General features: G+C 41.3%; 105 protein-coding genes, 1 tRNA gene and 3 rRNA genes (1 of these 109 only partly in view). 60 read left to right on the top strand and 49 right to left on the bottom strand.

The features are described from left to right. From miaB to ptsH, 4 genes are all read right to left on the bottom strand, one after another. A protein-coding gene (gene miaB, locus EL121_RS03655; protein WP_039197800.1) for a tRNA (N6-isopentenyl adenosine(37)-C2)-methylthiotransferase MiaB crosses the window boundary here: on the bottom strand, positions 1-729 show its 5' portion. The gene continues 699 nt to the left of window position 1, outside the view; only the first 729 of its 1,428 coding nucleotides appear in the window; the start codon lies at positions 727-729; the stop codon falls past the left edge of the window. A 188-nt stretch (positions 730-917) separates the two neighbouring features. Continuing rightward, positions 918-1,418: a PTS glucose transporter subunit IIA gene (gene crr, locus EL121_RS03650; RefSeq protein ID WP_005622167.1), complete on the bottom strand. Its 501-nt coding sequence runs from the start codon at positions 1,416-1,418 to the stop codon at positions 918-920. A gap of 84 nt (positions 1,419-1,502) precedes the next feature. Continuing rightward, positions 1,503-3,224, bottom strand: coding sequence for a phosphoenolpyruvate-protein phosphotransferase PtsI (gene ptsI, locus EL121_RS03645; protein ID WP_039197799.1), 1,722 nt, complete (start codon positions 3,222-3,224; stop codon positions 1,503-1,505). Between the two features lie 123 nt (positions 3,225-3,347). Then, positions 3,348-3,605: a phosphocarrier protein Hpr gene (gene ptsH, locus EL121_RS03640; protein WP_005598406.1), complete on the bottom strand. Its 258-nt coding sequence runs from the start codon at positions 3,603-3,605 to the stop codon at positions 3,348-3,350. Between the two features lie 253 nt (positions 3,606-3,858). On the opposite strand from ptsH, the gene thiP reads away from it, so the two are divergent. The 3 genes from thiP (at position 3,859) to EL121_RS03625 (ending at position 7,707) form a co-directional block, all read left to right on the top strand. Beyond that, the gene (thiP, locus tag EL121_RS03635; protein WP_414843478.1) at positions 3,859-5,466 is read left to right on the top strand and encodes a thiamine/thiamine pyrophosphate ABC transporter permease ThiP; all 1,608 of its coding nucleotides are present in this window, start codon (positions 3,859-3,861) and stop codon (positions 5,464-5,466) included. Beyond that, positions 5,463-6,113, top strand: a complete 651-nt coding sequence (gene thiQ, locus EL121_RS03630; protein ID WP_039197797.1) for a thiamine ABC transporter ATP-binding protein — start codon at positions 5,463-5,465, stop codon at positions 6,111-6,113. The genes thiP and thiQ overlap by 4 nt, the downstream gene beginning before the upstream one ends. Before the next feature lie 172 nt (positions 6,114-6,285). Continuing rightward, positions 6,286-7,707 (top strand): sucrose-specific PTS transporter subunit IIBC, encoded by a 1,422-nt coding sequence (locus EL121_RS03625; RefSeq protein ID WP_039197796.1) that lies wholly within the window; start codon positions 6,286-6,288, stop codon positions 7,705-7,707. A 250-nt stretch (positions 7,708-7,957) separates the two neighbouring features. On the opposite strand, the gene arcC is transcribed toward EL121_RS03625, so the two are convergent. From arcC to aphA, 4 genes are all read right to left on the bottom strand, one after another. Next, positions 7,958-8,905 (bottom strand): carbamate kinase, encoded by a 948-nt coding sequence (gene arcC / locus EL121_RS03620; RefSeq protein ID WP_039197795.1) that lies wholly within the window; start codon positions 8,903-8,905, stop codon positions 7,958-7,960. 14 nt (positions 8,906-8,919) lie between these two features. Next, entirely contained in the window at positions 8,920-9,924 is a 1,005-nt protein-coding gene (locus EL121_RS03615) for an ornithine carbamoyltransferase (RefSeq protein ID WP_039197794.1), read from the bottom strand. A gap of 492 nt (positions 9,925-10,416) precedes the next feature. Next, complete coding sequence (locus EL121_RS11560) at positions 10,417-10,590, bottom strand: hypothetical protein (RefSeq protein ID WP_164997534.1); 174 nt, start codon at positions 10,588-10,590, stop codon at positions 10,417-10,419. A 61-nt stretch (positions 10,591-10,651) separates the two neighbouring features. Next, positions 10,652-11,365, bottom strand: a complete 714-nt coding sequence (gene aphA, locus EL121_RS03610) for an acid phosphatase AphA (protein ID WP_039197793.1) — start codon at positions 11,363-11,365, stop codon at positions 10,652-10,654. A 357-nt stretch (positions 11,366-11,722) separates the two neighbouring features. Between aphA and EL121_RS03605 the strand changes: the two genes are divergently transcribed. From EL121_RS03605 to recN, 18 genes are all read left to right on the top strand, one after another. Beyond that, on the top strand, positions 11,723-13,057 hold the full coding sequence (locus EL121_RS03605) for an anaerobic C4-dicarboxylate transporter (RefSeq protein ID WP_039197792.1): 1,335 nt from the start codon (positions 11,723-11,725) through the stop codon (positions 13,055-13,057). 228 nt (positions 13,058-13,285) lie between these two features. Then, positions 13,286-13,744: a division/cell wall cluster transcriptional repressor MraZ gene (gene mraZ / locus EL121_RS03600; RefSeq protein WP_039197791.1), complete on the top strand. Its 459-nt coding sequence runs from the start codon at positions 13,286-13,288 to the stop codon at positions 13,742-13,744. Between the two features lie 25 nt (positions 13,745-13,769). Beyond that, the gene (gene rsmH / locus EL121_RS03595) at positions 13,770-14,711 is read left to right on the top strand and encodes a 16S rRNA (cytosine(1402)-N(4))-methyltransferase RsmH (RefSeq protein ID WP_039197789.1); all 942 of its coding nucleotides are present in this window, start codon (positions 13,770-13,772) and stop codon (positions 14,709-14,711) included. 12 nt (positions 14,712-14,723) lie between these two features. Next, the gene (ftsL, locus tag EL121_RS03590; RefSeq protein ID WP_014992125.1) at positions 14,724-15,038 is read left to right on the top strand and encodes a cell division protein FtsL; all 315 of its coding nucleotides are present in this window, start codon (positions 14,724-14,726) and stop codon (positions 15,036-15,038) included. A 3-nt stretch (positions 15,039-15,041) separates the two neighbouring features. Beyond that, entirely contained in the window at positions 15,042-17,102 is a 2,061-nt protein-coding gene (locus tag EL121_RS03585) for a penicillin-binding transpeptidase domain-containing protein (RefSeq protein ID WP_039197788.1), read from the top strand. 23 nt (positions 17,103-17,125) lie between these two features. After that, positions 17,126-18,631 carry a UDP-N-acetylmuramoyl-L-alanyl-D-glutamate--2,6-diaminopimelate ligase gene (murE, locus tag EL121_RS03580; protein ID WP_039197786.1) on the top strand — a complete coding sequence of 502 codons (1,506 nt, stop codon included), beginning with the start codon at positions 17,126-17,128 and terminating at the stop codon, positions 18,629-18,631. A gap of 124 nt (positions 18,632-18,755) precedes the next feature. Then, positions 18,756-20,150 carry a UDP-N-acetylmuramoyl-tripeptide--D-alanyl-D-alanine ligase gene (gene murF, locus EL121_RS03575; protein WP_039197785.1) on the top strand — a complete coding sequence of 465 codons (1,395 nt, stop codon included), beginning with the start codon at positions 18,756-18,758 and terminating at the stop codon, positions 20,148-20,150. A gap of 112 nt (positions 20,151-20,262) precedes the next feature. Continuing rightward, complete coding sequence (gene mraY, locus EL121_RS03570; protein ID WP_039197783.1) at positions 20,263-21,345, top strand: phospho-N-acetylmuramoyl-pentapeptide-transferase; 1,083 nt, start codon at positions 20,263-20,265, stop codon at positions 21,343-21,345. Positions 21,346-21,428: 83 nt separating this feature from the next. After that, positions 21,429-22,739, top strand: a complete 1,311-nt coding sequence (gene murD / locus EL121_RS03565; RefSeq protein WP_039197781.1) for a UDP-N-acetylmuramoyl-L-alanine--D-glutamate ligase — start codon at positions 21,429-21,431, stop codon at positions 22,737-22,739. A 1-nt stretch (position 22,740) separates the two neighbouring features. Beyond that, entirely contained in the window at positions 22,741-23,919 is a 1,179-nt protein-coding gene (ftsW, locus tag EL121_RS03560) for a putative lipid II flippase FtsW (protein WP_039197779.1), read from the top strand. Between the two features lie 150 nt (positions 23,920-24,069). Next, on the top strand, positions 24,070-25,125 hold the full coding sequence (gene murG, locus EL121_RS03555) for an undecaprenyldiphospho-muramoylpentapeptide beta-N-acetylglucosaminyltransferase (RefSeq protein WP_039197777.1): 1,056 nt from the start codon (positions 24,070-24,072) through the stop codon (positions 25,123-25,125). 51 nt (positions 25,126-25,176) lie between these two features. Then, positions 25,177-26,604, top strand: a complete 1,428-nt coding sequence (gene murC, locus EL121_RS03550; RefSeq protein ID WP_039197774.1) for a UDP-N-acetylmuramate--L-alanine ligase — start codon at positions 25,177-25,179, stop codon at positions 26,602-26,604. A 106-nt stretch (positions 26,605-26,710) separates the two neighbouring features. Then, the gene (locus EL121_RS03545) at positions 26,711-27,622 is read left to right on the top strand and encodes a D-alanine--D-alanine ligase (RefSeq protein WP_039197772.1); all 912 of its coding nucleotides are present in this window, start codon (positions 26,711-26,713) and stop codon (positions 27,620-27,622) included. After that, positions 27,622-28,416 carry a cell division protein FtsQ/DivIB gene (locus tag EL121_RS03540; protein ID WP_039197770.1) on the top strand — a complete coding sequence of 265 codons (795 nt, stop codon included), beginning with the start codon at positions 27,622-27,624 and terminating at the stop codon, positions 28,414-28,416. The genes EL121_RS03545 and EL121_RS03540 overlap by 1 nt, the downstream gene beginning before the upstream one ends. A 25-nt stretch (positions 28,417-28,441) precedes the next feature. Beyond that, positions 28,442-29,719 (top strand): cell division protein FtsA, encoded by a 1,278-nt coding sequence (gene ftsA / locus EL121_RS03535; protein ID WP_014992115.1) that lies wholly within the window; start codon positions 28,442-28,444, stop codon positions 29,717-29,719. A 39-nt stretch (positions 29,720-29,758) separates the two neighbouring features. Continuing rightward, entirely contained in the window at positions 29,759-30,973 is a 1,215-nt protein-coding gene (gene ftsZ / locus EL121_RS03530) for a cell division protein FtsZ (protein ID WP_039197769.1), read from the top strand. Between the two features lie 33 nt (positions 30,974-31,006). Beyond that, the gene (gene lpxC, locus EL121_RS03525; protein WP_014992113.1) at positions 31,007-31,927 is read left to right on the top strand and encodes a UDP-3-O-acyl-N-acetylglucosamine deacetylase; all 921 of its coding nucleotides are present in this window, start codon (positions 31,007-31,009) and stop codon (positions 31,925-31,927) included. A 164-nt stretch (positions 31,928-32,091) separates the two neighbouring features. Continuing rightward, complete coding sequence (gene recN / locus EL121_RS03520; protein ID WP_039197768.1) at positions 32,092-33,765, top strand: DNA repair protein RecN; 1,674 nt, start codon at positions 32,092-32,094, stop codon at positions 33,763-33,765. Between the two features lie 129 nt (positions 33,766-33,894). Here the strand turns inward: recN and EL121_RS03515 are convergent, their stop codons facing one another. From EL121_RS03515 to EL121_RS03500, 4 genes are all read right to left on the bottom strand, one after another. After that, positions 33,895-35,298 carry an ABC transporter ATP-binding protein gene (locus EL121_RS03515; protein ID WP_039197766.1) on the bottom strand — a complete coding sequence of 468 codons (1,404 nt, stop codon included), beginning with the start codon at positions 35,296-35,298 and terminating at the stop codon, positions 33,895-33,897. Next, positions 35,298-36,083, bottom strand: coding sequence for an ABC transporter permease (locus EL121_RS03510; protein ID WP_039197765.1), 786 nt, complete (start codon positions 36,081-36,083; stop codon positions 35,298-35,300). Before EL121_RS03510 ends, EL121_RS03515 begins: the two co-directional genes overlap by 1 nt. A 2-nt stretch (positions 36,084-36,085) precedes the next feature. Then, on the bottom strand, positions 36,086-37,033 hold the full coding sequence (locus EL121_RS03505) for an ABC transporter permease (RefSeq protein WP_039197763.1): 948 nt from the start codon (positions 37,031-37,033) through the stop codon (positions 36,086-36,088). An 87-nt stretch (positions 37,034-37,120) separates the two neighbouring features. Continuing rightward, the gene (locus EL121_RS03500; protein WP_039197760.1) at positions 37,121-38,695 is read right to left on the bottom strand and encodes an ABC transporter substrate-binding protein; all 1,575 of its coding nucleotides are present in this window, start codon (positions 38,693-38,695) and stop codon (positions 37,121-37,123) included. Positions 38,696-39,070: 375 nt separating this feature from the next. Here EL121_RS03500 and EL121_RS03495 point away from each other — a divergent pair, with 375 nt between their 5' ends. Further along, positions 39,071-41,812: a YadA family autotransporter adhesin gene (locus EL121_RS03495; protein ID WP_232013014.1), complete on the top strand. Its 2,742-nt coding sequence runs from the start codon at positions 39,071-39,073 to the stop codon at positions 41,810-41,812. Positions 41,813-41,923: 111 nt separating this feature from the next. Here the strand turns inward: EL121_RS03495 and prfC are convergent, their stop codons facing one another. Beyond that, positions 41,924-43,504 carry a peptide chain release factor 3 gene (gene prfC / locus EL121_RS03490; RefSeq protein WP_039197755.1) on the bottom strand — a complete coding sequence of 527 codons (1,581 nt, stop codon included), beginning with the start codon at positions 43,502-43,504 and terminating at the stop codon, positions 41,924-41,926. A gap of 197 nt (positions 43,505-43,701) precedes the next feature. Here prfC and EL121_RS03485 point away from each other — a divergent pair, with 197 nt between their 5' ends. The 5 genes from EL121_RS03485 to EL121_RS03465 all read left to right on the top strand — a co-directional run bounded on the left by EL121_RS03485 (position 43,702) and on the right by EL121_RS03465 (position 47,161). Then, positions 43,702-44,190, top strand: coding sequence for a DUF805 domain-containing protein (locus EL121_RS03485; protein ID WP_039197754.1), 489 nt, complete (start codon positions 43,702-43,704; stop codon positions 44,188-44,190). 22 nt (positions 44,191-44,212) lie between these two features. After that, positions 44,213-44,728, top strand: a complete 516-nt coding sequence (locus tag EL121_RS03480) for a DUF805 domain-containing protein (RefSeq protein WP_039197752.1) — start codon at positions 44,213-44,215, stop codon at positions 44,726-44,728. Positions 44,729-44,832: 104 nt separating this feature from the next. Continuing rightward, positions 44,833-45,417: an aminoacyl-tRNA hydrolase gene (pth, locus tag EL121_RS03475; RefSeq protein WP_039197750.1), complete on the top strand. Its 585-nt coding sequence runs from the start codon at positions 44,833-44,835 to the stop codon at positions 45,415-45,417. A gap of 140 nt (positions 45,418-45,557) precedes the next feature. Further along, positions 45,558-46,649, top strand: coding sequence for a redox-regulated ATPase YchF (gene ychF / locus EL121_RS03470; protein WP_039197748.1), 1,092 nt, complete (start codon positions 45,558-45,560; stop codon positions 46,647-46,649). A 74-nt stretch (positions 46,650-46,723) separates the two neighbouring features. Next, on the top strand, positions 46,724-47,161 hold the full coding sequence (locus tag EL121_RS03465; protein WP_039197747.1) for a methyltransferase family protein: 438 nt from the start codon (positions 46,724-46,726) through the stop codon (positions 47,159-47,161). A 66-nt stretch (positions 47,162-47,227) separates the two neighbouring features. Here EL121_RS03465 and EL121_RS03460 read toward each other — a convergent pair whose 3' ends face one another. Genes EL121_RS03460 through EL121_RS03450 form a run of 3 tightly spaced genes read right to left on the bottom strand, consistent with a single transcriptional unit; the run spans position 47,228 to position 48,619 of the window. Continuing rightward, complete coding sequence (locus EL121_RS03460) at positions 47,228-47,503, bottom strand: deoxyribose-phosphate aldolase (RefSeq protein ID WP_039197745.1); 276 nt, start codon at positions 47,501-47,503, stop codon at positions 47,228-47,230. A 31-nt stretch (positions 47,504-47,534) separates the two neighbouring features. After that, entirely contained in the window at positions 47,535-47,999 is a 465-nt protein-coding gene (locus EL121_RS03455) for an outer membrane lipoprotein (protein ID WP_039197743.1), read from the bottom strand. Between the two features lie 23 nt (positions 48,000-48,022). After that, the gene (locus EL121_RS03450; protein ID WP_039197741.1) at positions 48,023-48,619 is read right to left on the bottom strand and encodes a VOC family protein; all 597 of its coding nucleotides are present in this window, start codon (positions 48,617-48,619) and stop codon (positions 48,023-48,025) included. Between the two features lie 96 nt (positions 48,620-48,715). On the opposite strand from EL121_RS03450, the gene argS reads away from it, so the two are divergent. The 3 genes from argS to EL121_RS03435 all read left to right on the top strand — a co-directional run bounded on the left by argS (position 48,716) and on the right by EL121_RS03435 (position 52,513). After that, on the top strand, positions 48,716-50,443 hold the full coding sequence (argS, locus tag EL121_RS03445; RefSeq protein WP_039197737.1) for an arginine--tRNA ligase: 1,728 nt from the start codon (positions 48,716-48,718) through the stop codon (positions 50,441-50,443). Positions 50,444-50,651: 208 nt separating this feature from the next. Continuing rightward, a complete protein-coding gene (gene cgtA / locus EL121_RS03440; RefSeq protein WP_039197736.1) occupies positions 50,652-51,827 on the top strand; it encodes an Obg family GTPase CgtA in 1,176 nt (391 codons plus the stop codon). A 74-nt stretch (positions 51,828-51,901) separates the two neighbouring features. After that, positions 51,902-52,513, top strand: coding sequence for an HI_0552 family protein (locus EL121_RS03435; RefSeq protein ID WP_039197735.1), 612 nt, complete (start codon positions 51,902-51,904; stop codon positions 52,511-52,513). Positions 52,514-52,617: 104 nt separating this feature from the next. On the opposite strand, the gene rlmB is transcribed toward EL121_RS03435, so the two are convergent. The 4 genes from rlmB to ribF all read right to left on the bottom strand — a co-directional run bounded on the left by rlmB (position 52,618) and on the right by ribF (position 58,787). After that, on the bottom strand, positions 52,618-53,361 hold the full coding sequence (rlmB, locus tag EL121_RS03430; protein ID WP_039197732.1) for a 23S rRNA (guanosine(2251)-2'-O)-methyltransferase RlmB: 744 nt from the start codon (positions 53,359-53,361) through the stop codon (positions 52,618-52,620). Positions 53,362-53,437: 76 nt separating this feature from the next. Then, positions 53,438-54,802 carry a CDP-diacylglycerol--serine O-phosphatidyltransferase gene (gene pssA / locus EL121_RS03425; RefSeq protein ID WP_039197730.1) on the bottom strand — a complete coding sequence of 455 codons (1,365 nt, stop codon included), beginning with the start codon at positions 54,800-54,802 and terminating at the stop codon, positions 53,438-53,440. A gap of 146 nt (positions 54,803-54,948) precedes the next feature. After that, positions 54,949-57,765, bottom strand: a complete 2,817-nt coding sequence (gene ileS / locus EL121_RS03420) for an isoleucine--tRNA ligase (RefSeq protein ID WP_039197728.1) — start codon at positions 57,763-57,765, stop codon at positions 54,949-54,951. 59 nt (positions 57,766-57,824) lie between these two features. Beyond that, positions 57,825-58,787 (bottom strand): bifunctional riboflavin kinase/FAD synthetase, encoded by a 963-nt coding sequence (gene ribF, locus EL121_RS03415; RefSeq protein ID WP_039197726.1) that lies wholly within the window; start codon positions 58,785-58,787, stop codon positions 57,825-57,827. A 294-nt stretch (positions 58,788-59,081) separates the two neighbouring features. On the opposite strand from ribF, the gene nadR reads away from it, so the two are divergent. From nadR to EL121_RS03395, 4 genes are all read left to right on the top strand, one after another. Further along, positions 59,082-60,362, top strand: coding sequence for a multifunctional transcriptional regulator/nicotinamide-nucleotide adenylyltransferase/ribosylnicotinamide kinase NadR (gene nadR, locus EL121_RS03410; RefSeq protein ID WP_039197724.1), 1,281 nt, complete (start codon positions 59,082-59,084; stop codon positions 60,360-60,362). Continuing rightward, a complete protein-coding gene (locus EL121_RS03405; RefSeq protein WP_039197722.1) occupies positions 60,362-61,060 on the top strand; it encodes a metallophosphoesterase family protein in 699 nt (232 codons plus the stop codon). Before nadR ends, EL121_RS03405 begins: the two co-directional genes overlap by 1 nt. Before the next feature lie 199 nt (positions 61,061-61,259). Continuing rightward, entirely contained in the window at positions 61,260-61,976 is a 717-nt protein-coding gene (gene arcA, locus EL121_RS03400) for a two-component system response regulator ArcA (RefSeq protein WP_039197720.1), read from the top strand. A 77-nt stretch (positions 61,977-62,053) separates the two neighbouring features. Next, positions 62,054-62,572 (top strand): porin family protein, encoded by a 519-nt coding sequence (locus tag EL121_RS03395; protein ID WP_039197713.1) that lies wholly within the window; start codon positions 62,054-62,056, stop codon positions 62,570-62,572. 83 nt (positions 62,573-62,655) lie between these two features. Here EL121_RS03395 and EL121_RS03390 read toward each other — a convergent pair whose 3' ends face one another. Beyond that, the gene (locus EL121_RS03390; protein ID WP_039197710.1) at positions 62,656-63,192 is read right to left on the bottom strand and encodes a KdsC family phosphatase; all 537 of its coding nucleotides are present in this window, start codon (positions 63,190-63,192) and stop codon (positions 62,656-62,658) included. 54 nt (positions 63,193-63,246) lie between these two features. Here EL121_RS03390 and EL121_RS03385 point away from each other — a divergent pair, with 54 nt between their 5' ends. The 4 genes from EL121_RS03385 (at position 63,247) to EL121_RS03370 (ending at position 68,258) form a co-directional block, all read left to right on the top strand. Then, positions 63,247-63,942: a YggS family pyridoxal phosphate-dependent enzyme gene (locus EL121_RS03385; protein WP_039197708.1), complete on the top strand. Its 696-nt coding sequence runs from the start codon at positions 63,247-63,249 to the stop codon at positions 63,940-63,942. Between the two features lie 191 nt (positions 63,943-64,133). Further along, a complete protein-coding gene (gene typA / locus EL121_RS03380; protein ID WP_014992084.1) occupies positions 64,134-65,981 on the top strand; it encodes a translational GTPase TypA in 1,848 nt (615 codons plus the stop codon). Positions 65,982-66,154: 173 nt separating this feature from the next. Next, on the top strand, positions 66,155-67,840 hold the full coding sequence (locus tag EL121_RS03375) for a calcium-binding protein (RefSeq protein WP_039197707.1): 1,686 nt from the start codon (positions 66,155-66,157) through the stop codon (positions 67,838-67,840). Positions 67,841-67,994: 154 nt separating this feature from the next. Continuing rightward, positions 67,995-68,258, top strand: coding sequence for a GrxA family glutaredoxin (locus EL121_RS03370; RefSeq protein WP_039197705.1), 264 nt, complete (start codon positions 67,995-67,997; stop codon positions 68,256-68,258). Between the two features lie 58 nt (positions 68,259-68,316). Here EL121_RS03370 and rph read toward each other — a convergent pair whose 3' ends face one another. Continuing rightward, positions 68,317-69,033, bottom strand: a complete 717-nt coding sequence (gene rph, locus EL121_RS03365) for a ribonuclease PH (protein WP_014992081.1) — start codon at positions 69,031-69,033, stop codon at positions 68,317-68,319. A 203-nt stretch (positions 69,034-69,236) separates the two neighbouring features. On the opposite strand from rph, the gene EL121_RS03360 reads away from it, so the two are divergent. After that, complete coding sequence (locus EL121_RS03360) at positions 69,237-70,100, top strand: YicC/YloC family endoribonuclease (RefSeq protein WP_039197702.1); 864 nt, start codon at positions 69,237-69,239, stop codon at positions 70,098-70,100. 8 nt (positions 70,101-70,108) lie between these two features. Then, the gene (gene ygfZ, locus EL121_RS03355) at positions 70,109-70,996 is read left to right on the top strand and encodes a CAF17-like 4Fe-4S cluster assembly/insertion protein YgfZ (protein WP_039197700.1); all 888 of its coding nucleotides are present in this window, start codon (positions 70,109-70,111) and stop codon (positions 70,994-70,996) included. 49 nt (positions 70,997-71,045) lie between these two features. On the opposite strand, the gene EL121_RS03350 is transcribed toward ygfZ, so the two are convergent. Further along, entirely contained in the window at positions 71,046-71,306 is a 261-nt protein-coding gene (locus EL121_RS03350) for a YfhL family 4Fe-4S dicluster ferredoxin (RefSeq protein ID WP_005614274.1), read from the bottom strand. Between the two features lie 230 nt (positions 71,307-71,536). Here EL121_RS03350 and treB point away from each other — a divergent pair, with 230 nt between their 5' ends. Together treB and treC are read left to right on the top strand one after the other, a co-directional pair. Then, positions 71,537-72,961, top strand: coding sequence for a PTS trehalose transporter subunit IIBC (treB, locus tag EL121_RS03345; protein ID WP_039197697.1), 1,425 nt, complete (start codon positions 71,537-71,539; stop codon positions 72,959-72,961). Positions 72,962-73,037: 76 nt separating this feature from the next. Next, positions 73,038-74,660, top strand: a complete 1,623-nt coding sequence (gene treC / locus EL121_RS03340; RefSeq protein WP_039197695.1) for an alpha,alpha-phosphotrehalase — start codon at positions 73,038-73,040, stop codon at positions 74,658-74,660. 42 nt (positions 74,661-74,702) lie between these two features. Here the strand turns inward: treC and narL are convergent, their stop codons facing one another. Beyond that, a complete protein-coding gene (gene narL, locus EL121_RS03335) occupies positions 74,703-75,332 on the bottom strand; it encodes a two-component system response regulator NarL (protein WP_039197693.1) in 630 nt (209 codons plus the stop codon). A gap of 204 nt (positions 75,333-75,536) precedes the next feature. Between narL and rlmKL the strand changes: the two genes are divergently transcribed. Continuing rightward, complete coding sequence (gene rlmKL / locus EL121_RS03330; protein WP_039197692.1) at positions 75,537-77,675, top strand: bifunctional 23S rRNA (guanine(2069)-N(7))-methyltransferase RlmK/23S rRNA (guanine(2445)-N(2))-methyltransferase RlmL; 2,139 nt, start codon at positions 75,537-75,539, stop codon at positions 77,673-77,675. Positions 77,676-77,732: 57 nt separating this feature from the next. Then, positions 77,733-78,212, top strand: a complete 480-nt coding sequence (gene trmL / locus EL121_RS03325) for a tRNA (uridine(34)/cytosine(34)/5-carboxymethylaminomethyluridine(34)-2'-O)-methyltransferase TrmL (protein ID WP_005600016.1) — start codon at positions 77,733-77,735, stop codon at positions 78,210-78,212. Between the two features lie 140 nt (positions 78,213-78,352). Here trmL and tal read toward each other — a convergent pair whose 3' ends face one another. Next, entirely contained in the window at positions 78,353-79,300 is a 948-nt protein-coding gene (tal, locus tag EL121_RS03320) for a transaldolase (RefSeq protein ID WP_014992075.1), read from the bottom strand. Positions 79,301-79,783: 483 nt separating this feature from the next. Here tal and EL121_RS03315 point away from each other — a divergent pair. The 10 genes from EL121_RS03315 to EL121_RS03270 all read left to right on the top strand — a co-directional run bounded on the left by EL121_RS03315 (position 79,784) and on the right by EL121_RS03270 (position 92,766). Further along, a 16S ribosomal RNA gene (locus EL121_RS03315) occupies positions 79,784-81,323 on the top strand. Positions 81,324-81,474: 151 nt separating this feature from the next. Continuing rightward, positions 81,475-81,550, top strand: a tRNA-Glu gene (locus tag EL121_RS03310). A 221-nt stretch (positions 81,551-81,771) separates the two neighbouring features. Next, positions 81,772-84,671 (top strand): 23S ribosomal RNA (locus tag EL121_RS03305). Between the two features lie 168 nt (positions 84,672-84,839). Further along, positions 84,840-84,955: ribosomal RNA gene (gene rrf, locus EL121_RS03300) — 5S ribosomal RNA — on the top strand. Together the 16S, 23S and 5S rRNA genes with 1 tRNA gene alongside form the textbook arrangement of a ribosomal RNA operon. A 354-nt stretch (positions 84,956-85,309) precedes the next feature. Then, the gene (locus tag EL121_RS03295; RefSeq protein WP_039197690.1) at positions 85,310-86,905 is read left to right on the top strand and encodes an ABC transporter substrate-binding protein; all 1,596 of its coding nucleotides are present in this window, start codon (positions 85,310-85,312) and stop codon (positions 86,903-86,905) included. Between the two features lie 164 nt (positions 86,906-87,069). Next, on the top strand, positions 87,070-88,671 hold the full coding sequence (locus EL121_RS03290) for an ABC transporter substrate-binding protein (RefSeq protein WP_039197688.1): 1,602 nt from the start codon (positions 87,070-87,072) through the stop codon (positions 88,669-88,671). 123 nt (positions 88,672-88,794) lie between these two features. Further along, the gene (locus EL121_RS03285) at positions 88,795-89,799 is read left to right on the top strand and encodes an ABC transporter permease subunit (protein ID WP_039197686.1); all 1,005 of its coding nucleotides are present in this window, start codon (positions 88,795-88,797) and stop codon (positions 89,797-89,799) included. Positions 89,800-89,876: 77 nt separating this feature from the next. Then, positions 89,877-90,767, top strand: a complete 891-nt coding sequence (locus EL121_RS03280; protein WP_039197684.1) for an ABC transporter permease subunit — start codon at positions 89,877-89,879, stop codon at positions 90,765-90,767. A 10-nt stretch (positions 90,768-90,777) separates the two neighbouring features. Next, on the top strand, positions 90,778-91,764 hold the full coding sequence (dppD, locus tag EL121_RS03275) for a dipeptide ABC transporter ATP-binding protein (protein ID WP_039197682.1): 987 nt from the start codon (positions 90,778-90,780) through the stop codon (positions 91,762-91,764). Positions 91,765-91,776: 12 nt separating this feature from the next. Further along, entirely contained in the window at positions 91,777-92,766 is a 990-nt protein-coding gene (locus tag EL121_RS03270; RefSeq protein WP_039197680.1) for a peptide ABC transporter ATP-binding protein, read from the top strand. A gap of 111 nt (positions 92,767-92,877) precedes the next feature. Here the strand turns inward: EL121_RS03270 and EL121_RS03265 are convergent, their stop codons facing one another. The 9 genes from EL121_RS03265 to exbB form a co-directional block, all read right to left on the bottom strand. Continuing rightward, positions 92,878-93,516: a hypothetical protein gene (locus tag EL121_RS03265; RefSeq protein ID WP_039197678.1), complete on the bottom strand. Its 639-nt coding sequence runs from the start codon at positions 93,514-93,516 to the stop codon at positions 92,878-92,880. A gap of 55 nt (positions 93,517-93,571) precedes the next feature. After that, a complete protein-coding gene (locus EL121_RS03260; protein ID WP_014992067.1) occupies positions 93,572-93,916 on the bottom strand; it encodes a RidA family protein in 345 nt (114 codons plus the stop codon). Positions 93,917-94,003: 87 nt separating this feature from the next. Further along, on the bottom strand, positions 94,004-95,041 hold the full coding sequence (locus tag EL121_RS03255; RefSeq protein ID WP_039197676.1) for a branched-chain amino acid aminotransferase: 1,038 nt from the start codon (positions 95,039-95,041) through the stop codon (positions 94,004-94,006). A 143-nt stretch (positions 95,042-95,184) separates the two neighbouring features. Further along, positions 95,185-95,508, bottom strand: coding sequence for a Grx4 family monothiol glutaredoxin (gene grxD, locus EL121_RS03250; protein WP_039195759.1), 324 nt, complete (start codon positions 95,506-95,508; stop codon positions 95,185-95,187). A gap of 80 nt (positions 95,509-95,588) precedes the next feature. Continuing rightward, complete coding sequence (recR, locus tag EL121_RS03245; protein ID WP_039197674.1) at positions 95,589-96,194, bottom strand: recombination mediator RecR; 606 nt, start codon at positions 96,192-96,194, stop codon at positions 95,589-95,591. Between the two features lie 70 nt (positions 96,195-96,264). Continuing rightward, entirely contained in the window at positions 96,265-96,594 is a 330-nt protein-coding gene (locus EL121_RS03240) for a YbaB/EbfC family nucleoid-associated protein (RefSeq protein ID WP_005600053.1), read from the bottom strand. 168 nt (positions 96,595-96,762) lie between these two features. Beyond that, positions 96,763-97,608 (bottom strand): energy transducer TonB family protein, encoded by an 846-nt coding sequence (locus EL121_RS03235; RefSeq protein WP_039197672.1) that lies wholly within the window; start codon positions 97,606-97,608, stop codon positions 96,763-96,765. A 9-nt stretch (positions 97,609-97,617) separates the two neighbouring features. Beyond that, positions 97,618-98,007 (bottom strand): TonB system transport protein ExbD, encoded by a 390-nt coding sequence (gene exbD, locus EL121_RS03230; RefSeq protein WP_014992062.1) that lies wholly within the window; start codon positions 98,005-98,007, stop codon positions 97,618-97,620. Positions 98,008-98,051: 44 nt separating this feature from the next. Continuing rightward, positions 98,052-98,504, bottom strand: coding sequence for a TonB-system energizer ExbB (gene exbB / locus EL121_RS03225; protein WP_039197670.1), 453 nt, complete (start codon positions 98,502-98,504; stop codon positions 98,052-98,054). Between the two features lie 191 nt (positions 98,505-98,695). On the opposite strand from exbB, the gene glpE reads away from it, so the two are divergent. Next, a complete protein-coding gene (gene glpE, locus EL121_RS03220; protein WP_039197668.1) occupies positions 98,696-99,022 on the top strand; it encodes a thiosulfate sulfurtransferase GlpE in 327 nt (108 codons plus the stop codon). A 45-nt stretch (positions 99,023-99,067) separates the two neighbouring features. Then, positions 99,068-99,913 carry a co-chaperone YbbN gene (locus EL121_RS03215; RefSeq protein WP_039197666.1) on the top strand — a complete coding sequence of 282 codons (846 nt, stop codon included), beginning with the start codon at positions 99,068-99,070 and terminating at the stop codon, positions 99,911-99,913. Between the two features lie 73 nt (positions 99,914-99,986). Here the strand turns inward: EL121_RS03215 and dhaM are convergent, their stop codons facing one another. The 3 genes from dhaM to dhaK are packed head-to-tail and all read right to left on the bottom strand — an operon-like array spanning position 99,987 to position 102,101. Then, positions 99,987-100,394, bottom strand: a complete 408-nt coding sequence (gene dhaM, locus EL121_RS03210) for a dihydroxyacetone kinase phosphoryl donor subunit DhaM (protein WP_039197664.1) — start codon at positions 100,392-100,394, stop codon at positions 99,987-99,989. A gap of 8 nt (positions 100,395-100,402) precedes the next feature. Further along, positions 100,403-101,029 (bottom strand): dihydroxyacetone kinase subunit DhaL, encoded by a 627-nt coding sequence (gene dhaL, locus EL121_RS03205; protein ID WP_039197663.1) that lies wholly within the window; start codon positions 101,027-101,029, stop codon positions 100,403-100,405. Position 101,030: 1 nt separating this feature from the next. After that, positions 101,031-102,101: a dihydroxyacetone kinase subunit DhaK gene (gene dhaK, locus EL121_RS03200; RefSeq protein ID WP_039197661.1), complete on the bottom strand. Its 1,071-nt coding sequence runs from the start codon at positions 102,099-102,101 to the stop codon at positions 101,031-101,033. Between the two features lie 170 nt (positions 102,102-102,271). Between dhaK and trxB the strand changes: the two genes are divergently transcribed. The 3 genes from trxB to EL121_RS03185 all read left to right on the top strand — a co-directional run bounded on the left by trxB (position 102,272) and on the right by EL121_RS03185 (position 104,633). Then, positions 102,272-103,225 (top strand): thioredoxin-disulfide reductase, encoded by a 954-nt coding sequence (trxB, locus tag EL121_RS03195; RefSeq protein WP_039197660.1) that lies wholly within the window; start codon positions 102,272-102,274, stop codon positions 103,223-103,225. A 106-nt stretch (positions 103,226-103,331) separates the two neighbouring features. Then, the gene (kdsB, locus tag EL121_RS03190; protein ID WP_039197658.1) at positions 103,332-104,084 is read left to right on the top strand and encodes a 3-deoxy-manno-octulosonate cytidylyltransferase; all 753 of its coding nucleotides are present in this window, start codon (positions 103,332-103,334) and stop codon (positions 104,082-104,084) included. 123 nt (positions 104,085-104,207) lie between these two features. Then, the gene (locus EL121_RS03185) at positions 104,208-104,633 is read left to right on the top strand and encodes a YidB family protein (protein ID WP_005595728.1); all 426 of its coding nucleotides are present in this window, start codon (positions 104,208-104,210) and stop codon (positions 104,631-104,633) included. Positions 104,634-104,706: 73 nt separating this feature from the next. Here EL121_RS03185 and nudC read toward each other — a convergent pair whose 3' ends face one another. Genes nudC through pepQ form a run of 5 tightly spaced genes read right to left on the bottom strand, consistent with a single transcriptional unit; the run spans position 104,707 to position 108,860 of the window. Then, positions 104,707-105,495 carry an NAD(+) diphosphatase gene (gene nudC / locus EL121_RS03180; RefSeq protein ID WP_039197655.1) on the bottom strand — a complete coding sequence of 263 codons (789 nt, stop codon included), beginning with the start codon at positions 105,493-105,495 and terminating at the stop codon, positions 104,707-104,709. Further along, positions 105,495-106,193: a pseudouridine synthase gene (locus EL121_RS03175; RefSeq protein WP_039197653.1), complete on the bottom strand. Its 699-nt coding sequence runs from the start codon at positions 106,191-106,193 to the stop codon at positions 105,495-105,497. The genes nudC and EL121_RS03175 overlap by 1 nt, the downstream gene beginning before the upstream one ends. Continuing rightward, on the bottom strand, positions 106,194-107,042 hold the full coding sequence (locus EL121_RS03170; protein WP_039197651.1) for a DMT family transporter: 849 nt from the start codon (positions 107,040-107,042) through the stop codon (positions 106,194-106,196). After that, positions 107,042-107,506 carry an FxsA family protein gene (locus tag EL121_RS03165; protein WP_039197649.1) on the bottom strand — a complete coding sequence of 155 codons (465 nt, stop codon included), beginning with the start codon at positions 107,504-107,506 and terminating at the stop codon, positions 107,042-107,044. The genes EL121_RS03170 and EL121_RS03165 overlap by 1 nt, the downstream gene beginning before the upstream one ends. Before the next feature lie 22 nt (positions 107,507-107,528). Then, a complete protein-coding gene (gene pepQ, locus EL121_RS03160) occupies positions 107,529-108,860 on the bottom strand; it encodes a Xaa-Pro dipeptidase (RefSeq protein ID WP_039197647.1) in 1,332 nt (443 codons plus the stop codon). 23 nt (positions 108,861-108,883) lie between these two features. Here pepQ and tusA point away from each other — a divergent pair, with 23 nt between their 5' ends. Continuing rightward, positions 108,884-109,123, top strand: coding sequence for a sulfurtransferase TusA (gene tusA / locus EL121_RS03155; RefSeq protein WP_005603270.1), 240 nt, complete (start codon positions 108,884-108,886; stop codon positions 109,121-109,123). Between the two features lie 49 nt (positions 109,124-109,172). Here the strand turns inward: tusA and rraB are convergent, their stop codons facing one another. From rraB to EL121_RS03120, 7 genes are all read right to left on the bottom strand, one after another. Further along, positions 109,173-109,613 (bottom strand): ribonuclease E inhibitor RraB, encoded by a 441-nt coding sequence (gene rraB, locus EL121_RS03150; RefSeq protein ID WP_039197645.1) that lies wholly within the window; start codon positions 109,611-109,613, stop codon positions 109,173-109,175. 35 nt (positions 109,614-109,648) lie between these two features. Next, the gene (locus EL121_RS03145) at positions 109,649-110,347 is read right to left on the bottom strand and encodes a glycosyltransferase family 25 protein (RefSeq protein ID WP_039197642.1); all 699 of its coding nucleotides are present in this window, start codon (positions 110,345-110,347) and stop codon (positions 109,649-109,651) included. Positions 110,348-110,396: 49 nt separating this feature from the next. Then, positions 110,397-111,017: a ribosome biogenesis GTP-binding protein YihA/YsxC gene (gene yihA, locus EL121_RS03140; RefSeq protein WP_014992045.1), complete on the bottom strand. Its 621-nt coding sequence runs from the start codon at positions 111,015-111,017 to the stop codon at positions 110,397-110,399. Between the two features lie 265 nt (positions 111,018-111,282). Then, complete coding sequence (locus EL121_RS03135; protein ID WP_014992044.1) at positions 111,283-111,705, bottom strand: DUF805 domain-containing protein; 423 nt, start codon at positions 111,703-111,705, stop codon at positions 111,283-111,285. A 39-nt stretch (positions 111,706-111,744) separates the two neighbouring features. After that, positions 111,745-112,575, bottom strand: a complete 831-nt coding sequence (locus tag EL121_RS03130; protein ID WP_039197640.1) for a ZIP family metal transporter — start codon at positions 112,573-112,575, stop codon at positions 111,745-111,747. A gap of 127 nt (positions 112,576-112,702) precedes the next feature. Then, entirely contained in the window at positions 112,703-114,538 is a 1,836-nt protein-coding gene (ilvD, locus tag EL121_RS03125) for a dihydroxy-acid dehydratase (protein ID WP_039197639.1), read from the bottom strand. Between the two features lie 169 nt (positions 114,539-114,707). After that, positions 114,708-115,241 (bottom strand): inorganic diphosphatase, encoded by a 534-nt coding sequence (locus EL121_RS03120; RefSeq protein ID WP_005624233.1) that lies wholly within the window; start codon positions 115,239-115,241, stop codon positions 114,708-114,710. Positions 115,242-115,343: the final 102 nt, after the last annotated feature.

The raw sequence follows: 115,343 nt of genomic DNA, 5'->3' as shown, positions 1-115,343 counted from the left end.
AAATTCAATCGGGTGGCTAGTGGTATAGCGTACACGGTCGATACCGTCAATCGCAGCGACTAAACGAAGCAATTCGGCAAATGTGCAGATGCCGCCGTCAAAGGTTTCACCACGGTAAGCATTTACGTTTTGACCAAGTAAGTTCACTTCGCGTACGCCTTGTTCCGCTAATTGTGCGATTTCAAATAATACGTCATCCACCGGACGAGAAACTTCTTCACCACGTGTGTAAGGTACTACGCAGAATGAGCAGTATTTATTACAACCTTCCATAATTGAAACGAAAGCGGTTGGGCCTTCAGCACGAGGTTCCGGTAAGCGGTCAAATTTTTCAATTTCCGGGAAAGAAATATCAACGATCGCTCGGTCTCCTCCACGGATTTTGTTGATCATTTCCGGTAAACGGTGCAAAGTTTGTGGACCGAATACGATATCAACAAATGGCGCACGTTCACGAATGTGTTCGCCTTCCTGTGAAGCCACGCAACCACCAACACCAATAATCAGATTCGGTTTATCTTTTTTCCAGTTTTTCCAGCGACCAAGTTGCGAGAATACTTTTTCTTGTGCTTTTTCACGAATTGAGCAGGTATTAAGTAATAAAACGTCCGCTTCTTCCGGTTTATCGGTCAGTTCTAATCCGTGAGTAGAATTTAGAAGATCCGCCATTTTTGATGAGTCGTACTCATTCATTTGGCAGCCCCAAGTTGTAATATGTAATTTCGCCATAATTTCTCAAAAAATAATAAGTTATTAATAAGTAGAAAATAAAAGCGTAAAGAGAAATTCCCTTTACGCAAAAACTTATGTCCATTTTACCCGTTTGATTATTTTTTCGCTATAACTAAATAAAATTAGACCAATAAAAATGCCACGATATTTTACTATCGTGGCAGTGATTTATTCAACTAAATCAATTATTTAGTTAATGTTAATACAACGCTTTCACCAGCAACAACTTGACCGACTTTTTTGTCTAGGTTACTAATTTCATCCATATTAGAAATAACAACCGGTGTTAATACTGATTTTGCTTTGCTTTCAAGTAATTCTAAATCGAATTTAATAATCGGGTCACCAGCTTTTACTGATTGGCCTTCTTGAGCTACACGGGTAAAACCTTCACCTTTTAATTCAACCGTATCAATACCGAAGTGAACGAATAATTCAACACCTTCATCAGATTCAATTGAGAATGCGTGGTTTGTTTCGAAAATTTTACCGATAGTACCGTTTACTGGCGCAACGATTGTGTCACCGTTTGGACGAATTGCAACACCGTCACCAACGATTTTTTCAGAGAAAACAACATCTGGTACATCTTCGATGTTTACGATTTCACCTGAAAGAGGCGCATAAACTTTAACCTCTTTTGCCGCTGCTTGTTTTGAGCCAAATAATTTGTCGAAAAAGCCCATAGAAATCTCCGTTATTTAAATAATAAACAAAATTCCCGTACATTCTATACGAGAATTCTGTCTTTGTATGCTATTTATTGAAAATTAGTTCAGTTTAGCGTAAAAATCGTTAACTAATTTTTCAATGTCAGCTGCTGTCGGTTGTGCTAATGCCTCATCCGCAAGCGCTTTTGCATCAGCATAGTTGATTGAGCGAGCAAGTTTTTTCACGTGAGGTACAGAAATTGCACTCATACTAAACTCGTCTAAGCCCATACCAAGTAATAATGCCGTTGCACGAACATCACCGGCTAGCTCACCGCACATACCAGTCCATTTACCTTCAGCGTGTGACGCATCAATCACTTGTTTGATTAAGTTCAATACTGATGGACTTAATGGGTTGTAAAGGTGTGCAATGATTTCATTACCACGGTCAACCGCTAAAGTATATTGAGTTAAGTCGTTAGTACCGATACTGAAGAAGTCCGCTTCTTTCGCAAGATGACGAGCATTTACCGCCGCTGACGGAGTTTCAACCATGATACCTAATTGAAGGTTTTCATCGAATGCTTTGCCTTCCGCACGGAGCTGTTCTTTTAATTCCGCAACGATTGCTTTTAATTCACGAATTTCTTCAACAGAGATAATCATCGGGAACATTACCGCTAATTTACCGAATGCCGATGCACGTAATACCGCACGTAATTGCGTATCTAAGATTTCACGACGTGTTAAACCGATACGCACCGCACGCCAACCTAAGAACGGGTTCATTTCTTTCGGTAAGTTTAGGTACGGTAATTCTTTGTCGCCACCGATATCCATGGTACGTAATACCACTTGTTTACCGCCCATCGCTTCAACAATTTCTTTATATGCTTGGAATTGTTCTTCTTCGCCCGGTAATTCGCTACGATCCATAAATAAGAATTCAGTACGATATAAACCGACAGACTCACCACCATTACGTAATACACCGTCAACATCACGGATTGTACCGATGTTACCTGCAACTTCGATACGGTGACCGTCTAAGGTTTCCGCCGGTAATTCTTTTAATTTCGCAAGTTCCGCTTTCTCTGCCGCTACACGTTCTTGAACCGCTTTGAATTCTGCGATTTCTGCGTCTGAAGGATTAATGTGAATTTGGTTATTTACCGCATCTAAAATTAATGTATCGCCGGTTTTAACACGTGCGGTAATATCATTTGTACCAACGATAGCAGGAAGCTCTAATGAACGAGCCATAATTGAAGTGTGAGATGTACGGCCGCCAATATCGGTAATAAAGCCTAATACTTTATCTAAGTTTAATTGTGCCGTTTCAGAAGGTGTTAAGTCATAAGCAACTAAAATAACTTCTTCTTGAATATCACCTAAATCGATGATGTGCATACCAAGAATGTTACGTAATAGACGGTTACCGATATCGCGGATATCGCCAGCACGTTCTTTTAAGTATTCATCATCAATTTCTGCAAGCATAGAAGCTTGCATATCAATCACTTTACTTGTAGCAACATCTGCAGTTACAAGGTTATCAGCAATATAGCCTAAAATTTCTTCTTCAAGCTCTTCATCTTCTAAGATCATTAAGTGACCTTCAAAGATAGCTTCTTTTTCTTCACCAAGGGTGCGTCTAGCTTTCTCTTTAATCGCTGTTAATTGCGCCGCTGCTTTTTCACGACCAGCAAAAAACTTCGCTTTTTCAGCTTCGATTTGATCTGCTGTGATTTTCTGAGTATTGAGTACGATTGGCTCTTCTTTTAATACGAGTGCTTTGCCAAACACAACGCCTGGAGAAGCTGCGATACCTGTAATCATAGTCTGTCCTTGTTTTAAAAGTGATTCAGTAATGCTTAGATAGCATAATACAACCCTATTACTCCGCTTCTTTATTTAGCAGAGTAGGATAGGGTTGTCTTGTAAATGGGAGCTAAAAAATACTTATTCTAAAGTAGGGATTAAATCTACTAAGAAGTCTACCGCTTTTTGCTCGTCTTCACCTTCCGCAGAAATAGTGATTGTTGTACCTTGAGTTAAACCTAAAGTTTGAAGTTTGAATAAACTTTTTGCGCTTGAACTTTTACCGCCAGAAGTTACGGTAATGTCTGAAGCGAAACCTTTAGCTGCTTTTACAAACTCAGCTGCAGGGCGAGTGTGTAAACCGTTAGGTGCAGTAATAACAACGTCTTTTGAGTACATAAGAAAATTCCTCTTGAATTTTAAAAGTGAAAAAAATCTGTTTTGGTAATCAAACCTATTACTATTTGTGCTAACTTTACTACAAAAAAGATCTAAAAACACGCTTAAAACCAGAAAAACTTTTGATAAAAGTCGAATATTAGCGTATTTATTAACCAAAATGAGTTAACTTTGCCTCATATCAATTTTTAGATGACAAAATATAACCAAACGTTTGCGTAAAAATAGTTTAAAAAAATGTTAAAATAAATCGATTAATTTTATTATTGAGGAAATAATGTTTCATTCTGTATCAAAATTCCCCGCATGGTTAATATATATTACCATTGTCGCTATTTATATTTTTAGTTTGTTTGCATTGGTCGGACATCAACAGGGGGAAACGGTTTGGCAATTTTCAGAAATGTTGCCGATCTTAAAATATAGTGTGTTGCAAGCCGGTTTATCCGCATTATTTTCTACTTTATTCGGTGTTTTATTAGCACGTGCCTTTTTTTATTTAGATTTCCTCGGGAAATCCGTTCTTTATAAAATCATTTCTTTTGTTTGGGCGTTGCCTTCGCTGGTTGTTATTTTTGCTATTATCGGGTTCTGGGGCAATTCGGGAGCATTTGCTCATTTTCTTCAATTTTTAGAGATAAAGTGGGAACTAAAGCTTTACGGTTTGCATGGTATTTTACTTGCCCATTTATTTTTTAATATTCCTTTTGTGATGAAATATTGTTTGGAAGGAATAAATCTGATTCCAAGTGGACAGCATCGTTTAGCGGCACAATTGAATTTGCAAGGGTGGAGTTATTTTCGTGTCGTTGAATTTCCTACTTTAAAAAGTATTTTGCCTTATGTCTTTGCTAATGTATTTCTGATCTGTTTTACCAGTTTCCCTATCGTGCTTATTTTAGGCGGAAGCCCTAAATACAGCACCTTAGAAGTTGCGATTTATCAAGCGGTCACTTTTGAATTTGATTTTGCAAAAGCCACTATGCTGATTATGCTGCAATTAGCGATTGGTCTTTTGTTGCAATTATTAATAGATATGACGGCAAAGGTTGCGTTTAAACAGACTCAAAAAGTACCGTTATCAGTGGAATTATGGAAGCCTAAGCCTTTAGGCTGGCGAAAGTTCGGTTTACAAGCGGTAATATTCTTGCAAAGTTTTGCAATTATTCTACCGCTTGTCACTATCTTATGGGCGGGAATATCCGTTTCTGATTTTGGTGAGCGTTTACTCAATCCAAGCTTATGGCAAGCGGCTTGGTTTTCTTTCTTATTAAGCCTAATCGCTTCGAGCGTAGTGTTAATGTTAGCGTATTTATTAGCTTTAGAAACACGAAAATTAGCTTTTGCAAATAAAAAATGGCAATACGGATTATTAAACAGTGTGGCAACTTATCCGTTGATTTTTCCAGTATTTTTATTAGCGGTAGGATTATTTGTATTATTAATTGATGTGGAATTAAGCAGCACGCAATTATTATGGTTAGTCGGGGTGTGTAACGGTGTAATTCTATTACCTTATATTTATCGGCTGATATTTGCCGCCATGTGGCATTCGTTTACCGCACAAGATAAATTAGCCCGCAGCCTTGGTTTAACCGGATTTCGCCGTTGGTGGATAGTGGAAAAAGATTACTTAATTCGACCGCTTATCAGTGCCTTTGCTTTTGCAATGTCTTCCAGTCTAGGCAGCTTTGCGGTGATTGCATTTTTTGGCAGTCCGGATTTTAGTTCTCTGCCTTATTTATTATACCAACAGCTAGGCAGCTATCGAACCGAAGATGCGGCGGTCACCGCTTTAGTATTGATGTTATTTACCTTATTGCCGTTTTTATTTATTGAACATAAAGAGCATATTAAATGATTCGCTTAGATGTAGATTTTGATTATGAACAAATGCCAATGCGCTTTGCGTTGGACGTGCCTAAGGGGCAACGAGTGGCGATTGTCGGTGAAAGTGGGGCAGGTAAAAGTAGCTTATTGAATCTGATTGCCGGCTTTGAGCAGCCGACAAGCGGTCAAATTTGGCTAAATTCTTGCAATCATACGGCGACACAAGTGGCGGAACGCCCAGTATCTATGCTGTTTCAAGATAATAATGTGTTTCCGCACTTAACTGTTGAACAAAATATCGGATTGGCGTTAGTTGCTAGTTTGAAGCTGAATGATGCACAGCAACAACAAGTTCAGCAGATTGCCCAACAAATGGGGATTGCCGATTTACTTAAACGAAGAGCCGATCAGCTTTCCGGCGGGCAAAAACAACGGGTGGCGCTTGCCAGAACGTTGTTGCGTAAACAACCGATTCTTTTATTAGATGAGCCATTTTCAGCGCTTGATCCGAAACGTCGTGAAGAATTGCAGCTACTGGTTGCGGAGATTTGTCAGCAAGCGGAGCTGACTTTATTAATGGTGACGCACCAATTAGAAGAGAGTCGAGCACTTTTTGATCGAGTTATTACGATTGAAAATGGTCGGATTATTTCTGATCACTTGATGAATGTAGTTTAATGAGAAATTGACTTTGTTTGTACAAAATTCATTCGTTAATTGTTGCTAAACTTGCTAAAATTGTGATCTAATCGACAAAACTAAAACGTTTTAGCAAAATTTGCTTTGTTAGCTAAACCGTTTTAGTTAAAATGCAATCGTTTAATTTTTATATAAAAATAGGTGGCAAACTATGAACTTCCCGAAAATTGCGGAGCAAACGATCGAGAAACTCGGTGGCAAAAGCAACATCACAACGCTTGCACACTGTGCAACACGTTTACGTTTAACGCTGGCAGACGAGTCAAAAGTAGATAAAGAAGCGATTGAGAATATCGAAGGCGTTAAAGGTCAATTCTCAACCAGCGGTCAATACCAAATTATTTTTGGTTCAGGCACAGTAAATAAAGTACATGCTGAAATGCAAAAACAAATGGGTATCGGCGATATGAGTACGTCTGAAGTGGCGGCGGCAGGTGCGGCAAACCAACCGTTATTACAACGCTTAGTAAAAGGTTTAGCGGATATTTTCGTACCGATTATTCCTGCAATCGTGGCAGGCGGTTTGCTAATGGGTATCCACTCAATGCTGACTTCGGTTGGTTTCTTCTGGGAAGGCGATTCGGTTGCGACTAAGTATCCTGAATTTGCAGATTTAATTGATTTCATTAATACGATTGCAAATGCACCGTTTGTCTTCTTACCGGTATTACTTGGTTTCTCTGCAACGCGTAAATTCGGTGGTAACCCGTTCTTAGGTGCGGCACTCGGTATGTTATTAGTTCACCCTGCATTAGCAGACGGTTGGAACTATGCGAAAACCTTAATGGAAGGTAACATCAAATACTGGAACGTACTTGGTTTTGAAATTGAAAAAGTGGGTTATCAAGGTACGGTAATCCCAACTATCGTTTCTGCTTGGGTGTTAGCAACGCTTGAAAAAGGTTTCCGCAAATTTGTGCCTTCTTATTTAGATAACCTTGTAACACCGATGATGTCTTTATTCATCGCTGGTGTGTTAGCTTTCACCGTAATCGGTCCATTTGGCCGTGAAGCGGGGTCTGCGATTTCAGCAGGTTTAACGTGGTTATACGACAGCTTAGGCTTTATCGGCGGTGCAATCTTCGGTACATTCTATGCACCAATCGTAATCACCGGTATGCACCAAACCTTTATTGCGGTAGAAACGCAATTATTAGCGGAAGTGGCGAATACCGGCGGTACATTTATCTTCCCAATCGCTGCAATGTCTAACATCGCACAAGGTGCGGCGTGTTTAGGTGTGGCGTTCGCAATGAAAGATGCGAAAGTACGCGGTTTAGCCGTGCCGTCTGGTATCTCAGCATTATTAGGTATCACAGAACCGGCAATGTTTGGTGTGAACTTACGTTACCGTCAAGCATTCATTGCTGCGATGATCGGTTCAGGTTTAGCGTCTGCGTTTATCGCATTCTTTAACGTGAAAGCGATTGCATTAGGTGCGGCAGGTTTCTTAGGTGTGCCTTCAATCAAACCGGACAGCCTTGCAATGTACTCTGTAGGTATGGCAATTTCATTTATCGTTGCGTTCTCAATCTCAGCGGTATGGGTGAAAAAAGCACAAGCTAAAAAATAATTTAGCGATAAAATAAATAGAGAAAGCCCCTAAATCTTATGGTTTAGGGGCTTTTCGTTTATGCAACAAGCGGTTAAATTTGTTCGATTTTTTGCAAGTGACCGTTTAACCACGGAATACACGGAACTTCACAGAAAACGATGGTATGAATATTCCCATTTATAACCAATCAATTTGTATTAAAAGGGGCGTACTCGGTACGCCCCTACATATTGCAGATTTTTAGTAAAATCTAACCGCTTGTTTTTGATTACTTATAAAACTCAATACCGGAAATGCTATTGGTGACACGGGTTCCCGCTTTACCGGCTACAATATCTTGAATATCGGAAAGTGAGCCGATTGCAGCGTCTTTACCGGTTGCTTTAACAAAGTTAATCACAGCTTGTACTTTTGGTCCCATTGACCCCGGTGCAAATTCGTCCGCCAGTTTTTCCAATTCCGCCGGATTTGCTTTCGCAATTTGTAATTGAGACGGTTTGTTGAAGTTTACGCATGCGGCTTTGACATCAGTTGCGATAATAAATAAATCCGCATCAAGTTGTTGTGAAATCACCGCAGTAGCAAGATCTTTATCCACAACCGCTTCCACACCTTGTAATTTACCTTGCTCGTTACGAATACTCGGCACGCCACCGCCACCGCCGCAAATTACGATTTGATCTTGCGCCAATAGCGCTTTTACCGCTTCAATACCGGTGACGGATTGCGGTTTAGGGCTTGCTACCGCACGGCGGTAATATTGACCGTCTGCCATCACTGTCCAACCTTTTTCAGCGGCTAAATTTTCCGCTTCTTCTTTTGAGTAAACCTGTCCGATTGGTTTGCTAGGTTTGGCAAAAGCCGGATCGTTAGCGTCAACAATCACTTGAGTTACTAAGGTTTGAGTCGGGTGTTCCGGCACGAGATTGGTGAGTTCTTGTTGCAACATATAACCAATCATTCCCACGGTTTGAGAAACTAATACATCAAGCGGGTAAGGCTCAATTTTGTTATCAATCGCATGGTAAGCCGCGTGTTGTAATGCGCTTAATCCGACTTGAGGGCCATTACCGTGTGAAATCACTAATTCATTATTCGGTTTAATTTTTGCTAATTGTTCTGCGGCGATTTTGATATTTGCCGACTGGTTTTGGGCGGTCATTGGCTCGCCGCGTTTTAATAAAGCGTTACCGCCTAAAGCTACTACGATTTTCATATTCGTTCCTTTTATTACGCTAAGCTCGCGACCATTACCGCTTTAATGGTGTGCATACGGTTTTCCGCTTGTTCGAAAGCCACGTTTGCCGGGGATTCGAATACGTCTTCGGTCACTTCGATACCGTTTGCTAGAGCCGGATATTTTTCGGCGATTTGTTTGCCCACTTTGGTTTCACTGTTATGGAATGCCGGTAAGCAGTGCATAAATTTTACTTTCGGATTGCCGGTGCGTTGCATTAATTCCGGTGTCACTTGGTACGGCATTAACATTTCGATACGTTCACCCCAAGTTTCAAGTGGCTCACCCATAGATACCCAAACGTCAGTATGTACGAAATCTACGCCTTTTACTGCGGTATCAATATCTTCGGTTACGGTAATTCTTGCACCGCTTTCCGCTGCGAATTTTTTGCACATTTCAACTAAGCTGTCTTCCGGTAACAATGCTTTAGGTGCACAGATACGCACATCCATCCCTAATTTTGCACCGATTAATAATAAGGAGTTCCCCATATTATTACGTGCGTCACCGATATAAACATAACTGATTTGGCTTAACGGTTTTTCACAGTTTTCAATCATAGTGAGTACATCGGCTAACATTTGGGTTGGGTGAAATTCATCGGTTAAACCGTTGAATACCGGCACGCCAGCGTAGTCGGCTAATTCTTGTACCACAGATTGTTTAAAACCACGGTATTGAATCGCATCGTACATTCTGCCCAACACGCGAGCAGTATCTTTCATTGACTCTTTATGACCGATTTGTGATGAAGTCGGGTCGATATAGGTCACGTGTGCGCCTTGGTCATAAGCCGCTACTTCAAATGCGCAGCGGGTACGGGTTGAGGTTTTTTCAAAGATTAATGCAATATTTTTGCCTTTTAATAGTTGTTGTTCTGTTCCTGCATATTTCGCACGTTTGAGATCACGAGCTAAGTCTAATAAAAATTTGATTTCACGTTCGGTATGATTTACAAGGCTGAGTAAGTGTCTATTTTTAAGATTAAATGCCATGATATTGCTCCTGTGTCTGCTATAAGTAAAAAGTTTTAAAAATTTGACCGCTTGTATAAGTGAAAGAACTTATTCGGGATCGTGGATAAAGGAAATGTGGAATTGCAAGGCGAGAATGCTTTGAAAAGAATTGCGTTGCGATAGCAAAGGTGATTGCTATCTTATGTGTTATACCTAATGAAGGTATAAAAAAGGTAGGATTTAACATTTTTACTCCTAAAAATTTATGGGGTTGGTACTTGAGAGTCGCCATTAACCTTTCTTGTAGAAGTAGGCACGCAATTCTAGCAAAGCAAACGTTTGCTATCAAGTTGTTAATTAAATGACAAAAAGTTAATTTGCTTAATTATGCTTTTATTTTGCATTTCTATGCATTTTAATGCAAGGCGTTTTTATAAAGAAAATGAAAATTTATGAAGATTAAGGAGAGAACAAGCGGTCTGTTTTCAAGATTCTTTTGCAAAAAAGAGAGGAAATTTAACCGCTTATACTTTAATGAGAACGTTTGAATAAACGTTTTAAGGCGAGTAAAGGTAAGGAAATCGGCCAGCTAATTGCCAGCAACAAACTATGCAATACCGCTTTAAGAAAGCCTTTACGTGCAAAGGAAGAAATGAGGCTAATCAAAAAGCAAAACGGAATAACAAGCAGATAGACTTCAATCATAAATAACTCCTAAAAAATAAAAGCTGTTGGTTTTACCAACAGCTTTTATTGTAACGCAGAACTAGTAGCTTGAGTTAATTAAAACTTCTTCACCGTAGCCGCCGGCTTGCGGGTGAGGAACATAAGTTGAGTTTGCCGCACGTAATACACGGATGCCTCGAATGCCGGCTTCTTTTGCCGCTAAAATATCGTCATCACTGTCGCCATAGTGAAGTTGTACTTTATGTTTAATGATCGCAGCCGTTTTGCCTTGTTTATATTCGGATTTTTGACCGCCGGTGAAATTTACCGGTTGCATATTTTTAATGCCAAGTGCTTTCGCCAAGATTGGAGTCACTTGATCGTCTTTGCCGGCAGTACGACCGGTAATCAAGAATATCTGGTCACCACGGGCTTGGTGCATTTCAATTAATGCTTTAGCAGACAGCTTTGGAATGGAATATTTATCACAGCCGGCATTAATTTCATCCCAGAAGTCTTGGTTTTTTAGGTAGCTGTGATCATTCGGCGAGTACTTTTGTTGACCGTAGTAAAAACAGCCACTGGTTGCAGCAACGGTATCATCAATGTCAAAGCTTACATTCATTGGCGGCGTGTCTTTCAAACTCGCTTTGATTTGTTCAATCGAAACCCAGTGAATCGGCGCTTGTTGTTCAGCTTGGCGAACGGTAAAACCGGCTTGGGTATAAGGGACTTTTTCACCTGATGCGTGGCTAGAAAGAGCGATAAGGCTTGCAATTGCCGTAACGGCGATAGATTTAATGCTAGATTTCATATGTCATCCTTTTAAATTGTTATAAAAATAATATTAAATGAGTATGAGACTCTTTTTTATTTTAGTGCTAAAAATCCCTAAAGAAAATAGGTGATAATTTATTTTAGTCAATAAATAAATTATCAATTTAACACTATATTTTTTGGTGTTTTTATTCCACTCAATATCGGTTATCGTAGCACTCGGGACATCGGGAAAATTTTGAGCTGGTGTACTAAATGAGTTTATTTATATTTGTTCAAAATTTAGTGAAAATACCACGAAAGTGTTACGCTGTTTTGATCAAATGCAAAGAATCAGGGTATCAGCTCAAGTAAACTTGTATCCAGTGATTATTTATTATTTTTTGGAGTTTATATGCTTTATGCAGAATTTTTGCTTTTATTAGCATTCCTCTACGCAGGTAGCCGTTACGGTGGTATCGGCTTGGGGGTTGTTTCAGGTATCGGTTTATTTGTGGAAGTATTTTTCCTCGGTATGCCGCTTTCAAAAGCACCGATTGATGTAATGTTGGTAATTTTAGCCGTTGTAACTTGTGCGTCTGTACTTGAAGCAGCGGGCGGTTTGAAATTTATGCTTCAAATTGCAGAACGTATTTTACGTAGCAACCCGAAACGAATTACTCTTCTTGGGCCATTAGTTACTTATGTGATGACCTTAATGTTAGGTACCGGTCACTCAGTTTATTCAATTATGCCAATTATCGGCGATATTGCGTTAAAAAATAAAATTCGTCCTGAGCGTCCAATGGCGGCTGCGTCAGTTGCATCGCAATTAGGTATTACCGGTAGTCCGCTTTCAGCTGCGGTGGCATATTACTTAACTGAGATTACTAAATTACCGGGTTTTGAAGGTGTTACACTTTTAAATATCGTGGCAGTAACCATGTCTGCAACATTTGTTGGTGTACTTGCAATGTCTTTATATAGCTTACGCCGTGGTAAAGAGCTTGAAGATGATCCGGAATATCAACGTCGTATGCAAGATCCTGTATTACGTAAACAAATTGAAGAAACTAGCTCAACTTCATTAGATGAGCAATTACCGACAAGTGCGAAAAACTCGGTATATCTATTCTTAGCGGCGATCGCAACGATTGTAATTATTGCAATGGTTCCTTCAATTAAACCGGTAATGGCAGATACGGGCAAAACAGCCGGTATGGATAAAATTATCCAGATCGTGATGTTAACCTTCGGTGGTTTAATCTTAGTGTTAACCAAAACCGATGTGAAAAAAGTGCCGAATGGCGTAGTGTTTAAATCCGGTATGGTGGCGACTATTGCAATCTTTGGTATTGCGTGGATGAGTGATACTTATTTCAGTTATGCGATGCCTTCATTTAAAGCGGGTGTAACCGAAATGATTAAAGCGCAACCTTGGACATTCGCATTCGCATTATTTGCGGTGTCTGTGGTGGTAAACAGCCAAGCGGTAACTGCGAAAATGTTATTACCGGTAGGTATTGCGATCGGTTTACCGGCACCGTTATTAGTTGGTTTAATGCCGGCAACTTATGCATACTTCTTTATCCCTAACTATCCGTCAGATATCGCAACCGTAAACTTTGACGTAACGGGTACAACGAAAATCGGTAAATACTACTTTAACCACAGCTTTATGGCTCCGGGTTTAGTCGGTGTAATTACAGCATGTTGTGTCGGTATCGCTTTAGCGAATGTGATTATCTAATTCTCTAATCTATTAAATTGATCAAGCGGTCGATTTTTGTAAAAAATTTGCAAAAGTCGACCGCTTGCTTTTTTCTACTTATCTTTACCAAACAAAACATTAAAACAGCTTGCCCGATGAACAACTAACCGATAAAATTCTGATCTTTTAGTGGGAGAAAGTGGGAGATTGTGGATTTTTTGAATCCGGATCTCACTCAATACAGTAATTTTAGTAGCAGGGCAGAAAATGTTTCGTGGCGCAGCTTCAATCAGCATTGATAGTAAAGGGCGGATAGCTATTCCTACTCGCTATCGTGCGGAATTGCGTGAAAAACACGAGGGTATTTTTGTTTGTACCGTAGATATTCGCCAGCCGTGTTTATTGCTTTATCCGTTACATGAATGGGAAGTGGTGGAACAAAAATTACTTGCACTCTCCAATTTTGATCCGATGCAGCGCCGTATTCAGCGAGTTATGCAGGGCTTTGCAACCGAATGTGAAATGGATGCCTCGGGTAGAATTTTACTTAGCCCGGCACTAAGACAGCATGCACAGCTTGAGCAACAAATTATGTTGGTCGGGCAATTAAATAAATTTGAAATTTGGCAAGAAAAACAATGGCAATCACAGATTGCGGAAGATCTTGCATTGGGCAGTTCGGCTGAAATGCTGAATTGCGAAGCCTTAAAAAACCTTTCTTTATAAGATAAATAAGTGAGTTGGAAAAATAATGAATGACACAGTCCATAAGCATATTACCGTATTGCTACATGAAGCCGTTGATGGTTTGGCGATTAAGCCGAACGGTATTTACATTGACGGTACTTTCGGACGAGGCGGTCATTCTCGACTCATTCTCTCAAAACTTTCCGAACACGGGCGCTTAATTGCGACAGACCGTGATCCTCGTGCAATTGCTGAAGCGAATACGATTAATGATCCTCGCTTTCAAATTGTGCATACCGCTTTCTCTGCGATTCCTGAAGTGTGCGAACAATTAGGTTTAACCGGCAAAATTGACGGTATCCTGCTTGATCTCGGCGTCTCTTCTCCGCAGCTTGATGATGCGGAACGTGGTTTTAGCTTTATGCGTGATGGACCGCTTGATATGCGTATGGATACCACTAAAGGTTTATCGGCTGCCGAATGGTTGGCACAAGTTTCGGTGGACGATTTGGCATGGGTGTTAAAAACCTTCGGCGAAGAACGCTTTGCGAAACGTATTGCACAAGCGGTCGTTTCTTACAATAAATCTGCAACGGAAAAAATTTCTCGTACGCTTCAATTAGCGCAAATTATTGCTGATGCGGTGCCTTTCAAAGATAAGCATAAACATCCGGCAACCCGTTCGTTTCAGGCAATCCGTATCTTTATTAACAGCGAGTTAGACGAGTTAGAGAAAGCGTTACAATCAGCCTTAAGCGTATTGGCACCGGAAGGTCGTTTATCAATTATTAGTTTCCATTCGTTAGAAGATCGAATGGTTAAACAATTTATGAAGAAAAACAGTAAAGGTATGGATGTGCCGAAAGGTTTACCTATTTTGGAATCGGAATTAAATAAAAATATTCCGTTAAAAACCATTGGTAAAGCGATTATGCCGAGTGAGGCGGAAATCGAAGCAAACCCTCGCTCACGTAGCGCCGTATTACGTATTGCGGAAAAAAGATAGAGGAGTTAACGAATGGCTAGTAATGAACGTTATCCGCTCCATCAAATTATTTTAGATGATTTAACCGGACACAATAAAGTTGCATTGATTTTACTGATAGCAACGGTGTTAACCGCAATTGGTACTATTTGGATTACTCACCAAACTCGTTTGCTTACCGCAGAGCAAGGAAAATTAGTTCAGCAAAATCGTAAGTTGGAAAATCAATATATTCACTTACAGCTGGAAGAAAATGCAAAAAGCCAGAAATCTCGTGTTGAAGCGGCAGCAGCTAGCTTCGGTTTACAACAGATTAAAAAAGAGCAAGAAGTTATTTTGGTTGAATAAATAATGGCAAAGTCAGTTAAATTAAAGCGTAAACCCGCAGCCTCAGAGCCGAATATAGAGGCAAAAAAACAAGCCAACACTAAAAATGAGCCGAGTTATCTCCCGATTCGTTTTGGTGTTGTTGGTCTTTTCATACTTGTCATGGCGGGAATGCTAATTGCTAAAGCTGCGCATATTCAGTTATTTGATTCTGAACGTCTTATCAATGAAGCGAATAATCGCTCACTCCGTACAAAAGAGCTTCCGTTTACCCGAGGTCGAATTTTAGATCGTGACGGACGCTTCTTATCTATCAGTGTACCGATGTACTCTCTTACTTTAGATCCCCGTGAATATTTTGATAGCAAACTCAGACGCTCATCAGACCGTTGGAAATTGCTAGCAATGGAAATGGGCAGCTCAAAAAGTAAAATTGAGAAAAGTGTCAGCGATTTTATTGAGAAAAAAAATAAATCTAAAGAAAAAGTAGAGTTTGATCCACGCTCGATTTTGAATACTAAAAGCGAGAACTATTGGACGTTGCTGGCGCAATCAACCGGTTTGGATTACAACAGTTTGATTAGCACAGTACGTAATAATCCGTATTCACAATTTGTGGCGCAAGAAATTGCAGCAGCGCAATTGGATCGTTCAAAGATGGAAGCTATCGCTAAAGCGGTTGGAGAAAAATATAACGATTTAATGAATCGTTTGTATAAAGCTTCTCGCCAGCGTTTTATTTATATTGCACGTCATGAATCTGAAAGCATTGCCAATTATGCGCAAGAACTGAAAATTGACGGTATGGTGTTAAAAGCCGAATCACGCCGTTTCTATCCGCTAGCGGAAGAAGCTTCGCAATTAATCGGTTTTACTGATATTGATGACGTACATGGTACGGAAGGTTTAGAGCGTAGCTTCGATTCTCTATTGATTGGGAAAAACGGCCGCCAGGTGATTCGTAAAGACGCACGTGGTAATGTGATTGAAAATATTCGAGATGAAAAACAGTACGATCCGCAAGACGTTATGTTGAGTATCGATGAAGAATTGCAATCCGAAGTATATAAGAAGATCAAAGAAGCGGTTATTGCCAATAATGCCGAATCAGGTACGGCGGTATTGGTTGACGTGCAAACCGGGGAAATTTTAGCGATGGCAAATGCGCCTTCGTTTAACCCGAACAAACGAAATAGCTTTAAACCCGAATTAATGCGTAACCGAGCGATTACCGATACTTTTGAGCCGGGTTCAACGGTTAAACCTTTAGTGGTATTAACCGCATTGCAAAACGGTGCGACCTATCGTGATGAAGTGATTAGTACACGTCCGTTTGTGGTAAATGGTCATACGATTAAAGACGTTGCGCCTCGTGAGAGTTTATCGCTGACCGGTATTTTACAAAAATCGAGTAATATCGGGGTTAGCCGTTTAGCATTACGTATGCCTTCGACCGCATTGGTTGATACTTATAGCAAAGTCGGCTTTGGTAAAGATACCGGCTTAGGTTTAGGCGAACAGCGAGGAACGAACGGTGATCGTAAGCGTTGGTCTGATATCGAACGTGCAACCATGGCATACGGCTACGGTTTAAATGTTACACCATTACAGCTTGCTCGTGCTTATGCCACCTTGGGAAGTTTCGGCATTTATCGACCGCTTTCAATTACCAAAGTGGATCCGCCGGTTATCGGTGAGCGTGTATTGCCGGAAAAAATCACTCGAGATGTGGTGCATATGATGGAAAGCGTAGCACAAAAAGGTGAGGGTGGTCAGAAAGCAGCGGTTGACGGCTATCGTGTGGCGGTCAAAACCGGTACGGCGCGTAAACTTGAAAAAGGTCAGTACGTAGAAAAATATATTGCCTATACCGCAGGTGTTGCGCCGGCAAGTGATCCTCGCTTTGCATTAGTGGTGTTAATTAATGAACCGAAAGCCGGTGCTTATTATGGTGGTTCGGTTTCGGCACCGCTCTTCTCAAGCATTATGGGTTACACCTTGAAAGCAAGAAATATCAAACCGGATAATCTCACTGATACGGAAAGTGCTGTGCGTGAAATTAAGTCGGAACAAAAAGTAAATTAGAACAGAATAAATTAGGTAACAATATGAAACGTTTACTTCCCTTTCTTACCGAATTAGATGCTTGGGTGGCGGAATTAAAACCGCTTAAGCAAATGACGTTAGATTCTCGCCAAGTGAGTGAAGGCGATCTGTTTGTGGCGTTAAAAGGACATCAAGTTGATGGTCGCCAATTTATCCAAAAAGCGATTGAGCAAGGTGCCGCTTTAATCTTAGCGGAAGCGGATGAAGGGCAAGATGAAATCGAGTTGGATGCGAAATTTGCAAAATATAACTTAGATCGTACCGCTTGTAAGGTGGTTTCAGTGCCGAATTTAGCTCGTATTTTGTCGGAAATTGCCGGTGCGTTTTATGCCAATCCGTCCGAAAAACTGACCCTAGTCGGGGTGACAGGAACGAATGGCAAGACTACAAGCGCCCAATTACTTGCCCAATGGCACAACTTGTTAGGCGGAAAATCTGCGGTAATGGGGACGATCGGTAACGGTTTATACGGCAAAGTACAAGAAGCGGCAAATACCACCGGCTCGGCGATTGAAGTGCAACGTAATTTAGCCAGCTTTGTGGAGATGGGCGCTGATTTTTGTGCGATGGAAGTGTCTTCACACGGTTTGGCTCAATATCGTGCCGAAGCGTTAAGCTATGATTTAGCGGTATTTACCAATTTAAGCCGTGATCATCTCGATTACCACAAGACAATGGAAGAATATGCGCAAGCAAAATTCCGTTTGTTTAGCGAATTAAATACTAAAACACAAGTATTAAATGCAGATGATGAGATTGGCCGTGAATGGTTAGCAAAATTACCGAATGCAGTTGCCGTCAGTACCGAGGCTCACTTTAGTAGCGACCATAAATTCGTTAAAGCGACCGATGTGAGCTTTAGCTTACAAGGCGTGAAAATTGCGTTTGAATCAAGCTGGGGTAATGGTGAGTTGAATAGCCGTTTAATCGGTGCGTTTAACGTCAATAATTTACTCACAGCACTGGCAAGTTTATTAGTGCTTGGTCACGATTTGCAAAAATTAATCGAAACCGCACCGCTTCTGCAAGGGGTTGCCGGACGTATGGAATGTATCGTTTCGCAAAAAAATCCGCAAAATAGACCGCTTGTGTTAGTCGATTATGCCCATACGCCGGATGCATTAGAGAAAGCATTGCAAGCTGCACGATTGCATACCGAAGGCGAGCTTTATTGTATTTTCGGTTGCGGTGGCGATCGTGATGCCGGCAAACGCCCGATGATGGCGGCGATTGCAGAAAAATTAGCGGATAAAGTGATTGCGACTGATGACAACCCGAGAACCGAAGATAATACCAAGATTATGGCGGATATTCTCAAAGGTTTCGTTCAAGTGGAGAAAGTACAAGTGATCCACGATCGTGAACAAGCAATTAAAACGGCGATTGAACAAGCCGGTGCAAAAGATGTCATTTTGATTGCAGGTAAAGGGCATGAGGATTACCAGATTATCGGTACGACTAAGTATCATTTTTCGGATCAGGAAACCGCAGCTAAATACCTAGCATAAATATGCTAGGTTACGCATAGTATCGTCGCTCTGCGACGAGTGATTAGGTTGCAGAGCAACCGCACAATCAGTAACCTCGTACATATAGTACGAGGTTTACAGCAAATATTTTTGAAAGAAGAAAATGATAAAACTAACAACAAATGAAATTGCCGGCATTCTTAATGCGCAGTTGATTGGTGATGGCAATGTAGTGGTGGAAACCACTAGCACCGACACCCGACAAGCGGTCGAAAACGGACTGTTTTTTGCATTAAAAGGCGAGAACTTTGATGCGCACCATTACTTAGCTAATGCGGTGGAGCAAGGCTGTGTGGCAGTGGTGGTTGAGCGTGAATGTGAAATTTCCGTACCGCAAATTGTCGTGAAAGATACACGCTTAGCGTTAGGCGAGTTAGCCAAATGGTTAAAAGCGAAACTTAATCCGAAAACAGTGGCGATGACTGGTTCTTCGGGCAAAACCACCGTGAAAGAAATGACGGCAAAAATTTTGCAAAAAATGACCGCTTGTGAAGATGAAGTGCTTTATACCTTTGGCAATTTAAATAACGACCTTGGTGTGCCGATGACCTTATTACGTTTAACGCCGCAACATAAATTTGCGGTGGTGGAACTCGGTGCAAACCATATCGGTGAAATTGCTTATACCACAGCGATCACTCAACCGGACGCTTGTTTAGTGAATAACGTTGCAGCGGCACATTTAGAAGGTTTCGGCTCACTTGCCGGTGTGGCACAAGCGAAAGGCGAAATTTATCGAGGCTTAAAAGCCGGTGGTAAAGCGATTGTGAACCAAGCGTTCTATTACCCGCAATGGCAAAAAGAAATTGGTGAGCATGAGCTGCAATCATTCAGCTATACCGGTTCGGATCAAGATTCGTATGCAGATTTTTGGGCGGAAAATGTGGAATTAGGCTTATCCGGTTCTCATTTCACTCTACATTCTCCGCAAGGCGAAATCGAAATTAATTTACCTTATTTAGGCGCACATAATGTCAGCAATGCTTTAGCCGCAACTTCGCTCGCTATGGCGGTCGGTGCAGATTTAAATGCGATCAAAGCCGGCTTGGAGCAACGCTCGCAAGTCAGAGGTCGCTTGTATCCGGTTGAAGTTAATCAGCATTGTTTATTGATTGATGATACCTATAACGCCAATGTCGATTCGATGAAATCAGCGGTGGCGGTATTAAAAAATTATCCGGCGTTCCGTATTTTTGCGGTCGGTGATATGGCGGAACTCGGCGATGAAAGTGCAGCTTGTCACCAACAAGTGGCGGATTTCGTACGTGAGGCAGATTTAGATTTAGTGGTGAGTTTCGGTAAGCAAAGTGCGGTAATTAGTGGAGAGACTGCACATCACTTTACCGATAAACAAGCAATGCACGATTTCTTATTACCAATTATTTCGCAAAAGATTGCAGAAAAACAACCGCTAGTGTTGTTAGCAAAAGGTTCTCGTAGCCAAAAAATGGAAACATTGATTTCTGCTTTATGCCTTTCTTTGGGCGTTTCTTTTTAATTTTTAAGGTAGGTAGATAGTGAAAATGAGTTGTTGCTCGTAGCACTATCTAGTGTGGATAAAATTTGTGGGCAATTGCCCGCTTAGTATGATTTAACAAGGGTTTTTTCTTATGTTAGTTTGGCTTGCTGAGTATTTAGTTCAATACAATACAGCATTTAACGTTGTATCTTATATTACTTTCCGTGCAATTATGGCATTGCTTACTGCAATGGGAATCGGTTTATGGATTGGCCCTGAAGTGATTCGTCGCTTACAGCTTTTAAAATTCGGTCAAGAAGTGCGTAATGACGGCCCGGAAAGCCATTTCAAAAAACGTGGTACGCCGACCATGGGCGGTATTATGATTTTAATCGCCATCGGTGTGAGTACCTTACTTTGGGCGGATTTACGTAACAGTTATGTTTGGTTTGTGCTGTTCGTGCTATTCGGCTACGGAGCGGTCGGTTTCGTTGATGATTACTGGAAAATCAAACGCAAAAATACCGATGGCTTAATTGCTCGTTGGAAATATTTCTGGTTATCAGTCATTGCGTTGATTGCTGTATTCGGTATTTATGCGGTCGGTAAAGATACGGCGGCAACTCAATTAGTGGTACCGTTCTTTAAAGACTTTATGCCGCAGCTTGGTATTTTCTTTATCATTCTGTCTTATTTTGTAATTGTCGGCACTTCAAACGCAGTAAACCTCACGGACGGTTTAGATGGTTTAGCGATTGTACCGACTATTATGGTGGCATCGGCTTTTGCACTCATTGCATGGGCTACTGGTAACTTTAATTTTGCGCAATATTTACATATTCCGTTTGTACCGAATGCCGGTGAATTAGTGATTCTATGTACGGCAATTGTTGGCGCAGGTTTAGGTTTCTTATGGTACAACACCTACCCGGCACAAGTATTTATGGGCGATGTCGGTTCACTTTCATTAGGTGGTGCGTTAGGCACGATTGCGGTATTAGTTCGCCAAGAATTATTACTCGTGATTATGGGCGGTGTATTCGTGGTGGAAGCGCTCTCGGTAATTTTACAAGTCGGCTCATATAAACTTCGCCAAAAACGTATTTTCCGTATGGCGCCGATTCACCATCACTTCGAATTAAAAGGTTGGCCGGAGCCTCGTGTTATCGTGCGATTCTGGATCATTACCTTGATGCTTGTATTAGTTGGCTTAGTCACGTTAAAACTTCGTTAATCATAGGTGGGCTTGTCCCACCTTTTTCGCTTGCAAGCGGTCTGATTTATCCAAATTTTTACCCATTATAAAGAGATTCAATTATGCAAAACCAATATAAAGATAAGGTCGTTACCATTATCGGCTTAGGCAAAACAGGTTTATCTTGTGTCGAATTTTTTGCGGATAAGCAAGCAAAAGTACAAGTAATTGATACCCGTGAAAAACCGGCAGGTGCCGACCAGCTTCCGGCAGATGTACCGTTGCATACCGGCGGTTTAAACAGCGAATGGCTATTAGCTTCCGATTTAATTGTGATTAGCCCGGGGCTTGCATTGGCTACACCGGAAATTCAACAAGCTATCAATGCCGGTGTGGAAGTGGTTGGCGATATCGAATTATTTGTGCGTGAAGCGAAAGCACCGATTATTGCGATTACCGGTGCAAACGGCAAAAGCACGGTCACGACATTAGTGACCGAAATGGCAAAACAGGCGGGGATTAAAGTCGGTATGGGCGGCAATATCGGGGTGCCGGTATTAAGTCTATTGAATGAGGAATATGAATTGTTTGTGTTGGAGCTGTCCAGCTTCCAATTAGAAACCACTTCTTCTTTAAAAGCAGTTGCGGCAACCATTTTAAATATCAGTGAAGATCATATGGATCGTTACAATAACTCGGTTGAAGAATATCGTTTAGCGAAATTGCGTATTTACGACAATGCCGAGAATGTGATTGTAAATGGTGAAGATAGACTGACTTATCCTCTTGAAACGCAAGCGGTTAAAAAATTGATTCGTTTTGCAGAACATAATGCCGAGTACATTATGCGCAACGGTATTTTATATTCGGGTGATGATGCAATTATCCCAACCAAAGAAATGCTGATTTCAGGTCGTCATAATGAAATGAATGCATTAGCAGCAATGGCATTAGCCGAAGCGGCGGGCATTCCGCGTGAAGGGATTGTAAAAGCATTGCAAGTGTACGGCGGTTTGGATCACCGTTTCCAAGCGGTCAAAACCAATGACGGCGTACGTTGGGTGAACGACTCAAAAGCAACCAATGTCGGTAGTACGGTAGCGGCACTCAACGGTTTACAAGTGTCGGGAACGCTTTATTTGTTATTAGGCGGTGACGGTAAAGCGGCGGATTTTTCCGAGTTAAAACCACTGATTAATAAACCGAATATCGTTTGTTATTGCTTCGGTCAGGACGGTACACAGTTAGCCGCATTATCAAACCAAAGCGTATTGGTGGAAACTATGCAACAAGCGATTGAGCAAATTCGCCCGCAACTGAAAAAAGGTGATATGGTACTACTGTCGCCGGCTTGCGCAAGTCTCGATCAATTTAAGAACTTTGAAGAACGTGGACACGTTTTTGTCAAATTAGCTCAGGAAGTAACCGCTTAATATGTTAGAAAGATTTAAGACAGAATGGGATAAATGGATACGATTAACGCCGACTAATTCGCTATATGATCGCACGTTGATCTGGCTGTTTTTCGGCTTATTAGTTATCGGTTTTGTGATGGTAACTTCGGCATCGATTCCGGTAAGTACCCGTTTAAATGACGATCCGTTTTACTTTGCGGTACGTGACGGATTGTATTTAGCGGCTTCGTTATGTGCATTTGTCATTGTCGTGCAGATCCCAACCGAAAGTTGGGAAAAACGTAATGTGGCTTTTTTCTTAATATCGTTACTGTTTTTAGTGGTCGTGCTGGTTTTTGGACGTAATGTTAACGGTGCAACACGTTGGATCCCGCTCGGACCGATAAATTTCCAGCCGGCAGAATTGGCGAAATTAGCCATTATTTGTTATTTCGCCAGCTTCTATGTGCGCAAATATGATGAAATGCGTACCAAGCGTGCGAGCTTTATTCGTCCGATGGTGATTTTGGCTATTTTCGGTATTTTGTTACTGCTACAGCCGGACTTAGGTAGTACGTTCGTATTATTCGTATTAACGTTTGCCATGTTGTTTATTATGGGGGCGAGAATTTTACAGTTCCTGTTCTTAGGCATTGCGGCGGCGATCTTATTTGCGTTTTTAGTACTGACATCCGAATATCGCCTTAAACGTGTTACCTCATTTATGGATCCTTTTGCGGATGCTTATGGTGACGGTTTCCAACTTTCCAACTCGCAAATGGCATTTGGTCAAGGTGAATTCTGGGGACAAGGATTAGGCAACTCGGTACAAAAACTGGAATACTTGCCGGAAGCACATACGGACTTCGTTATGGCAGTAGTCGGTGAAGAATTCGGATTTATCGGTATTGTCGCGATTGTGATCTTGTTAGTTTCTTTAGCATTACGTGCACTCAAAATTAGTAAAGATGCATTGAAATTGGAAGAGCGTTTTCGTGGTTTCTTAGCTTTCGGAATCGCGATTTGGATCTTCTTACAAGGTTTCGTAAATCTAGGGGTGGCTTCAGGTTTACTACCGACCAAAGGATTAACATTCCCATTGGTGAGTTATGGTGGCTCCAGTTTAGTTATTATGTCGATCGCAATTGCGATTTTACTGCGAATTGATTATGAAAATCGTCTTGCTTTAATAGGGCATGCGCAAATCAAAGAAATTTAAAGAAACAAGCGGTCGGAATTTGCAAAAAATTTGCAAAAACTGACCGCTTTCTTTTTCCGTAAATTGTCAATTTCCTGTACAATAACAACAATTTGTCTAAAAAATCTAATAAGTGAGCGATTACGCTCAATTTTTGCAAAAGAGACCAAAATGACTAAAAAACTTCTTGTTATGGCAGGTGGAACCGGCGGCCATGTATTTCCGGCAATTGCGGTTGCGCGAGAACTGCAGAAACAGGGCTGGGAGATCCGTTGGTTAGGCACTCAAGATCGAATGGAAGCCGACCTTGTGCCAAAGCACGGTATTCCGATTGAGTTTATTCAAATTTCCGGATTGAAAGGAAAAGGTATCGGCGCATTGCTGAAAGCACCGTTTGCGATTTTTAAAGCGGTGATGCAGGCACGTAAAATCATTAAAAATTATCAACCTGATGCGGTGCTCGGTATGGGCGGATATGTATCCGGGCCGGGTGGCATTGCAGCGAAATTATGCGGCGTACCGGTCATTTTACACGAGCAAAATGCGGTTGCCGGTTTAACCAACGTATGGTTATCAAAAATTGCTCGTCGTGTTTTACAGGCGTTCCCGACCGCATTCCCAAATGCGGAAGTGGTGGGAAATCCTGTGCGTGAAGATCTTGCTCAGCTTGAAGCGCCGGAAATTCGTTTTGCCGAACGAGGTTATCCGATCAATATTTTAGTGATGGGCGGCAGTCAAGGTGCAAGAGTGATTAACCAAACCGTACCTGAAGCAGCTAAACAGCTTGGTCAAAATGTGTTTATTAGCCATCAAGTGGGAAAAGGCAATCTCAGTGGTGTGGAAGAAATTTATCAAACGACCGGTAACGGTATTGCCGCCGAATTTATTGATGATATGGCACAAGCCTATAATTGGGCGGATTTAGTGATTTGTCGTTCAGGTGCTTTAACCGTCTGTGAAATTGCTGCAGCAGGTTTACCAGCCATTTTTGTGCCTTATCAACATAAAGATCGTCAGCAATATTTGAATGCGACTTATTTAGCGGATGACGGTGCGGCAATCATTATCGAACAGCAAGATTTTACGGTAGAAAGTTTATTAAGTGCGTTACAGCCGTTAATTGCCGATCGCCAAAAATTAACCGAAATGGCAGTCAAAGCCAGAGCGAAAGCAACGCCTACAGCCGCTCAACGTGTAGCGGAAGTGATTATCGAACAAGCGAAATAGTTTTAAACGCAACCAACAAAAATATTTGGTTGTACAGATAGGAAAACAACAATGAAAAATTTCCAAGATAAAATTAAAAAATTAGTACCGGAAATGCGCCGTGTAAATCAAATCCATTTTATCGGTATCGGCGGAGCGGGAATGAGCGGTATCGCTGAAGTATTATTGAATGAAGGCTATCAAATTTCCGGTTCTGATATTGCCGAAGGTCCGGTAACTAAACGTTTAGCTGAAGCCGGTGCAAAAGTCTTTATCGGGCATCAAGCGGAAAATGTTACCGGTGCGAGCGTAGTGGTTGCTTCAAGTGCGATTGATGATAGCAATCCGGAAGTGCGTGCGGCAAAAGAAGCACGAATTCCGGTGATTCAACGTGCGCAAATGTTAGCGGAAATTATGCGTTTCCGTCACGGTATCGCTATTGCGGGAACACACGGTAAAACAACTACCACCGCAATGATTTCGATGATCTATACTGAAGCGCAATTAGACCCGACTTTTGTTAACGGTGGTTTGGTTAAATCGGCAGGGAAGAACGCTCATTTAGGTGCAAGCCGTTACTTAATTGCGGAAGCGGATGAAAGTGATGCGTCATTCTTACATTTACAACCGATGGTTTCGGTGGTAACGAATATTGAGCCGGATCATATGGATACTTACGGCGGTGATTTCGAACAGATGAAAGCGACTTATGTAAAATTCCTACGTAACTTACCGTTCTACGGTTTAGCGGTTATGTGTGCCGATGATGAAACCGTGATGGAAATCGCACCGCAAGTCGGTCGCCAGGTTGTGACGTACGGTTTTAGCGAAAAAGCCGATTATCGTATCGAAGATTACCAGCAAACCGGTTTCCAAGGACATTACACGGTGGTGTGTCCGAACGGCGAACGTATTGACGTATTGCTGAATGTACCGGGTAAACACAATGCACTGAATGCAACGGCAGCTCTTGCGGTAGCGAAAGAAGAAGGCATTGCCAACGAAGCAATTTTAGCCGCGCTTGCTGATTTCCAAGGTGCAGGCCGCCGTTTTGACCAATTAGGTTCATTTATTCGTCCGAACGGTAAAGTGATGTTAGTCGATGATTACGGTCACCATCCGACCGAAGTGGATGTAACGATTAAAGCGGCCCGTTCAGGTTGGGAAGATAAACGCGTAGTAATGATTTTCCAACCGCACCGTTATTCACGTACTCGTGATTTATTCGATGATTTTGTACAAGTGTTATCACAAGTTGATGCGTTAATTATGCTCGAAGTGTATGCGGCAGGTGAAGCGCCAATTGTTGGTGCGGATAGTAAAGCGTTATGCCGTTCAATCCGCAATTTGGGTAAAGTCGATCCGATTTTAGTTTCGGATACCGATCAGCTTGGTGAAGTATTAGATCAAATTATCCAAGACGGCGATTTAATTCTTGCACAAGGCGCCGGCAGTGTAAGTCGCATTTCTCGTGGTTTGGCAGAAAGTTGGAAAGCTTAATAAGCGGTAAGATTTGCAAAAAATTTTGCAAAATTGACCGCTTGTGAACCTTGAATCGAGTAGTAGGGGCACGATACATCGTGTTCAAAATAAGAAAGGATAAAAAATGAGCATTAAAGATGAAAAAATTGCAGTGTTATTTGGCGGCGTTTCTCAAGAACGTGAAGTATCGCTAAATTCAGGCGCAGCGGTAACCGAAGCATTAAAATCCCTAGGCTATAATGTAGAAGGTATTGATACTAAAGATTTCCCGATTGAAAAATTAAAAGAAAAAGGGATTCAACGCGTTTTCAATATTTTACACGGCGGTATCGGTGAAAACGGTGTATTACAAGGTGCATTGGAGCAAATGGGTATTCCTTATACCGGTTGCGGCGTGATGGCGTCAGCGGTAACTTTAGATAAATTCCGTACCAAATTAATGTGGCAAGCAGTCGGTTTACCAACGGCTGAAATGGTGGTTGTTCGCCGTGGAGAAGCGGTCGATTCCGAACAAATTATTGCAAAATTAGGTTTACCGGTATTCGTTAAACCTTCAAGCGAAGGTTCAAGTGTCGGCGTAACTAAAGTAAAAAAGGTTGAGCAATTATTACCGGCAGTGGAAGAAGCGTTAAAGTTCGATTCAATCGTCTTAGTAGAAGCTTTCTTGGCAGGTAAGGAATATTCCGTTCCGGTGCTAGACGGTCAAGTATTACCGGCAGTACAAGTGATTCCGGATGGTGAGTTTTACGACTATCATGCGAAATATGTGTCGGATAATACCCAATATGTCGTGCCGGCATTAAATGATGAACGTCAAGCGGAAGTGGCAAAATTAGTTAAAGCGGCTTATGATGTGGTTGGCTGCCGTGGCTGGAGCCGAATTGATGTGATGGAAGATGCAAATGGTAACTTTAATTTAGTTGAAGTGAATACTTGTCCGGGTATGACAAGCCATAGTATTTTCCCGAAATCTGCAGCAACGGTCGGTATCCCATTTGAAAAATTAGTCGAACGTGTATTGGAGTTAAGCGCATAATGGTTTCTGTTTTACGCAAAAAAACGGCACCTTCGGTTCGTTTTAAGCCGTTAAAAGCAAAATCTTCAGCAAATCCCTTTAATCGGTTAGTATTAATTAAGCCGTTGATTGTGTTATTATGCGTAATCTTCACATTTATCGTTTATAGCAATTGGCATCATTGGTTAGAGAATCTGGATAAGACTCCGATTCGTGCTTATGCGCTTACCCATAAAACTCGATTTACGACAAATGCGGACGTTCGGGAAACTTTATCGCAAAAGCCTGTTCTAAAAGGATATTTCGGTCAAGACATTCAACAAGTTAAAGAAAAATTACTTGGTATCTCTTGGGTTCGAGATGTTGTTGTTAGAAAGCTTTATCCTGATCGTTTAAGCATTACATTAATTGAACATAATCCTGTTGCTATTTGGAATAATACTAACTTTCTTTCCGATCACGGTGTGGTATTCAGTTTACCGGCTGATCGAATGGATAAAACGGGGCTTCCGGTACTTTATGGACCGGATTCCGAAGGAAAGGTAGTTCTAGATGCGTGGAGTAAAATAAAAGCGGACTTAAAAGCTCGAAATTTAGAGTTGCAATCCGTTGCAGTGGATAACAGAGGTTCTTGGACGATCACTTTATCAAATCATGTAGAGCTGCGCCTCGGTCGAGGGGAATGGACACCAAAAATTGACCGTTTTGTGACGATTTTTCCGGAAATTAATGTTCCTGAAGGACAACGACTGGCTTATGTGGATCTGCGTTATGAACATGGCGCAGCTGTCGGTTTTAGTCCTGTACATCAATAATTCTTAGCAAGCATAATATAGTGATATGACAAAAATAGCAGAATCCAAAATAATTGTCGGTTTAGATATCGGCACGTCAAAAGTTGTAGCCGTTGTTGGAGAAGTTTTGCCTGATGGTGTAATCAATGTGATTGGTTCAGGGGTGTGTCCAGCCAAAGGTGTTGATCGTGGTGGCGTTATTGATTTAGATGCCGCGGTGAATTCGATTCAACGCGCGATTGAACAAGCCGAATCAGTCTCGGATTGCCAAATTATTGGTGTAACGCTTGCTATTTCTGGACAACATATCACCGCTTTAAATGAAAGCGGTACTGTACCGCTTGGTGGGACAGTAACGAATGAAGATATTGATTCTGCTATTCATATTGCGCGTTCGATTAAATTACCGGACGGCTTAGAAACGTTGCATATTATTCCGCAGGAATATAAAGTAGACCGATTACCGGCAACGAAAAACCCGGTGGGTTTATCCGGTATGCGTTTACAAGCTCAAGCACATCTGATTGCTTGCCATCAAGATTGGTTACGTAATCTGAAAAATGCGGTAGAACGTGCGAAGTTAAAAGTAGATAAAGTTGTCTTTTCAGGACTTGCATCAAGTTATTCCGTATTAACCGAAGATGAGAAAGAGTTAGGTGTTTGCTTAATTGATATCGGTGGCGGCACAATGGATGTTTTAGTTTATACAGATGGTGCATTACGTTTTAGTAAAGTGATTCCATTTGCGGGTAATAACGTCACTGATTATATTGCGCATGTATTTACGACTTCACGTAACGAAGCCGAAAGCATCAAAATGAATTATGGTAGTGCGATTAACCCTCCAACTCATAATGCTGAGAAAAAAATTGAGGTAGCAGGACTAGGCGGTCGAATGCCGAGAACCTTCACCAAGGCACAAGTTGCGACGGTAACTTCGCAATGTTATAGTGATTTATTGAAGGTTGTTGAGAATGAGTTAACTCAATTACGTCACGAATTGTTCCAAAAAGGCATAAAACAGGAATTAATTGCAGGTTTTGTGCTTACTGGTGGTGGTTCGCAAATCGAAGATATTGTAGAATGTGCGAGAAATATCTTCGGCTCTCAAGTAAGAGTTGGATATCCGTTAAATATTACAGGGTTAACGGACTATGTAAATAAACCACAATATGCAACAGTACTCGGTCTTTTACAGTATAGCCATTACAATTCTGACGAAAAGGGTAGCGGTGGTGAAATTGGTGAGAAAGTAGATACGCTCCTTGATGTTTTAGGCAGAGGCGTAAAGAAGGCTGTTAATTGGGCAAAATCGAGTTTTTAATAGTGTTGACAAACAAGTTGGCACGTAGGGAGATGAAAAATGTTTGAACCTATTTATGAAACAACACAAGATGCGGTAATCAAGGTTGTTGGCGTTGGTGGCGGTGGCGGTAATGCACTGAACCATATGGTTGACGGTAACCTAAATAATGAAGGTGTTGGTGGCGTTGAGTTTTTCTCAGTGAATACGGATGCGCAGGTATTACGTACAAGTTCTGTTCGCCAAACTATTCAAATCGGTGCGAATATCACTAAAGGTTTAGGTGCCGGTGCAAACCCGAATGTAGGTCGTCAAGCAGCGGAAGAAGATCGCGAAGCATTATCTAATATGCTTGCTGGTGCGGATATGGTGTTTATTTCTGCCGGTATGGGTGGTGGCACAGGTACCGGTGCGGCACCGGTTATTGCGGATATCGCAAAATCACAAGGTTCACTAACAGTTGCAATCGTAACGAAACCGTTCCGTTTCGAAGGTAACAAACGTATGAGTTATGCGGAACAAGGCATTCAAGAGCTTTCTAAACACGTAGACTCATTAATCATCATCCCTAACGATAAATTATTAAAAGTATTACCAAAAAATACAAAAATGATGGACGCTTTTAAAGCGGCAAATGATATTTTACGTAATGCCGTTTTAGGGATTACCGATATGATTACCTCTCCAGGGTTAATCAACGTTGACTTTGCAGACGTGAAAACAGTAATGTCTGAAATGGGACGTGCAATGATGGGTACAGGTATTGCTGAAGGTGAAGACCGTGCAGAGCGTGCAGCTCACGATGCAGTGGCTAGCCCATTATTAGAAGATGTTGATTTATCTGGTGCGAAAGGTATCTTAGTAAGTATTTCATCAGGTTTAGATATTGAACTTAACGAAGTTGATGTGATTATGGATTATATCCATAGTTTTGCGGCTTCAGATGCAACGATTGTATTTGGTACGTCAGTTTACCCTGAAATGGATGGTAAATTACGTGTAACTTTAGTTGCGACAGGTATTGGTCAAGCAGAAGAGTTAACTTTACCAAGAACGCCAGTGTTGCAACAACAAGTTCAGCAGCACACTCAGGCTGCATATCAGCCACAGGCACAACCGGCTCAGCCAGCATTTGCTCAACCTCAACAAGGTTATACTCAGCAACCGGCTCAATTTAGCCAATCTCAGTCTGCAGCACCAAAACCACAGCAAGTTGATTCTTCTCAAGTTTGGTCTCCAAACTCAATCCCTGGGTTTATGAGAAACGGTCAGTAATGATCGCCCAATATAGGGAATAAGGACAGAATAATGATTAAACAAAGAACGCTAAAACAAGCGACCAAAGTTACCGGTATCGGCTTGCACAGCGGTAAAAAAGTAACGTTAACGTTACGTCCTGCTCCGGCGAATACGGGGATTATTTACGCTCGTACAGATTTAGAACCTGCAGTGTATTTTCCTGCAAGTGCGGAATCTATTCGTGATACGCAACTTTGTACTTGTATGATTAATGATGACGGTGTACGTATTTCAACCGTTGAGCATTTAAATGCCGCAATGGCTTCATTAGGTTTAGATAACTTAATTGTTGAAGTAGATGCGCCTGAAATTCCGATTATGGACGGCAGTGCAAGTCCATTCATCTATTTATTATTAGATGCAGGTATTGAAGAGCAAGATGCGCCGAAAAAATTCATCCGTATCAAAGAAACGGTACGTGTGGAAGAAGGTGATAAATGGGCGGAAATGAAACCTTATAGTAAAGGTTTAAAATTAGATTTCACTATTGATTTTAGCCATCCGATGATCAGCAAAGATGTGCGTAATTTCAAAATGGAATTATCTGCTGAAAACTTTATTCACAAAATCAGCCGTGCAAGAACTTTCACTTTTATGAAAGATGTTGAATACCTTCAATCAATCGGCTTAGCATTGGGCGGTAGCCTTGATAATGCGATTGTATTAGATGAATATCGTATTTTGAATGAAGAAGGCCTACGCTATAAAGACGAATTAGTGAAGCACAAAATGTTAGACTCAATCGGCGACTTATTTATGTGTGGCTATAATATCCTTGGTGATTTCAGCGCATATAAATCAGGACACGGTTTAAATAACAAATTATTACGTGCAATCCTTGCTAACGAAAATGCTTGGGAATTTGTAACTTTTGAAGACAAAGAACAAGCTCCGCAGGGTTATCGTATTGGCGAACAAGTCTTTATTTAATAATAGTAAGATTGATTAGTTTGAAAATCCTCGTTGATGAAAATCAGCGAGGATTTTTTTATGGCAAGCGGTCGGATTCGGCAAAAATCTTGCAAAAATACTTTACTGTTCAAAAAAACAGTTATAGTATATATCCATACAGGATATATTTTTACAGGTGTTTTATGCTCACTCAATTAACGGTTAATAATTTTGCGATTGTTCGTCACTTAACGCTAGAGCTGAATGAAGGCATGTCGGTCATTACTGGAGAAACCGGTGCCGGTAAGTCAATTGCGATTGATGCGTTGAGCCTTTGTCTCGGTTATCGCTCTGAAAGTAGTATGATTCGTAATGGTGCGGATAAAGCGGATATTACCGCAACCTTTACTATGCAACCGACCAGTCCTGCGTATTTGTGGTTACAGCAGCACGAGTTATTGGATGAAGATAATCCTCAGGAATGTATTTTACGTCGTATGATTAACCAAGAGGGGCGTTCTAAAGCATTCGTGAATAATCGCCCGTTACCGATTTCTCAGCTACGAGAATTAGGCCAATATCTGATTCATTTAAATGGTCAGCACGCACCGCAATTGCTACTCAAGAGCGAATATCAATTGGAAGTATTGGATAACTATGCGGGCATTCATAGCTTGTTGAATGAGATGAGTAACCAATATCATCGTTGGAAGAAATTACATCAGCAGGTTAAAAATTTTCGTCAACAGTGCCAAGAGAATGAGGCTCGTAAACAGCTATTGCAATATCAAGTGGATGAATTGGATGAGTTTGCGATTAAGCAAGGCGAATTTGAAGAAATGGAAGAAACGCATAGCCGGTTATCCAATTCTGAAGCATTAACCGCATTATCCCAAGAAGTGACTGATTTACTGAGCGAAAATGAATTAAATGTTGATTCAATGCTATATAAGGCGATTCGCCATTTAGAAGATTTAGTAGAAGTTGATTCACGTTATCAATCGGCGCTAAATATGCTAAATGAATCACTTATTCAAGTTCAGGAAGCTAGTTCTGAAGTAAGTGATTTAGCCAGCAAAATCGAACAAGATCCGGATTTACTCAATGAGTTGGATACACGTATCAGTAAGACGATTCAATTAGCCCGCAAGCATCATGTATTGCCGGAAAACTTATGGCAACATCATTCGCTACTCCAAGATGAATTACAAAAGTTGGTAGATTTTGCCGGAAATGAAGAACAGCTAATTGCAGATGAACAAGCGGCTTATCAACAATCTATTCAGTTGGCAGAACAAATTTATCAAAAGCGTCTTGAGGCAGGTAAAAAATTAGCTGAGCAAGTGACTGCACAAATTAAACATCTTTCAATGGAAAACGGTGAGTTTTTTATTGATGTGCAACATGACTCTAAAAAGATATCAAGTAACGGAGCGGACTTCGTTGAATTTAACTTGCGTAGTAATTTAGGGCAGCAAGCTCAGCCGTTAGCCAAGATAGCTTCTGGTGGTGAGTTATCTCGTATTTCATTGGCAGTTCAGGTATTAACCGCAAATAAATTATCCACACCAACCATTATTTTTGATGAGGTGGATGTCGGGATTAGCGGTCCGACAGCAACCACAGTTGGCAAGTTGTTACGTCAATTAGGCAAGAAATGTCAGGTGCTTTGTGTGACACACTTACCGCAGGTAGCAAGTTACGGTCATCAGCATTTCAATGTACAAAAGTATGTGGAAAATAATCAGACAGAAACTCAAATGTCGTTATTAACCCAAGCAGAGCGGGTGCAAGCCTTAGCAAGGTTATTAGGCGGAAGTAAAATTACCGATGCAGTACTTGCCAATGCACAGGAGATGTTAGACCTAGTTGAATAATATCGAGGAATAAAATAAAAATAAGCGGTCGTTTTTAAGGAGAACAAAGCAAATTTTGCAAAGTTTTCATCAAAAACGACCGCTTGTTTTCTTTGAACAGCTGGTATGAACCAGTTGTTTTCTGGACAACTAAATAAACTGAGTTAAATCAATCACTTTATCGCAGCTTTTTTCAATTAAATATGGATCGTGGCTAACAATCACTAACGCACATTGGCGTTGACGGCATTGATTGATTAATAATTCAATCGTTTCTTTTTGCGTGATCGGATCTAAGCGAGAGGTCACTTCATCGGCAAAAAGTAACACCGGTTCAAGCAATAATGCACGTAAGATCGCAACACGTTGCAATTCACCACCTGAGACGCTTTCTGCATTACGGGTGATAATTTCCGGAGAAAGCGCCAATTGTTGCAGCAAAGTTGGAATTTGCGAACGATCTAACTTATGTTTATCGATCACATCATCTAACAACGTCTGTAAACTGACAGTCGGGGCAAAAGCTTCCGGTGGATCTTGGTACAGTTTCAATACCTGATGTTTTTTATGTTGCTGGCTGTGCCAAATTACTTCGCCCGATTTAGGCTTAAGCAAACCGCATAACACATCAGCGAGCGTACTTTTGCCGATACCGCTGTGTCCGACAACACCTAAGATTTCGCCTTGATGTAAGTCAAATGAAAGTTCACTGAAAAGTGTTCGTTTGCCTCGTGCAACACTCAGATTTTTCACCGATACAAGCGGTTGATTTTTTGCAAAATTTTGCGAATTTTCGACCGCTTGCCAATGCTTCGGATCAGCGGCAATTAAGGCTTTGGTATACGGATGTTGTGGGTTAGCAAGCAATGTTTCCGCAGAACCTTTTTCTAATAACTGCCCTTTTTTCATCACCAAGATTTCGCCACCTAATTGTTCGGCAACTTCAATATCGTGTGTGATAGTGAGCAAACCGCCTTGATTCTGATAAGTCTGTTTTAGTAATTGGATCACATTGGTTTTGCTTTTTTGATCAAGCCCTTTGGTTGGCTCATCAGCTAATAAAATTTTACCGCCGGCTGCCGTAGCGACAGCAAAAGAAGCTCGCTGGGCCATACCGCCGGAGAGTTGGTGCGGATATGCAGTTTCCCATGCTTTTAAGCCCAAATGCTCAAGAGTGTTTGTTCCTTCGGTTTTTGCCGCTTGTTTATCTTTTTTAGCTACGAAGAAAAAACTTTCCCAAAGCTGTTTACCAATCGTCATAATTGGGTCAAGAGAACGGCGAGGCTCTTGCGGCAACATTACCAAGGTTTTACCCCAAAGCGATTCTAGCTGTGTGTTTTCGGTTTTGCTATTTTCTACAAAAATTTGACCGCTTGCCTCGAGCCCTTCCGGCAAAGCACCCATAATAGCTTGAATCAACAAGCTTTTTCCTGAACCGGTTTCACCGAGAATCGTGATATTTTTACCTTGTTCTAGCGTTAAACTTATCGGTTCAACTAAGGTTAAATCTGTGGTGGTTTTTACTCCAACATTCTCAATGCGTAATAGTGCCATTATTTTACTCTCCCTGATAAAAGTTGAAGGCTGAGAACCATTAAAAAGACAGCAATCACCGGCTGCATAAAGATCCACGGAGCTTCATAGTAATAAGGGAATAATTCAGTCATCATTAAACCTAATTCGGCTGTAGGTGGACGTAGCCCCACATTCACAAACCCGAGTGTTGCTAATGCCAGAATTGCATTACCTAGCGAAAAAGCACTTAAGGTTACAATAAGCGGTAGCAAACGTGGTAAAAGATGGCGTTTAAAGCTATAAAATAATCCCATTCCCATTAAGCGAGAAGATTCGATTTCAGCACTGGAAGCAAGCGTTTGACTGACTGCTCGAATTACACGGAAAAATTCCACCCACATCACCAAAGCGATACCTAAATAAAGCGTCCAAAATGATCCCGGGGACAATGAAGCAAATAATAGAATGAGTAATAAGCCGGGGAGAGCCATCACTAAATCGCAAATAAAGCTGAATAGTCGGTCAAGCCATCCGCCGAAAAAGCCGGCTAGAATACCAAATATCAGCCCGGCAACTAATGCACAAAATACACTAAAAAGAGATAGACCGAATGATAAGCGAATCGCCGAAGCAAGGCGGGCTAGCATATCTCGCCCGAGGTGATCTGTGCCAAACCACGCAAGTTCACCGGGTTTGGCGAGAATCGTTGTCAGATCTTGGAATCCAATATCCATTGGATAAAAATAGGGCTGTAAAAAGGCAAAAGCGAGCAACATGGCAAGAATCGCTGCACCAACTTTTTGGCTGAATGTCATTTTATTCATTATTATTCTCCATGACGTTTATTAGTAATTCGTGGATCAATCCACGCACTCAGCATATCTGCACACATATTTAACAGTACAAATAAACCGCCCATCACGAGAGAAGTACCTTGGATCATCGGCACGTCTCTAGCAATCACTGCATGTACCAAAGCGTGTCCGCTGCCAGGCCAAGCGAAGAGACTTTCTACTACAACCACGCCTTCAATCAAATAAACCAGCTGTACGGCATGATAAGCAATTACTGGAATAGCGATATTGCGGATACCGTGGCGAGTAAAAGTTTGCCATCTAGATAGCCCTTTTAAACGTGCGAATTGGTAATATTCGGATTGTTTTACTTGCAACATTGCCGTACGAGTAACGCGTACTGAAACGGCACTCAGTCCTAATGCTAATGTTAAAGCTGGTAAAATAAAGTGTTGCCATTTACCGTAACCACCAGCTGGTAGCCAGTGCAATGTTGCCGAAAAGAGCGTAATTAGTCCGATGGCGATAATAAATGCCGGTACGGAACGAAACAAGGTGCTAAATACGAGGGTGAAGCGGTCAAAAAAGCCATTTTCTTTGCGAGCGGCAAGTACACCAAGCATCGGACCAATCATAATTGCCATAATGAGCGCAACAATCGCGAGGCTAAGCGTATGTCCGAACTGATGAGCAATTTCGTTCCAGACTAAATCGCCGGTAACTAAGGATTTACCTAAATTAAGCTGTAAAAGGTCAAGTAACCAGTTTCCATAGCTTTGCCACCACGGTTGATCTAGTCCTAATTCGGTGCGTACTAATTCGGCAGCGGCACTATCAGCTTGATCATAACCGTAACGGCTTGCCGCTATACGATAAGCCATATCCCCCGAGAGCTGTCGAGTCAGAATAAAAGTGAGAGTACCAACCGACCAAACCACTAAAATAATTTGCAGCAGTCGTCTAAAAATAATATTAAGCATATTTCTAACCATGAATTCATTAAAAAACACGGAATTTGCCCAAGAGTCTGTGCTATTTTCCGTGTTTTAAATGCTAATTTGATAATGTTATTTTGTAAGTCTTTCTAAAAAGAATCTTCTTTCGAACGGATCAAGTGTAACACCTTTGATATCATTATGGGTCGCAACATTTTGCTGATAATACACTACCGGAATAATCGGTAGTTCATCATGAATAATTTGGCTGACCGTCTGTTTTAAGTGTTTATTTCGTTGAGGATCACGCTCCGTTTCGATTTTCTCTAACGTTTGCGCCAATTGTTCGTTACTCCAGTTCATTACGCCCCAGTCACTGCCGCCTTTGGCATAATCCTGCACGATTACACCGAATGGATCGATGGTTTTACCATAGTTCAACGCATATAGCGCCATTTCTAAGCTACCGTCCTGATGGCCGGCAGGGATTTCACTAAAGTTTCCGACCGACACATTTACATCAATCCCAATTTGTTTCCATTGTGCTTGTAAAATTGTGGCAATAATCGGCAATTCCGGACGATCCGAGAAGGTTCTTAATGTGAAGCTGAACGGCTTGCCTGCTTTATCAGTTAATTTACCTTCGTTATTGAATTGGTAACCGGCAGCAATCAGATTCTGCTTAATTGTTGTGAGATCTACAATTTCATCTTTATTTTCTACACGCCAATCAGCAAAGGCTTTCGGTAGAATTTGATCCGCTATGCCATCTTCGATTTTTAAAACTTGTTCAGCAATCGCTTTACGATTGATTGCCTGTGAAAGCGCTTGGCGAATTGCTAAGTCTTTAAAAAACGGTTTTGCCACATCCATTTTCATTTGAATAGTACGAGCGATAGAACCACTGGTTACAGTCAAATCAGGATTGGTTTTTAAACGTGCGACACTCGCCGTATCTAAGTTAAACACTAATGATGTTGCATCGCTTTGAGCCATTAATACACGCGTTTCGCTACGGCTGCTTGCTAAATAATTGGCATGAATAACTTTTGGTTTTTCTCCCCAATATTGTTCAAAGCGAATAGCTTCTATTTTTTGTGGTGCTTCAATTTTATTTGCTTTAAATGCACCTGTTCCAATTAATTTAACAACTTCATTTTTTTCATTAAATGATTCTTCAGCTAAAATAATAGTTGAATAATGTGTTAAAAATGCAGGGAACGGTACAAAAGATTTTGTTAATTTAAATTTTAATTGATTCTGATTTAAAACATTAATTTCTTTAATAAATGCCTTTTTTAGAATGCTTGGTTGATTCATTACTAAATTTAAATTCTTTACAACAATTTGAGCATTTAATTTTTCGCCGTTATGGAAGGTCGCATCTCGTAACGTGAAAGTCCACTCCGTTGCATCTTCATTGCTCTTCCATTCAGTCGCAAGTCCAGGGATTAACTCTCCTTTTTCATTTGCTTCAACTAAGGTCTCTGCTAAGTTCATTCGCTGGAAAATAACACCAGATTGAGTCGGGTGTAAGCTATTTAGCTCCCAAGGTGCAATAACGGTAACTTGTGTTAACTCATTGTTTTTTAATTCATTTGTTTCAGTTTTTTTTGTGTCTTGTTGGATGTTTTGAACAACCGATTTATCTTCACAACCCACAGTAAACAGTGTAGTTGCAAGTAATGGGAATAGCCATTTTTTCATCATAATCTCCTTTAAATTTAGTCAGGTATTTTACAGGTATGGCGCTGATTCTATCATAAATCCATAAAAAAAGTAGTTTTTTTATTTTGTAAAGATAATCGAGCAAATCCGATCTGTAATAAAGAATAGATTTTTATAGGTCAGATCCGATTAGTTAGTAAATATAGATTAAAAGATATATATTTGTTTAGTTCTTTATTAAGTTATTTATATTAAGTAGACGTAAATTTTATTTACTTTGAATCTAATAAAGAATGAATGAAATTTAACTGAAAGAAGTCAAATCCCTTAACTTGAGGTGGGAATATGTATGTAAATAAAAAAATGAGTAAAACGATAATTGCGCTAGCTTTATCGTCTCTTTATACGACATCTATGGCAAATGAATTAACAACAGTCACCGTTACTGCTGATAATTTAAATAAAGTTATTGTTAATTCGGATAATAATTTAAATCTTGCAGCACAAGGAAATACATTAAATATTTCTTCTGCTGATAATGTTGTATTCTCGTCAATCAATACGACTACATTACGTGGTGATGCAATTAATGCAACTCAGATGAATACGGGGTCTATTACTGCGTCTGGTGCTGTAAATGCCACTCAAATCAATACTGCATCATTAACGGCTTCAGGTGCAGTAAATGCAACGCAAATTAATACGGCAGGACTTACCGCTTCAGGTGCTGTAAATGCAACCAAAGTGAATACGATTGCCTTGACAGCTTCACAAGCGGTTAATTCTGCACAAGTAAATGCACGTAATGTCGCTGCAACGGTTGTAAATGCGACCACTTCAAATACGAACCGTTTAAATACTTTTACGGTGAGTACAAACGTAGTTGATGCTAAGACCGTAAATGCAACGCAAGTAAATACCGATTCAATTACCGCACGAGCAGCAGTAAATGCGACCCAAATTAACACAGCGTCATTAACAGCATCAGGTGCGGTAAATGCAACCCAAATCAACACAGCGTCATTAACCGCATCAGATGCAGTTAATGCAACGCAAATTAATACGGCATCGTTAACCGCTTCGAATGCAGTAAATTCACAAAAAGTGAATACGAAAAATGTGAAATCAACCACAGTTGATGCTAAAGCAGTAAATGCAACGCAAGTAAATACCGATTCAATTACCGCACGAGCAGCAGTAAATGCGACCCAAATTAACACGGCGTCATTAACTGCATCAGATGCAGTAAATGCGACACAAGTTAACACAGCGTCATTAACCGCTTCAAACGCAGTGAATGCAACAAAAGTGAATGCGGAAAAAGTAAATACAAATTATTTGGCGGCGTCAGGGATTATTGATGCGGCACGTGTAAGAACCGGTTCGTTAGCCGCTTCAGGTGTAATTGATGCTGCTCGTATCAGAACAGGTTCACTAGCTGCTTCAGGAATTGTTGATGCGGCTCGTGTAAGAACAGAATCATTAGCGGTTTCAGGTGTATTTGACGCAAATAGAATTCGTACGGCAAGTTTCTCTTCAAATACGGTAAATACTGATAATTTAAATGTTGTAAATACGATTAATGTTGCAAATGGTCCGAAAATTAATTCGAACGGTATTACTAATTTAGCAGCCGGTGATATTTCTGAATTCAGTACGGACGCAATTAATGGTGCGCAGTTATATCAAATTTTAGTGAGCAATGCGTTACTTTATTATCCGAATATTGCGCCTTCGGAATTGGTAAGTAACACTGGCTTAACCAGTGAATCAGCGAGTACGGAAGCTGCGCCTAGAAGTAGCCGTAGTAGAAGATCATTAGATAGCTTTGAAGATTTTAGTGCTGAGCCTGAGTTAATGATGGCGATGGCAACACCGGCTAGCCTTGTATTGGAAAGCGTAGATGGTGCAACAGCAGACGTTGCAACATTAGCTGCAAGTCCGGTTGCTGTGCCTACCACAACTTCTGCACGTGTAAATGCGGATCAGATTATTGCGGGTACAACAGATGTTGCTCGTGTGAATGTAGATCAAATTAATGCCGGTACGGGTAATATTTCTCGTGTGAATGCGGATCAAATTGTTGGCGGTACAGGTGATATTGCTCGTGTAAATGCTGATTTATTAGTTGCGGGTACAGGAAACATTGCAAATGTAAATACTGATTTATTAGTTGCCGGTACAGCTAATATCGCACGTATTGAGAGTGATGTAATGAATGCAAATCAAGCTGTAGCAACTACTTCTGTTGGTGTAAAAAATGGTCCGGAACTTACGACAGCCGGTATTAATGCGGCAGACAAAGCAATTAGTCATGTGAAAGCCGGTACAAACAGCACAGATGCAGTAAATAAAGCACAACTTGATGAAAAAGCAGATAAATCAACTGCTTATACCTTCAATGTGAGTAACAATGAAGCAACATTAAGTGCCGATGCGTTAGCGGATACTTGGACATTAGAGCAGGGCGATAGCTTAACCTTTGGTGCAACTTCAGATCTAAACGTTACCACAGATGGTCAAGGCAAAGTGGTATATGGCTTATCTGATAAAGTTAAAGCTAAAATTGATACGGCAGCGGCAGCAAATAAAGGCGTGAATGTTTCAACTAAAGCGGCAGATGGTAAAGTTACTACCCATAACGTGAAATCGGGTGAAACGGTTGCGGTACATTCAGGTAAGAATATTGCAATCACTCAAAATGCCAATACGATTACTGTAGCAACAGTAGATAATCCGACTTTTGCGAAAGTGACGGCGGATTCTGTTTCGGTTAAAAACGGTCCGACAATTGATAGCAACGGCATTAATATGAATAACAAGCGTATTACTAACGTCGCTGACGGTGTAGAAGCAACAGATGCGGTAAATGTTCGTCAATTAAATCAAACGCGTAATGATTTTGACAAACGTTTAGATCGTTTAAACAAAGATCGTAAGGCTGGCACGGCATCAGCAATTGCTACGGCTGGTCTATTACAAGCGCCGGCAGGTCAATCAGGTGTAACGGCTGCGGTGGGTCAATATGAAAGCCAAAGTGCGGTAGCGGTAGGTTACTCACAATCTCTACCAAGTGGTGTTGGCGTGAAAGTGTCTTTCAGTGCGAATACACGTAAAGAGCTTGGCGGTTCTGTCGGTATGGGTTATTTCTGGTAATTGATGCTTTAAAGACATAAGAAAAATGCGACCGGATGAGGTCGCATTTTTTACTTAAATCAAGCGGTGATTTTTTGCAAAAAATTTGCAAAATTTGACCGCTTGTTTTTATTAGTGTTCACGTGTTTTGAAGAACTCAACATCCGGATAGCGTTCTTGCGCCAGATTTAAGTTCACCATAGTCGGTGCGATATAAGTCAAGTTATCGCCACCGTCTAATGCAAGGTTTTGTTCGTTTTTGCGTTTAAACTCTTCGAATTTCTTCGCATCCTTACATTCAACCCAACGGGCAGTTGCCACGTTTACCGCTTCGTAAATCGCTTCCACGTTATATTCGGTTTTCAGACGAGAAACTACCACGTCAAACTGAAGTACACCGACCGCGCCTACAATCAAGTCATTGTTCATTAACGGACGGAATACTTGTACCGCACCTTCTTCCGAAAGTTGAACTAAACCTTTCAGCAATTGTTTTTGTTTGAGTGGGTCTTTCAAACGAATACGACGGAACAGTTCCGGTGCAAAGTTAGGAATACCGGTAAATTTCATCACTTCACCTTGAGTGAAGGTGTCGCCGATTTGGATTGTGCCGTGGTTATGTAAACCGATAATATCGCCGGCATAGGCTTCTTCAGCGTGTGAACGATCGCCCGCCATAAAGGTTAAGGCATCGGAAATCACGACATCTTTGCCTATACGTACGTGTTTGAGCTTCATACCTTTTTCGTATTTGCCTGATACAACGCGCATAAATGCCACTCGGTCACGGTGTTTCGGATCCATATTCGCTTGGATCTTAAATACAAAACCTGAGAATTTTTCTTCACTTGATTCAACCGTGCGCACATCGGTTTCACGTGCTTGCGGTTTTGGCGCCCATTCGGTTAAACCGTCTAAGAAATGATCCACACCGAAGTTACCTAATGCGGTACCGAAGAATACCGGTGTGAGCTCGCCGTTGATAAAGGCTTCGTGATCGAATTCGTTTGATGCACCTTGTACCAATTCTAATTCTTCACGTAACTGGTTAGCTAAATCATCACCGACTGCAGCATCAAGTTCAGGACTGTTCAAGCCTTTTACGATACGCACTTCTTGAATGGTTGAGCCTTGACCCGATTGGTAAAGATAGGTCTCGTCTTTCGCAATATGATATACGCCTTTAAATAATTTACCGCAACCAATCGGCCATGTGATTGGAGCACAACGGATTTTTAGGACGCTTTCAACCTCATCTAATAACTCCATCGGATCACGAATATCACGGTCGAGTTTATTCATAAAGGTTAAAATTGGTGTATCACGCAGACGAGTAACTTCCATTAATTTAATCGTACGTTCCTCGACACCTTTCGCACTATCGATAACCATTAAACAGCTATCTACTGCAGTCAATGTACGGTAAGTATCTTCAGAGAAGTCCTCATGTCCGGGGGTATCCAATAAATTAACTAAACAATTATTGTAAGGAAATTGCATGACGGACGTTGTAATAGAGATACCACGTTGTTTTTCCATTTCCATCCAGTCCGATTTGGCATGTGTGCTTGAGCCTTTGCCTTTAACCGAACCGGCGGTTTGGATTGCATTTCCGTAAAGTAAAACTTTTTCGGTAATCGTGGTTTTACCCGCATCGGGGTGAGAAATAATCGCAAATGTGCGACGTTTGTTGACTTCTTGTGGATATAACATGCTTTTCTCTAGGTTAAAATGAAAACAAAAAGGTGGACAAGCCACCTTAAAAATATTTGAGCTATTTTCGCTGATTTATGTGTTTAGAACAACCTAAGTATGCAAATTTATTCAAATTGGATGACAAGTAGTCTAATTTGCTTCAAAATTTATAGAAAACGAATAATTATTTGATATGTGATTTTTAGGAGGAATGAATGGAATGGTTTATGTATGTGTTACGTCATACATTTGATTACTCTGGGAGGGCAAGACGTTTGGAATTTGCTTGGTTTATCTGGGTCTATGAGGCAAGTAGTTGGTTGATTTGGTTTTTCGCCAAAGTAATGTTTGCGCTACATTTACCCGATATTGCTGATGCAGCTAATTTTATCAATTCTGCTTTAGATATTTTGTTGCTATTGCCGCTTATGAGTGTTACCGTAAGACGCTTACACGATTTAGGCTATTCAGGTTGGTGGCAATCATTGTTAGTCATTGTAAACACATTCATGAGTACGCTTGCCTTTATGCCAGATGAAATAGTAGAACAATTATACTCCTCAAAAGAAGGAGAAACGATCGTAACTATCAATATAGTTATCATTTTTGCATATTTCTTATACCTAACATTCAAAGATGGACAGCCATTTACTAATCGGTATGGCAAGAGTCCCAAATATTCAGTCTTAAATAAATATTCATAATTTAATGAGAAAGGAGAAGCCAATGAATTGGTATGTGTTTGCTTTAAAAAGAAGTTTTAACTTTGCTGATCGTGCTAGACGTAGGGAATATGGTTGGTTTCATTTAATGAATGCTTTGATTGCCATAGTTTTAAATATTTTAGTCGGCGTATGTTTGGCTATCGGCTTAGAAAATATGGCAAGTGGAGTAGCAATACTGTCATATTTATATCAATTTGCTATTCTTATTCCAATGATCAGTATTACTACTCGCCGTTTACATGATTTAGGTTGGTCTGGCTGGTGGCAGTTATTACCTCATTTGATTGTTATTGTTCTAAGTATAGCAACCGTATTTTCTTTGGATCGAGAGCTTGGTGGCGCGATTACTGGAGTTGAATATTTCCTCTATATCTTGACCCTTGCAAGTATCATTGGCATATGGATTTTTATGCTGTTTTTAATTTTTAAAGATGGTCAACGTTTCACAAATAAATACGGTGAAGATCCGAAAGCAGTAAAAAACGCTAGTGAAGCTACGAATTCTTTAGTGGTATAAATTCTGTTAAAAAAGGGCATTTTCCTTGTAGAAAATGCCCTTTTTGCCTACAATAACGACTTTTCATTTTAGGGCTTTTCCCTGTTAATCAAATAGGACAGAGAATGTCGCAAATTAAACTTATCGTTGGATTAGCTAACCCGGGGGCGAAATACGAAGATACTCGCCATAATGCCGGTGAATGGCTAATTAATGAAATCGCCCGTCAATTTAATGTCAGCTTAAAAGAAGAAGCCAAATTCTTCGGCAAAGTCGCTAAAATTAATGTGGCTGGTGGGGAAGTTCGCTTACTTGTGCCAACTACCTTTATGAATTTAAGCGGTAAAGCCGTTGGCGCTTTAGCGAATTTCTATCGTATTAAACCGGAAGAAATTTTAGTCGCTCACGATGAATTGGATTTACCACCCGGTGTGGCAAAAATTAAGCAGGGCGGTGGGCATGGCGGTCATAACGGTTTGAAAGATATTATTGCCAGCCTTGGTAATAGTAATAATTTTTACCGTGTGCGTATCGGTATCGGGCATCCGGGCAGTAAAGAATTGGTTGCCGGTTATGTATTGGGGAAACCAAGTCCGCAAGATCAAGAAAAAATTAATGCGGCGGTGGATGAAGCCGGTCGCTGTGTAGATGTTCTATTTAAAGACGGTGTGACGAAAGCAACCAATCGTCTCAACGGTTTTAAAGCATAATATTATTTGTCACGGAAGAATGCTTAATGGCATAAACAAGCGGTTATTTTCTTTTAGAAATTTGCAAATTTTTAGCAAAATCAGACCGCTTGTCATTTTCGGCATTCTTCCGTGTATTCCGTGAAAATTAAGAGGAAATTATGGGATTTAAATGTGGTATCGTGGGTTTACCGAACGTAGGTAAATCAACGCTTTTCAACGCTTTAACCAAGGCTGGTATTGAAGCGGCTAACTATCCGTTCTGTACCATCGAACCGAATACCGGTGTCGTACCGATGCCGGATCCACGCTTAGACGCATTAGCGGAAATCGTTAAACCTGAGCGTGTCCTTCCAACCACAATGGAATTTGTGGATATTGCAGGTTTAGTAGCCGGCGCAAGTAAAGGTGAAGGCTTAGGTAATAAATTCTTAGCCAATATTCGTGAAACGGATGCGATCGGTCACGTGGTACGCTGTTTTGAAAATGACGATATCGTACACGTTGCCGGTAAGATTGATCCGGCGGATGATATTGAAATCATCAACACCGAACTTGCGTTAGCGGATTTAGACAGTTGCGAACGTGCGATTCAACGCTTACAAAAACGTGCGAAAGGCGGCGATAAAGACGCAAAATTCGAATTATCGATTATGGAAAAAATCTTACCGGTGCTTGAAAATGCCGGTATGATTCGTTCTGTCGATTTAGATAAAGACGAATTACACGCTATCAAAGGTTATAACTTCTTAACCTTAAAACCGACAATGTACATTGCGAACGTGAACGAAGACGGCTTCGAAAACAACCCGTATTTAGATCGCGTACGTGAAATTGCTGAAAAAGAAGGCGCGGTAGTTGTACCAGTATGCGCTGCGATTGAATCGGAAATTGCCGAATTAGATGACGAAGAAAAAGTAGAGTTTTTACAAGACTTAGGCATTGAAGAACCAGGTCTAAACCGCGTAATTCGTGCCGGTTATCGTTTATTAAACCTACAAACTTACTTCACTGCGGGTGTGAAAGAAGTACGTGCTTGGACGGTTTCTGTCGGTGCAACCGCACCAAAAGCGGCGGCGGTTATTCATACTGACTTCGAAAAAGGCTTTATCCGTGCGGAAGTGATCGGTTATCAAGACTTTATTGATAATAAAGGCGAAGCTGGTGCGAAAGAAGCGGGTAAATGGCGTTTAGAAGGGAAAGATTATATCGTACAAGACGGCGATGTAATGCACTTCCGTTTTAATGTGTAATTTGCAAAAAATTATGTAAATTTGACCGCTTGTGGTATACCGCAAGCGGTTATTTTTTAGCGGAAATTGACATTATGGAACTTAAACTACCGCCTCCGTTATTGTTTGCGTTTTGTTTGTTGTTGATTTACTTACTACCACGTGGTGAGCATTATCCATTGCCTCAATGGCTCAGTATCCTATTTTCAGGAGTCGGTATTGCAGTGAGTATGGCGGGGCTTTATGCGTTGAAACAAGCAAAAACAACGATTAGTCCTTTAGCTCCACAACAAAGTTCGCTACTGGTTACTTCGGGTATTTATCGCTTTAGCCGTAATCCGATGTATTTGGGATTAATGTTTCTGCTGATTGCGTGGGCAGTATGGCTTAACCGATATTTTGCCTCACTAGTGATTATTGGATTTGTATACTATTTAAATCGGTTCCAAATTAAACCGGAAGAGCAATATTTGCAGCAAAAGTTTGGTGAAGACTTTACACAATATTGTCAGCAAGTACGGCGCTGGCTTTAGTTATAGTTATATATAAGAAAAAAGCCCTGAATAGTATTTCAGGGCTTTTAACTTTAATTCTACAGATTATTTAAATTCATAACGATGAATTGTTTTTAAATCCGCATCTTTGTGTTCATAGTTATCCGTAACATTCACACGTGCACCTACTGCAGCATGAGAGTCATATTCACGAGTCATAGTAACTACTTCACCATTATCTTTACGAACAGTCAGTTCTACAACATCTTTAGAAAGATCTTTAGAACGTAATACGGTTGCATTCCCTTTATCTGAATAAAAGTCTTGCGTACAAGCTGCAAGCGTAATTGTTGCTAATACAGCGAGAGAAAATTTTTTCATTATGCAATATCCTTAAAACTTAAAAGATAGATTAAAGAACAGATACGTTCAGGTCTGAATTTGACCCTACGATTCGTACACGTTTACCCGGTACGAAACCTTTTTCTTTTTTCTGAACGACAACAATTTCTTTGCCGTCATCTTTGCGAATCACCATTTCTAATGAAGAAACTTGAGTCGCTTTTTCTTCAACGGTATTACCGATAATTGCACCGGCAACTGCACCAACTGCTGTTGCTACTGCACGACCGCTACCACCGCCGATGGTTGAACCGGCTACGCCACCAAGAACGCCGCCGCCAACAGTTCCTAATACACCTTGATTATCTGCTTGGATTTTTACATCACGCACAGAAACGATTGTACCATAGCTGATTGAACGTGCTTCTTTCGCTTGGCCCGCGCTGTATACACTACCGCTATAAATGTCGGTATTTGCACAACCTACGAGTGTTAAGCTTGCCATTAAAGCTGCTGCGAAACTTAATTTTTTCATATTATTCTCCAATGAAAAATTGTTCAGACATCACTTTCTGAACGAATCACCTCATTTATATCATAAGGGTGAAGCTTGAGACAATAAGGATTGCAATAAGTTGCATTCTTTACTGAAATTGCAATACTTGGGTTTGGTAAACGTTCGCCCTCTACTTGTGGCTGGCTGATTTTAAGGGCGAGATTAGCATTAATTGCTAGATGAAACTGTTTTAATGTGCGTTGAGTCCATTGCTCAACTGTTTCGTTTTTCTTCATGGGATAAACAATTTCAATATGTTCCCAACCTTGCTGCGGATAAACTTTATCTTTGGGGAACGGTAATTCGATAATTGAAACATTCTGTCCTAAAAAAGAGAGAGGCTCATTGAGCTTGATAAGAGCTATCGGACGTCCGTTTACCTCGCTTTCTTTTAACAACTCACCCTGTTCAAGTAAGAATGAGCGCCATTGTTTAGCCGTCTGCCAATCATTCATTCTGACCGCTAAGTGGTCAATTTTAAACTGATTTAAATCCAGCATTGCCAAATGGGCAATTTGCTGGATTTTTTGTTGAAATTCAGAAAAATCACCAAAACAAGCGGTCATTTTCTCGTAAAATTTTGCATTTTCTTGTATCATAGAGCGTTTTTCCTTTAGGGTGCGATTTTTTGCACTATTCGGATTTTTTAATTTGGTTCGTGCAGAAAATTGCACGTAGAAAAAGGTTATATATTCGTGAATATTCAACAGATTTTATCAGACAAAATTAAACAAGCAATGATTGCGGCTGGCGCAGAAAGCAATGTTGAGCCACTTGTTCGTCAATCAGGTAAACCGGAATTTGGCGATTATCAAGCAAATGGCGCAATGGGCGCTGCAAAAAAATTAGGCATGAACCCACGTGAGTTTGCGCAAAAAATTTTAGATAACGCAGATTTAAACGGTATTGCCGATAAATTAGAGATTGCCGGTCCGGGCTTTATCAATATTTTCTTAAACCAAGCATGGCTAGCAAATCAAGCAAGTGAAGCATTACAAGCGGTCAATTTTGGGATTAAAACTGCAAATCCGCAAACCATCGTGATCGACTATTCTTCGCCGAATGTGGCAAAAGAAATGCACGTAGGTCACCTACGTTCAACCATTATCGGTGATGCGGTGGTACGTACCTTAGAATTTTTAGGTAACAAAGTGATTCGTGCCAACCACGTAGGCGACTGGGGTACGCAGTTCGGTATGTTAATCGCATACTTGGAAAAAATGGAAAACGAACACGCCAGCCAAATGGAATTAAGTGATTTGGAAGCCTTCTATCGTGCAGCAAAAGAACATTACGACAGTGATGAAGTGTTTGCTGAAAAAGCACGTAACTATGTGGTGAAACTACAAAGCGGTGATGAATATTGCCGTACGATGTGGAAAAAATTGGTGGATATTACCATGCATCACAACCAAGAAAACTACGATCGTTTAAACGTCACGCTTTCAGAAAAAGATGTGATGGGCGAAAGCCTTTACAACCCGATGTTGCCGGAAATCGTAGCGGATTTAAAAGCAAAAGGTTTAGCGGTGGAAGACGACGGTGCGTTAGTGGTGTTCTTAGACGAATTTAAGAATAAAGACGGTGACCCGATGGGCGTTATCGTACAGAAAAAAGACGGCGGTTTCTTATATACCACGACTGATATTGCTGCAGCGAAATATCGTTATGAAACGTTAAATGCGGATCGTGTGTTAGTGTTCTCGGATTCTCGCCAAGCACAACATATGCAACAAGCGTGGTTAATTACTCGTAAAGCGGGTTATGTGCCGGAAAGTTTCAGCCTTGAACATCCGTTCTTCGGAATGATGTTAGGTAAAGACGGTAAGCCGTTTAAAACCCGTTCAGGCGGTACGGTTAAATTAAAAGATCTATTAGATGAGGCGGTTGAACGTGCGGATAAATTAATTTCAGAGCGTTCAACGGATTTAACCGCAGAAGAAAAAGCGGCGGTAGTGGAAGCGGTAGCTATTGGCTCGGTGAAATATTCGGATCTCTCGAAAAACCGTACCACAGACTACGTATTCGACTGGGATAATATGCTGACCTTCGAAGGCAACACCGCACCGTATATGCAGTACGCTTATACTCGTATTCGTTCAATCTTCAACCGTGCCGGCATTGATGTAAACGGCTTAAACGGCGAAATTAACTTAACTGAAGATAAAGAACGTGCGTTAGCGGTTAAACTTTTACAGTTTGAAGAAGCGTTAAACGGCGTGGCAAAAGACGGTATGCCGCATATTCTTTGCCAATATCTCTATGAGTTAGCCGGTGCATTCTCAAGTTTCTACGAAACTTGCCCAATGCTCAATGCAGAAGAAAACGTGAAGAACAGCCGTTTACGTTTAGCAGCATTAACGGCGAAAACGCTAAAACAAGGTTTAGATCTCTTAGGTATTAAGACGATTGAAAAAATGTAAAACATTTTCCCTCTTTAGACGACCCTCTCCCCTTGTGGGAGAGGGATAATTTCAGTTCGTTCAGAATTGAAATTCGGGAGAGGGGAAAACGTTGATTTTTAATATGATACCCCTCTCTCTGCCTACGGTTTCTGAACGAATCCGTAGGCTGTCTCTCTCCCGCAAGGGGTGAGAGTAAAATTAAAGGGGGAGTAAAAAAGGAATAACAATGAAATTTATTGATGAAGCCCTGATTCGTGTCGAAGCAGGCGATGGTGGTAACGGTTGTGTAAGTTTCCGCCGTGAAAAATATATCCCGAAAGGTGGGCCGGACGGCGGTGATGGCGGTGACGGCGGTGATGTTTATTTAATCGCTGACGAAAACCTAAATACGCTTATCGACTACCGTTTTGAAAAACGTTACGCTGCAGGTCGTGGTGAAAACGGTCGTAGTGCTGGCTGTACCGGACACCGTGGTAACGACATTACGTTACGTGTGCCGGTTGGTACGCGAGCAATCGACAATGACACTCAAGAAGTGATTGGTGACTTAACTAAACACGGTATGAAAATGTTGGTGGCAAAAGGCGGTTATCACGGCTTAGGTAATACCCGTTTTAAATCGTCGGTAAACCGTGCGCCTCGCCAAAAAACTAACGGTACACCGGGCGAAAAACGTGATTTATTACTTGAGTTAATGCTACTTGCCGATGTCGGTATGTTAGGTTTACCGAATGCCGGTAAATCAACCTTTATTCGTGCCGTGTCAGCGGCAAAACCGAAAGTAGCGGATTATCCGTTTACTACGCTTGTGCCAAGTTTAGGCGTGGCACGTGTCGGTGCGGATCGCAGCTTTGTGGTGGCGGATATCCCGGGCTTAATTGAAGGTGCGGCGGATGGTGCCGGTTTAGGTATTCGTTTCTTAAAACACCTTGAGCGTTGTCGCGTACTAATTCACTTAGTCGATATTATGCCGATTGACGAAAGCGATCCGGCACAAAATATTTCGGTGATTGAAAGCGAGCTTTACCAATATAGCGAAAAATTATCGGAAAAACCGACTTGGTTAGTATTCAATAAGATTGATACGATTGGCGAAGAAGAAGCGCAAGCTCGTGCGCAAGAAATCGCTGAACAAATCGGTTGGGAAGGTGATTATTACCTAATTTCTGCTGCAACCGGTCAAAACGTGCAAAATCTTACCCGCGACATTATGGACTTTATCGAAGCGAACCCTCGTGAAGTAGTGGAAGAAAATAAAGAAGCGGATGAAGTGAAATTCAAATGGGATGATTATCATCAAGAAGCAATGCAAAACCCTATCGAAGAAGATTGGGATGACTTTGATGATGATTGGTCGGAAGAAGATGAAGAAGGTGTGGAATTTGTTTACACCCGTAGCTAATCCTAGCTAATGACAAGCGGTTGAATTTGCGAAAAAATTTGCAAATTCGACCGCTTTTTATTTGAGGAATCAAAATGCTGAATGCCAAAAGTTGTGAATTATTTGAAATTCCGTTTTTTCAATTTGCTCAAATGAAAAAATATTGTCCGGAAGATATTCCGCTCATTAAAGCGAATTACAAAGCTGAATGGCAAAAATGGAAAGCGTTGCATTTAGAAGTGGCACGTCAGCTCGGTATGCCGTTTGCCGAACCGCATATTGAAAAATGGTGTAACGGTTGGCAGGTACGAGCGCATTTTTTTGCCTATTACAAATATGAATTTAACCGAAATTCAGCCGCAATTTTATCGGTGATTTTAAATCGCCGACGTTTACAGGTTTGTTTGGATTGGCATTGTTACCGAGCGGATCGTTCACAGATTTCATTAGCACAATATAATCAATGGTTGGAAAAATTAGAGCGTTCTCAATACCAAGATTTTGAAGTGTGGCACGGTGCGGAAAGCGAGTATGCCGATTTTAAAACTCTTAAAGAAACAGATTCGTTATCGTTTGAAAATGATGAAGATTTTTGGTGTATAGGGCGTAATATTGAAAAAGCCGATTTGGATCAGATTGATGTAGCGGAATTTATTTACCAAACCATTCGCCAATTACTACCGCTATATGAAGCGTGTCATCAGTAGAGAAAATATGGAAGAGACAAGCGGTTAAATTTTTAGCAAACTTTGCAAATACCCATTTACTAAAATGAATCTTTGTCTTCTTCCATATTTGAAGAGAGTGACGATTATTGGGCTGCCAGTTTTTGGCGTACGATTTCAAATAAACAAACGCCGGTTGCCACCGAAACATTCAGTGAAGAAACCGAACCCGCCATTGGGATACTAATTAACTGGTCACAATGCTCACGGGTTAAACGACGCATACCGTCACCTTCCGCTCCCATCACTAAGGCGATAGCACCGGTTAATTTCGCTTGGTAAATACCTGAAGTGGCTTCTCCGGCTGTGCCGACAATCCAGATGTTATGTTGTTCTTGTAGCTCTCGCATTGTGCGAGCAAGGTTGGTAACACGAATTAACGGCACGGTTTCAGCTGCACCGCAAGCCACTTTACGAGCGGTTGAGGTGAGCTGTGCTGATTTATCTTTTGGTACGATCACCGCATCCACGCCTGCCGCATCAGCGGTACGTAAACAAGCACCAAGGTTATGTGGATCTGTCACACCGTCTAAAATTAATAAAAACGGATTTTGCTTTTGGCTCAAGATTACATCAAGATCGTGCTCGTTTAGTTCTTTTTGCGGCACGACTTTCGCGATAATACCTTGGTGAACTTCGCCTTGCGCTTTGTTATCCAATGTTTGACGATTTACTTGCTGAATGGAAATGCCTAAGCGTTGTAACTCATTCAATAATGGGCTTAGACGTTTATCTTCACGCCCTTTTAGCACTAAGACCTCAATTAAGCGTTCCGGTGCGTTATCTAAGAAAGCTTTTACGGCGTGAATACCATAAATTTGTTCGCTCATTTTTATTCCTTTGTAAATAAACAACGGATAACAAAGCTTTATATAAATCTATGTTATCCGTGATGAATTAAATAATTTATAACAACATTTTGACGACTTTATCTAGTTTCACTCGACCAAAACGTTTTAACAGTTTTCGTACTGCTTCTGGATAATCGTTAATTTGCTCTAAGTCACTATAGTGTTTTAAAACAGTCGTATGAGTACGAATTTGTGTTAATTCGGCTTCCGATTTTACACTTAATTCTGAGTTCGGATCATGGATTAATACTGCATTTTCAGCATCTAAAGCCCACGCTCTAGGATTTAGATTATTACCGGTTAATAGAATATAGCGATTATCAATCCATACCCCTTTCAGATGGTAACTATTATCACCGTGTTTCCATAGGCGAACTGTTAATTGTCCGTTTTGGATATAACGATCAAAACGTTTAGCAAAAGAGCGTAAATTTTTCTCATACAGATACGGCAATGCCGATGCCATCGTAAATTTTTCTTCCGGTGGCGTATAGAAATCGTTAGCAGTTTTGTCTCCGACAATAATTTCCGCTTTTTTACCGTGATCTAGTAGCCAATTTAAACGTTTATAGAGTGAAAGTGGGAAATTAAAATACGGTGTACATATTGTCAGTTTATCTTCCACTTGATAAAACAAGGCCTCAATCGTTTTATTTAAGGCATTTTTACGCCCTAATCCAACTAACGGCGATAAGCTAAGCTGAGCACTTTGCGGTTGTCCATTAAAAGTATAACTTTGTGATGATAAATACTTACGAAATGCTTTGATAAGCGGTCGAATTTCGTGCGTTTTCGGACGACTCGGATTATCTAAACGATTAACCGCATCATGTTGCAAAATATGCAAATTGGTAAAATCAATCATAGCATCAGTTAATGCTTTGTTTTCAATCACATGGTAACGATCGTAACGATAACGCTCAAATTGTTGCAAATAGACATTGTTAATACTCGCACCGCTATAGAGTAACGTATCATCAAAGATAAAACCTTTTAAATGTAATACACCAAATAACTCTTTGCGGTTAACTGGTACGCCCCAAAATTGAATTTCCTGCTCAGTAGGTAAATGATATTGTTGCTTGGTTTTCGCATACCAATCTGCATTTGAACTTGTCGTTTCTTCACCTATACGGCCTCGTTGTGCACGATGCCAATCTACCAAGATTTTAATTTCTAAGCTTGGATTTGCTGATTTTGCTTGATAGAGTGCTTCTAAAATTTCTTGTCCCGCTTCATCTTGTTCAAAATATAAAGCGGTTAAATAAATACGTTTTTTTGCAGTTTTAATGAGCTGTAAAATGCGAGCTTTGAACTCACGGCTACCTGCTAGAAATTCTACTTTATCCGCTGTTTGCGGAATAAAACGCAATGCTTCCAGCTGTTTTTTTGCGTGATTGGATTTATTGAGAATGAGCATTTTACGATCCTATATGATAGCCCCGATATTTTGTATATCAGGTTAGTATAGCATTGTCGCTCTGCGACAAAATTTACGGAAGTTATGTTAATAACTTTCAATATGAAACCTCGCACATTGTGCGAGGTTATCTTACTTAAGTAAATTTAAGCAAATGAACGTTTTTCACCTTCACCTGCCACGTTTTCTACGCAACGTCCACATACTGAGCTATGTTCCGCATGAGTACCGATGTCAGTTGCGAAGTGCCAGCAACGTGGGCATTTTTCACCTTCGGCACGTTCCACTTTCACCGCTAAACCAGCTACTTCACCTTCAGCCACATCCGCTTCACTTAACGGTTTAATAATTGCTTGTGAAGTAATCAGTACAAAACGAAGCTCATTACCAAGTTGCTCTAGCATTGCACGGATTTCATCATTTGCATAAAGCGTTACTTTTGCTTCTAAACCTGAACCGATAACTTTATCTTTACGTGCTTGTTCTAACACACGGTTTGATTCAGCACGTACTTTTAAGATTTGTTGCCAGTAAGTATCATCTAATTTATCCGCTTCGGTTAAACCGAATAAGCCTTCATAGAATTCTTCGGTAAATACAAACTCCGAACGACCTTCCACTTGTGGTAAATAACCCCAAATTTCATCAGCTGTGAATGATAGAATTGGTGCCATCCAACGAACTAACGCTTCTGCAATATGCCATAACGCTGTTTGGCAGCTACGGCGAGCAAGGCTGTCTGCTTTCGTTGTGTATTGACGGTCTTTAATAATATCTAAATAGAATGAACCCATTTCGATAGAGCAGAAACGCATTAAACGTTGTACCACCGCATGGAATTGGTAGTTATCGTACGCTTCTTTAATATCGTTTTGCGCTTCTAAAGCACAGCTTACCGCCCAACGGTCAAGTGCGATCATTTCTTCCGGTTTGACTAAGTCACGTTTTGGATCAAAACCGTTTAGGTTTGCTAATAAGAAACGTGCAGTGTTACGGATACGGCGATAAGATTCACCGGCACTATTTAAAATATTGTGTGAAACAGCAATTTCACCGGTATAGTCGGTCGATGCAACCCATAAACGTAAAATGTCTGCACCGTTTTTATTCCACACTTCTGAAGGCATAATCACATTGCCGATTGACTTCGACATTTTGCGACCTTTTTCATCTACTACGAAACCGTGAGTTAACACTTGTTTGTATGGTGCTTTACCGTTGGTTGCAGTCGATAACATTAGCGATGACATAAACCAACCACGGTGTTGGTCTGAGCCTTCAAGATACATATCCGCTGATTTACCATTAAATTCAGGTTTAGCTTCTACAACAGAAGCGTAGGTTGATCCTGAATCGAACCATACGTCTAAAGTATCCGGTACTTTACGGTAGTTTTTCGCATCTTCTTCACCTAGTACTTCTACAGGATCAAGATCCCACCACGCTTGGATACCTTTTTCTTCTACACGTTTAGCTACGCTTTCTAAGATTTCAAGTGTACGAGGATGTAGTTCTTCGGTTTCATTGTGAACAAACATCGTCATTGGCACACCCCACGTACGTTGACGAGAGATACACCAATCAGGGCGGTTTGCTACCATGGTATCAATACGCGCTTCACCCCAACTTGGGATCCAACGCACTGATTTGATTTCACCTAATGCTTGTTTACGTAAGCCTTGTGTTTCCATACCGATAAACCATTGCGGAGTCGCACGGAAAATAATTGGCGTTTTGTGGCGCCAGCAGTGTGGATAGCTATGTTTGATACGTTCTAATTTTAATAACGCACCGGTTTCTTTTAATTTTTCTAAAACTTTTTCGTTTGATTCGAACACACCTAAGCCGGCAAAGAATAGCGTAGTTGAGATAAACTTACCGTCATTTGCCACTAAGCCTGCCATTTCAATATTGTATTTTTTCGATACGACAAAGTCGTCTTGACCGTGATCCGGCGCAGTGTGTACTAAACCGGTACCGCCATCAGTCGTTACGTGATCACCTAAGATTAATGGCACGCTGTAATCGTAGAACGGGTGTTGGAATTGCATTAACTCTAATGCATCGCCTTTTACTTCACCTAATACTTCAACTGTTTCTACGCCTGCCGCTTTTTGTACGCTTTCAACTAAATCTTTTACTAAAACAACACGTTCATCACCAAATTGAACTAATTGATAGTCGAATTCAGGATTGATTGAAATCGCTTTGTTTGATGGTAATGTCCAAGGTGTTGTAGTCCAAATAATTGCAGAAATTTGACCGTTTCCTTTACCTACCGCATTAAATTTTGCTTCAACTGCAGCGCTATCAACCGCTTTAAAACGAACGTAAATAGACGGAGACACTTTGTCTTCATATTCTACTTCCGCTTCTGCTAATGATGAGCCACAGTCTAAGCACCAGTGAACCGGTTTAGAACCTTTGTATAAGTGACCGTTAGCAATCACTTTGCCTAAAGTACGGATAATGTGCGCTTCCGTATCGAAATTCATGGTGAGGTACGGATTTTCCCAATCACCTAAAATCCCCATACGCATAAAGTCAGCTTTTTGTCCTTCGACTTGCTCTGAAGCATAGTCACGACAAGCTTGACGGAATTCCGCAGCAGAAATTTTCTCGTTAGGTTTGCCGACTAGGCCTTCTACTTTTAATTCGATCGGTAAGCCGTGGCAGTCCCAACCCGGAACGTAAGGCGTATCGAAACCTAAAGCGGTTTTCGATTTCATAATAATATCTTTTAAAATTTTATTAACTGCGTGACCAATATGAATATTACCGTTTGCATACGGAGGGCCGTCGTGCAGAATGAAAGATTTTTTCCCTTTCGAACTTTCACGTACTTTTTGGTATAAGTTTTTGTCATACCAATTTTTTAACATATCGGGTTCTCGTTTAGCGAGATCCCCACGCATAGGAAAGCCTGTTTCAGGCAAATTTAAGGTGTTTTTGTAATCAATCATTTTTGTTTTCCAGTTAATAAAATTTTAGTTTGAATTTTGTGTAATTATTAGGTTACTTGCTATTTTGCAAATTCTTTAAAAAATTCGACCGCTTGTTGCCTGTCTTTCTCAATTTGTGCTTTAAGTGCCTCAAAACTTGGGAATTTCACCTCGTTACGAATTTTGTGCATAAAGAACACTTCTATCGCTTCACCGTAAATCGAACGGTTAAAATCAAAAATATGTACTTCTAATAATGCTTTACTGCCGTTAATGGTTGGGCGATTCCCTACATTGGCAATACCGTTATATTTACCGGTTTTGGTTTGAATTTGTACGGCAAATACGCCTTGTAGCGGTATTACTAAGCGGTTAAGCATAATATTTGCAGTCGGGAAGCCAATGGTTCGACCGAGCTTATTACCGTGCGCCACTCGTCCTGCGATCGAATAAGGTCTGCCTAATAATTTTTCTACCAAGTGAAGATTATCTTGCTGCAAAGCTTGGCGGATCAAAGAACTGCTGATTCGTTCGCGATTAAAACTATGCGTGTGGCTTTCTTCTACCGCAAAACGGTATTTTAGACCTGCATTATGCAACATTTCAAAATTGCCGACACGTTTCTCACCGAAACGGAAATCATCGCCAATACTGAGATAGCGCACTTGTAAGCGTTTCACCAGCAATTCGCTAATGAACGCATCGGCAGACAATTGGGCGAATTTATCACTAAAACGTACGCAGAGGACAAAATCAATACCGGCTTCTTCCAGATATTTCAATTTGTCTCGTAACCGCATTAGCCGAGCTGGGGCTAAGGAAGCGGTTAAATTTGCCGATTTTTTTGCAAAAAATTCACGAGGTTGTGGCTCAAATAGCATAACCACTGAGGGTAAATTTAGCTCCAATGATTTATCACATAAACGAGCCAAAATATTTTGGTGCCCAATATGAACGCCATCAAAGTTCCCAATAGTCAGCACACAGCCTTTTTGTAGGGCGTGAAAGTTCGCCAAGTTATGAAAGCCTCGAATTAATTGCATTAAGAATGTTGCCAAAATTTAAATAGAAAATTGCTGTGATTATAACGTTTATCAAGCAAAAATGGAAAGGTAAGGGCGGCAATTTTGGTGATTTTCTTTTGTTTTCACTATGGAGGTACTGTCTTTGCTGGTTTTATGTTAGAGAATTCCGTTTATTTAGCTCGGAAAAAAAGCGGTTAAATTAAGCTAAAACTTTGCAAAAATACTGCATACGGAGCGGAACTTGCAAATAAATAAATACTCAAATGCTACATTTTGTTTTATTATAAGACAACTTATATTGAGGAAAGAATTATGACAGATTTCGCTTATCTCCAGCTAAAGCGCAAACAGTTAAAAATGAAAGTAAATGATGTTTGTGAGCAAGCCGGTGTAACACGAGCTTATTTTAATCAACTGGTCAGCGGGAAGATAAAAAACCCAAGTGCAAATAAATTAAAATCGCTGCACCAAGTATTAAATATTATCGAAGATATGAACCTACGTGTCGGGGTTATTTTTGGTAAATTCTACCCGGTACATACCGGTCACATTAATATGATTTACGAAGCATTCAGTAAAGTAGATATATTACATGTGGTTGTGTGTACTGATACCGAACGAGATCTACAACTTTTTAAAGACAGTAAAATGAAGCGTATGCCAACCAATGAAGACAGGCTGCGTTGGATGCAACAGATCTTTAAATATCAGAAAAAACAAATTTTTATCCATCACTTGAAAGAAGATGGGATTCCTAGCTATCCGAATGGTTGGGCGGGATGGGCAACTCGAGTTAAAGAGTTGTTCAACGAGAAAAGTATTAATCCGACAGTGGTATTCAGTAGTGAGGTACAAGATAAAGAGCCTTACGAAAAATACCTTAATTTGGAAGTGCATTTGGTTGATCCTAAACGTGAATTATTTGATGTTTCTGCAACGCGTATTCGTAATAATCCATTCCAATACTGGCGATTTATTCCAAAAGAAGTTCGTCCGTTCTTCGTTAAGACCATTGCTATTTTAGGTGGAGAAAGTAGCGGTAAATCGGTATTAGTTAGCAAATTAGCCAATGTATTTAATACCACCTCGGCTTGGGAATACGGACGAGAATTTGTGTTTGAGCAGCTTGGCGGTGATGAGCAGGCGATGCAGTATTCGGATTATCCTCAAATGGCACTCGGTCACCAACGTTATGTCGATTACGCAATGAAACATGCACATAAAGTCGCGTTTATTGATACCGATTACATTACTACTCAAGCATTTTGTATTCAGTACGAAGGTAAGGCACATCCGTTTTTGGACTCAATGATTAAAGAGTATCCGTTTGATGTGACGATTCTACTTTCTAATAATACCAAGTGGGTTGATGACGGTTTGCGTAGCCTTGGTTCGGTGAAGCAGCGTCAACGTTTTCAACAATTACTGAAAAAATTATTGGAAAAATATCACGTACCTTATATTGAGATTGAATCGCCAAGCTATTTAGATCGTTATAACCAAACGAAAGAAGTGGTTGAAGCGATTTTAAAAGATGAAGCGATTCCATTACAGTTTAAACAGTATAATCAGCACGAAACGGAAGATAACTAATGATACTTTTTGCGGGCGATCCTCACGGTAGTTACCAACATCTTTATCCCATTTTACAAGCGCATAAAGGCGAAGAGATTGCATTGGTTATTCTAGGAGATTTGCAGCTAACTACGCCCGAAGAATTAGATAAGCTTTCACAATATTGTGATATTTGGTTTATTCACGGTAATCATGACAGTAAAACGGTTGCCGCATTTGATTCGATTTGGAATAGCGAATGGAAGCAACGTAATATTCACGGCAAAGTAGTGGATATTCAAGGGGTAAAAATTGCCGGTTTAGGTGGTGTATTCCGAGGTCATATCTGGATGCCGCCGAATCGACCGATGTTTTTTGATCCGATTCATTATTGTCAATATTGTCCGCAAGAGCGGATCTGGCGTGGTGGTTTGCCGTTAAGACACCGAACCTCTATTTTTCCGTCCGATATTGAGGGGTTGGAAAATCAGCAGGCAGATATTTTAATTTCGCATGAAGCGCCTCGCCCGCATCCGCAAGGTTTTGCGGTGATTAATCAACTCGCTAGAAAAATGGGTGTTCGCAAAATTTTTCATGGGCATCACCATGATAATTTTGACTATAAATCAATTAATCGTAATAAGGCATGTGATATTTTTAATATCGGTTTTAGAAGTTTATCGGATATTGACGGCAACTATTTGATTGTTGGTGTGGATGATCGAGATAATCGATAATGTTTATTTCTTATTCTTAGATTAAAAAAATTGAAGGTTGTTTAGTCCAATTAAGCATTAAAAATTTGACTTAATATAACAAAACTTGAATTAATTCTTTCTAGTAAGCATGAACAGCGGTAAAATTGCCACAACTTTGCAACAATAATTCAACACATTGCAATAACAGATTTTTAAAATTACTTAGAAGGCTTATACAATGCAAAATCCACAAATCTTGATTGTTGAAGATGAACTTGTCACTCGTAACACGCTAAAAAGCATTTTTGAAGCGGAAGGTTACGAAGTGTTTGAAGCGACTGATGGCGTAGAAATGAATGCTATCCTTGCAGAACAAGCGATTAATCTTGTGATTATGGACATCAATCTCCCGGGTAAAAACGGTTTAATGTTAGCACGTGAATTACGTGAAAATACTAAGGTAGCATTAATGTTTTTAACTGGACGTGACAATGAAGTTGATAAAATTCTAGGCTTAGAAATCGGTGCGGATGACTATATTACCAAGCCGTTCAACCCACGTGAATTGACGATTCGTGCACGCAATCTTTTACATCGTACAATGAATGAGAAAGATAAAGCGGCGAAAGAGAGTTCACCGGTTGAAAGCTATCGCTTTAACGGTTGGGAATTAGATGTAAACAGCCGTAGCTTAATTACCCCGGAAGGTATTGTAAATAAATTGCCACGTAGTGAGTTCCGAGCGTTATTACATTTTTGTGAAAATCCGGGCAAGATCCAAACGCGTGAAGATCTATTATTAAAAATGACTGGCCGCGAACTGAAACCTCATGATCGTACGGTAGATGTGACCATTCGCCGTATCCGTAAACATTTTGAGGATCATCCGAACACGCCGGAGATTATTGTAACGATTCACGGTGAAGGTTATCGCTTTTGTGGTGAATTAGAGTAAGGATTGTCTAGATTCTATCTTTCTAAGATCTTTTTGCATATAATGAAGATCCTGATACAACAGAGAAGGTATATTCTATGAAAAATTTAACAGTACTAGCATTAGCGGGTTTATTTTCTGCATCAGCATTCGCTGCGCCGGTTGGTAACACATTTACCGGCGTAGGTGTGGGTGTAGATTTAACTACCGTAAAATATGACGTAGATGGTGTTAAAGGTAAACAATCAACCGGTCCGGCATTAGTGGTTGATTACGGTATGGACTACGGCAATAACTTAGTTGGTGTTGTACAAGGTAAAGTGAAAGTTGGTAGCACAAAAGTATTTAGTGATGTAAAACAAAAAACTAAATACACTGTTGCTTATCAACAAGGTTACCGTGTAGGTTCGGACTTACTTCCTTATGTTAAAGTTGATGTAGCACAAAGTAAGATTGGCGATACGAACTTCCGTGGTTACGGTTATGGTATTGGTGCTAAATATGCGGTATCAAGTAATATTGAAGTCGGTGCTGAGTATACTCGTAGCAACTTGAGAAAAAGCGGTGACAAGTTAAAAGGTAATGAATTTACTGCAAACGTAGGTTACCGTTTCTAATTATTTCTTCCCTTATAACAAGTGGTCGTTTTTTGCGAAAAATTTGCGAAAAACGACCGCTTATTTTTTTATTCATGCTTTATTTACTGAGCCATTTTTTCAGCTACGGTTAGAAAGCCATCTGCAGTCGCGTAGATTTCTTCAAATCCTTGCGCTTGTAGAATACGGTCAGACACTTCACGAAAAGCCCCTTCGCCACCGGCTTTTTCTAATACCCAATCCGCTTTTGCTTTTACATAGTCGTGCGCATTACGAGTAGCAATTGCCAATCCGCAAACCTCAAACGCCGGTAAATCTAACGTATCATCACCAATAAAGGCGGTTTGTTCCGGTGTTACGCCTGCTTCTTGCATCAATTCAAAACACGCGGAACGTTTTTCCATTTTACCTAATTTAAACAGAGGCACTTTGAGTACATCAATACGTTTACGTAACAATGCTGAATCGCCGCCGGATAAGATCGCAACTTGGATCCCGCAGGTTTGCAGCATTTTCATACCTAAGCCGTCATGTACGTGGAAGCGTTTCATTACTTCACCTTCCGCAGTGTAATACATTCCGCCATCGGTAAGTACGCCGTCCACATCGGTAATCACTAATTTAATCTTGGTTAAATCCATCATTCTGTTCCTCAATATGCTATGATTTATTCATTATAGTTTTTGGAGTTACAAATGTCGATTTCTCAAAATTTATCTCAGATCAATCAGCAAATTCAGCAAATCTCACAGCAATTTAATCGTACTAATGTACGCCTATTAGCGGTTTCTAAAACCAAACCAGTTGAAGCAATTGAAGAAGCGATTACAGCTGGACAAACTGCATTTGGTGAAAATTATGTGCAGGAAGGTGTGGAGAAAATTGCTTATTTTGCTCAGCAACCAAATTTAGAGTGGCATTTTATCGGGCCGTTACAGTCGAATAAAACTCGTTTAGTGGCGGAAAATTTTGACTGGATTCAAACTGTTGACCGTCTAAAAATTGCGGAGCGATTGAATGCACAGCGTCCGGAAAATAAAGCGCCGCTTAATGTGCTGATTCAGATTAATATTAGTGACGAAGCATCTAAATCCGGTATTCAACCTGAAGAAGTAGACGAGTTGGCAAAAGCGATTAGCCAATTACCAAATTTACGTCTGCGTGGTCTGATGGCGATCCCAAAACCGGAAAGTGAAGCAGAGCAACAAAAAATTGCGTTACGTAAAATGCAGCAACTTTTTGACCGCTTGCAAGCCGAGTTTGAAGGCATTGATACGCTTTCAATGGGAATGAGTGATGATATGCAAAGTGCGATTGAGTGCGGTTCGACTATGGTACGTATCGGCACGGCGATTTTTGGAGCGAGGGATTATTCGATTAAAAGCGCTTAATTTGCAAAAAATTTAGTAAATCAGACCGCTTAAATCGTAGCCAATAAATAAAAAATTCTGTATAATCTCGCCCTTTCGTGAATTGTGATCTTGATCACACTAGATCGCAATAAGAGGGGCGGTTTCCCCTGATAAAGCTTTCCACGGTGTGTGTAAACGCACCCTATATTCAACTCAATAAAGACATTTCAATGCAAAATTTAGATATTAATAAATTGCGTAATATCGCAATTATCGCGCACGTTGACCACGGTAAAACAACTCTTGTAGATAAACTTTTACAACAATCAGGCACATTAGGTGAAACTCGTGGTGATGCAGACGAGCGTGTAATGGACTCAAACGATCTTGAAAAAGAACGTGGTATTACCATCCTTGCAAAAAATACAGCGATTAACTGGAACGATTACCGTATCAATATCGTAGATACACCGGGACACGCGGACTTCGGTGGTGAAGTAGAACGTGTTCTTTCAATGGTTGACTCTGTGCTATTAGTGGTAGATGCGTTTGACGGCCCAATGCCACAAACACGTTTCGTAACACAAAAAGCGTTTGCTCACGGTTTAAAACCGATCGTAGTTATCAATAAAGTTGACCGTCCAGGCGCACGTCCTGACTGGGTTGTGGATCAAGTATTCGATTTATTCGTAAACTTAGGTGCAACTGACGAGCAATTAGATTTCCCAATTATTTATGCATCGGCATTGATGGGTGTTGCAGGGTTAGAGCATGAAGATCTTGCGGAAGATATGACTCCATTATTCCAAGCGATCGTTGATCACGTTGAACCACCGAAAGTGGAATTAAATGCACCGTTCCAAATGCAAATTTCGCAATTAGATTACAACAACTATGTAGGTGTAATCGGTATCGGTCGTATCAAACGAGGTTCAATCAAACCAAACCAAACGGTTACTGTGATCGATTCTGAAGGCAAAACCCGTAACGGTAAAGTGGGTCAAGTATTAGGTCACTTAGGTTTACAACGTTATGAAGCGACTGAAGCATTTGCCGGCGACATCATCGCAATCACTGGTTTAGGCGAATTAAATATTTCAGATACGATTTGTGATATTAACAACGTAGAAGCATTACCGGCGTTAACTGTTGATGAACCGACAGTAACGATGTTCTTCTGTGTAAATACTTCTCCATTCTGTGGTCAGGAAGGTAAATTTGTTACATCACGCCAAATCCTTGAGCGTTTAAACAAAGAATTAGTACATAACGTAGCATTACGTGTGGAAGAAACACCAAACCCAGATGAATTCCGTGTATCTGGTCGTGGAGAGTTACACTTATCGGTATTAATTGAAAATATGCGTCGTGAAGGCTACGAATTAGCGGTATCACGTCCGAAAGTAATCTACCGTGAAGAAAACGGCAAAAAACAAGAGCCATTTGAGCAAGTAACCATCGATATCGAAGAACAACACCAAGGTGCGGTAATGGAAGCATTAGGTATCCGTAAAGGTGAAGTGAAAGATATGATCCCAGATGGTAAAGGTCGTACACGTTTAGAATACGTTATCCCAAGCCGTGGTTTAATCGGTTTCCGTAACGAATTTATGACAATGACATCAGGTACTGGTTTACTTTACTCAAGCTTCAGCCACTACGATGATGTAAAACCAGGTGAAATCGGTCAGCGTAAAAACGGTGTGTTAATTTCTAACGCAACAGGTAAAGCACTTGCTTACGCATTATTCGGTTTACAAGAACGTGGTAAATTAATGATTGATCACGGTGTGGACGTTTATGAAGGTCAAATTATCGGTATTCACAGCCGTTCAAACGACTTAACCGTAAACTGTTTACAAGGTAAGAAATTAACTAACATGCGTGCATCAGGTAAAGATGATGCAATCGTGTTAACAACACCGGTTCGTATGACGTTAGAACAAGCGTTAGAATTTATCGATGATGACGAGTTAGTAGAAGTAACACCACAATCAATTCGTGTTCGTAAACGTTTATTAACCGAAAATGATCGTAAACGTGCAAGCCGTACGACAACAAGTACCAGCACGAAATAATTTGTGTTGATTTAAGAAAATGCCCGCTGCTATTGCCTAGCAAGCGGGCATTTTTTTATGGTTTTTTACTGGTCAAATCTGTTAAAAATATAGATCAATTTTCTTCTCTTTGTATAAAAAAACTTACTATCCTAATCTGACTTATTTAATCAATTATTATCTGGAGAATTTTTATGACAACCGTATTTACTAAGGGGCAAGGTTCGCTCACTGTTTCGACCACAGAAAATATTCAACTGGCAGGTTACAAGGCGGCAGATTTATCTGCTTCAATGTTTAGTCGTTTAGCTAATAACTTAGTTATTACTCTTGATAGCAGTGGCACGGATAAAATAATCGTAACAAATTATTTAACAGAGACTGATAGTACGCTTACTATTCAATTTGATGATGTCATACTGACATCTATGGATTTGGATGCTTATATTGCAAATAATACAGCGATCACTACTTATACCGGTTATGAAGGTACAAGATTTTCCGATACGCTCACCGCTCCGGTCACGAATTATGGACGTGGTAGCGATTACCGTAAAATTTCTGGATTAGCGGGTGATGATACCGTCATCGGTTCTGAAAAAGCTAACCCACTTTATGGTAATGAAGGTGACGACACCTTAATCGGCAATGCTGGCTATGATGAATTATTTGGAGGAGAAGGTACTGATACGTATATTTTTGCGAAGGGTCATGAAGGCGATAAAATTCAAAGCGAAACCAATGCTAATGACACTACAATCTTAAAATTTGTCGGCGCAAATCTAGCTGATTTAGTTCTCCGTGTAGATTTTAAACATCTTATTATTCAGGTTTACGGAGATACCACTGATAGCGTCACTATTACCGATTATTTCTCTAATAAACAACCGATCACATTTGTGTTTGAAGATCGCACTATCACATTAGAGGAGTATTTAGAGGCTAACTCGGTGTTTAAAAAAGCGCTTACCGTCAATATTATTGATGGCACTTCGGCAAGTGAAACGATCACAGGCACAGAAGCTAACGATATTATTTATTCTCAAGGAGGTAAGGATATCGTGATAGCTTTAGCGGGAGATGACCAAGCGACTACGATAAAAAAATCTGCCGCTACTCTATTTTATATGGCATCAGGCAATGATATTGCAATAGGTGGTGATAGTAATGATCGCTTCTATCTTGGTACAGGGAACGATAAAGCGCAAGGTAATAATGGGAATGACATCATCTACGGTGATGATGATTCTGAAGCGATTAAAGCGACTGGGGGCGGTAATGACATCATTTATGGTGGAAATGGCGCTGATCAAATTTATGGTCAATTTGGCGATGATATTTTATATGGCAACCAAGATTCTAATCCTTCGTCCACTATGCGTAATCCGGATAATGATATGATTGATGGTGGAGATGGAAATGATCTGCTTTTTGGTGGCGTTGGTCACGATAACCTCTTTGGTGGTGCAGGCGATGATGTACTAAATGGTGAATCAGGCGATCAATATTTTTCACAGGGCGATGACTATTTATCTGGGGACTGGGGCGCTGATTCTTACGTATTCAGTGGGGCATTCGGTTATGATGTTGTGGCGGACCGAGGCGCATCAGATAACAGTGAGATTGATGTTATCTCATTCACTGACTTGAACCTCAATGATGTATTATTTAGCTTAAATGGCACTAATTTATTAATTTCTGTAATAAATAATAGTAAAAACTTTGTAGAAGTTGTTGATTTTGCAACTGATGCTGCAAATCATATTGAACAATTTAATTTCAAAGATCAAATCGGTGTGGGTATTTCTCTCGTAGAATATGAAGGTGCTATGACCGTACAAGTGAATTTACCTGCTGCAACTACAGCTGAAATTATCTAACGATTAGAATGTTCAATGCCCGCTGCTATTGTCTAGCAAGCGGGCATTTTTTTAGGATTTTTTGCAAAAAACTGATAGAATTTGACCGCTTACCAGTCTGTTGAAACTGGCATTTGCCATTGAATAATTAGCTCAATTTTATAAGGAATGAATTATGTTCGTAGAAATTTATGGTCGTATGACTTGCCCATATTGCACACGTGCGAAAGCGTTAGCGGAAAAAATGAAAGGCGAATTAGCGGATTTCGATTTTAAATTTATCGATATGATTGCTGAAGGTATCTCAAAAGAAGATTTAGAACCACGTGTTGGTAAACCGGTTGCAACTGTGCCGCAAATTTTCTTAGATCACGCTCACGTTGGCGGTTGTACTGATTTCCAAGCATTAGTGAAAGAAAAATTCGGGATTGAAGTTTAATTACTAATCATTAGAAACAAAAACGGCACAAGTATTTAATTTACTTGTGCCGTTTAGTTTATAGGCCTAATGCTTTACGTTGAGCATCTAATAATTGATTAATGCCTTGATGAGCGAGATCGAGTAATTGTAACAATTCCATATGTGAGAATGGCTCACCCTCCGCAGTGCCCTGCACTTCAACTAATCTACCGTCTTCGACCATCACGACATTCATATCCGTTTCGGCATTTGAATCTTCGACATATTCCAAATCACATACCGCATTACCGTCCACGATACCGACAGAAATTGCCGCCACTAAACCTTTCATCGGATTTTCTTTCAGTACGCCGTCAGCGACTAATTTGCTCATCGCATCGTGTAAAGCCACACACGCACCGGTAATTGCCGCGGTACGAGTACCGCCATCTGCTTGAATCACATCACAATCAATCGTAATCGTACGTTCGCCAAGTGCTTTTAAATCTACCACTGCACGTAATGAGCGCGCGATAAGACGTTGAATTTCCATGGTTCTGCCGCCTTGTTTACCTTTTGCCGCTTCACGCTGCATACGGCTGTGAGTAGAGCGTGGTAACATACCGTATTCAGCGGTTACCCAACCCTGTTGCTGACCTTTTAAAAAGCGAGGAACCGTTTCTTCCACGGTTGCATTACATAAAACTTTGGTTTCACCGAATTCAACTAAAACGGAACCTTCCGCATAACGAGTATAGTGACGAGTAATTTTTACCGGACGAACTTGATTCAGTTCACGATTATTTGGGCGCATGATTTCTTCCTTTTACTAAAAAATTTTCGCCATTTTAACAAATAAAACAGTACAATGTGATTTTTATTGCCTCGGAAAATACGGAAATACACGGAAAGGTTTTTTGAAGGACTGCAAGCGGTTAAATTTTCCGAAAATTTTGCAAAAATCTTTCCGTGTTTTTCAGTGATATTCCGAGGTTAATTAACAAGAAGGAACACAAAATGATTTATAGTATGACCGCTTTCGCCCATTTAGAAATTAAAAAAGAGTGGGGCAATGCCGTGTGGGAAATTCGCTCGGTGAATCAACGTTTTTTAGAAACTTATTTTCGTTTGCCGGAGCAATTCCGTAATTTAGAAATGACCTTGCGCGAGCGTTTACGTGCATCACTAACACGCGGAAAAGTGGAATGTAGTTTACGTATCGAATTAAGTAATAACCAAAACAGTGAATTGGCGTTAAATAAAGAGTATGCAGAAAAGGTAATCAGTTCATTACAAACCTTAAGGGGTATTGCCGGTGAGGGTGAGATCAACTTAGTGGATATTTTACGTTATCCGGGCGTGGTGGATGCTCAAACACAAGATTTGGATCAAATCGGGCAAGACCTGTTAGCCGGTTTCGAACAAATTTTAGCGGACTTTATTGCGATGCGTGGTCGTGAAGGTGCCAATTTACAAGCATTGATCCAACAGCGATTAGATACGATTGCCGAGATCGCAACCAAAGTGCAAGCACAAATGCCGGAAATTCTGCAATGGCAGAAAGATAAATTACAACAACGTTTTGATGAGCTGAATTTGCAATTAGATCCGCAACGTTTAGAGCAAGAAATGATGTTAACCGCACAGCGTGTGGATGTGGCGGAAGAATTAGATCGCTTACAATTACACGTTAAAGAAACGACTAATGTCTTGAAAAAAGGCGGGGCGGTAGGTCGTAAATTAGACTTTATGATGCAAGAGTTAAACCGTGAATCTAATACATTAGCATCAAAATCAATTAATGCGGACGTAACCAATTCAGCGGTTGAATTAAAAGTGTTAATCGAACAGATGCGTGAGCAAATTCAGAATTTAGAGTAGGTGTTTTTATGACGTGTGAATGCAGCAAAATCAGTAATAGCCACCCAGATCTCTGCGTGCAACTTTCTCAGTATCGTTTAATTGAAATTGCAGGTGTAGATGCTGAGAAATATCTTCAAGGACAATTAACCTGTGATGTGGCGAAACTGGCAGAGGGTGAGCATACCTTAACCTGCCATTGTGATCCGAAAGGCAAAATGAGTGCGTTAATCCGTTTATATCGTCAAGCGGCAGATAAATTTATCGCCATGATTCATGTGGATTTATTACCGGAAGCGCTTAACCAACTAAAAAAATATGCGGTGTTTTCTAAGGTTACTTTCACCGAATTAGATACGCCGATTTATGGCGTAACAAGCGGTGAGATTTTGGCAAAACTTGGCGAAAATACGACCGCTTTGGTGATTCCGCAAGGGCAAAAACGTGCGATTGTTTGGGGTGAAACGCTAGAAACCAATGCCGATAGCCAATTGTGGGATTTAATCGACATTCAAGACGGAATTCCGATGTTGCTAAAAGCGAATCAATTTGAATTGATTCCGCAGGCAACCAATTTACAAGCGGTCGAAAATGCGATTTCTTTTACTAAAGGTTGCTATATCGGGCAAGAAACGGTGGCGCGTGCGAAATATCGTGGTGCGAATAAGCGAGCAATGTTTACTTTAGTCGGCAGATTTGAAGGTGAGGTAAGCTTACCGGAAGTCGGCGGTTCGGTTGAAATGCAGCTCGGTGAAAATTGGCGTGCAACCGGCACAATCTTAAATAGCGTGGCATATCAAAATAAACTTTGGCTGCAAGTGGTAATGAATAATGATGTTGAAGCGGATACTGCATTTAGAATTAACGGAATTCCATTAGCAATTTGCGATTTGCCTTACAGCTTTAAAGACGCATAATAAAAAACGGAGAATGAAAGTTCATTCTCCGTTTTTTTATATTTTATTTTTATATCTTGTCCGGGTGGTGAATCATCACAAATCTTTCCCATAACTCTTCTTGCGTTTCTTGATGTTCCGGATCCGGAATAATACAGTTAGTAATCGGGCAAACTTTTTGGCAGGTCGGCTTTTCATAATGTCCGACACATTCGGTACATAGCACCGGATCAATCACGTACACATCATCGCCGATTGAAATTGCTTCATTCGGACATTCAGGTAAGCACATATCACAGTTGGTACATTTGTGGGTAATCAGTAAAGCCATAAATTCAACGTATTCTAAAAAGTGAGCGATTATACAGGTAAAACGAAAAGGTAATTTAGATTTACAGATATTTTACGCTAAAACGAAAAATTTTTGTGATCTAGATCGCAAATTTTGAATTTATTTTTCTTTTATCCCTTCTTTGGGGAACGTTCCCATTTACAAAAAATAACCAATATCTATAATTCGCATAATTTCAAAGTCAACCGTCCAATAACAGGAGTATTCCTATGGCTAAAGCAAACATCGATCCGCAAAATGTGGATAAATTAATTGAATTTATTGGTGGTCGTGAAAACATTGCGACTGTCACTCATTGTATTACTCGTTTGCGTTTCGTGTTAAATGATGACGGCAAAGTAGATAGCAAAGCGTTAGAAGGCTTACCGATGGTAAAAGCGAATTTTGCTACAGGCGGGCAATACCAAGTCGTTATCGGGCAGGAGGTCGGTGATTACTACAAAATCGTATTGGAAAAAACTGGCTTAGCGAATGTTGATAAAGAGCAAGTGAAAGCGGCGGCTCGCCAGAACCAAAAAGGTTATGAACGTTTGATTTCGCATATGGCGGATATTTTTATTCCGTTGCTGCCGGCGTTAATCAGTGGCGGTTTGATTTTAGGTTTTCGTAACGTGATTGGCGATATTGCGATGTTTGAAAACGGTACCAAAACCCTTGTACAAATCAGCAGTTTTTGGGCAAGCGTGCATAGTTTCTTATGGCTGATCGGCGAGGCGATTTTCCATTTCTTACCGGTGGGAATTTGTTGGTCGATAGCTCGCAAAATGGGGACATCGCCAATTTTGGGTATTGTGTTAGGGGTGACTCTTGTTTCACCTCAGTTAATGAACTCTTACGGCTTAGGTTCGCAAATTCCGGAGGTTTGGGATTTTGGTTTGTTAGCGGTCGAGAAAGTCGGTTATCAAGCGCAAGTAATTCCGGCAATTATGGCGGGTTTGGCATTAGCTTATATTGAGCGCTTTATGACGAAAATTGTGCCGAATTATCTTAATCTCATCATTGTACCGGTGGTATCAATTATTGTAGCAGTGTTCCTTGCGCATACGATTATCGGCCCAATTGGACGTGAAATCGGTAACGGTATTGCGTTCGTAGTGAAACATTCGATGACCGGCGATTTTGCCCCAATCGGTGCGGCGTTATTTGGTTTCCTTTATGCACCGCTTGTAGTAACTGGCGTACACCAAACCACGTTGGCGATTGATATGCAGATGATTCAAAGTATTGGCGGTACGCCTGTTTGGCCGATTATTGCTTTATCAAATATTGCACAAGCTTCTGCCGTATTGGCGATTGTGTTTGTGAGCAAAAAAGCGAATGAACGTGAAGTTTCCGTACCGGCGGCACTTTCCGCTTATTTAGGTGTAACTGAACCGGCAATGTACGGTATTAACTTAAAATATCGCTTCCCAATGCTATGTGCAATGATTGGTGCGGCATTAGCGGGCTTAATTTGTGGCTTCGCCGGTGTACTAGCGAATGGTATCGGTGTGGGCGGTTTGCCGGGCATTTTATCCATTCAACACGTTTACTGGGGAACGTTTGCGATTGCGATGTTAGTCGCGATTGTTGTTCCGTTAGCATTGACCGCAATGGTTTATAAACGCAAAGAAAAAGCGGGAATGTTAGAATAATCAAATAGATAGCGGTTAGATTTTCGCAAAATTTTACTAAAATCTGACCGCTTGTTACTTCTATAAGGAAAGCAGAATGAGCAAAAATTGGTGGAAAGACGGGGTAATTTATCAGATTTATCCGAAATCTTTCCAAGATACAACAGGTTCCGGTACGGGCGATATTCAGGGGATTATTAAGCGTTTAGATTATTTGCAAACCTTAGGGGTGGACGGCATTTGGATTACACCAATGTACGTTTCTCCGCAAATTGATAACGGCTATGACATTGCTAACTACCGTGAAATCGACCCAAGTTACGGCACGATGGCAGACTTTGAGCAATTGATTGCAGAGGCTCACAAACGCAATATTCGCATTGTGATGGATATGGTGTTTAACCACAGTTCGACTTTCCATGAATGGTTCAAGCAAGGCGAAGATCCGCAATCTGAATATCATGATTTCTATATTTGGCGAGAAACTCCGACTAATTGGAAATCGAAATTTGGTGGCTCAGCATGGAAATGGTCGGATAAAGCGCAAAAATACTATTTACATTTATTCGCCCCGGAACAGGCGGATCTGAACTGGGAAAATCCTCGTTTGCGTGCCGAATTATTTGATATTTGCCGTTTTTGGGCGGAGAAAGGCATTGACGGTTTGCGTTTAGACGTGGTGAATTTAATTTCTAAACCTGAACACTATGAAGACGATTTTGAGGGCGATGGTCGCCGTTTTTATACCGATGGACATAAAATTCATCAACATTTGCAAGAACTCAATCAAAAAGCGCTTACTCCTTATGGTTTGATGACGGTGGGCGAAATGTCTTCGACTAAGCTCGAGCATTGCCAGCAATATGCAAATTTGGCAGGCACGGAGCTTTCGATGACCTTTAATTTCCACCACCTTAAAGTGGATTACCCGAATGGTGAAAAATGGACGTATGCTCAGCCTGATTATGTGGAGCTGAAGTCGATTTTTAACTATTGGCAACAGGGAATGCACAACAAAGCATGGTATGCGTTGTTCTGGTGTAATCACGATCAGCCTCGCATTGTTTCTCGCTTTGGCGATGAAGGTGAGCTTCGCATCACATCAGCAAAAATGTTGGCGATGTTGCTACACGGAATGCAAGGCACGCCGTATATTTATCAGGGCGAAGAAATCGGGATGACTAACCCGAACTTTACCAGCATTGCAGAATATCGAGATGTGGAAAGCCTCAACGCTTATGCAGAATTGCAAGAAAAAGGTGAAAATGAACCGCTTATTCTTAAAATTTTAGGGCAAAAATCGCGAGATAACTCACGCACACCAGTGCAATGGGATGCAACTGAAAATGCAGGTTTTTCAAGTGGTAAGCCGTGGATTGATGTGGCGAAAAACTTCCGAGAAATTAATGTGGAACAGGCATTGGCGGATAAAGATTCGGTGTTCTACACTTATCAATCATTAATTGCGTTACGTAAGAAATTGGCGGTATTAACGGATGGCGATTATACGGATTTACTGCCGGAACATCCGCTGGTTTGGGCGTATCTCCGTCAAACAGCGCAAGAGAGATTAACGGTTGTTGCCAATTTAAGTGCGGAGAAGCAGCTCGTTAATATTGAAACAAGCGGTCGAATTTTGATGAATAATTACCAACAAGTCTCGCAAACCGAACAAGGGATTTGGCTTGCACCCTATCAAAGTATTTACTTCATCGCATAAAAAAGAGGAGCAATTGCTCCTCTTTTTTACAGATAAATTTGATTAGCCTTTTTGTTGTTCTAGATAAAGCACGGTAGCGGCTACACGTGAATGTACATTTAATTTGCGTAATAAATTACGAATATGTACTTTCACCGTCTCTTCTGAAATGAACAACTGACCGGCAATTTGTTTATTTGACATACCGGTTGCGATCCACTGTAAAACATCACGTTCACGGTCGGTTAAAACACTTAACGGATCATTTTCCGGGCGGCGATCTAATAAATGTTGCTGTACCGCTTCACTTAATACCATTTCACCTTTTGCCGCTTTACGAATATTTTCGACTAAATCGGCCGTATCGCTGTCTTTTAGCAAATAGCCGTCAACACCGGCATCCATCAACGCAAAAATATCGGATTGTTCGTCCGATACGGTTAAGACGATAATACGGCTATCCACGCCATGAGTGCGTAGAGAACGTAAAGTGTCTAAACCTGAGATCCCTTTCATATTTAAATCTAAAATAATCAGATCAGGATCTTTATCTAACGCTAACGCAATGCCGTCAGTACCGTTACTTGCTTCCCCAATTACAACAAAATTATCTTCTAATTCAAGAATTTGACGCATACCTTGGCGCATAAGCGGGTGGTCATCAATCAAAAGAATTTTATAAGGTTCGGTCATTTTGTGCCTCCAATAAAAATTGGCATAAATTTTGATAGTTATACTTACCTAAAGCAAGTTACCCATTTTGGGTAATTTAAAACATTTTTGATCTTAGCCAATTTCTTGTCTAGTTAAATTTCCTATTGATTTGTAAAACTTTTCAACTATTAGACCGCTTGTTCCGCTATAATAGCGTTAATTTTAGCTAAAAGAATGATAACAATGACGACTCAAACAACTTATTTTGCCACTGCTGCTCGTGGTTTTGAAGAAATGTTAAAAACAGAACTGGAGCAGATCTGCCAAGCCGAGTGTAAAGTTGCACAAGGTGGGGTGCATTTTACGACGACCCAACGAGGAGCATATCAGGCATTACTACATAGCCGTTTGGCTTCTCGTATTTTATTACCGCTGGTAACCACCAAAATTTTTAGTGATCTGGATTTATACGCAACGATTGTTGGTATCAACTGGGCGGAAATTTTTGATCCTCGTGATACTTTCTTCGTCGATTTCAACGGCACTAACCGAGAGATCCGCAACACACAATTCGGTGCGATGCGAGTAAAAGACGGTGTGGTAGATTATTTTGAACGTAAAGGCTTTGCTCGCCCGACAGTAGATAAAGATCATGCGGATATTCGAATTCACGTTTATCTCGACCGAGAAAATATGGTGGTATCGCTTGATTTAAGCGGTGATGCATTACATATGAGAGGCTACCGTGAAGATACAGGTAAAGCACCGTTACGTGAAACATTGGCAGCGGCGATTATTCTTCGTTCCGGCTGGCAAAAAGGCACTCCGTTGGTTGATCCGATGTGCGGTTCCGGTACGTTATTGATTGAAGCGGCACAAATGCAAGCGAGTATCGCACCGCAATTGCACCGTAAACACTGGGGCTTTAATGCGTGGAAAGGACATCAACAAGCGGTATGGAAAGAAGTGTTGGAACAAGCCTATTTGCAACAAAATGAAGAAATTCAACCGCTTTTCTTCGGCTTTGACCTTGATCATCGCGTATTGGCTAAAGCTAAACAGAATGCGAAAAATGCCGGTGTGGCACATTTAATTCAATGGCAACAAGGCGATGTAGCGGCGTTAAAAAATCCTTGCCCTGAACAAGCCGGAACCGTGATTTGTAACCCGCCGTACGGTGAGCGTTTAGGTACGACACCGGCGCTGATTGCACTTTATTCGGTATTCGGGCAACGTTTAAAACAACAATTCGGTGGTTGGAATGCTTCTATTTTTAGCGGCGAGCCGGAATTGTTGAACTGCTTACGTTTACGTTCGCACCGTCAATTCAAAGCGAAAAACGGTCCGTTAGACTGTTTACAAAAGAATTATCAAATTAGTGAGCGCACAGCGACTGAACAGCAAGCTGATGAACTTAAATTTGAGCAAAATGCACAAGTTGCGCCTGATTTTGCTAATCGTTTAGCGAAGAATATTAAGAAAATTGAAAAATGGGCGAAGCAGCAAGGTATTAATGCATATCGTTTATATGATGCGGATTTACCGGAATATAATTTAGCGGTTGATCGCTATGATGATCATATTGTGGTACAAGAGTATGCTGCACCGAAAAACATTGATGAGCAAAAAGCCCGTCAGCGTTTACTCGATGCTGTGTCTGCAACCTTATATGTAACAGGCGTGGAAACCAATAAATTGGTTTTAAAAGTTCGCCAAAAGCAAAAAGGTACGAACCAATATGAGAAATTAGCCAATAAAGGTGATTATTTCTACGTAACCGAATACGGTGCAAAATTATGGGTAAATTTGACCGATTATCTTGATACCGGCTTATTCTTAGATCACCGTCTAACACGTAAGATGGTAGGGCAGATGGCAAAAGGTAAAACGTTCCTCAATCTTTTTGCTTACACCGGTTCAGCAACCATTCATGCCGCATTAAACGGTGCGAAGTCCACAACTACGGTAGATATGTCGAATACTTACCTGAATTGGGCGGAACAAAATTTAGAGCTAAATAATTTACCGCTACGTAATAACCGCTTATTCCAAGCCGATTGCTTACAATGGTTGGCGGAATGTCGAGAACGCTTTGAGTTGATTTTCGTTGACCCGCCAACGTTCTCAAATTCAAAACGAATGGAAGACAGTTGGGATGTTCAGCGCGATCATATTAAGTTAATGACGCAGCTTAAACGCATTTTGACAGCGGACGGCACAATCGTATTCTCGAATAATAAACGTGGTTTTAAAATGGATTTCGAAGGATTAGCCGAATTAGGATTACAAGCGGAAAATATTTCACATAAAACATTACCGCTTGATTTTGAGCGTAATCCACAAATCCATAACTGTTGGATCATTCGTCATATTGAAAATTAACAATGATGGAATACACAAGCGAGATTTGTGTATTCCATATTTTGATGGTAAATAAAAATGTTAGATATTGTTTTATATGAACCGGAAATTCCACAAAACAGCGGTAATATTATCCGTTTGTGTGCAAACTGTGGCTTTAGATTACATATGATTGAACCGCTAGGTTTTGCGTGGGACGACAAAAAACTACGTCGTTCAGGTTTGGATTATCACGAGTTTGTCGATATTCAAAAATACAAAAATTTTGAAGACTTTTTAGAACGTGCCAAGCCAAAACGTTTATTTGCGCTAACGACTAAAGGCGAACCGAATCATAGTGAAGTGAGTTATGAATTAGGCGACTTCCTCATGTTTGGACCGGAAAGCCGTGGTATCCCGATGGCGATTTTGGATAGCTTACCGATGTCGCAAAAAATCCGAGTGCCAATGTGTAAAGACAGTCGCAGTATGAATCTCTCCAATACGGTGGCGGTTGTTGTATATGAAGCGTGGCGTCAATTCGGTTACCAAGGTTCTGTGCCGAGACAGCCAATTTAGCTTAGCGCTATCAAATTACAAGCGGTTAATTTTCCTTAAGAATTTGCAAATTATTCTGAGAAATTGACCGCTTGCTTGCCTAAGTCGCATAAAAAAATCCCAAGCATTCGCTTGGGATTTTTGTTTCAATGATTCAGTAATTAAAGTTTAGCGGCAAGCATTGCTTCTAATTTCTCAATATCTACTGCAAATTTACGGATACCTTCCGCTAATTTTTCAACAGCCATTGGGTCTTGGTTATGTTGCCAATAGAATTCCGCTTCTGTTAATGGTGCCGGACGAGTTTTCACTTCACCTTTATATTCTAATTTACGAACAAGCGGGGCATTGCTTTCAGCAAGTTCTTTTAATAACGGTGGAGCAATAGTTAAACGGTCACAACCTGCGATTTCTGTAATCTCACCTACATTACGGAAACTTGCACCCATAACCACGGTTTGATAGCCGTACTGTTTGTAGTAATTATAGATATTCGTAACAGAAATTACACCTGGATCTTCTGCCGGTGCATATTCTTTTTTCTCTGCTGCTTTATACCAGTCTAAGATACGACCAACAAACGGAGAGATTAAGTAAACGCCTGCTTCCGCACACGCACGAGCTTGTGCTTGAGAGAATAATAAGGTTAAGTTACAGTTGATACCTTCTTTCTCTAATACTTCCGCCGCACGAATACCTTGCCAGGTTGAAGCGATTTTAATCAGAATACGATCATTGCTAATGCCTGCTTCGTTATAAAGCTTCATAATTTGGCGAGCTTTCTCAATTGTTGCTTCCGTATCGTAAGAAAGACGGGCATCAACTTCTGTTGAAATACGTCCCGGTACAATTTTTAGAATTTCTAAACCAATATTAACTGCTAACTTATCTTCCGCATCAATAAGTTGTTGAGCTTTATCATCACTTTTTGCTTTAGCATAAGCCACTGCATCATCAATTAATGAAGCGTATTGCGGTAATGCAGACGCACTTAAAATTAAAGACGGGTTAGTGGTTGCATCTTGCGGTTGATATTGTTTGATTGCTTCAATGTCGCCTGTATCGGCAACAACAACAGTCATTTCACGTAAAGCATCTAATTGGCTCATAAAAGGTTCCTCTTTATATAAATAGATGAATAAGGATAATGGCATATATAATAACAGTAACTTCTCGAAAAAGTACGAATAATTTTGTGAGGAAGATCACAAAATTAGACTTATAGTCAAAAGTTATCATGAAATTACTCAAAAATGCTCTTGTTTTACTCAATTTGAATAAATGTTATGCGAAGAGTCAATTATTTTAAATTTTTTGCAAAAAAGTACTTGCAAGGATTTTAGATTTCTCTATAATGCACCTCACACAACGACGCACTGTTGTGAACGATTTAAAATTGATTGCCAGTGCGTCGTTTCTTTTTGTTCTTTAACAATTTATCAGACAATCTGTGTGGGCACTTGTTGATTGACTTAATTAAAAAATATTTTTGATTTTGAAGTCTTAATAGGTGCTTAAACTAGAAATTCATTTTTACTTTTAAAGTAATATGTAAACTTAGCTAAGCAGTTTATTGAGCGATTAAACTTTTTGAATTGAAGAGTTTGATCATGGCTCAGATTGAACGCTGGCGGCAGGCTTAACACATGCAAGTCGAACGGTAGCACGAAGGAGCTTGCTCCTTGGGTGACGAGTGGCGGACGGGTGAGTAATGCTTGGGAATCTGGCTTATGGAGGGGGATAACTACGGGAAACTGTAGCTAATACCGCGTAATATCTTCGGATTAAAGTGTGGGACCGCAAGGCCACATGCCATGAGATGAGCCCAAGTGGGATTAGGTAGTTGGTGGGGTAAAGGCCTACCAAGCCGACGATCTCTAGCTGGTCTGAGAGGATGACCAGCCACACTGGAACTGAGACACGGTCCAGACTCCTACGGGAGGCAGCAGTGGGGAATATTGCACAATGGGGGGAACCCTGATGCAGCCATGCCGCGTGAATGAAGAAGGCCTTCGGGTTGTAAAGTTCTTTCGGTAGCGAGGAAGGTATCAAATTTAATAGATTTGGTAATTGACGTTAACTACAGAAGAAGCACCGGCTAACTCCGTGCCAGCAGCCGCGGTAATACGGAGGGTGCGAGCGTTAATCGGAATAACTGGGCGTAAAGGGCACGCAGGCGGTTGATTAAGTGAGATGTGAAAGCCCCGGGCTTAACCTGGGAATTGCATTTCATACTGGTCAACTAGAGTACTTTAGGGAGGGGTAGAATTCCACGTGTAGCGGTGAAATGCGTAGAGATGTGGAGGAATACCGAAGGCGAAGGCAGCCCCTTGGGAATGTACTGACGCTCATGTGCGAAAGCGTGGGGAGCAAACAGGATTAGATACCCTGGTAGTCCACGCTGTAAACGCTGTCGATTTGGGGATTGGACTTTAAGTCTGGTGCCCGAAGCTAACGTGATAAATCGACCGCCTGGGGAGTACGGCCGCAAGGTTAAAACTCAAATGAATTGACGGGGGCCCGCACAAGCGGTGGAGCATGTGGTTTAATTCGATGCAACGCGAAGAACCTTACCTACTCTTGACATCCATGGAATCTTGTAGAGATACGAGAGTGCCTTCGGGAACCATGAGACAGGTGCTGCATGGCTGTCGTCAGCTCGTGTTGTGAAATGTTGGGTTAAGTCCCGCAACGAGCGCAACCCTTATCCTTTGTTGCCAGCGGTTCGGCCGGGAACTCAAAGGAGACTGCCAGTGATAAACTGGAGGAAGGTGGGGATGACGTCAAGTCATCATGGCCCTTACGAGTAGGGCTACACACGTGCTACAATGGCGTATACAGAGGGAAGCAATATGGCGACATGGAGCAAATCTCACAAAGTACGTCTAAGTCCGGATTGGAGTCTGCAACTCGACTCCATGAAGTCGGAATCGCTAGTAATCGCAAATCAGAATGTTGCGGTGAATACGTTCCCGGGCCTTGTACACACCGCCCGTCACACCATGGGAGTGGGTTGTACCAGAAGTAGATAGCTTAACCGCAAGGGGGGCGTTTACCACGGTATGATTCATGACTGGGGTGAAGTCGTAACAAGGTAACCGTAGGGGAACCTGCGGTTGGATCACCTCCTTACCAAGATTAAGCGACTGCAAGTGTTCACACAGATTGTTTGATGAATGAATAAGCGTTTACGTTAAGTGATTTAAAAAGTTATTGAAAAATAACGGAATTTAACGTAGAATAATGCGCTCAAATGGCAAAGTGGAGAGCATCTTTAAATGTTGTCCCCATCGTCTAGAGGCCTAGGACATCGCCCTTTCACGGCGGTAACCGGGGTTCGAATCCCCGTGGGGACGCCATTTAAAGATGACTTTTGTTGTCTAAATTGTTCTTTAAAAAATTGGAAACAAGCTGAAAAACTGAGAGATTTTTCAAGTTTGTTAAAGCGAAAGCGATAACGAATACATTGAAAGTCTGAGTAGTTAAAAAAATCTTGACTGAACAAAAGCAGTCAAGTGTTTAGTTTAAAAACTAACGTCAAATGCGAAGTTTGAAAGAATAAGAACATTTGAGGTTGTATAGTTAAGTGACTAAGCGTACACGGTGGATGCCTTGGCAATCAGAGGCGAAGAAGGACGTGCTAATCTGCGAAAAGCTTGGATGAGTTGATAAGAAGCGTTTAATCCAAGATATCCGAATGGGGAAACCCACTAGATGAAGAATCTAGTATCACTATCTGAATACATAGGATAGTGAGGCAAACCGGGAGAACTGAAACATCTAAGTACCCCGAGGAAAAGAAATCAACCGAGATTCTGTAAGTAGCGGCGAGCGAAAGCGGAAGAGCCTGTTAGTGATAATAGTTTTGTTAGGAGAATGAGCTGGGAAGCTCAATCGTAGAGGGTGATAATCCCGTATCCGAAAACATTATTATGGTACTAAGCTAACGATAAGTAGGGCGGGACACGAGAAATCCTGTTTGAAGATGGGGGGACCATCCTCCAAGGCTAAATACTCCTGATTGACCGATAGTGAACCAGTACTGTGAAGGAAAGGCGAAAAGAACCCCAGTGAGGGGAGTGAAATAGAACCTGAAACCGTGTACGTACAAGCAGTGGGAGCCTCTTAATGGGGTGACTGCGTACCTTTTGTATAATGGGTCAGCGACTTATATTTTGTAGCGAGGTTAACTGAATAAGGGAGCCGAAGGGAAACCGAGTCTTAACTGGGCGTTTGAGTTGCAAGGTATAGACCCGAAACCCGGTGATCTAGCCATGGGCAGGTTGAAGATTGGGTAACACTAATTGGAGGACCGAACCGACTAATGTTGAAAAATTAGCGGATGACTTGTGGCTGGGGGTGAAAGGCCAATCAAACCGGGAGATAGCTGGTTCTCCCCGAAATCTATTTAGGTAGAGCCTTGAGCGGACACCTTCGGGGGTAGAGCACTGTTTCGGCTAGGGGTCCATCCCGGATTACCAACCCGATGCAAACTGCGAATACCGAAGAGTGATACTCAGGAGACACACGGTGGGTGCTAACGTCCATCGTGGAGAGGGAAACAACCCAGACCGCCAGCTAAGGTCCCAAAGTACTAGTTAAGTGGGAAACGAAGTGGGAAGGCTTAGACAGCTAGGATGTTGGCTTAGAAGCAGCCACCATTTAAAGAAAGCGTAATAGCTCACTAGTCGAGTCGGCCTGCGCGGAAGATGTAACGGGGCTAAAACTAGTCACCGAAGCTGCGGCATCAGTAGAAATACTGTTGGGTAGGGGAGCGTTCTGTAAGCGGATGAAGCTGAATTGAGAAGTTTGGTGGACGTATCAGAAGTGCGAATGCTGACATAAGTAACGACAAAACGAGTGAAAAACTCGTTCGCCGGAAGACCAAGGGTTCCTGTCCAACGTTAATCGGGGCAGGGTGAGTCGGCCCCTAAGGCGAGGCTGAAAAGCGTAGTCGATGGGAAACGGGTTAATATTCCCGTACTTGGTATAACTGCGATGTGGGGACGGAGAAGGTTAGGTTATCAGACTGTTGGATGTCTGTTTAAGCCGGTAGGTGGGAATTTTAGGCAAATCCGGAATTCCGTTAACACCGAGAAGTGATGACGAGTCTCTACGGAGATGAAGTAACCGATACCACGCTTCCAGGAAAAGCCACTAAGCTTCAGGTTATACTAAACCGTACTATAAACCGACACAGGTGGTCAGGTAGAGAATACTCAGGCGCTTGAGAGAACTCGGGTGAAGGAACTAGGCAAAATAGCACCGTAACTTCGGGAGAAGGTGCGCCGGCGTAGATTGTAGAGATTTACTCTCGAAGGTTGAACCGGTCGAAGATACCAGCTGGCTGCAACTGTTTATTAAAAACACAGCACTCTGCAAACACGAAAGTGGACGTATAGGGTGTGATGCCTGCCCGGTGCTGGAAGGTTAATTGATGGTGTTATCGAAAGAGAAGCTCCTGATCGAAGCCCCAGTAAACGGCGGCCGTAACTATAACGGTCCTAAGGTAGCGAAATTCCTTGTCGGGTAAGTTCCGACCTGCACGAATGGCATAATGATGGCCAGGCTGTCTCCACCCGAGACTCAGTGAAATTGAAATCGCCGTGAAGATGCGGTGTACCCGCGGCTAGACGGAAAGACCCCGTGAACCTTTACTATAGCTTGACACTGAACATTGAATTTTGATGTGTAGGATAGGTGGGAGCCTTTGAAGCAGTCACGCCAGTGATTGTGGAGGCGTCCTTGAAATACCACCCTTTAACGTTTGATGTTCTAACGAAGATTGCGGAACGCGGTCTCGGACAGTGTCTGGTGGGTAGTTTGACTGGGGCGGTCTCCTCCCAAAGAGTAACGGAGGAGCACGAAGGTTTGCTAATCACGGTCGGACATCGTGAGGTTAGTGCAATGGTATAAGCAAGCTTAACTGCGAGACAGACAAGTCGAGCAGGTGCGAAAGCAGGTCATAGTGATCCGGTGGTTCTGAATGGAAGGGCCATCGCTCAACGGATAAAAGGTACTCCGGGGATAACAGGCTGATACCGCCCAAGAGTTCATATCGACGGCGGTGTTTGGCACCTCGATGTCGGCTCATCACATCCTGGGGCTGAAGTAGGTCCCAAGGGTATGGCTGTTCGCCATTTAAAGTGGTACGCGAGCTGGGTTTAGAACGTCGTGAGACAGTTCGGTCCCTATCTGCCGTGGGCGTTGGAGAATTGAGAGGGGCTGCTCCTAGTACGAGAGGACCGGAGTGGACGCATCACTGGTGTTCCAGTTGTCTCGCCAGAGGCATTGCTGGGTAGCTACATGCGGAAGAGATAAGTGCTGAAAGCATCTAAGCACGAAACTTGCCTCAAGATGAGTTCTCCCAGTCTATAAGACTGTAAGGGTTGTTGGAGACTACGACGTAGATAGGTCTGGTGTGTAAGTGGTGTGAGCCATTGAGCTAACGGATACTAATTGCCCGAGAGGCTTAACTATACAACGCTCAAGTGTTTTTGGGCATGAAGCAAATAAATGCTAAAGAGAACTAAACTAAAAATCAGTAACAGCTTGTTTCGAATTTAAAGTGCGAATAAAAAGCAGATAAAGAACAAAGAAAAAGATAGATAAAGACGAAGGCGATAGCCGAAGTCATCGACAGAATATTCTGGCGACCAGAGTGCTGTGGCTCTACCTGACTCCATTCCGAACTCAGAAGTAAAACGCAGTAACGCCGATGGTAGTGTGGGGTTTCCCCATGTGAGAGTAGGGCATCGCCAGATTGAATTAAAGGGAACCCTGTGGTTAGCGATAACCACGGGTTTTTTGCTTTTGGGGGTGAATTCGTTTTCAGCTCCAGCTTCATTTTTATCTTTATTTATCCTCTTTTATTTATCTTCTCCTTTCCCTTTTCCCTTCTTCCAACAGCCTCCATCACTGCAATTTGCAGAAAATAAGGGAAATTTGACCGCTTGTCAGAGTGAAATAATAAATTAGTCTTCTCTCTGATGAAGAGTAGTAAGAGATTGCAGTTGCTTTTTCTAATTACCTTACTGTTGAACGTTGCAATATGAAATAGGGCTGATAATATGTAAATTATTCAAAAAATAATTTATAGCACAACATCAGGGTATTTCATGCAAAAATTTTTCTCTTTATCAGCGCTTACGTTGTTACTTTTCTCTAATTCGGCACTCGCTGCACCTAAAACATTTACTTATTGTATTGAATCTTCGCCTACTTTTTTAAACCCGCAAATCGGCACAGACGGTGCAACATTAGATGTGGCACAAGCGTTATATAATCGTTTAATTGATTTTGAACCGGGTACAACAAATCTTATTCCTTCATTAGCTGAAAAATGGGATATTTCTGCGGATGGTAAGACCTATACCTTTTATTTACGTAAAGGGGTTAAGTTTCATAAAAATAAAGAGTTTACACCATCTCGTAATTTTAATGCCGATGATGTGTTGTTCGTTTTTAACCGCCAATTAAATAAATATAATTATTTCCATAATGTTTCGGGCGGAAACTACGAGTTTTTCTTAGGTATGGATATGCCTAATATTATTGAAAAAGCTGAGAAAGTAGATACTTACGTAGTTAAATTTCACTTAAAAGTGCCGAATGCGCCGTTTTTAGCTAATCTCGCGATGGATTTTGCCTCGATTTCCTCTTCGGAATATGCCGACCAAATGTTAAAAGCCGGAACACCGGAGAAAGTGGATACCGCACCGATTGGTACTGGACCGTTTGAGTTTGCCGGTTTACAAAAAGATGCTTATGTACGTTTTAAAGCATTTGATGATTATTGGCTGGGCAGAGCAAAATTAGATCGCTTAGTCTTTAGCGTTACGCCTGATGCAACGGTACGTTATGCCAAATTGCAGAAAAATGAATGTCAGGCAATGCCGTATCCAAACCCAGCTGATATTGCTCAGATGAAAGCGGATACTAACTTACAAGTATTGGAAAAATCTGGTTTAAACATTGGTTATATTACTTTTAATTTGGATAAGAAACCGTTAGATAATCAGAAAGTACGTCAAGCACTCAATTATGCGGTAAACAAGCAGGCAATTTTAGAATCGGTGTATCAAGGAACAGGTTCTGTTGCTAAAAATCCAATGCCACCGATAATTTGGGGCTATAACGATGAGGTTCAGGATTATGAATATAATCCGGAGAAAGCGAAAGCATTGTTAAAAGAAGCCGGCTTGGAAAACGGTTTTGAAACGGAATTATGGGCAATGCCTGTTTCTCGCCCATATAACCCAAATGCCCGTCGTATGGCTGAAATGGTTCAGGAAGATTGGAAGAAAATCGGGGTGAATGCCAAAATTGTTAGTTTTGAATGGGGAGAATATCTCAAGCGAATGGAACAAGGCGAACATTCAACCGGTATGATGGGCTGGACTGGTGATAACGGCGATCCAGATAATTTCTTAAATACCTTATTAAGTTGTAATGCAGTCAAACAAGGCTCAAATTATGCACATTTCTGTGACAAATCTTACAATGATTTAGTTACGCAAGCGGCACAAGAATCGGATAAAGCAAAACGAGAAGCACTTTATAAACAGGCTCAAGTAATTTTTAAACAGCAAGCGCCTTGGTTGCCGATTGCGCATTCAACAACTTATTTCCCGATGCGTAAAGAAGTAAAAGGCTATATAGTTAGTCCTTTCTTATCGCATAACTTCTATCGAGTGGAGTTAGGAAATAATTAATAGATTGTAGTAAATATGATAGGCGGTCTAAATTTTGCGGAAATTTGCAAATTTTCGTTGAATTTGGACCGCTTTTTACTGAAAAAGTATTGAACTTCATCGAAAAACTTGTATATTCGATTAATTCATAAAAATAAAAAACAAACACAACATTGGAGCATTCGATGAAAAAACTCACCAAACTCTCTTTATTGCCATTGGCAATTGCCGCCTCGAGTTCGGCTTTTGCGGCACCTAAAACATTCGTTTATTGTTTAGAAGCCTCACCTACTTACTTAAATCCGCAATTTGCAACAGACGGTGGTACGCTTGATGCGACGAGCCAAACTATTTTTAATCGTTTAGTTGATTTTGCTAAAGGTGAAACCTCTGTTATCCCTTCTTTAGCGGAAAAATGGGATGTATCAGAAGACGGTAAAAGTTATACCTTTTATTTACGTAAAGGGGTGAAATTCCATTCAACTAAAGATTTTAAACCAAGCCGTGATTTTAATGCCGATGACGTAGTATTCTCATTCAATCGTCAATTAGATCCGAATCATCCGTATCATAAAGTGTCCGGCGGAAACTATGAATATTTTATTGGTATGGATATGGGCAACATTATTCAAAATGTTGAGAAAGTGGATGATTATACGGTTAAAATTAATCTAAAAGTACCGAATGCACCGTTTTTAGCGAATATTGCGATGGACTTTGCTTCGATCTTCTCTGCGGAATATGCGGATAAATTATTGAAAGCAGGTACACCGGAAAAATTAGATCAAAATCCGGTCGGTACGGGCCCATTCCAATTTGTTGATTACCAAAAAGATTCTCAGATTCGTTACAAAGGCTTTGAGCAATATTGGGAAGGTAAACCGGCGATTGACCGTTTAGTTTTTGCGATTACGCCGGATGCGTCGGTTCGTATGGCGAAATTACAAAAAGGTGAATGTCACGCAGCACCTTACCCGAATCCGGCTGATCTTGAAGCATTGAAACAAGATCCGAATATCAATTTAATGACCAAACCGGGTTTAAATATTGGTTATTTGCATTTCAATACGCAGAAAAAACCGTTTGATGATGTGAAGGTGCGTCAAGCGTTAAACTATGCAATTAACAAAGATGCAATTATTCAGTCTGTTTATCAAGGTTCCGGCGAAAAAGCGAAAAATCCGATTCCACCGACAATGTGGAGCTATAACGATGAAGTGAAGGATTATGACTATGATCCGGAAAAAGCCAAAGCCTTGTTAAAAGAAGTCGGATTGGAAAAAGGTTTTGATACCGAAGTGTGGGCAATGCCGGTTTCTCGTCCGTATAACCCGAATGCACGCCGTATGGCGGAGCTTATCCAAGAAGATTGGAAAAAAGTGGGTGTGAATGCCAAAATCGTGAGTTACGAATGGGGTGAATATCTCAATCGTATGCGTGACGGCGAACATACAACCGGTATGATGGGCTGGAACGGTGATAACGGAGATCCGGATAACTTCCTAAATACCTTATTAAGTTGTGCGGCGGTAAAACAAGGTTCTAACTATGCCAAATTCTGTCATAAAGATTTTGATAAGTTAATGACTGATGCAGTTCAAACAACTGATAAAGCAAAACGTACCGAGCTTTATAAACAAGCTCAAGTACTTTTCAAAGAGCAAGCACCATGGGTAACAATTGCTCACTCAACTACTTATTTCCCTGTCCGTAAGGAAGTAAAGGGTTATGTGATCAGCCCATTTAGCTTACATAATTTCTACGGGGTTGATTTAGAGACAAAATAAGTTCTCTTATTAACTATTGAAAGCACGGCAAAGGGGATAGGCAATTTGTAAAAAATTCGCTGAATTTTACCGCTTATGCCGTGTTTTTCCTATTTTCCGTGGTACAAATAATGAGTATACCTAATGTTTTCATTTATTCTTAAACGTCTTTTGATGGTTATCCCAACCTTTCTGGCGATAACGTTAATTACTTTTGCCTTAGTACATTTGATTCCGGGGGATCCGATTGAAATTCGGATGGGAGAACGAGGCTTAGATCCGGCGGTTCACGCTCAGATGATGGCTCAGCTCGGTTTAGATTTGCCGCTACATGAACAATATTTTAATTATATTAAAGGGGTATTTCAGGGCGATCTCGGCAATTCATTCCGTAATAACGAACCGGTGTTAAAAGAATTTTTCACACTTTTCCCTGCAACGGTTGAATTAGCTTTCTTTGCACTATTATGGTCGTTGCTATTCGGTATCTTTCTTGGCGTGATTGCTGCCGTGAAGAAGGATTCATGGATTTCGCATACAGTGACCACTTTATCTTTAACCGGTTATTCGATGCCGATTTTCTGGTGGGGCTTAATCTTAATTCTCTATTTCTCTACGCCGTTAGGTTTACCTGCTTCAGGACGTTTACCTTCCGAATATTGGATTGAAGCGGAAACCGGCTTTATGCTGTATGACACTTGGGTTTCAGACGAGCCGGGTGCATTTATCGCCGCGATTAAATCGCTGATTTTGCCTTCGATCGTGTTAGGCACTATTCCATTGGCGGTAGTGACGCGTATGACCCGTTCTTCAATGCTGGAAGTGTTAGGTGAAGATTATATTCGTACCGCAAAAGCGAAAGGCTTGAATACTACTCGTATTGTGATTGTTCATGCGTTACGCAATGCGTTGATTCCGGTAGTTACTGTAGTGGGACTGATTGTGGGGCAGCTACTTTCTGGTGCGGTACTTACCGAAAATATTTTCTCGTGGCCGGGTATCGGTAAATGGATTATTGATGCGATTAATGCGCGTGATTATCCGGTATTACAAGGCTCAGTGCTTATTATTGCGACGATTATTATTTTGGTGAATTTAACCGTTGATTTAATTTACGGCGTAGTTAACCCAAGAATTCGCCATAACTAAGCCTATTTTTCAGCTTTTACAAGCGGTTAAATTTACGCAAAATTTTGCAAAATGATTTTAATGGAGTGAGATACATAATGTCTTCAACAACCCTTTCGGCACCGGCTCCGAAGACACCTTTACAAGAGTTTTGGTATTACTTTTGCCAAAACCGTGGTGCGGTTATCGGGCTTGCCTTTATTACTATTGTCTTTTTTGCTGCAGTATTTGCAGGTTGGGTCGCCCCTTTTGATCCGATTGAGCAAAATCGTAGTGCCTTATTACTGCCTCCGGCGTGGATGGACGGTGGTAATTCCGCTTATCTGTTAGGAACCGATGATATTGGGCGTGATATTCTTTCCCGTATTATCTACGGCGCGCGTTTATCGGTATTTATCGGTTTAGTGATCGTTGTTTTATCATGTGTGTTCGGCGTGATTTTAGGCTTACTTGCCGGCTATTACGGCGGTGTGATTGATATCGTGATTATGCGCTTTGTCGATATTATGTTAGCTATTCCGAGCTTACTTCTCACCATTGGCGTGGTCACCATTTTAGGTCCTTCTTTGATTAATGCGGCGATAGCGATTGCTATTGTATCGATTCCAAGTTATGTGCGTTTAACCCGAGCTTCGGTCATGAGCGAAAAAAATCGTGATTATGTGGTAGCGAGCCGAGTTGCCGGTGCCGGTGTATTACGTTTAATGTTTATCGTGATTTTACCGAACTGTCTGGCACCGTTAATTGTGCAAATGACGATGGGGATTTCCAATGCGATTCTAGAACTTGCCGCGCTTGGCTTCTTAGGTATCGGCGCGCAACCGCCGACACCGGAATTAGGTACAATGTTGGCGGAATCTCGTGGCTTTATGCAATCGGCAAACTGGTTGGTAACTATCCCGGGGTTAGCAATTTTATTACTTGTCTTGGCGTTTAACTTAATGGGCGATGGCTTACGTGATGCGCTTGATCCGAAACTCAAACAATAAGGAGAGCAAGATGGCTTTATTAACGGTAGATCAGCTTTCTGTCCATTTCGGTGATGAGAAAGCGCCTTTCAAAGCGGTAGATCGTATCAGTTATACGATTAACGAAGGTGAAGTATTAGGTATTGTCGGTGAATCCGGTTCGGGTAAATCAGTCAGCTCTTTAGCGATTATGGGCTTAATTGATTTCCCCGGTCGAGTAACGGCAAACTCGCTTGAGTTTAACGGCAATAATTTATTGGCGTTAAAACCGAAAGAAAAACAGAAAATTGTCGGTGCGGACGTGTCGATGATTTTCCAAGATGCGATGACCAGTCTTAACCCGAGTTATACGGTCGGTTTTCAAATTATGGAAGCGTTAAAGGTGCATCAAGGCGGCTCAAAAGCGGCTCGCCGTGAACGTGCGATTGAATTATTAACCATGGTGGGGATTCCAGATCCGCAATCTCGTTTAGAGGTTTATCCGCATCAGCTTTCGGGCGGTATGAGCCAGCGTGTGATGATCGCAATGGCGATTGCGTGCAATCCGAAATTATTGATTGCGGACGAACCGACCACCGCATTAGACGTAACGATTCAAGCACAAATTATTGATTTATTGCTGGAATTGCAACGCAAAGAAAATATGGCGTTGATTCTGATTACCCACGATTTAGCATTGGTTGCGGAATCGGCACATCGCATTATCGTGATGTATGCAGGGCAAGTGGTGGAAGAGGGCAAGGCGGAATTAATCTTTAAAGCGCCGCTTCACCCCTATACGCAAGCATTGCTTAAAGCTTTGCCTGAATTTGCCGAAGGTAAATCTCGTTTACAATCGCTGCCCGGTGTGGTTCCCGGCAAATATGACCGACCGCAAGGCTGTTTGCTGAATCCTCGTTGCCCGTATGCTACGGATAAATGCCGAACCAGCGAACCTGAATTACGTGTTTTAAGCGGTCGCCAAGTGAAATGCCATTTCCCGTTAGATGAAAATGGTATTCCTACAATGCAGCAATAACGGAGAAGCGAAATGACTGATTTGCAAAAAAATGAACAAAACGCACCGCTTCTTGATGCGAAAAATCTGAAAAAATATTATCCGGTTAAGCAAGGAATGTTCGCTAAACCGAAAACGGTTAAAGCGGTAGATGGCGTGTCATTCCAATTGGAACGAGGCAAAACATTGGCGGTGGTTGGCGAGTCCGGCTGCGGTAAGTCAACCTTGGGGCGAATGCTCACGATGATTGAAAGCCCGACCGAAGGCGAGCTGTTTTATAAAGGGCAGAATTTCTTAGTCAATGATAAAGAAACCGCCGCATTGCGTCGTAAGAAAATTCAGATTGTGTTCCAAAACCCTTATAGCTCGCTGAATCCGCGTAAAAAAGTGGGAAGCATTTTAGAAGAGCCGTTATTAATCAATACCGATTTATCGGCAGCAGAGCGTAAAGCGAAGGTGTTGGAAATGATGGGCAAAGTCGGTTTAAAACCTGAGTTTTACGACCGCTATCCGCATATGTTCTCCGGCGGACAACGCCAGCGTATTGCGATTGCCAGAGGCTTAATGCTCAACCCTGATGTAGTGGTGGCGGATGAGCCGGTTTCGGCATTAGATGTATCAGTGCGTGCGCAGGTGCTTAATTTGATGATGGATCTGCAAGACGATATGGGGCTTTCTTATGTTTTCATTTCGCACGATCTGTCGGTGGTTGAGCATATTGCCGATGAAGTGATGGTGATGTACTTAGGACGAGTGGTGGAGCAAGGCGAAACCAAAGCGATTTTCAGCAATCCTCGTCACCCGTATACCCAAGCGTTACTTTCGGCGACACCTCGCTTAAATCCGGAGCAACGTCGTGAGCGAATTAAATTAACCGGCGAATTACCAAGCCCGTTAAATCCTCCGCAAGGTTGTGCGTTCAATGCTCGTTGCCGCTTGGCGACCGAAAAATGTAAAGTGGAACAACCTCAGTTGAAAAGCTACGAAAACGGCACAAAAATAGCCTGTTTTATGGTGGAATAGTTTAAGATAAATGTTCACCACGGAATACACTGATTACTCGGATATTTTCTGTGTAATCGGTGTATTCCGTGGTTTTTATTTCTCTGTAAGCAATGAATCGTAAAGTAAGAATCACAATAGCTGTTTAAGATTCTCAATGAGGTAATCCAGAATTGATTTTCCGGTTTGCAATTTCGTACTTAGCATTCGTTGGGCGTTGGCATGGTGAATATTGAGCGTTTGATTAATATCCGGTTCGTTGGTTAAGTTCCACTGTTGACCGAGGCGAGCGACAATATCGGATAAATCGTGTTCAGCTTTGGTTTCCGCACGAATATTAATCCATAAATCGGCATTTGGTTGGGGTTGTGGTGTTTTATAGATATTTGAGCCAATCCAAACGAGTGTACCTTCTCCCACCGGATCAAGGGTCGCGAGCAAACGTACGCGATAGCCTTTGTCTTTTAGTATTCTGGCTAAATGCGGCGCATTCCAACCACCTAAACTGTGTCCGATAATATAGATAAGATCTTGTGGCTGAATTTTGATTAGCACGTTTAATTCAATGTCGCTAAGATGAAAAATATGGTTGTAACCAAGCGTGTGAATACGGATTTGCTCGTGATTGGGGATATAGCTTTTAATTTTTCTTGCCAGCCTTTGTTTTGCTAGGCTGATATTGCGGAGCGGGCCAACAAAATAATAAGGCTCTTGATCAGCAGCGCCACCGATTAAGAATATATGCGCATGGCGATAAAATGGGGATCGCATATTACCTCCTATAATAAAAAAGCGTGGGTTAGCCTGATCAGCCCCACGCTTTTAGTTATACCGCAGCATTCACTACGATTTCAACCTTCCAGTTAGGATTTGCAAGTCTTGCCTCCACCGCAGCACGTGGCGGCGCATTATTTTCCGCCACCCATTCGTCCCAAGCACGGTTCATCTCATCATAATAAGCCATATTCGCAAGATAAACGGTTGCCATTAAGATCTTACTTTTATCGGTATTAGCTTTAGCTAAGAATTTATCAATTTCCGCAAGCACTTGTTTGGTTTGCTGATAAGCGTCTTGGCTATCGTCAGTCGGCACTTGCCCGGCGAGATAAGCCACTCCGTTATAAATTGCAACTTCAGAGAAACGTTTACTGACATCAATACGTTTAATCATAATATTCCTTATATTTGAAAGAAAACAAGCGGTAGAAATTTGCAAAAAAATTGCAAAATTTTACCGCTTGTAATAGCTTAAATAGGCTTATTCTACTTTAACAATCCAGCCTTCCGGTGCTTCCACATCACCGAATTGGATACCGGTAAGTTCCGCATATAAGCGTTTTGTTACTGGGCCAACTTCCGTTTCCGAATAGAATACGTGGAAGTTATCTTTATGTTGAATACCACCAACCGGTGTAATTACCGCAGCTGTACCGCAAGCGCCGGCTTCGGCGAATTGATCTAATTGATCGATATATACGTCGCCTTCAATCGTTTCCATACCTAAACGCTCTTTAGCGATATGTAATAACGAGTATTTGGTAATACTTGGTAAGATTGATTCTGACGCTGGGGTAATAAATTTATTGTCTTTGGTAATACCGAAGAAGTTTGCCGCACCCACTTCTTCAATTTTGGTATGAGTTTTCGGATCAAGGTAGATCGCATCAGCAAATTTGCGTGTGGCAGTACCTTGTTCTGCCGCTAATTCGTGCGGTAATAAACTTGCCGCATAGTTACCACCTACTTTAACACCGCCGGTTCCCATTGGTGCGGCACGGTCGTAGTCGGTTGTGATGAAGTTAGACGGTGCTAAACCACCTTTGAAATAAGCACCAACCGGACAACAGAATACGGAGAAAATGTATTCCGGCGCTGCTTTAACCCCGATATTTTCACCTACGCCGATTAAGAACGGACGTAAGTAAAGCGTTGCGCCTGAACCGTATGGACCTAACCAATCTTGGTTTGCTTTTACCACTTCTGTACAAGCACGCACAAATAATTCGGTCGGTACTTCTGCCATTAACAAACGGCGAGCAGTGCCTTGCATACGTTTTGCATTTTCTTCAGGGCGAAATAAGTTAATAGAGCCGTCTTTGCAACGATAGGCTTTTAAGCCTTCGAAACATTGCTGACCGTAGTGAAGTGCGGTTGAACCTTCGTGAATGTGGAGTGTGTTATCTGTAGTTAATTGACCTTCATCCCATTTACCGTCTTTCCAATGTGCGATGAAGCGATAATCCGTTTTAATGTAGGAAAAGCCTAAATTAGCCCAATCTAAATCTTTTAAAGCCATGTTGTTGTGTCCTTATTGTTATTTATTACAAATGAATTTTTACATTGTAAGCCAAAAACGAAGCGGAATGTAAGAGCAAAATGGCATTTTTTTGTTGAAAAAAAGCCCAAGCGAATTGCTTGGGCTGAATGTTTGTAAAAGAATTAAGCGTGTTTTGCCGCAACTTCTTTTAATAAGGTTTGTAGTTCACCTTTTTGGAACATTTCTAATACGATGTCACAACCACCGATTAATTCGCCTTCTACCCATAATTGCGGGAAAGTCGGCCAGTTTGCGAATTTTGGTAATTCAGCACGAATATCCGGGTTAGTTAAAATATCTACATAACCGAATGGTACTTGGCAGTTAATTACTGCTTCCACCGCACGAGCAGAGAAACCGCATGAGGGGAATTTCGGCGAACCTTTCATATAAAGAAGAATTGGGTTTTCGCTGATTTGTTTTTTGATTTTTTCAATAGTATCGATAGTTTCCATGATAACCTCTAGTGATTAATACTTGAGTGATTGTATCAGACTTTTATGACTAGCCAAATAACCTTTTCACCTTACAACGAAATATCTCGTCTGCCGGCAAAAGAGTGGGAAAGGGTTGTACCATCTACCATTTCTAATGAGCCGCCAACCGGAATCCCATGCGCAATGCGAGTCACTTTTACATTGTGAATACGGCACATTTCCGCAATATAATTGGCGGTCGCATCGCCTTCAATCGTCGGATTAGTGGCAAGAATGACTTCGTGAAAAGATTCGTTTTCTAAACGGCTTTGTAACAGATCTAAGCCAATTTCTCTCGGCCCGATGCCGTCCAACGGCGAAAGATGTCCCATTAATACAAAGTAACGTCCTGAAAACTGTCCGGTTTGCTCAATTGCTTGAATATCTTCCGGCATTTCAACCACACAAAGTTGACCGCTCATTTGGCGGCGAGGGTTTTTACAGATATTACATTCGTCTTCTTCGGTAAATGTACGGCAAGAACGACAATGACCGATATGCGTCATTGCTTCGTTCAATGCCTTCGATAAGTTCACTCCGCCGGAACGATTGCGTTGTAATAAATGATATGCCATACGCTGTGCGGATTTCGGGCCGACACCAGGTAATGCACGCAGGGCTTCCATAAGGTTTTCGAGTAAAGGGCTAATTTGCATAAATAGGAATGGATAGTTGAAAATTAATAATGGATAGTTGCAATAAAGCTAACTATCCATTATCGCTAGATTAGAATGGGAATTTCATGCCCGGTGGTAATTGCATACCGGCAGTCACGCTTGCCATTTTTTCTTTTTGCATTTCTTCCGCACGGCGAACGGCATCATTGAATGCAGCGGCAACTAAGTCTTCCACCATCTCTTTATCGTCTTCCATTAATGAAGGATCGATCTCGATACGACGGCAGTTATGTGCACCATTGATTGTTACTTTTACTAAACCTGCGCCAGATTCGCCGGTTACTTCAAGTTGTGCGATTTCTTCTTGCATTTTTTGCATACGCTCTTGCATTTGCTGAGCTTGTTTCATTAAACCGCCTAAGCCGCCTTTTCCAAACATTATATTTTCCTCAATTTGTATAATAAAAATAGAAACGGTTTATTTTACTTAAGCACCCCGCTTTAGGCAAGCGCTTATCTTTTGCTGATGTTTGCAAAATTTTAGTAAAAAATGACTGCTTGTAACTGATAAAAAATAAGCTCCCGCAGAGGAGCTTATTGGCAAGATTTATTCAATCGAGAATTTTACCGGAACAGTAACACTACTTGGGAAACCAGCCGGTGGCGGCGACACTTTTGTGCTTTGTGCCGCTTTAATTGCCGCGTTATCAAGATTGCTGTTACCGGAACTGTTTAACACTTTCACATTGGTTAAATCACCGGAAGGTGATACGGTAAAGCCGATGGTAACTACACCGGTTTTACGCATCATTTTTTCTCGAGCGGGATAAGCATTATTGGCTCGGCGCTGTAATGCACGTTGTACAGCCGCTTTATAAGCACCGATTTCACTGCCGGAACTGCCGCTACCACTGCCGCCTGCCGCTCCATTTTGTGAGCCGTTTGCCGAAGTACCGTTTGGATTTCCGTTTGGTTTCCCGTTTGGGATACCCGCGCGTAACTGTGTACCTTGAGCCACATTTGGTATTGCTTTCGCCACTATGCCTTGTTTCGCTTCCGGTCCTTTTTCTAATGCCTTGATCGGCTTATCTTTAGCTTTCTCTTTTTTAGGTTTTTCTTGTTCTTTAGGCTTCGGTTGCTCTTTCGGTTTTGGCTTTTCCTTCGGCTTTTCTTTAGGTTTAGGCTGTGGCTTCGGTTCAGGAATCGGCTCTGCTTCAGGTTCCGGCTCCGGTTCTGCTTGCGGTTTTTCCGGTTCCGTCTGTGCAGGTTGTTCTTCCGCTACCGCAACTTGAGGTTGTTCTAATAAAGCGGCGACTAATTCCATCGACATTACATTATCTTCAGGCTGACCGTCCGAATGAGAACTTTTTACCATCGAAATGAAACCGGCAAAAACAAAGGTGTGAATAACAATAGAACTGACTAACCCGATACGAGAATGTTTTTTCTTCATACTCGTATCCTATTTTTTGGCTGTATCTTTCTTCGTTACGATAGCGACGTTTTTAATTTCATTCGCAGAGAGTACATCGGTGAGTTCAACAAATTTTTCAAATGCCACCGCACCATCTACTTTTAGAGTTACTTTTTGGGTTTTGTCCCAAGTGGCAATCTCTGTTGTGAGTGCTTCTTTAGTAATTGGTTGGTCGTTGAAATAGAACTCGTTGTTTTCTGTGATCGTAAGAAGTTTGGCTAATTCGTCCGCTTTCATCGCTTGAGTCGTGGTTGCTTTCGGTACGTTTACTTGAATTTTGCCTTGTGAAATAAATGAGGCGGTAACAAGTACGATCGCTAATAGCACCAACATAATGTCGATGAACGGAATAATATTAATTTCGTCAAATTTTTTCATAGGAAACCTGATTAAGTTGCAAAAAATAAGTGAAATTTGACCGCTTATTGATTGGCTTTACGGGCTTGAATGGCTTGCCATTTAAGTTTGCTTTCATCTACTTTACGGTTAAAACCGCTGTAGAACATCATTGCCGGAATTGCAACTAAGATACCTGCTGCTGTTGCTTTTAATGCAAGTGAGAGGTGGACCATAATAGATGCGGCATCAATTTCACCGCCTGAATGACCTAAATGATAGAAAGTAAGTAAGATACCCAATACAGTACCTAATAGACCGATATAAGGCGCATTAGCACCGATAGTCGAAATAGTAGTGAGGTTACGAGTTGTATCAATTTCTAAATCTTGGAGGGTTTCATATTTGGTGACATCAAGCTGTTTATAAAAGAGAACACGCTCAACAATTTTCCATACTAACACAACACTCATTAATAATAATAAACCTAAGATAATGTAATCTACATGACCTTGTAGGAGTTCAAGCATTTGTTCCATAAAATCCTCGGAAACGATAAAAAATATAAGAAAACAGACGATTCTGCATAATGAAAATGGTTCGTAATTATACTAAGTGAGGCAAAAAATTCAACTCGTAATAATAGGTATTCTCGTTTATTTTTGTAAATAGATTATGCTATATTCACTTGTTATTTTTTTGTTATATAAATTAAGGTTTAATGCGAAATATGAGCGAAACATTTACAGAAATTAGCCCGCAGCAAGCATGGGAATTAATCGAAAACGAAGGCGCGACACTTGCGGATATTCGTGATGCACGCCGTTATGTTTATAGTCACCCGCAGGATGCGTTTCATTTAACCAATGAAAGCTATGGGCGTTTTTTAGATGAAGTTGATTATGAAGAACCGGTGATTGTAATTTGTTACCACGGTGTAAGTAGCCGTAATACGGCGCAATTTTTAGTCGAGCAGGGCTTTGAGCGCGTATATAGTGTAAAAGGCGGCTTTGACGGCTGGGAAAGAAGCGGTTTACCGATTGAAACGGCTTACTAAAAATCAGCTATAATATTGCCGATTTTTTTAGATTAGGGAAATAGTATGAATTATTTTGTCAATGTCACCGAAAGTAATTTTAGTGAAGTGTGGAATGCTGCGGCACAAGTACCGGTTGTGTTTAATTTTATCTCACCGAGAGAAGTAGCTTCACTGGAAATGGATTCATTATTGCGCCGTTTAGCCGATGAAAATCCGGAGCAATTTTTATTAGCTACGGTAAATTGTGATGAACAGCAAGCATTGGCAGTTCAATTTAGAATTCAAACGATTCCGACCATGTATCTTTTTGCCGGCGGACAGCCGGTTGATATGATTCAAGGGGCAATATCCGAGCAAGAAATGCGAGTGCGTTTAGCCAATATTTTGCCGAAAGAAGAAGAGCTTAAATTCAATCAAGCGTTGGAATTGTTGCAAGATCAGCGTTATGAAGAGGCATTACCGCTACTCAAATCAGCTTGGGAAATGACCGATAAGAAAAACAGTGATTTCGCCTTGTTGTATGCAGAAACTTTTATTGTGATGAAGAAAGTGGAAGAAGCTCGAGACATCTTAAAGCAGATTCCGATTCAAGATCGTGATAGCCGTTGGAACGGCTTGCAAGCGCAAATTGAGTTGTTAGAACAAGCGAACGAATCGCCGGAATTACAGCAATTACAGGTAGATTATGCGAATAATAAAACGCCGGAAATTGCGGTTCGTTTAGCAAACCAGTTACATCAAGCACATAAAAATGAAGAGGCGTTAGTGCTACTGTTTGATTGGCTGAAAGCTGATTTAAATAGTGCAAATGGTGAAGTGAAAAGTCAATTTTTAGCGATTCTTTCCGCTTTGGGCAATGATCCTATCGTGCCAAAATTTAGACGTCAGCTTTATTCATTACTCTATTAATCGTATTTGAAGCAAAAAATGAGGCGGAAGTATTATTCCGCCTCATTTTTTATTGGGTAAATTTTTCAGAAAATTAGACCGCTTGTTGCTGCTTTAATGCAGCCGCTTCATTTGCTTCTTGTACTACTGAAGCTAAATCATCACCTCCGGCAGCAGCGACTGCTGCAGCGAATGCGCCTTCAACCAACGGCGCATAGCTAATTACCACTTTTTCCGCTTTTTCAGGCTCAAGTAAATCAATTGCGGTTTCCGCGCTTAAAATCGCACTGCCGAGATCGACAAAAATTACCACGCCGTCTTCGCTGAAGACTTCTTCAATCGCATTCATAATTTTTAGCGCATCCGTGCCAATCGGATTCTCCGGATCATCAATACCGGCAGCCACAGCAATTTGGCACGATCCTTGTGCCATTTGGCGGGTAATTTCTGCCACGCCTTCTCCAAGCTGTTTACTATGTGAAACAATCACTAAATTAACCATCACTACTCCTATTTAACCGCTTCTGCTAAGGCTTTGATTAAATAATAGCTTGACGTTGCACCAGGATCTGCATGACCAATGCTACGCTCACCTAAATAGCTGGCACGTCCTTTTTTAGCCACCATCGGTACGGTTGCATTTGCAAAATTTTTGGCTTTTTCGACCGCTTGATTAAGTAGAACAGATTCAGTTTGGGAATGATCCGCTTGAGCTAATTGGTCAAGCAACGGAAGCCAAACGTCACACAGGGTTTTATCACCCGGTTCCGCCCGCCCACGTGCAACAATGCCTTCCACCCCGGCTCTGAAGACGCTAACAAGTTCTTCAAAAGTTAGTTGTTCTTTACCGTTAGCAATTTGTGAACCTTTAATAAATAAAGTGCCGTATAAAGGTCCGCTCGCGCCGCCGACTTGAGAGAGTAATGTCATACCGACCGTTTTTAAGATCGTACCGATATCTTTATCAGTTACGCTAGCGACTTTTTCTAATGCCTTGCTAAAACCACGTTGCATATTTAAGCCGTGATCGCCGTCACCAATTTCGGTATCCAGCTGTGTGAGGAAATCTCGTTGCTCAGTCATCACCTGATTACAATTTTCAAGCCATTGCAGAATTTGTTGTTTTGAAATCGCCATTTTATTCTCCCCAACGTAATGCCGGCGTATTAACCGGTGCATCCCAAAGTGCTAAGGTTTCATCATCTACTTTCAGTAAGGTGATGGAAACGCCTTGCATATCCAACGAAGTGCAGAATGAACCGACCAAATTACGCTCAATCGTTAAACCGAATTGTTCGCAACAATCCGCAAGCACATTGTAAACACCATATAATTCTGAAAGCGGTACTGCACCTAAATTATTCACTAACGCAATCACACGATCGCCTTTTTGTAACGCTTGTTTTTTATCTAACACTTCGTTCCATTGTTGAGTATCGTTATCCCAACGGCGTACAGTACGCTCGTAATCGCCGTGTGCGATGAGTGTTTCAAACATTTGGCGTACGGTTTTATCGAGGTTCTCAAACGGACGGCGTTCAATGCCCGGTTCGCCGTGAATCCCTACGCCAAATTCCATTTCGTTTTCGGCTAAAGTAAAAGACGGCTTACCGGCTGCCGGTACAGTACAAGCCCCAAGCGCAATACCAATTGAATGTCCGGCATTATTTAACTTATAACCTAACTCGGCTAATTGCGATAAGTTGTAACCCTTATCTGCCGCTGCGCCTAATAGTTTTTCTAATAATACGGTGTTAGCAACACCTCGGCGACCGGCGGTATATAAGCTGTCTTTGACCGCTACGTCATCATCAATTAATACGGTTGCGACTTTTACACCGCTATCGGCAAGGAGCTCGGTTGCGGTTTCAAAATTTAAAACGTCACCGGTATAATTTTTAATAAGTAATAAAACGCCTTCTCCGCTATCGACATTTAAACCGCATTCAAACATTTGATCCGGTGTCGGAGAAGTAAAAATCGCACCCGGACAAGCACCGTCTAACATTCCCTTACCAACAAAACCGGCGTGCATCGGTTCGTGTCCGCTCCCGCCACCTGAAATCAATGCCACTTTACCGGCAACCGGTGCGTCAGCTCGGCGTACATAAGTCGGCTCAGTATTCAGAACAAGGGTAGGATGGGTTTTGGCAAAACCGGCTAATTGCTCTTGTAAGACAGCTTCGATTGAATTGATAAGTTTTTTCATAGCAGGGGATCCTTTTAAAAAGAAGAATTTGTCCCAATTTAACCAAAATTCGAGGTGGATTTCTGTTAGTTACTTCACAAAATCGAAAAAAAGATGAGTGAAAACGAAAATAGAGTTACAACTAAATTTACGTTAAAATAGCAACAATATTTATTGATAAGGATTACACAATGACAGTTAAACACGCAAAACTTTTAATTTTAGGCTCAGGCCCTGCGGGCTATACTGCTGCCGTTTACGCCGCTCGTGCGAATTTAAATCCGGTATTGGTGACCGGTATGCAACAAGGCGGTCAATTAACCACCACCGATGAAATTGAAAACTGGCCGGGAGAATATGAGCATACCACCGGTACAGGTTTAATGGATAAAATGCTGAAACACGCTGAAAAATTTAACACGGAAATCATTTTTGACCACATTAATAGCGTTGATCTTTCAAAACGTCCATTCACATTAAAAGGCGACATCAACACTTTCACTTGTGACGCATTAATTATCGCAACAGGCGCATCGGCAAAATATTTAGGTTTACCTTCTGAAGAAGCCTTTAAAGGCAAAGGTGTGTCAGCTTGTGCAACTTGTGACGGTTTCTTCTATCGTAACAAACCGGTTGCAGTTGTTGGTGGCGGTAACACGGCGGTTGAAGAAGCATTATATTTAGCCAATATCGCTAGCGAAGTACATTTAGTACACCGCCGTGATAGCTTCCGTGCTGAGAAAATTTTATTAGGCCGCTTACAGAAACGTGTGGAAGAAGGCAAAATTATTCTTCACACCGACAGAACGGTTGAAGAAGTGTTAGGCGATAATATGGGCGTAACCGGTGTGCGTTTAGCTTCAACCAAAGACGAGAGCAAAGAAGAAATTAAAGTGGACGGCTTCTTTGTTGCGATCGGTCACGCACCAAATACCGCAATTTTTGACGGTCAGCTTGAATTGGATAACGGTTACATTAAAGTGAAATCGGGCTTAGAAGGCAATGCGACCGCAACTAGCGTAGAAGGAGTATTTGCTGCAGGTGATGTTATGGATCATAACTATCGCCAAGCAATCACTTCAGCAGGTACAGGCTGTATGGCGGCGTTAGATGCAGAACGTTTCTTAGATGCGTTAGAAGCCTAAATATTTTTACGGAACATTAGCTCCATTCAAACAAGCGGTTAAATTTCACAAGAATTTTGCCATGTTGATTTAAGCGGATGTTCCGAGTTTTTATAAAGGAAATGTTATGAATTTTACTGTGATTATCCCGGCTCGTTACGCCTCAAGCCGCTTACCTCGTAAACCGTTGTTAGATATTGCCGGAAAACCGATGATTCAGCACGTATGGGAAAAAGCGCAACAAGCCGGTGCAACACGGGTAATTATTGCGACCGACCATCCGGAGATTGAAGCAACCGCCAAAGCATTTGGGGCGGAAGTGTGTATGACTTCGGATCAACATAATTCAGGCACGGAACGTTTAGCGGAAGTGATTGAAAAGATGCAGATTTCCGATGATGAAATTATCGTGAATGTGCAAGGTGATGAGCCGTTGATCCCGCCGGTGATCGTTTCGCAGGTGGCGGAAAATTTAGATCGTTGCCAAGTGAATATGGCGACATTAGCGGTAAAATTAACCACCAAAGAAGAACTTTTCAATCCGAATGCCGTCAAAGCGCTGGCAGATAAAAACGGTATGGCACTCTATTTCTCTCGTGCGCCGATTCCGTTTGCCCGTGATCATTTCGCAGACTGTGATGACGCTTTTGTCGCAAGCCAAAATTACTTACGCCATATCGGTATCTACGCATATCGTGCCGGCTTTGTAAAACAATATGTGGCTTGGCGACCGACGCAATTAGAACAATTGGAATCGTTAGAGCAACTACGTGCGTTATGGTACGGAGAAAAAATTCATATCGAACTTGCTAAACAAGCACCTCAGGTAGGGGTGGATACGCAAGAAGATTTGGAACGTGTTCGCCGAATTCTAGCTTAGAATCGGCAGAAACAAGCGGTCAAAATTGCAAAAAACTTTGCAAATCGGACCGCTTAATTATCTAGGCTGAGTAACAACTCAGTAAATAAAAACGTGCTTAGGCACATTTCTCGGAGTAAACCTATGTTAGGAAACATTTTAGGCTCAATCGCATCATCTGTTTTAAGTGGCGGTAACGGCAATCAATCAACAGCACTTCAATTAATTCAAGCATTACTACAATCTCAAGGTGGTGTTGAAGGTGTAATCGCTAAATTACAACAAGGCGGTTTGGACGATCTGTTAAAAACTTGGATCAGTGCAGATGAAGAAAACGCACCGGTATCTGGCGAACAAATCGCAAATGTATTCGGTCAAGAAAATCTGCAAGCGGCGGCACAAGAAGCGGGTGTAGAAGAAAAAGATGCGGGTGATTTATTAGCGGAGTTTTTACCGAAAATCGTTGATACATTAACACCGGACGGTCAATTACCGGATCTACAAAACTTAAATACTAACGACCTATTAGCACAAGCAGCAAAAGGTGTGTTAGGTAAATTATTTAGCTAATCTTAAAACAACAGGGAGAATTTAATTCTCCCTGTTTTTGTTTTGGCTTAATTAGCCCTTTATAAAATTATTGTTATCTTTCCTCTCGGCAAATCTTCAACGTTTCTTTGATTAGCTCCAATGCAATCGTGCCTTCCGGTGGCAGTTCTGGGAGCGGTTGATCGCAGTCGAACCATTTGGCATCAAAGATTTCTTCCTCTTGCAGCGTGATTTCACCACTTTCGTAATCAGCGAGAAAACCTAACATCAGTGAGTTTGGGAATGCCCACGGTTGGCTGCCGAAATAGCGGATATTTTTGATTTTTAAGCCGCTTTCTTCCCATACTTCACGTTGAACGGTGGTTTCGATTGCTTCACCGGCTTCGACAAAACCGGCTAATGTGGTGTAAATCGTGCCTTTATGACGTAGATGGTTAGCAAGTAAAATTTGTCGCCCACGGCGTACCGCCACGATAATAGACGGGCTGATGGTCGGGTAGCTACGATGTTGGCAATCTGGGCAATGTACGGCAATTTCGTTGTTAGCAAGTTCGGTGTGAGCACCGCATTTGCCGCAGAATTTATGCGTATTGAGGAAATGATTAAGTGAAACGGCTCGGTGTAATAGGTGAGCAAATTCCGCCGGGCGAGCAATCTGTGAGCGTAGGTTCACCATGGTAAAATTTTGTAGATTTTCGACCGCTTGTTCATCCAATTGCACCAGAAAAACCGGTGAGTTTTGATATGTCCCAACCTGTAATTTAGCAAAGCCGGCTAAACCTAATTGTTCTGCTGTGCCAAAAGGAATCTCATCATCTTTTAAAGCAATCTCAAATTGATGTACTAATACCCAATAACTTTTCATATTTGCTCCCGAAATCATTAAATTTTTAAGTCAATTTGTTGAAATAATTGGCGTTTTTCTTTTTCATCTAAAACTCGGTATTCACCGCTATCTAAATCACCAAGCTGAAATTGCCCTAAACCGACACGGATTAAGCGCAGGGTCGGAAAGCCGATATGTGCTGTCATTCGGCGTACTTGGCGGTTTTTCCCTTCGTGGATTTTTAGCTCAATCCAACTGGTTGGAATGGTTTTTCGTTCTCGAATTTTTGGGGCGGTTTGCCATTCATAATTCGGGGGGGAAATCGCTTTCGCTTTTGCCGGTTTGGTTAAGCCATCTTTCAATTCAACACCTTTTTCTAACTTAGCTAAATCTGTAGCTTGCGGAATACCTTCCACCTGTGCGAGGTAAGTTTTCTGCTTTTCAAATTTAGGATTCGCTAAGCGGTGCTGAATTTCTCCGTTATTAGTCAGTAACAATAAGCCTTCGCTGTCACGATCTAAACGGCCGACCGGATAAACCTGTGGAATCGGAATAAAATCTTTCAGCGTTTGTCGCCCTTGTTCATCAGTGAATTGGGTTAGCACGTCAAACGGCTTGTTAAACAATACGACCACAGTATCTTCAAACGAAAGCTGTGGTTTAAGCGGTCGTTTTTTGGTTCTATTTTGCAAGTTCGGTTTGTTTGTTGCAGAACGAGCTTTATTTTTTTGATTAAATTTAGCTTTAAACATCATTTATTTCTTTAAGTTAGCCCAAGCGACCGAGAGTAAAATAATCGCACCGCCAATCAACATTTTTAATGTCGGTACTTCGTTAAAACATAACCAGGCAATCGCAATGGCATATACCGGCTCAAGCGAGATAATCATCGAAGCGGTACGGGCGTTAATCGTATCAAGGCTGGAGACAAATAGCGTATATGCCAATGTGGTACAGAAAAAGCCGATACAGAAAATCCAAAACCAATCGAGGACAGGAGCATTGAGCAAACTTGTCGTCGAAAAAGGTAAAAGGATTAACATCGCTACTAAATATTGCCACCAGCTCGTTTGTGTACCGGATAATTTGCTCATATTTTTCCGGTTTACAACCGCCAACACACCATAGACCAAAGCGGATAAAACGCCCCATAAAAGCCCTAATGTCGCATGATTGTCAAAGGTAAATTCCGGTGTGACCAAAATTAAGCCGATAGTAATCGCAACCAATAAAAAACCTTCACGATAACTGAGTTTTTCTCTAAAAAAGAGCATTTCAAATAACGCGACAAAAGCAGGAAAGCTGGCGAAGCCTAAGGTTGCTAAGGCGACACCGCCTACTTGCACAGCAGTGAAAAAGGTCACCCAATGGGCGGTCAGTAAGACGCCGGAAAGCACTTGGTTAAAGAATGCTTGGCGAGTGAGTTTTACAAGCGGTTGTTTTTTCCATATAAAATACAAAGAGATACAAACAAGCGCAATCATCACTCGTCCAAGCACAAGTGTATCCGGGCTGCTTTCAATTAATGCACCGAAAATACCGGAAGCGCCAAAAAGGATCGCGGTGAAATGTACTTTCAGTAATGCGAGCGTATGTTTATCCACTATTTAATCCATTTATCTTGATCTTGTTTGCGTTCAAATTCAGCATCAAACGTATTGTTATCTTGCTGTGAAAATTGACCGCTTGAAAAATGGTTGAAACGCACTTTCGCTTTAAAGAATTTCATTAAATAACGTTCGGCAATATGACGCGTCACCGGCAACATTAATAAAATCGCAATAATATCGCTTAAAAAACCGGGAATAATTAAAAAGACGCCGGCTAAAATAAACAGGAGTGAGCCGATCACCGCTTGTGTCGGGATTTTGCCTTGGCTTAATTCACTACGAATCGAATAAATGGTATATAACCCACGTAATTTCACAAACCATAAGCCTAATACCGAAATACCGATCAGTAACAAAATCAGCGGTAGCACCCCGATTTGGGCTCCCATCGTGACCAGTAACGAGATCTCGCAATAGATATACAGAAAAATGCCGAATAAGATAAAAAGAAATGGCATAACAGTTCCTTATTTGAATGCTTTAATGATCAGAAAGTTGAAGTTCAATTTCCGCTTTTTGGGTTAAATTTTCCGCCCCTTGTGAACGTATCACAATATTGTCTTCGGTGCGGATGCCGCCGAATTGTTTAAATTCAGCGATCTTCTGCCAATTAATATGACGTGCAAGCGGGCTATTTTGCAACGGATTCAGTAACATATCAATGAAATAGAAGCCCGGTTCGATCGTCAGCACCATGTTTTCCGCCAAATCACGAGTACAACGCAGACTTGGATAAAACTCCGGCGGTGATTTGCGAGTACCACGATGATTTTGTTGGAAACCGGCGACATCGTGTACTTGTAGTCCAAGTAAATGCCCTAAGCCGTGTGGTAAAAAGGCCCTGGAAATCCCTTCGTCAAAAATTTGATCCGGTGTAAGACGGACAAAATCATATTCGTGCAGCATTTCGGCAATCCATTGCTGCATTTGCGTATGATAACTCAGATAGTTTACACCCACAGCAAGCTGCTCAATAATGCGATATTTGTATTGTTCCATTTGCTTAATCATCGCTGCAAATTCGCTATTAGGATCAGTCGCATAAGTGCGAGTAATATCGGAGGCATAGCCGTGTACGGTTGCACCGGCATCAATCAGAAAACTCTGTTTTTGCGGATTAGGAACACAATCAAGCCGGGTATAGTGTAAAATAGCCGAGTGTTGATTAATTGCAACAATATTGCCATAAGGCACGTTTAAGTCGGATTGCTGACTGGCTTTTAGATAATTGAGGTTAATTTCAAATTCGCTTTTCCCCTCAAAAAAGGCTTGTTTTGCTGCCTGATGCCCTTTTAATGCCGCAAATTGTGCTTGGTAGATTGCTTCGATTTCAAATTCACTTTTAATCGAACGTTCGAAATGGAGCTGATTCAGTACTTTTTGCGGATTGATTTGGTTAAAACCAAGCGATTTTGCCAAGTTTTCATCTGCACCGATAAAGGCGCAAGCGGTCGGATTTTGGATAAATTTTGCAATTTCCTGGGCATCTTGCAAAATCACCCACTGAAATTCATCTGCAAAAAAAGCGTCTGTCGGGGCGGTTGGCGACGAGTGCCAATAATCATTCGGTGCATAGAAATAGACGGTCGGTTTATTTTTGCCGTCTAAAAACAGCCAGCAATTTTCTGCTGTCGGAAAAGGGAAGAAGTAGTTAAAATGTGGGTTTATTTTAAAGGGGGCGGATTGATCATCTAAAAAATGATAGCGAGCCGTGCCGGAATGAATCCATAAACCGCTGAGAAAGTTAGTTTCTAAAATCGTTTGAACGACTTGCTGTAGTCGTTTGATGTGTTGTGTAAATAATTGTTTCATAAAAGAAAAAATAAGAGAAAAATATGACGGATATAAAAATTGACCAAACATTAGATACGCTTGGGTTACGTTGCCCGGAGCCTGTAATGCTCACTCGCAAAACCATTCGAAATATGGCAGAAGGCGAGGTTTTATTAATTGTGGCGGATGATCCGGCTACCACGCGAGATATTCCAAGTTTCTGTGAATTTATGGATCACCAATTGCTAAATAGCGAAACGGAAAATACCCCATATCGTTACTGGGTCAAAAAAGGGCTTTAAGCACGATAAAATAATCCCCCACACAAACGTATGGGGGATTTTTTAACTATTAGTGACGTGTAATTTCTTCTTCGTCAAACTCAAAATCTTCGTCTTGGTCATCGAAGAATTCGCCGTCTTCACCGTATTCATCATCTTCCGCATTCGGATCTTCAAAATAAGTGCCCCAGCCTTCATATTCCGCACCCACTTTTTCAATCAGCGGCAGTAATTCTTTTTGTTGGGCGGTAATGATGTCGGCATTTAAGTTGACTTCGCTCACGATATCGCACACGAAGATCACTTTGCCATTTTCTTCTTCAACTTCTTCCGCTTCTGAAATTTCATAGCCGAGTTTATAAGCATCAACCACTAATTTTTCCAGTTTATCAAAATCACGGTGTGCCACGTGGTGTTCAATAATATAAAGCGCGTCAGGATCCGAACCGTCTTTTAATAGGTTTTCGATGATCTCATCCGTTTCTTGGCGTAATTCATTAAAATCGTACATTGTTTTTTCCTTATTAATGTAAATTGTTTGGCATTCTATACCGACTTATTCGCTCTGGCAATTTCTCGATCGGCTTCAAGGTCGGAATCATTCGGATTTGCAATTTTTCCGAGTAATGGATTCAGTACCAACATATTCTGACTTGGGCAGATATGAGTAAAGTGATCGGCTAACCAATAAGGTTTGCTAGTTTTCAATTGTTCTACCAACTGAATCGCACGATCTTTACGTATTACATAAAGCGCCGAGCCATCGTTATCAAATAGAGAAGGGTGATTATCGGTTAAAAAGTGGAAATCACGTTGCTCCGCACTTGCCGTATAAAAACCTTCATGAAATAGTGATAATTTATGTAGCAATGCAATTTCGATTTTCGGACGATTTTTTAGTTCTTGTAAGATATTGCTTAGGAAATAATGAAAATTATCTACCAGTTGAATATCGTCTTCAGCAATCACGGCAAAATCGGTTAATTCAAGTTGCTGATTCTCTGCAATTTTCTGCCAGCAGCTAATATGCGAGAGGGTACAAGCGATTTCACCTAAGGTAATCTCTCTGCCAATGATGGATTTAATTTTTTCGATATTAAATAACAATTCCGGCGCATCTAGTAGATCTAATACTTTTTTATCGATCGCTGGTATTCGTTCAAAATATTTGGCATCAGGATGGGCTAGAAAACGCTGGAGGCGTTGAGGATGTCGATTAAGATTGATCACATAGCCGTAAAACATAATTATCCTTTGTAAAAAGAAAGCTTATCCGAAGATAAGCTTTAAATTTTTATGATTGCTGTTCTACAAAAACTTCGCTAAACCAGCCGTCTAATTTAGCCGCTAGTTTATCAATACCGATTTTATTTAGAGCAGAGTAAGCTTCAACTTGAATATCGCCTTGGAACGGTAAAATCGCTTCTCGTACCATTTTTACCGTTTTACTTCTTGCGCTTTGGCTGAGTTTATCCGCTTTAGTTAATAGCAATAACACCGGTAATTGTGCAGACACTGCCCATTCGATCATCTGTTGGTCGAGATCTTTTAACGGGTGGCGAATATCCATCAAAATCACCACACCGCGTAAGCATTCACGTTTTTGTAAGTATTCGCCTAACGCTTTTTGCCATTGGAGCTTCATTTGCTCGGGCACCGCCGCATAACCATATCCCGGTAAATCGACGAGTTTACAATTCGGCTCGACTTCAAATAAGTTAATTAACTGGGTGCGTCCCGGTGTTTTTGAGGTTCTTGCTAAGTTTTTTTGGTTGGTTAATGCATTGAGAGCAGTAGATTTACCGGCGTTTGAACGACCGGCAAAGGCAATTTCCACACCATTGTCTTCCGGTAAATGACGGATATCCGGTGCAGAAGTTAAAAAATGAGTTTTGTGATAGTTTAGTTTGAGCATTATTAGTATTTCTTTTTAAATTAAAAATAGATTTTTTTCCTACTTTCTTTGCGTTGCCAAAGAAAGTATATATTAGGCAGTCTGGGCTGGGTTCCCTTCTGAACCGCCTGAGCGTGTTGCAATTTGTAGGAACATTTTTCTTGAGCGAAGCGAATCTAAAATGTTCCGTTAAGCAAATTTCAACTAAGCGAAGATAAGCGGTGAAGTAGGGTTGACTTTCTTTTGGTTACTTTTCTTTGGCAACGCAAAGAAAAGTAACATTGATCTATCGTGCTAGGAATTTTACACTTAAGCCCTTTTCCCCATACTGGTTCGCTTGCGGATTACCTTTAAATACACCCCATTCCAGCAACAACATCGTACCGATAAACATCGGCATCATCATCCCGAGTAGCCATTGCATTGTGCCTTGGGCTGAAAGGGATACACCATAGCACACAACCGGCACAAATGCCATGATAACCGCTTTACCGGAACGGTTACGATCGTGTAGGCGCTTTATAATCACCGCAGATAAACTATATACGGCGAGTACGAGCGGAATTAAATTAATCACACTGAAAGCGGTCGAATTTAACCAAAAATTTGCAACAATAAATAAGAAAATAAAGTTAATCGCAAAGCCAATCCAAAAGCCCTGACGATTGAGTCTTCCTTGAAGTGAAAACAGTGCTTTGTACCAAATCATACAAATTCCTTTGGGTAACGATCAAAATAAAAGCGTAGCTTAGCCTAAAGCGACATCTAATACCATCATAATTACAAATCCCGCCATTAGACCTAAGGTGGCAATATCGGTGTTACCGCCGCTTTGTGATTCGGGAATCAACTCTTCCACCACTACGAAGATCATTGCACCGGCAGCGAATGCAAGCGCATAAGGCAGAATTGCTGTCATGGAAAGCACAAATGCGGCGCCGATGACCGCAGCAATCGGCTCAACCACTGCAGACATCGCTCCCCACAAGAAAGCTTTTTTACGGCTTTGTCCTTCGCCTCTTAGCGGTAGAGAAAGGGACGAACCTTCCGGAATGTTTTGTAAGCCAATCCCGATTGCTAAGCCAAGCGCAGCGGTGAGCATGGCTTGGTGATCGGCAACATCGGATGCTAAAGCGCCAAATGTTACTCCGAGGGCAAGTCCTTCCGGAATATTGTGAATAGTGATGGCTAAAAACAATAGCATACTTTTAGATAGATGCTTTTTGAACTTCGGCATTCCTTCCGCATCGGTAAGCGGTTTACTTAGATGTAAGTGCGGAACGATATGATCGATTACTCGGAGAAAGAAGCCGCCAGCAAGAAAGCCGACCGCAGCCGGTAGCCATGCTAGCGAACCGTAGCTCGGCTCGGCATATTCAAGCGCAGGGGCGAGGAGCGACCAGAAAGAAGCGGCAATCATCACTCCGGCGGCAAAGCCCATCATCACATCCAGTAATTTGCGGTTTACCGTTTTAAAGAAATAGACAAAAGCCGCGCCAAAAACAGTACATCCCCAAGTAAATAAACCGGCGATAAACGCTTGTAAAATCGGGTTTAGCGATAAAAACAAATCAAACATTTACATTCCTAATAAATAGATCTCAAATGGAGATCAAAAAGCGGTCAAATTTGCGCGAATTTTTGCAAATTATTTTGCAATTTTCTAGCGAAATTTGACCGCTTTTATAAGTTTTAATTAATAGATTTTATAGTTTGGTTTTATCACGCACCGCACCTTTGTCGGCAGAGGTTGCGAAGTGACCGAACATTTTTAACGCCATCGAAACTTCACGTTGGCGATTTGCCGGTTTCCAGCCTTTCGCATCTTGTTCCGCACGGCGTACCGCTAATTCTTCATCCGAAACTAAAAGTTGGATTGAACGGTTTGGAATATCGATCGCAATTTTATCGCCGTCACGTACTAAACCGATTGTACCGCCGGAAGCGGCTTCCGGTGAGCAGTGACCGATAGATAAACCTGATGTCCCCCCGGAGAAACGACCGTCAGTTAATAACGCACATTCTTTGCCTAAACCGATAGATTTTAAGTAAGTGGTCGGATACAACATTTCTTGCATACCCGGGCCGCCTTTCGGGCCTTCGTAACGGATGATCACCACATGACCGGCACGTACTTTACCGCCTAAAATGCCTTCCACCGCTTCTTCTTGGCTTTCAAACACAATCGCATCACCAGTAAATTTTAAGATGGATTCATCTACACCGGCGGTTTTTACGATACAGCCGTCTAGTGCGATATTACCGGTCAGCATTGCTAAACCGCCGTCTTGGCTATAGGCAAATTCTTTTGAACGGATACAACCGTTTTGACGGTCGTCATCTACCGTATCCCAACGGCAATCTTGTGAGAATGCTTTAGTGGTACGAATCCCCGCCGGACCGGCACGGAAGAATTTATGCACTGCTTCGTCTTTTGTGAGGGTAATGTCGTATTTCGCAATCTGTTCACCGATTGTCATACCTAATACAGTACGAGTATCAGAATGTAATAAGTCAGCACGCTCAAGTTCGCCTAAAATTGCCATAATACCGCCGGCACGGTGTACGTCTTCCATATGGTATTTATTAGTATTTGGGGCAACTTTCGATAAGCACGGCACTTTACGTGATAAGCGGTCGATATCCGCCATGGTGAAATCCACTTCCGCTTCTTGTGCTGCGGCTAATAAGTGTAAAACCGTATTGGTTGAACCGCCCATTGCGATATCTAAGCTCATTGCATTTTCAAATGCCGCTTTGGTAGCGATTGAACGTGGTAATACGCTCGCATCGTCTTGCTCGTAATAACGTTTGCAAAGCTCAACGATTTGGCGACCGGCAGTTAAGAATAATTCTTTACGGTCGGCGTGGGTGGCTAACATTGAACCGTTACCCGGTAAAGATAAACCTAATGCTTCGGTTAAGCAGTTCATTGAGTTGGCGGTAAACATACCTGAGCATGAACCGCAAGTCGGGCAAGCGGATTTTTCAATCGCATCTACGTCATCGTCACACACGGTTTTGTCGGCACTTTTCATCATGGCATCAACTAAGTCTAATTTGATTAGTTGATCGGATAATTTGGTTTTACCCGCTTCCATCGGGCCGCCTGACACAAATACCGCCGGAATATTTAAGCGCATTGCTGCCATTAACATTCCCGGGGTGATTTTGTCACAGTTTGAAATACACACCATCGCATCGGCACAGTGCGCATTGACCATATATTCCACCGAATCAGCGATTAAATCACGGCTTGGCAATGAGTAAAGCATACCGCCGTGACCCATTGCGATACCGTCATCCACCGCAATGGTATTAAATTCTTTTGCGACACCGCCGGCTGCTTCGATTTGTTCTGCAACCAGTTTACCCATATCACGTAAGTGGACGTGACCCGGTACAAATTGAGTAAAGGAGTTTACCACGGCAATAATCGGTTTGCCGAAGTCGTTTTCTTTCATTCCTGTTGCACGCCATAATGCACGTGCGCCTGCCATATTGCGACCTTGCGTTGAGGTTGCAGAACGTAAAATAGGCATAATCTCTCCAATGTTATTTCAGTTGTGTTTGTAATGGATAAATAGACGCTAATATATTAGCACACCGCTTAAAATCCTAAAACAAGCGGTCAATTTTTTGGTTATTTTTGCATATTATTAAAAATAAAGGCAATTCGAAGTGAATTGCCTTTATTGTTACGCGGGAAGATTATTTTTGCTCGTCCCAACGTTTGATTGATTCACGAATTACTTCTTTCGCTTCTTCTACATCACCCCAGTGTTGAACAACAGTTGAACCTGGTTTTTTCAGTGCTTTGTAGTTATTGAAGTGGAATTCGATTTGTTTGATTAATTGTGCCGGTAAATCTGCTAATGAGTTATATGCATTACCTGAGTCACGGTCGTCTGCCGGTACACACACAATTTTGTCATCTACTTCGCCGTCATCAACGAATTTCATTACACCGATAACTTTCGCTTCAAGGAATACACCGGTCGCTAACGGTTGACGCGTAATTAATAACACATCTAATTCATCGCCGTCTTCATCTAATGTTTGTGGAATGAAACCGTAGTTAGTCGGTTTTGCGAAGATAGCCGGTTCAACACGGTCTAATTGGAATGCACCTAATTTACGGTTCCATTCAATTTTGTGGCAGCTGCCTTCTGGAATTTCGTTTACAACGTTGATGATACCTGCATCAACATCACCCGGAGTTAAGATTTGGTTAAAATCTGCCATTTTATTTCCTTATTGCTCAATAAATGGTTGGTTAAATGGGCGAAACAGTATTGCTTCGCCAAACAGTCTTTTATTTTATACAGTATTTCGCTTTGACGCTAT

The organism is Actinobacillus equuli (assembly GCF_900636745.1).
Classification (GTDB): domain Bacteria; phylum Pseudomonadota; class Gammaproteobacteria; order Enterobacterales; family Pasteurellaceae; genus Actinobacillus; species Actinobacillus equuli.
Note: the sequence above shows the minus strand (reverse complement) of the source record. Positions and strands in the feature narration are given on the sequence as shown.

Excerpts from the sequence above, each read along its gene's own strand:
- crr (WP_005622167.1), bottom strand. The coding sequence starts at position 1,418 with ATGGGCTTTTTCGACAAATTATTTGGCTCAAAACAAGCAGCGGCAAAA.
- ptsI (WP_039197799.1), bottom strand. The coding sequence starts at position 3,224 with ATGATTACAGGTATCGCAGCTTCTCCAGGCGTTGTGTTTGGCAAAGCA.
- ptsH (WP_005598406.1), bottom strand. The coding sequence starts at position 3,605 with ATGTACTCAAAAGACGTTGTTATTACTGCACCTAACGGTTTACACACT.
- thiQ (WP_039197797.1), top strand. The coding sequence starts at position 5,463 with ATGATTCGCTTAGATGTAGATTTTGATTATGAACAAATGCCAATGCGC.
- EL121_RS03625 (WP_039197796.1), top strand. The coding sequence starts at position 6,286 with ATGAACTTCCCGAAAATTGCGGAGCAAACGATCGAGAAACTCGGTGGC.
- arcC (WP_039197795.1), bottom strand. The coding sequence starts at position 8,905 with ATGAAAATCGTAGTAGCTTTAGGCGGTAACGCTTTATTAAAACGCGGC.
- EL121_RS03615 (WP_039197794.1), bottom strand. The coding sequence starts at position 9,924 with ATGGCATTTAATCTTAAAAATAGACACTTACTCAGCCTTGTAAATCAT.
- EL121_RS11560 (WP_164997534.1), bottom strand. The coding sequence starts at position 10,590 with ATGATTGAAGTCTATCTGCTTGTTATTCCGTTTTGCTTTTTGATTAGC.
- aphA (WP_039197793.1), bottom strand. The coding sequence starts at position 11,365 with ATGAAATCTAGCATTAAATCTATCGCCGTTACGGCAATTGCAAGCCTT.
- EL121_RS03605 (WP_039197792.1), top strand. The coding sequence starts at position 11,723 with ATGCTTTATGCAGAATTTTTGCTTTTATTAGCATTCCTCTACGCAGGT.
- mraZ (WP_039197791.1), top strand. The coding sequence starts at position 13,286 with ATGTTTCGTGGCGCAGCTTCAATCAGCATTGATAGTAAAGGGCGGATA.
- rsmH (WP_039197789.1), top strand. The coding sequence starts at position 13,770 with ATGAATGACACAGTCCATAAGCATATTACCGTATTGCTACATGAAGCC.
- ftsL (WP_014992125.1), top strand. The coding sequence starts at position 14,724 with ATGGCTAGTAATGAACGTTATCCGCTCCATCAAATTATTTTAGATGAT.
- EL121_RS03585 (WP_039197788.1), top strand. The coding sequence starts at position 15,042 with ATGGCAAAGTCAGTTAAATTAAAGCGTAAACCCGCAGCCTCAGAGCCG.
- murE (WP_039197786.1), top strand. The coding sequence starts at position 17,126 with ATGAAACGTTTACTTCCCTTTCTTACCGAATTAGATGCTTGGGTGGCG.
- murF (WP_039197785.1), top strand. The coding sequence starts at position 18,756 with ATGATAAAACTAACAACAAATGAAATTGCCGGCATTCTTAATGCGCAG.
- mraY (WP_039197783.1), top strand. The coding sequence starts at position 20,263 with ATGTTAGTTTGGCTTGCTGAGTATTTAGTTCAATACAATACAGCATTT.
- murD (WP_039197781.1), top strand. The coding sequence starts at position 21,429 with ATGCAAAACCAATATAAAGATAAGGTCGTTACCATTATCGGCTTAGGC.
- ftsW (WP_039197779.1), top strand. The coding sequence starts at position 22,741 with ATGTTAGAAAGATTTAAGACAGAATGGGATAAATGGATACGATTAACG.
- murG (WP_039197777.1), top strand. The coding sequence starts at position 24,070 with ATGACTAAAAAACTTCTTGTTATGGCAGGTGGAACCGGCGGCCATGTA.
- murC (WP_039197774.1), top strand. The coding sequence starts at position 25,177 with ATGAAAAATTTCCAAGATAAAATTAAAAAATTAGTACCGGAAATGCGC.
- EL121_RS03545 (WP_039197772.1), top strand. The coding sequence starts at position 26,711 with ATGAGCATTAAAGATGAAAAAATTGCAGTGTTATTTGGCGGCGTTTCT.
- EL121_RS03540 (WP_039197770.1), top strand. The coding sequence starts at position 27,622 with ATGGTTTCTGTTTTACGCAAAAAAACGGCACCTTCGGTTCGTTTTAAG.
- ftsA (WP_014992115.1), top strand. The coding sequence starts at position 28,442 with ATGACAAAAATAGCAGAATCCAAAATAATTGTCGGTTTAGATATCGGC.
- ftsZ (WP_039197769.1), top strand. The coding sequence starts at position 29,759 with ATGTTTGAACCTATTTATGAAACAACACAAGATGCGGTAATCAAGGTT.
- lpxC (WP_014992113.1), top strand. The coding sequence starts at position 31,007 with ATGATTAAACAAAGAACGCTAAAACAAGCGACCAAAGTTACCGGTATC.
- recN (WP_039197768.1), top strand. The coding sequence starts at position 32,092 with ATGCTCACTCAATTAACGGTTAATAATTTTGCGATTGTTCGTCACTTA.
- EL121_RS03515 (WP_039197766.1), bottom strand. The coding sequence starts at position 35,298 with ATGGCACTATTACGCATTGAGAATGTTGGAGTAAAAACCACCACAGAT.
- EL121_RS03510 (WP_039197765.1), bottom strand. The coding sequence starts at position 36,083 with ATGAATAAAATGACATTCAGCCAAAAAGTTGGTGCAGCGATTCTTGCC.
- EL121_RS03505 (WP_039197763.1), bottom strand. The coding sequence starts at position 37,033 with ATGCTTAATATTATTTTTAGACGACTGCTGCAAATTATTTTAGTGGTT.
- EL121_RS03500 (WP_039197760.1), bottom strand. The coding sequence starts at position 38,695 with ATGAAAAAATGGCTATTCCCATTACTTGCAACTACACTGTTTACTGTG.
- EL121_RS03495 (WP_232013014.1), top strand. The coding sequence starts at position 39,071 with ATGGCAAATGAATTAACAACAGTCACCGTTACTGCTGATAATTTAAAT.
- prfC (WP_039197755.1), bottom strand. The coding sequence starts at position 43,504 with ATGTTATATCCACAAGAAGTCAACAAACGTCGCACATTTGCGATTATT.
- EL121_RS03485 (WP_039197754.1), top strand. The coding sequence starts at position 43,702 with ATGGAATGGTTTATGTATGTGTTACGTCATACATTTGATTACTCTGGG.
- EL121_RS03480 (WP_039197752.1), top strand. The coding sequence starts at position 44,213 with ATGAATTGGTATGTGTTTGCTTTAAAAAGAAGTTTTAACTTTGCTGAT.
- pth (WP_039197750.1), top strand. The coding sequence starts at position 44,833 with ATGTCGCAAATTAAACTTATCGTTGGATTAGCTAACCCGGGGGCGAAA.
- ychF (WP_039197748.1), top strand. The coding sequence starts at position 45,558 with ATGGGATTTAAATGTGGTATCGTGGGTTTACCGAACGTAGGTAAATCA.
- EL121_RS03465 (WP_039197747.1), top strand. The coding sequence starts at position 46,724 with ATGGAACTTAAACTACCGCCTCCGTTATTGTTTGCGTTTTGTTTGTTG.
- EL121_RS03460 (WP_039197745.1), bottom strand. The coding sequence starts at position 47,503 with ATGAAAAAATTTTCTCTCGCTGTATTAGCAACAATTACGCTTGCAGCT.
- EL121_RS03455 (WP_039197743.1), bottom strand. The coding sequence starts at position 47,999 with ATGAAAAAATTAAGTTTCGCAGCAGCTTTAATGGCAAGCTTAACACTC.
- EL121_RS03450 (WP_039197741.1), bottom strand. The coding sequence starts at position 48,619 with ATGATACAAGAAAATGCAAAATTTTACGAGAAAATGACCGCTTGTTTT.
- cgtA (WP_039197736.1), top strand. The coding sequence starts at position 50,652 with ATGAAATTTATTGATGAAGCCCTGATTCGTGTCGAAGCAGGCGATGGT.
- EL121_RS03435 (WP_039197735.1), top strand. The coding sequence starts at position 51,902 with ATGCTGAATGCCAAAAGTTGTGAATTATTTGAAATTCCGTTTTTTCAA.
- rlmB (WP_039197732.1), bottom strand. The coding sequence starts at position 53,361 with ATGAGCGAACAAATTTATGGTATTCACGCCGTAAAAGCTTTCTTAGAT.
- pssA (WP_039197730.1), bottom strand. The coding sequence starts at position 54,802 with ATGCTCATTCTCAATAAATCCAATCACGCAAAAAAACAGCTGGAAGCA.
- ileS (WP_039197728.1), bottom strand. The coding sequence starts at position 57,765 with ATGATTGATTACAAAAACACCTTAAATTTGCCTGAAACAGGCTTTCCT.
- ribF (WP_039197726.1), bottom strand. The coding sequence starts at position 58,787 with ATGCAATTAATTCGAGGCTTTCATAACTTGGCGAACTTTCACGCCCTA.
- nadR (WP_039197724.1), top strand. The coding sequence starts at position 59,082 with ATGACAGATTTCGCTTATCTCCAGCTAAAGCGCAAACAGTTAAAAATG.
- EL121_RS03405 (WP_039197722.1), top strand. The coding sequence starts at position 60,362 with ATGATACTTTTTGCGGGCGATCCTCACGGTAGTTACCAACATCTTTAT.
- arcA (WP_039197720.1), top strand. The coding sequence starts at position 61,260 with ATGCAAAATCCACAAATCTTGATTGTTGAAGATGAACTTGTCACTCGT.
- EL121_RS03395 (WP_039197713.1), top strand. The coding sequence starts at position 62,054 with ATGAAAAATTTAACAGTACTAGCATTAGCGGGTTTATTTTCTGCATCA.
- EL121_RS03390 (WP_039197710.1), bottom strand. The coding sequence starts at position 63,192 with ATGGATTTAACCAAGATTAAATTAGTGATTACCGATGTGGACGGCGTA.
- EL121_RS03385 (WP_039197708.1), top strand. The coding sequence starts at position 63,247 with ATGTCGATTTCTCAAAATTTATCTCAGATCAATCAGCAAATTCAGCAA.
- typA (WP_014992084.1), top strand. The coding sequence starts at position 64,134 with ATGCAAAATTTAGATATTAATAAATTGCGTAATATCGCAATTATCGCG.
- EL121_RS03375 (WP_039197707.1), top strand. The coding sequence starts at position 66,155 with ATGACAACCGTATTTACTAAGGGGCAAGGTTCGCTCACTGTTTCGACC.
- EL121_RS03370 (WP_039197705.1), top strand. The coding sequence starts at position 67,995 with ATGTTCGTAGAAATTTATGGTCGTATGACTTGCCCATATTGCACACGT.
- rph (WP_014992081.1), bottom strand. The coding sequence starts at position 69,033 with ATGCGCCCAAATAATCGTGAACTGAATCAAGTTCGTCCGGTAAAAATT.
- EL121_RS03360 (WP_039197702.1), top strand. The coding sequence starts at position 69,237 with ATGATTTATAGTATGACCGCTTTCGCCCATTTAGAAATTAAAAAAGAG.
- ygfZ (WP_039197700.1), top strand. The coding sequence starts at position 70,109 with ATGACGTGTGAATGCAGCAAAATCAGTAATAGCCACCCAGATCTCTGC.
- EL121_RS03350 (WP_005614274.1), bottom strand. The coding sequence starts at position 71,306 with ATGGCTTTACTGATTACCCACAAATGTACCAACTGTGATATGTGCTTA.
- treB (WP_039197697.1), top strand. The coding sequence starts at position 71,537 with ATGGCTAAAGCAAACATCGATCCGCAAAATGTGGATAAATTAATTGAA.
- treC (WP_039197695.1), top strand. The coding sequence starts at position 73,038 with ATGAGCAAAAATTGGTGGAAAGACGGGGTAATTTATCAGATTTATCCG.
- narL (WP_039197693.1), bottom strand. The coding sequence starts at position 75,332 with ATGACCGAACCTTATAAAATTCTTTTGATTGATGACCACCCGCTTATG.
- rlmKL (WP_039197692.1), top strand. The coding sequence starts at position 75,537 with ATGACGACTCAAACAACTTATTTTGCCACTGCTGCTCGTGGTTTTGAA.
- trmL (WP_005600016.1), top strand. The coding sequence starts at position 77,733 with ATGTTAGATATTGTTTTATATGAACCGGAAATTCCACAAAACAGCGGT.
- tal (WP_014992075.1), bottom strand. The coding sequence starts at position 79,300 with ATGAGCCAATTAGATGCTTTACGTGAAATGACTGTTGTTGTTGCCGAT.
- EL121_RS03295 (WP_039197690.1), top strand. The coding sequence starts at position 85,310 with ATGCAAAAATTTTTCTCTTTATCAGCGCTTACGTTGTTACTTTTCTCT.
- EL121_RS03290 (WP_039197688.1), top strand. The coding sequence starts at position 87,070 with ATGAAAAAACTCACCAAACTCTCTTTATTGCCATTGGCAATTGCCGCC.
- EL121_RS03285 (WP_039197686.1), top strand. The coding sequence starts at position 88,795 with ATGTTTTCATTTATTCTTAAACGTCTTTTGATGGTTATCCCAACCTTT.
- EL121_RS03280 (WP_039197684.1), top strand. The coding sequence starts at position 89,877 with ATGTCTTCAACAACCCTTTCGGCACCGGCTCCGAAGACACCTTTACAA.
- dppD (WP_039197682.1), top strand. The coding sequence starts at position 90,778 with ATGGCTTTATTAACGGTAGATCAGCTTTCTGTCCATTTCGGTGATGAG.
- EL121_RS03270 (WP_039197680.1), top strand. The coding sequence starts at position 91,777 with ATGACTGATTTGCAAAAAAATGAACAAAACGCACCGCTTCTTGATGCG.
- EL121_RS03265 (WP_039197678.1), bottom strand. The coding sequence starts at position 93,516 with ATGCGATCCCCATTTTATCGCCATGCGCATATATTCTTAATCGGTGGC.
- EL121_RS03260 (WP_014992067.1), bottom strand. The coding sequence starts at position 93,916 with ATGATTAAACGTATTGATGTCAGTAAACGTTTCTCTGAAGTTGCAATT.
- EL121_RS03255 (WP_039197676.1), bottom strand. The coding sequence starts at position 95,041 with ATGGCTTTAAAAGATTTAGATTGGGCTAATTTAGGCTTTTCCTACATT.
- recR (WP_039197674.1), bottom strand. The coding sequence starts at position 96,194 with ATGCAAATTAGCCCTTTACTCGAAAACCTTATGGAAGCCCTGCGTGCA.
- EL121_RS03240 (WP_005600053.1), bottom strand. The coding sequence starts at position 96,594 with ATGTTTGGAAAAGGCGGCTTAGGCGGTTTAATGAAACAAGCTCAGCAA.
- EL121_RS03235 (WP_039197672.1), bottom strand. The coding sequence starts at position 97,608 with ATGAAGAAAAAACATTCTCGTATCGGGTTAGTCAGTTCTATTGTTATT.
- exbD (WP_014992062.1), bottom strand. The coding sequence starts at position 98,007 with ATGAAAAAATTTGACGAAATTAATATTATTCCGTTCATCGACATTATG.
- exbB (WP_039197670.1), bottom strand. The coding sequence starts at position 98,504 with ATGGAACAAATGCTTGAACTCCTACAAGGTCATGTAGATTACATTATC.
- glpE (WP_039197668.1), top strand. The coding sequence starts at position 98,696 with ATGAGCGAAACATTTACAGAAATTAGCCCGCAGCAAGCATGGGAATTA.
- EL121_RS03215 (WP_039197666.1), top strand. The coding sequence starts at position 99,068 with ATGAATTATTTTGTCAATGTCACCGAAAGTAATTTTAGTGAAGTGTGG.
- dhaM (WP_039197664.1), bottom strand. The coding sequence starts at position 100,394 with ATGGTTAATTTAGTGATTGTTTCACATAGTAAACAGCTTGGAGAAGGC.
- dhaL (WP_039197663.1), bottom strand. The coding sequence starts at position 101,029 with ATGGCGATTTCAAAACAACAAATTCTGCAATGGCTTGAAAATTGTAAT.
- dhaK (WP_039197661.1), bottom strand. The coding sequence starts at position 102,101 with ATGAAAAAACTTATCAATTCAATCGAAGCTGTCTTACAAGAGCAATTA.
- trxB (WP_039197660.1), top strand. The coding sequence starts at position 102,272 with ATGACAGTTAAACACGCAAAACTTTTAATTTTAGGCTCAGGCCCTGCG.
- kdsB (WP_039197658.1), top strand. The coding sequence starts at position 103,332 with ATGAATTTTACTGTGATTATCCCGGCTCGTTACGCCTCAAGCCGCTTA.
- EL121_RS03185 (WP_005595728.1), top strand. The coding sequence starts at position 104,208 with ATGTTAGGAAACATTTTAGGCTCAATCGCATCATCTGTTTTAAGTGGC.
- nudC (WP_039197655.1), bottom strand. The coding sequence starts at position 105,495 with ATGATTTCGGGAGCAAATATGAAAAGTTATTGGGTATTAGTACATCAA.
- EL121_RS03175 (WP_039197653.1), bottom strand. The coding sequence starts at position 106,193 with ATGATGTTTAAAGCTAAATTTAATCAAAAAAATAAAGCTCGTTCTGCA.
- EL121_RS03165 (WP_039197649.1), bottom strand. The coding sequence starts at position 107,506 with ATGCCATTTCTTTTTATCTTATTCGGCATTTTTCTGTATATCTATTGC.
- pepQ (WP_039197647.1), bottom strand. The coding sequence starts at position 108,860 with ATGAAACAATTATTTACACAACACATCAAACGACTACAGCAAGTCGTT.
- tusA (WP_005603270.1), top strand. The coding sequence starts at position 108,884 with ATGACGGATATAAAAATTGACCAAACATTAGATACGCTTGGGTTACGT.
- rraB (WP_039197645.1), bottom strand. The coding sequence starts at position 109,613 with ATGTACGATTTTAATGAATTACGCCAAGAAACGGATGAGATCATCGAA.
- EL121_RS03145 (WP_039197642.1), bottom strand. The coding sequence starts at position 110,347 with ATGTTTTACGGCTATGTGATCAATCTTAATCGACATCCTCAACGCCTC.
- yihA (WP_014992045.1), bottom strand. The coding sequence starts at position 111,017 with ATGCTCAAACTAAACTATCACAAAACTCATTTTTTAACTTCTGCACCG.
- EL121_RS03135 (WP_014992044.1), bottom strand. The coding sequence starts at position 111,705 with ATGATTTGGTACAAAGCACTGTTTTCACTTCAAGGAAGACTCAATCGT.
- EL121_RS03130 (WP_039197640.1), bottom strand. The coding sequence starts at position 112,575 with ATGTTTGATTTGTTTTTATCGCTAAACCCGATTTTACAAGCGTTTATC.
- ilvD (WP_039197639.1), bottom strand. The coding sequence starts at position 114,538 with ATGCCTATTTTACGTTCTGCAACCTCAACGCAAGGTCGCAATATGGCA.
- EL121_RS03120 (WP_005624233.1), bottom strand. The coding sequence starts at position 115,241 with ATGGCAGATTTTAACCAAATCTTAACTCCGGGTGATGTTGATGCAGGT.